The 113,398-nt window shown below is 64.3% G+C and carries 104 protein-coding genes and 1 tRNA gene (1 of these 105 running past the window's edge); 50 read left to right on the top strand and 55 right to left on the bottom strand.

All coding sequences use genetic code 11. From position 1 onward, the window contains the following. Positions 1-634 carry the final stretch of an EAL domain-containing protein gene (locus DOM56_RS05465; protein WP_110707874.1) on the top strand. Its footprint begins 2,192 nt before the window's first position, so only the last 634 of its 2,826 coding nucleotides appear in the window; its start codon lies beyond the left edge, outside the window; its stop codon occupies positions 632-634. Positions 635-644: 10 nt separating this feature from the next. Then, positions 645-1,418: a PEP-CTERM/exosortase system-associated acyltransferase gene (locus DOM56_RS05460; RefSeq protein WP_157958172.1), complete on the top strand. Its 774-nt coding sequence runs from the start codon at positions 645-647 to the stop codon at positions 1,416-1,418. Positions 1,419-1,493: 75 nt separating this feature from the next. Here DOM56_RS05460 and DOM56_RS05455 read toward each other — a convergent pair whose 3' ends face one another. Beyond that, the gene (locus tag DOM56_RS05455) at positions 1,494-2,588 is read right to left on the bottom strand and encodes a tartrate dehydrogenase (RefSeq protein ID WP_110707872.1); all 1,095 of its coding nucleotides are present in this window, start codon (positions 2,586-2,588) and stop codon (positions 1,494-1,496) included. A 7-nt stretch (positions 2,589-2,595) separates the two neighbouring features. Then, positions 2,596-3,477: an alpha/beta hydrolase gene (locus tag DOM56_RS05450; RefSeq protein WP_110707871.1), complete on the bottom strand. Its 882-nt coding sequence runs from the start codon at positions 3,475-3,477 to the stop codon at positions 2,596-2,598. 114 nt (positions 3,478-3,591) lie between these two features. Here DOM56_RS05450 and DOM56_RS05445 point away from each other — a divergent pair, with 114 nt between their 5' ends. Then, a complete protein-coding gene (locus tag DOM56_RS05445; protein WP_110707870.1) occupies positions 3,592-4,506 on the top strand; it encodes a LysR family transcriptional regulator in 915 nt (304 codons plus the stop codon). A 292-nt stretch (positions 4,507-4,798) separates the two neighbouring features. Here DOM56_RS05445 and DOM56_RS05440 read toward each other — a convergent pair whose 3' ends face one another. After that, positions 4,799-5,692 carry an ABC transporter substrate-binding protein gene (locus DOM56_RS05440; protein WP_232822205.1) on the bottom strand — a complete coding sequence of 298 codons (894 nt, stop codon included), beginning with the start codon at positions 5,690-5,692 and terminating at the stop codon, positions 4,799-4,801. 197 nt (positions 5,693-5,889) lie between these two features. Then, the gene (locus tag DOM56_RS05435; protein ID WP_110707869.1) at positions 5,890-7,053 is read right to left on the bottom strand and encodes a TauD/TfdA family dioxygenase; all 1,164 of its coding nucleotides are present in this window, start codon (positions 7,051-7,053) and stop codon (positions 5,890-5,892) included. A 296-nt stretch (positions 7,054-7,349) separates the two neighbouring features. On the opposite strand from DOM56_RS05435, the gene DOM56_RS05430 reads away from it, so the two are divergent. After that, positions 7,350-8,225 carry a LysR substrate-binding domain-containing protein gene (locus DOM56_RS05430; protein WP_110707868.1) on the top strand — a complete coding sequence of 292 codons (876 nt, stop codon included), beginning with the start codon at positions 7,350-7,352 and terminating at the stop codon, positions 8,223-8,225. A 68-nt stretch (positions 8,226-8,293) separates the two neighbouring features. Continuing rightward, complete coding sequence (locus DOM56_RS05425) at positions 8,294-8,734, top strand: hypothetical protein (RefSeq protein ID WP_110707867.1); 441 nt, start codon at positions 8,294-8,296, stop codon at positions 8,732-8,734. A gap of 10 nt (positions 8,735-8,744) precedes the next feature. Here DOM56_RS05425 and ltaE read toward each other — a convergent pair whose 3' ends face one another. Beyond that, entirely contained in the window at positions 8,745-9,758 is a 1,014-nt protein-coding gene (gene ltaE, locus DOM56_RS05420; RefSeq protein WP_110707866.1) for a low-specificity L-threonine aldolase, read from the bottom strand. Positions 9,759-10,075: 317 nt separating this feature from the next. Further along, the gene (locus DOM56_RS05415; protein WP_110707865.1) at positions 10,076-11,071 is read right to left on the bottom strand and encodes an MBL fold metallo-hydrolase; all 996 of its coding nucleotides are present in this window, start codon (positions 11,069-11,071) and stop codon (positions 10,076-10,078) included. Between the two features lie 154 nt (positions 11,072-11,225). Between DOM56_RS05415 and DOM56_RS05410 the strand changes: the two genes are divergently transcribed. Next, on the top strand, positions 11,226-12,161 hold the full coding sequence (locus DOM56_RS05410; protein ID WP_106419346.1) for a LysR family transcriptional regulator: 936 nt from the start codon (positions 11,226-11,228) through the stop codon (positions 12,159-12,161). Between the two features lie 130 nt (positions 12,162-12,291). Here the strand turns inward: DOM56_RS05410 and DOM56_RS05405 are convergent, their stop codons facing one another. Continuing rightward, positions 12,292-13,074, bottom strand: a complete 783-nt coding sequence (locus tag DOM56_RS05405) for an alpha/beta hydrolase (protein ID WP_110707864.1) — start codon at positions 13,072-13,074, stop codon at positions 12,292-12,294. 111 nt (positions 13,075-13,185) lie between these two features. Between DOM56_RS05405 and DOM56_RS05400 the strand changes: the two genes are divergently transcribed. Then, entirely contained in the window at positions 13,186-14,079 is an 894-nt protein-coding gene (locus tag DOM56_RS05400) for a LysR family transcriptional regulator (protein WP_198655689.1), read from the top strand. 68 nt (positions 14,080-14,147) lie between these two features. Here the strand turns inward: DOM56_RS05400 and DOM56_RS05395 are convergent, their stop codons facing one another. Next, the gene (locus DOM56_RS05395) at positions 14,148-15,131 is read right to left on the bottom strand and encodes an NADPH:quinone reductase (RefSeq protein WP_110707862.1); all 984 of its coding nucleotides are present in this window, start codon (positions 15,129-15,131) and stop codon (positions 14,148-14,150) included. 167 nt (positions 15,132-15,298) lie between these two features. On the opposite strand from DOM56_RS05395, the gene DOM56_RS05390 reads away from it, so the two are divergent. The 3 genes from DOM56_RS05390 (at position 15,299) to DOM56_RS05380 (ending at position 16,415) form a co-directional block, all read left to right on the top strand. Further along, complete coding sequence (locus DOM56_RS05390) at positions 15,299-15,622, top strand: helix-turn-helix domain-containing protein (RefSeq protein WP_280951280.1); 324 nt, start codon at positions 15,299-15,301, stop codon at positions 15,620-15,622. Between the two features lie 146 nt (positions 15,623-15,768). Then, entirely contained in the window at positions 15,769-16,065 is a 297-nt protein-coding gene (locus DOM56_RS05385) for a YciI family protein (protein ID WP_110708051.1), read from the top strand. A 5-nt stretch (positions 16,066-16,070) separates the two neighbouring features. Next, positions 16,071-16,415, top strand: a complete 345-nt coding sequence (locus tag DOM56_RS05380; protein WP_110707861.1) for a MoaD/ThiS family protein — start codon at positions 16,071-16,073, stop codon at positions 16,413-16,415. Between the two features lie 39 nt (positions 16,416-16,454). Here DOM56_RS05380 and DOM56_RS05375 read toward each other — a convergent pair whose 3' ends face one another. The 5 genes from DOM56_RS05375 to DOM56_RS05360 all read right to left on the bottom strand — a co-directional run bounded on the left by DOM56_RS05375 (position 16,455) and on the right by DOM56_RS05360 (position 21,904). After that, complete coding sequence (locus DOM56_RS05375; protein ID WP_110707860.1) at positions 16,455-17,321, bottom strand: CbiX/SirB N-terminal domain-containing protein; 867 nt, start codon at positions 17,319-17,321, stop codon at positions 16,455-16,457. A 315-nt stretch (positions 17,322-17,636) separates the two neighbouring features. Then, the gene (locus DOM56_RS19655) at positions 17,637-18,128 is read right to left on the bottom strand and encodes a hypothetical protein (RefSeq protein ID WP_198655688.1); all 492 of its coding nucleotides are present in this window, start codon (positions 18,126-18,128) and stop codon (positions 17,637-17,639) included. Continuing rightward, positions 18,121-19,062, bottom strand: a complete 942-nt coding sequence (locus DOM56_RS19650) for a hypothetical protein (protein WP_157958170.1) — start codon at positions 19,060-19,062, stop codon at positions 18,121-18,123. Before DOM56_RS19650 ends, DOM56_RS19655 begins: the two co-directional genes overlap by 8 nt. A 430-nt stretch (positions 19,063-19,492) precedes the next feature. Next, on the bottom strand, positions 19,493-20,338 hold the full coding sequence (locus DOM56_RS05365; RefSeq protein ID WP_110708050.1) for a M90 family metallopeptidase: 846 nt from the start codon (positions 20,336-20,338) through the stop codon (positions 19,493-19,495). A 3-nt stretch (positions 20,339-20,341) separates the two neighbouring features. Beyond that, a complete protein-coding gene (locus DOM56_RS05360; RefSeq protein WP_110707858.1) occupies positions 20,342-21,904 on the bottom strand; it encodes a bifunctional GNAT family N-acetyltransferase/carbon-nitrogen hydrolase family protein in 1,563 nt (520 codons plus the stop codon). Between the two features lie 242 nt (positions 21,905-22,146). On the opposite strand from DOM56_RS05360, the gene DOM56_RS05355 reads away from it, so the two are divergent. The 3 genes from DOM56_RS05355 to DOM56_RS05345 are packed head-to-tail and all read left to right on the top strand — an operon-like array spanning position 22,147 to position 25,349. Next, entirely contained in the window at positions 22,147-23,310 is a 1,164-nt protein-coding gene (locus DOM56_RS05355; RefSeq protein ID WP_110707857.1) for a porin, read from the top strand. 10 nt (positions 23,311-23,320) lie between these two features. Beyond that, a complete protein-coding gene (locus DOM56_RS05350) occupies positions 23,321-23,749 on the top strand; it encodes a hypothetical protein (protein WP_110707856.1) in 429 nt (142 codons plus the stop codon). A gap of 4 nt (positions 23,750-23,753) precedes the next feature. Next, the gene (locus tag DOM56_RS05345; protein ID WP_110707855.1) at positions 23,754-25,349 is read left to right on the top strand and encodes a sensor domain-containing diguanylate cyclase; all 1,596 of its coding nucleotides are present in this window, start codon (positions 23,754-23,756) and stop codon (positions 25,347-25,349) included. A 63-nt stretch (positions 25,350-25,412) separates the two neighbouring features. On the opposite strand, the gene DOM56_RS05340 is transcribed toward DOM56_RS05345, so the two are convergent. Together DOM56_RS05340 and DOM56_RS05335 are read right to left on the bottom strand one after the other, a co-directional pair. Further along, a complete protein-coding gene (locus DOM56_RS05340) occupies positions 25,413-26,033 on the bottom strand; it encodes a flavin reductase family protein (RefSeq protein WP_110707854.1) in 621 nt (206 codons plus the stop codon). A gap of 111 nt (positions 26,034-26,144) precedes the next feature. Further along, the gene (locus DOM56_RS05335; RefSeq protein ID WP_110597918.1) at positions 26,145-26,393 is read right to left on the bottom strand and encodes a GlsB/YeaQ/YmgE family stress response membrane protein; all 249 of its coding nucleotides are present in this window, start codon (positions 26,391-26,393) and stop codon (positions 26,145-26,147) included. 208 nt (positions 26,394-26,601) lie between these two features. Here DOM56_RS05335 and DOM56_RS05330 point away from each other — a divergent pair, with 208 nt between their 5' ends. Then, positions 26,602-27,555, top strand: a complete 954-nt coding sequence (locus DOM56_RS05330) for a TIGR03571 family LLM class oxidoreductase (protein WP_110707853.1) — start codon at positions 26,602-26,604, stop codon at positions 27,553-27,555. A 94-nt stretch (positions 27,556-27,649) separates the two neighbouring features. Here the strand turns inward: DOM56_RS05330 and DOM56_RS05325 are convergent, their stop codons facing one another. Continuing rightward, positions 27,650-28,375 carry a dienelactone hydrolase family protein gene (locus DOM56_RS05325; RefSeq protein WP_110707852.1) on the bottom strand — a complete coding sequence of 242 codons (726 nt, stop codon included), beginning with the start codon at positions 28,373-28,375 and terminating at the stop codon, positions 27,650-27,652. 210 nt (positions 28,376-28,585) lie between these two features. Here DOM56_RS05325 and DOM56_RS05320 point away from each other — a divergent pair, with 210 nt between their 5' ends. Beyond that, positions 28,586-29,110, top strand: a complete 525-nt coding sequence (locus tag DOM56_RS05320) for a YgjV family protein (RefSeq protein WP_110707851.1) — start codon at positions 28,586-28,588, stop codon at positions 29,108-29,110. Between the two features lie 60 nt (positions 29,111-29,170). Further along, positions 29,171-30,943, top strand: coding sequence for a DUF748 domain-containing protein (locus DOM56_RS05315; RefSeq protein ID WP_110707850.1), 1,773 nt, complete (start codon positions 29,171-29,173; stop codon positions 30,941-30,943). Positions 30,944-31,015: 72 nt separating this feature from the next. Here the strand turns inward: DOM56_RS05315 and DOM56_RS05310 are convergent, their stop codons facing one another. After that, positions 31,016-31,441 carry a helix-turn-helix domain-containing protein gene (locus tag DOM56_RS05310; protein WP_110707849.1) on the bottom strand — a complete coding sequence of 142 codons (426 nt, stop codon included), beginning with the start codon at positions 31,439-31,441 and terminating at the stop codon, positions 31,016-31,018. A gap of 99 nt (positions 31,442-31,540) precedes the next feature. Here DOM56_RS05310 and DOM56_RS05305 point away from each other — a divergent pair, with 99 nt between their 5' ends. Continuing rightward, the gene (locus DOM56_RS05305) at positions 31,541-32,662 is read left to right on the top strand and encodes an NADH:flavin oxidoreductase (protein WP_110707848.1); all 1,122 of its coding nucleotides are present in this window, start codon (positions 31,541-31,543) and stop codon (positions 32,660-32,662) included. Positions 32,663-32,797: 135 nt separating this feature from the next. Here DOM56_RS05305 and DOM56_RS05300 read toward each other — a convergent pair whose 3' ends face one another. From DOM56_RS05300 to DOM56_RS05290, 3 genes are all read right to left on the bottom strand, one after another. Beyond that, positions 32,798-33,487: a glutathione S-transferase family protein gene (locus DOM56_RS05300; RefSeq protein WP_110707847.1), complete on the bottom strand. Its 690-nt coding sequence runs from the start codon at positions 33,485-33,487 to the stop codon at positions 32,798-32,800. Positions 33,488-33,552: 65 nt separating this feature from the next. Beyond that, a complete protein-coding gene (locus tag DOM56_RS05295) occupies positions 33,553-34,386 on the bottom strand; it encodes a citryl-CoA lyase (protein WP_110707846.1) in 834 nt (277 codons plus the stop codon). 14 nt (positions 34,387-34,400) lie between these two features. Continuing rightward, the gene (locus DOM56_RS05290; RefSeq protein WP_110707845.1) at positions 34,401-35,561 is read right to left on the bottom strand and encodes a CoA transferase; all 1,161 of its coding nucleotides are present in this window, start codon (positions 35,559-35,561) and stop codon (positions 34,401-34,403) included. Between the two features lie 131 nt (positions 35,562-35,692). Between DOM56_RS05290 and DOM56_RS05285 the strand changes: the two genes are divergently transcribed. Continuing rightward, complete coding sequence (locus DOM56_RS05285; RefSeq protein WP_198655687.1) at positions 35,693-36,358, top strand: helix-turn-helix domain-containing protein; 666 nt, start codon at positions 35,693-35,695, stop codon at positions 36,356-36,358. A gap of 93 nt (positions 36,359-36,451) precedes the next feature. Here the strand turns inward: DOM56_RS05285 and DOM56_RS05280 are convergent, their stop codons facing one another. Then, positions 36,452-37,444: a tripartite tricarboxylate transporter substrate binding protein gene (locus tag DOM56_RS05280; RefSeq protein ID WP_198655686.1), complete on the bottom strand. Its 993-nt coding sequence runs from the start codon at positions 37,442-37,444 to the stop codon at positions 36,452-36,454. A gap of 348 nt (positions 37,445-37,792) precedes the next feature. Here DOM56_RS05280 and rluF point away from each other — a divergent pair, with 348 nt between their 5' ends. Then, a complete protein-coding gene (rluF, locus tag DOM56_RS05275) occupies positions 37,793-38,839 on the top strand; it encodes a 23S rRNA pseudouridine(2604) synthase RluF (RefSeq protein WP_110707843.1) in 1,047 nt (348 codons plus the stop codon). A gap of 9 nt (positions 38,840-38,848) precedes the next feature. On the opposite strand, the gene DOM56_RS05270 is transcribed toward rluF, so the two are convergent. The 6 genes from DOM56_RS05270 to DOM56_RS05245 all read right to left on the bottom strand — a co-directional run bounded on the left by DOM56_RS05270 (position 38,849) and on the right by DOM56_RS05245 (position 47,946). Beyond that, entirely contained in the window at positions 38,849-39,250 is a 402-nt protein-coding gene (locus DOM56_RS05270; RefSeq protein WP_110597903.1) for a heme-binding protein, read from the bottom strand. A gap of 123 nt (positions 39,251-39,373) precedes the next feature. Further along, positions 39,374-40,648 (bottom strand): glycolate oxidase subunit GlcF, encoded by a 1,275-nt coding sequence (gene glcF / locus DOM56_RS05265; protein WP_110707842.1) that lies wholly within the window; start codon positions 40,646-40,648, stop codon positions 39,374-39,376. Positions 40,649-40,663: 15 nt separating this feature from the next. Continuing rightward, entirely contained in the window at positions 40,664-41,830 is a 1,167-nt protein-coding gene (gene glcE / locus DOM56_RS05260) for a glycolate oxidase subunit GlcE (protein ID WP_110707841.1), read from the bottom strand. A 36-nt stretch (positions 41,831-41,866) separates the two neighbouring features. After that, on the bottom strand, positions 41,867-43,366 hold the full coding sequence (gene glcD, locus DOM56_RS05255) for a glycolate oxidase subunit GlcD (protein ID WP_110597900.1): 1,500 nt from the start codon (positions 43,364-43,366) through the stop codon (positions 41,867-41,869). A gap of 188 nt (positions 43,367-43,554) precedes the next feature. Beyond that, the gene (locus tag DOM56_RS05250) at positions 43,555-45,252 is read right to left on the bottom strand and encodes an L-lactate permease (RefSeq protein ID WP_110707840.1); all 1,698 of its coding nucleotides are present in this window, start codon (positions 45,250-45,252) and stop codon (positions 43,555-43,557) included. Between the two features lie 342 nt (positions 45,253-45,594). Continuing rightward, the gene (locus tag DOM56_RS05245; protein ID WP_110707839.1) at positions 45,595-47,946 is read right to left on the bottom strand and encodes an FdhF/YdeP family oxidoreductase; all 2,352 of its coding nucleotides are present in this window, start codon (positions 47,944-47,946) and stop codon (positions 45,595-45,597) included. Positions 47,947-48,181: 235 nt separating this feature from the next. Between DOM56_RS05245 and DOM56_RS05240 the strand changes: the two genes are divergently transcribed. Together DOM56_RS05240 and DOM56_RS05235 are read left to right on the top strand one after the other, a co-directional pair. Then, the gene (locus DOM56_RS05240) at positions 48,182-48,892 is read left to right on the top strand and encodes a glutathione S-transferase N-terminal domain-containing protein (RefSeq protein WP_110707838.1); all 711 of its coding nucleotides are present in this window, start codon (positions 48,182-48,184) and stop codon (positions 48,890-48,892) included. 130 nt (positions 48,893-49,022) lie between these two features. After that, complete coding sequence (locus DOM56_RS05235; RefSeq protein ID WP_110707837.1) at positions 49,023-49,709, top strand: glutathione binding-like protein; 687 nt, start codon at positions 49,023-49,025, stop codon at positions 49,707-49,709. 110 nt (positions 49,710-49,819) lie between these two features. Here DOM56_RS05235 and DOM56_RS05230 read toward each other — a convergent pair whose 3' ends face one another. From DOM56_RS05230 to DOM56_RS05195, 8 genes are all read right to left on the bottom strand, one after another. After that, complete coding sequence (locus DOM56_RS05230) at positions 49,820-50,776, bottom strand: D-2-hydroxyacid dehydrogenase family protein (protein ID WP_110707836.1); 957 nt, start codon at positions 50,774-50,776, stop codon at positions 49,820-49,822. Positions 50,777-50,857: 81 nt separating this feature from the next. Next, a complete protein-coding gene (locus DOM56_RS05225) occupies positions 50,858-51,697 on the bottom strand; it encodes an amino acid ABC transporter ATP-binding protein (RefSeq protein WP_110707835.1) in 840 nt (279 codons plus the stop codon). Next, entirely contained in the window at positions 51,690-52,355 is a 666-nt protein-coding gene (locus DOM56_RS05220; protein ID WP_110707834.1) for an amino acid ABC transporter permease, read from the bottom strand. The genes DOM56_RS05225 and DOM56_RS05220 overlap by 8 nt, the downstream gene beginning before the upstream one ends. A 23-nt stretch (positions 52,356-52,378) precedes the next feature. Next, entirely contained in the window at positions 52,379-53,020 is a 642-nt protein-coding gene (locus DOM56_RS05215; RefSeq protein ID WP_110707833.1) for an amino acid ABC transporter permease, read from the bottom strand. A gap of 97 nt (positions 53,021-53,117) precedes the next feature. Then, on the bottom strand, positions 53,118-54,029 hold the full coding sequence (locus DOM56_RS05210) for a transporter substrate-binding domain-containing protein (protein ID WP_232822185.1): 912 nt from the start codon (positions 54,027-54,029) through the stop codon (positions 53,118-53,120). Positions 54,030-54,235: 206 nt separating this feature from the next. Then, positions 54,236-55,192 carry a CobW family GTP-binding protein gene (locus DOM56_RS05205; protein ID WP_110707832.1) on the bottom strand — a complete coding sequence of 319 codons (957 nt, stop codon included), beginning with the start codon at positions 55,190-55,192 and terminating at the stop codon, positions 54,236-54,238. Then, complete coding sequence (locus tag DOM56_RS05200; protein ID WP_110707831.1) at positions 55,185-56,813, bottom strand: amidohydrolase; 1,629 nt, start codon at positions 56,811-56,813, stop codon at positions 55,185-55,187. The genes DOM56_RS05205 and DOM56_RS05200 overlap by 8 nt, the downstream gene beginning before the upstream one ends. Further along, positions 56,810-58,213, bottom strand: coding sequence for a sodium/glutamate symporter (locus DOM56_RS05195; RefSeq protein WP_110707830.1), 1,404 nt, complete (start codon positions 58,211-58,213; stop codon positions 56,810-56,812). Before DOM56_RS05195 ends, DOM56_RS05200 begins: the two co-directional genes overlap by 4 nt. A 159-nt stretch (positions 58,214-58,372) precedes the next feature. Between DOM56_RS05195 and DOM56_RS05190 the strand changes: the two genes are divergently transcribed. After that, positions 58,373-59,923 (top strand): PLP-dependent aminotransferase family protein, encoded by a 1,551-nt coding sequence (locus tag DOM56_RS05190; RefSeq protein WP_232822184.1) that lies wholly within the window; start codon positions 58,373-58,375, stop codon positions 59,921-59,923. Positions 59,924-60,046: 123 nt separating this feature from the next. Here the strand turns inward: DOM56_RS05190 and DOM56_RS05185 are convergent, their stop codons facing one another. After that, complete coding sequence (locus tag DOM56_RS05185) at positions 60,047-61,363, bottom strand: aspartate aminotransferase family protein (protein ID WP_110707829.1); 1,317 nt, start codon at positions 61,361-61,363, stop codon at positions 60,047-60,049. 315 nt (positions 61,364-61,678) lie between these two features. On the opposite strand from DOM56_RS05185, the gene DOM56_RS05180 reads away from it, so the two are divergent. Beyond that, positions 61,679-62,458 carry a sulfite exporter TauE/SafE family protein gene (locus DOM56_RS05180; protein WP_198655685.1) on the top strand — a complete coding sequence of 260 codons (780 nt, stop codon included), beginning with the start codon at positions 61,679-61,681 and terminating at the stop codon, positions 62,456-62,458. Between the two features lie 133 nt (positions 62,459-62,591). After that, the gene (locus DOM56_RS05175) at positions 62,592-63,353 is read left to right on the top strand and encodes an SDR family NAD(P)-dependent oxidoreductase (protein ID WP_110707828.1); all 762 of its coding nucleotides are present in this window, start codon (positions 62,592-62,594) and stop codon (positions 63,351-63,353) included. A 104-nt stretch (positions 63,354-63,457) separates the two neighbouring features. Here DOM56_RS05175 and DOM56_RS05170 read toward each other — a convergent pair whose 3' ends face one another. The 3 genes from DOM56_RS05170 to DOM56_RS05160 all read right to left on the bottom strand — a co-directional run bounded on the left by DOM56_RS05170 (position 63,458) and on the right by DOM56_RS05160 (position 66,340). Beyond that, positions 63,458-64,288, bottom strand: coding sequence for a TIM44-like domain-containing protein (locus DOM56_RS05170; protein WP_110707827.1), 831 nt, complete (start codon positions 64,286-64,288; stop codon positions 63,458-63,460). Positions 64,289-64,426: 138 nt separating this feature from the next. Next, positions 64,427-65,209, bottom strand: coding sequence for a peroxide stress protein YaaA (yaaA, locus tag DOM56_RS05165; RefSeq protein WP_110707826.1), 783 nt, complete (start codon positions 65,207-65,209; stop codon positions 64,427-64,429). 93 nt (positions 65,210-65,302) lie between these two features. Next, entirely contained in the window at positions 65,303-66,340 is a 1,038-nt protein-coding gene (locus tag DOM56_RS05160; RefSeq protein WP_110597885.1) for an NADP(H)-dependent aldo-keto reductase, read from the bottom strand. A 317-nt stretch (positions 66,341-66,657) separates the two neighbouring features. Here DOM56_RS05160 and DOM56_RS05155 point away from each other — a divergent pair, with 317 nt between their 5' ends. Together DOM56_RS05155 and DOM56_RS05150 are read left to right on the top strand one after the other, a co-directional pair. Continuing rightward, positions 66,658-67,173: a tetratricopeptide repeat protein gene (locus DOM56_RS05155; RefSeq protein ID WP_110597884.1), complete on the top strand. Its 516-nt coding sequence runs from the start codon at positions 66,658-66,660 to the stop codon at positions 67,171-67,173. A gap of 123 nt (positions 67,174-67,296) precedes the next feature. Continuing rightward, entirely contained in the window at positions 67,297-67,806 is a 510-nt protein-coding gene (locus DOM56_RS05150; protein WP_110707825.1) for a hypothetical protein, read from the top strand. Positions 67,807-67,871: 65 nt separating this feature from the next. Here DOM56_RS05150 and DOM56_RS05145 read toward each other — a convergent pair whose 3' ends face one another. Further along, a complete protein-coding gene (locus DOM56_RS05145) occupies positions 67,872-68,843 on the bottom strand; it encodes an NAD(P)H-quinone oxidoreductase (RefSeq protein WP_110597882.1) in 972 nt (323 codons plus the stop codon). 116 nt (positions 68,844-68,959) lie between these two features. Here DOM56_RS05145 and DOM56_RS05140 point away from each other — a divergent pair, with 116 nt between their 5' ends. Continuing rightward, positions 68,960-70,702 carry a lysophospholipid acyltransferase family protein gene (locus DOM56_RS05140; protein ID WP_110707824.1) on the top strand — a complete coding sequence of 581 codons (1,743 nt, stop codon included), beginning with the start codon at positions 68,960-68,962 and terminating at the stop codon, positions 70,700-70,702. A gap of 8 nt (positions 70,703-70,710) precedes the next feature. Here the strand turns inward: DOM56_RS05140 and DOM56_RS05135 are convergent, their stop codons facing one another. Genes DOM56_RS05135 through ybaK form a run of 4 tightly spaced genes read right to left on the bottom strand, consistent with a single transcriptional unit; the run spans position 70,711 to position 72,636 of the window. After that, entirely contained in the window at positions 70,711-71,262 is a 552-nt protein-coding gene (locus DOM56_RS05135) for a TIGR00730 family Rossman fold protein (protein ID WP_157958169.1), read from the bottom strand. 57 nt (positions 71,263-71,319) lie between these two features. Next, a complete protein-coding gene (locus tag DOM56_RS05130) occupies positions 71,320-71,841 on the bottom strand; it encodes a DUF501 domain-containing protein (protein ID WP_110707823.1) in 522 nt (173 codons plus the stop codon). Beyond that, positions 71,810-72,139: a hypothetical protein gene (locus DOM56_RS05125; RefSeq protein WP_110707822.1), complete on the bottom strand. Its 330-nt coding sequence runs from the start codon at positions 72,137-72,139 to the stop codon at positions 71,810-71,812. Before DOM56_RS05125 ends, DOM56_RS05130 begins: the two co-directional genes overlap by 32 nt. Positions 72,140-72,147: 8 nt before the next feature. Further along, on the bottom strand, positions 72,148-72,636 hold the full coding sequence (gene ybaK, locus DOM56_RS05120; RefSeq protein ID WP_110707821.1) for a Cys-tRNA(Pro) deacylase: 489 nt from the start codon (positions 72,634-72,636) through the stop codon (positions 72,148-72,150). 85 nt (positions 72,637-72,721) lie between these two features. Here ybaK and DOM56_RS05115 point away from each other — a divergent pair, with 85 nt between their 5' ends. After that, positions 72,722-73,054 (top strand): hypothetical protein, encoded by a 333-nt coding sequence (locus DOM56_RS05115; protein WP_110707820.1) that lies wholly within the window; start codon positions 72,722-72,724, stop codon positions 73,052-73,054. Between the two features lie 6 nt (positions 73,055-73,060). On the opposite strand, the gene DOM56_RS05110 is transcribed toward DOM56_RS05115, so the two are convergent. Then, positions 73,061-73,507 (bottom strand): hypothetical protein, encoded by a 447-nt coding sequence (locus DOM56_RS05110; protein ID WP_110707819.1) that lies wholly within the window; start codon positions 73,505-73,507, stop codon positions 73,061-73,063. Between the two features lie 39 nt (positions 73,508-73,546). On the opposite strand from DOM56_RS05110, the gene DOM56_RS05105 reads away from it, so the two are divergent. Continuing rightward, positions 73,547-74,698: a PatB family C-S lyase gene (locus DOM56_RS05105; RefSeq protein ID WP_110707818.1), complete on the top strand. Its 1,152-nt coding sequence runs from the start codon at positions 73,547-73,549 to the stop codon at positions 74,696-74,698. Positions 74,699-74,779: 81 nt separating this feature from the next. Here DOM56_RS05105 and DOM56_RS05100 read toward each other — a convergent pair whose 3' ends face one another. Continuing rightward, positions 74,780-75,715: a tetratricopeptide repeat protein gene (locus DOM56_RS05100; protein ID WP_110707817.1), complete on the bottom strand. Its 936-nt coding sequence runs from the start codon at positions 75,713-75,715 to the stop codon at positions 74,780-74,782. A gap of 106 nt (positions 75,716-75,821) precedes the next feature. Between DOM56_RS05100 and DOM56_RS05095 the strand changes: the two genes are divergently transcribed. Continuing rightward, positions 75,822-76,628 (top strand): DUF3750 domain-containing protein, encoded by an 807-nt coding sequence (locus tag DOM56_RS05095; RefSeq protein ID WP_110707816.1) that lies wholly within the window; start codon positions 75,822-75,824, stop codon positions 76,626-76,628. A 126-nt stretch (positions 76,629-76,754) separates the two neighbouring features. Here the strand turns inward: DOM56_RS05095 and DOM56_RS05090 are convergent. Then, positions 76,755-76,831 (bottom strand) — tRNA-Met (locus DOM56_RS05090). A gap of 28 nt (positions 76,832-76,859) precedes the next feature. Beyond that, positions 76,860-79,619, bottom strand: coding sequence for a DUF349 domain-containing protein (locus DOM56_RS05085; RefSeq protein WP_110707815.1), 2,760 nt, complete (start codon positions 79,617-79,619; stop codon positions 76,860-76,862). Positions 79,620-79,864: 245 nt separating this feature from the next. On the opposite strand from DOM56_RS05085, the gene minC reads away from it, so the two are divergent. The 5 genes from minC (at position 79,865) to DOM56_RS05060 (ending at position 86,742) form a co-directional block, all read left to right on the top strand. Beyond that, positions 79,865-80,605 (top strand): septum site-determining protein MinC, encoded by a 741-nt coding sequence (gene minC, locus DOM56_RS05080; RefSeq protein WP_110707814.1) that lies wholly within the window; start codon positions 79,865-79,867, stop codon positions 80,603-80,605. Between the two features lie 46 nt (positions 80,606-80,651). Then, positions 80,652-81,473 (top strand): septum site-determining protein MinD, encoded by an 822-nt coding sequence (minD, locus tag DOM56_RS05075; protein ID WP_110597870.1) that lies wholly within the window; start codon positions 80,652-80,654, stop codon positions 81,471-81,473. After that, on the top strand, positions 81,470-81,739 hold the full coding sequence (gene minE, locus DOM56_RS05070; RefSeq protein WP_110597869.1) for a cell division topological specificity factor MinE: 270 nt from the start codon (positions 81,470-81,472) through the stop codon (positions 81,737-81,739). The genes minD and minE overlap by 4 nt, the downstream gene beginning before the upstream one ends. Before the next feature lie 90 nt (positions 81,740-81,829). Then, positions 81,830-83,323: an exodeoxyribonuclease I gene (sbcB, locus tag DOM56_RS05065; RefSeq protein WP_110707813.1), complete on the top strand. Its 1,494-nt coding sequence runs from the start codon at positions 81,830-81,832 to the stop codon at positions 83,321-83,323. Positions 83,324-83,439: 116 nt separating this feature from the next. Next, positions 83,440-86,742: an autotransporter domain-containing protein gene (locus DOM56_RS05060; protein WP_110707812.1), complete on the top strand. Its 3,303-nt coding sequence runs from the start codon at positions 83,440-83,442 to the stop codon at positions 86,740-86,742. 181 nt (positions 86,743-86,923) lie between these two features. Here the strand turns inward: DOM56_RS05060 and DOM56_RS05055 are convergent, their stop codons facing one another. Then, entirely contained in the window at positions 86,924-89,833 is a 2,910-nt protein-coding gene (locus DOM56_RS05055; protein WP_232822183.1) for an insulinase family protein, read from the bottom strand. Positions 89,834-89,918: 85 nt separating this feature from the next. Beyond that, complete coding sequence (locus DOM56_RS05050; protein ID WP_110707811.1) at positions 89,919-90,593, bottom strand: SOS response-associated peptidase; 675 nt, start codon at positions 90,591-90,593, stop codon at positions 89,919-89,921. 286 nt (positions 90,594-90,879) lie between these two features. Between DOM56_RS05050 and DOM56_RS05045 the strand changes: the two genes are divergently transcribed. Next, positions 90,880-91,494, top strand: coding sequence for a TetR-like C-terminal domain-containing protein (locus DOM56_RS05045; protein WP_110597865.1), 615 nt, complete (start codon positions 90,880-90,882; stop codon positions 91,492-91,494). Further along, positions 91,491-93,392: an MFS transporter gene (locus DOM56_RS05040; RefSeq protein ID WP_232822182.1), complete on the top strand. Its 1,902-nt coding sequence runs from the start codon at positions 91,491-91,493 to the stop codon at positions 93,390-93,392. The genes DOM56_RS05045 and DOM56_RS05040 overlap by 4 nt, the downstream gene beginning before the upstream one ends. A 187-nt stretch (positions 93,393-93,579) precedes the next feature. On the opposite strand, the gene DOM56_RS05035 is transcribed toward DOM56_RS05040, so the two are convergent. Beyond that, positions 93,580-94,863 (bottom strand): HlyC/CorC family transporter, encoded by a 1,284-nt coding sequence (locus DOM56_RS05035; RefSeq protein ID WP_110597864.1) that lies wholly within the window; start codon positions 94,861-94,863, stop codon positions 93,580-93,582. Between the two features lie 104 nt (positions 94,864-94,967). Beyond that, positions 94,968-95,771 (bottom strand): cytochrome c biogenesis protein CcsA, encoded by an 804-nt coding sequence (gene ccsA, locus DOM56_RS05030; RefSeq protein WP_110707810.1) that lies wholly within the window; start codon positions 95,769-95,771, stop codon positions 94,968-94,970. Between the two features lie 317 nt (positions 95,772-96,088). Between ccsA and ffh the strand changes: the two genes are divergently transcribed. The 12 genes from ffh (at position 96,089) to DOM56_RS04970 (ending at position 108,015) form a co-directional block, all read left to right on the top strand. Continuing rightward, entirely contained in the window at positions 96,089-97,504 is a 1,416-nt protein-coding gene (gene ffh, locus DOM56_RS05025; protein ID WP_110708045.1) for a signal recognition particle protein, read from the top strand. Between the two features lie 135 nt (positions 97,505-97,639). After that, on the top strand, positions 97,640-97,891 hold the full coding sequence (rpsP, locus tag DOM56_RS05020; RefSeq protein ID WP_110597861.1) for a 30S ribosomal protein S16: 252 nt from the start codon (positions 97,640-97,642) through the stop codon (positions 97,889-97,891). A gap of 81 nt (positions 97,892-97,972) precedes the next feature. Then, entirely contained in the window at positions 97,973-98,503 is a 531-nt protein-coding gene (rimM, locus tag DOM56_RS05015) for a ribosome maturation factor RimM (RefSeq protein ID WP_110707809.1), read from the top strand. An 80-nt stretch (positions 98,504-98,583) separates the two neighbouring features. Further along, positions 98,584-99,363, top strand: coding sequence for a tRNA (guanosine(37)-N1)-methyltransferase TrmD (gene trmD / locus DOM56_RS05010; RefSeq protein ID WP_110707808.1), 780 nt, complete (start codon positions 98,584-98,586; stop codon positions 99,361-99,363). 132 nt (positions 99,364-99,495) lie between these two features. Then, positions 99,496-99,852 (top strand): 50S ribosomal protein L19, encoded by a 357-nt coding sequence (rplS, locus tag DOM56_RS05005; RefSeq protein ID WP_110597858.1) that lies wholly within the window; start codon positions 99,496-99,498, stop codon positions 99,850-99,852. A gap of 130 nt (positions 99,853-99,982) precedes the next feature. After that, positions 99,983-100,870 carry a site-specific tyrosine recombinase XerD gene (gene xerD / locus DOM56_RS05000; RefSeq protein WP_110707807.1) on the top strand — a complete coding sequence of 296 codons (888 nt, stop codon included), beginning with the start codon at positions 99,983-99,985 and terminating at the stop codon, positions 100,868-100,870. 2 nt (positions 100,871-100,872) lie between these two features. Then, positions 100,873-101,619 (top strand): DsbC family protein, encoded by a 747-nt coding sequence (locus tag DOM56_RS04995; RefSeq protein WP_110707806.1) that lies wholly within the window; start codon positions 100,873-100,875, stop codon positions 101,617-101,619. Between the two features lie 177 nt (positions 101,620-101,796). Further along, positions 101,797-103,113, top strand: a complete 1,317-nt coding sequence (locus tag DOM56_RS04990; protein ID WP_110597855.1) for a homoserine dehydrogenase — start codon at positions 101,797-101,799, stop codon at positions 103,111-103,113. 86 nt (positions 103,114-103,199) lie between these two features. After that, positions 103,200-104,588 (top strand): threonine synthase, encoded by a 1,389-nt coding sequence (gene thrC / locus DOM56_RS04985; RefSeq protein ID WP_110707805.1) that lies wholly within the window; start codon positions 103,200-103,202, stop codon positions 104,586-104,588. A 51-nt stretch (positions 104,589-104,639) separates the two neighbouring features. Continuing rightward, positions 104,640-105,260, top strand: coding sequence for a glutathione S-transferase (locus tag DOM56_RS04980; protein WP_110707804.1), 621 nt, complete (start codon positions 104,640-104,642; stop codon positions 105,258-105,260). A gap of 7 nt (positions 105,261-105,267) precedes the next feature. Next, positions 105,268-107,088 carry a DHH family phosphoesterase gene (locus DOM56_RS04975; RefSeq protein WP_110707803.1) on the top strand — a complete coding sequence of 607 codons (1,821 nt, stop codon included), beginning with the start codon at positions 105,268-105,270 and terminating at the stop codon, positions 107,086-107,088. 315 nt (positions 107,089-107,403) lie between these two features. After that, positions 107,404-108,015, top strand: coding sequence for a YitT family protein (locus DOM56_RS04970; protein WP_110707802.1), 612 nt, complete (start codon positions 107,404-107,406; stop codon positions 108,013-108,015). A gap of 39 nt (positions 108,016-108,054) precedes the next feature. On the opposite strand, the gene DOM56_RS04965 is transcribed toward DOM56_RS04970, so the two are convergent. The 3 genes from DOM56_RS04965 to DOM56_RS04955 all read right to left on the bottom strand — a co-directional run bounded on the left by DOM56_RS04965 (position 108,055) and on the right by DOM56_RS04955 (position 111,574). Then, positions 108,055-108,489, bottom strand: a complete 435-nt coding sequence (locus DOM56_RS04965) for a VOC family protein (RefSeq protein ID WP_110707801.1) — start codon at positions 108,487-108,489, stop codon at positions 108,055-108,057. Between the two features lie 110 nt (positions 108,490-108,599). Beyond that, positions 108,600-111,134 carry a heavy metal translocating P-type ATPase gene (locus DOM56_RS04960; RefSeq protein ID WP_232822181.1) on the bottom strand — a complete coding sequence of 845 codons (2,535 nt, stop codon included), beginning with the start codon at positions 111,132-111,134 and terminating at the stop codon, positions 108,600-108,602. After that, on the bottom strand, positions 111,131-111,574 hold the full coding sequence (locus DOM56_RS04955) for a MerR family transcriptional regulator (protein ID WP_110707800.1): 444 nt from the start codon (positions 111,572-111,574) through the stop codon (positions 111,131-111,133). The genes DOM56_RS04960 and DOM56_RS04955 overlap by 4 nt, the downstream gene beginning before the upstream one ends. 315 nt (positions 111,575-111,889) lie before the next feature. On the opposite strand from DOM56_RS04955, the gene DOM56_RS04950 reads away from it, so the two are divergent. Next, positions 111,890-113,197 carry an outer membrane protein transport protein gene (locus DOM56_RS04950; RefSeq protein WP_110707799.1) on the top strand — a complete coding sequence of 436 codons (1,308 nt, stop codon included), beginning with the start codon at positions 111,890-111,892 and terminating at the stop codon, positions 113,195-113,197. Positions 113,198-113,398 lie beyond the last annotated feature (201 nt).

Below are 113,398 nucleotides of genomic sequence, written 5' to 3'. Positions count from 1 at the left end.
CCGGCTGAAAGATGCCAACGGTGAAAATTTGTCTCCCGGCGTTTTCATACCGGTTGCCGAGCAGAGTGGGCAAATCGTTGCGGTCGACAGATGGGTATTATCGAATGGCATTCGCATGATGTCTACGCTGGCAGATACCACGGCCAATTTGGCTATCAATTTATCAGGCCAGTCTCTGCATGACGGTGACTTGACTGATTTCATGAAGAACGAGTTCGTGCGCCATGCGGTTGATCCTGCACGGATCATCATAGAGGTCACCGAGACTGCAGCCGTGACAGATTTTGCCTCGGCGAGATGTGTGTTGGAGAGCATCCGGGCTTTAGGCTGTAAGGTAGCGCTGGATGATTTTGGTGTTGGTTTTAGCAGTTTTCATTACCTGGGGCAGTTTCCTGCCGATTATATAAAAATAGATGGTTCGTTTATTCAAAAGCTTCCCGAGAGCGAAGAGAGTCAGTTGATAGTCAAGGCCATCGTGGATATCGCCAAGGGAATGGGTAAGAAGACGGTCGCGGAGTTCGTCGATAGGTCAGAGTTGTTGCCGTATCTCCGGGAGTATGGTGTTGATTATGTTCAAGGATTTTATCTGGGGAAGCCTGCGGCGATAGCGGATACAGAATTTTATAAGGTATAAGGGGGCAGGGGTGGAGAATGATTTTTTTGACATTTTCAATGTCGTTTTTGCCGCGTCCGAAAGCGATCGCTTGCGGGTTTTTTCCCTTAGACACAAAGTTTATTGTGAAGAGCTAGGGTATGAGCCTATCGACGCGAAGAATCGAATTGAAAAAGACGAGTTCGACGGCCGGTCTCTCCATTGCCTGATAGAGCATCGGGCAACGGGACTTTCCGCAGGCTGCATGAGAATCGTGTTTCCCGATAACCGGAACCAGAGTGGTTATAGTCTGCCAATCGTGGAGCATTGTCGTGAACACGGTGTCGAGATCAAGCTCGATTCCAGGGTTAGATCCGAGGATCTTTGCGAGATATCTCGTGTGGCGATCCCGAGCTATTTTCGGTCCAGCAGGATTGAAGAAGGGGCGGTGGATGGCTTTGGTGAGTTCGTTTTTTCACAGCAGGAGAGACGCTTCTTTCCGATGATCGGGGTTAGTCTTTTTTTATGCGCCACGGCGTTTACAGGTCTGATTGAGCGTTTTCACGTTCTTGCGATGATGGAAAATCGTTTCCAGAGGTTACTGGCGAGGTCGGGTATTCGGTTTTCCCAAGTATCTCAGCCGATTCATTTTCGTGGTGAGCGTGCGGCCTTCTATATCGACCAGCGGTATGCCGAGGATGGTATGCGAGGCTCGATTCTTCCCTTGTATCGCTCGATCCAGAAGGACCTGTCACGACAAATCATGGAAAAAGGCAACGTCCCTGGCATTTTGGGCACCGAGACGCTGTGCAAGATATTGAATTGATGCTCACTGCAATCGATCACCGCAATGTCATCATTGAAAGCGACGACGACCCGAGTCGCCGTCGCCCGTCACGTTTCAGCCAATCGCTGCGGCGATCTTCTCGCCCAGGCTTCGGGTCGTGCCTTTCCCTTTCAGGTCCGGCGTGAGCGCCGACTTGTCATCGCTGGCCAGGACTTGCTCGATCGCGCTGACCATTGCCTCACCCGCCTCCTTGCAGCCCAGATGCTCCAGCATCATCGCGCCACACCAGATCTGTCCGATCGGGTTGGCGATGCCCTTGCCGGCGATGTCCGGGGCGCTGCCATGGACCGGTTCGAACAGGCTCGGGAACTTGCCCTCCGGATTGATGTTCGCCGAGGGCGCGACGCCAATGGTGCCGGTGCAGGCGGGGCCGAGGTCGGAGAGAATGTCGCCGAACAGGTTGCTGGCGACGACGACATCGAACCAGTCCGGATGGAGCACGAAATTGGCGGTCAGGATGTCGATGTGGAATTGATCGACGCTGACGTCCGGATACTTCCCGGCCATCGCTTTCACGCGCTCGTCCCAGTAGGGCATGGTGATCGAGATGCCGTTGGACTTGGTCGCGGAGGTGAGTTTCCGGCGCGGCCGACTCTGCGCCAGCTCGAAAGCGTATTTCAGCACCCGGTCGACCCCGGTGCGGGTCATCACGGTCTCCTGCATCACCGTTTCGCGCTCGGTACCCTCGAAGATCTTGCCGCCGATGCTCGAATACTCGCCCTCGGTGTTTTCCCTCACCACGTAGAAGTCGATGTCACCGGGCTCTCGGTCGGCCAGCGGGCTCTTGATCCCGGGCATCAGGCGACAGGGCCGGAGGTTGATGTACTGGTCGAAGTGGCGCCGGAACTGCAGCAGGGAGCCCCACAGCGAAATGTGGTCCGGCACCTTGTCCGGCCAGCCGACCGCGCCGTAGAAGATGGCATCGAAGCCGGAGAGCGTCTCGAACCAGTCGTCCGGCAGCATCTTGCCGTGCTCGAGATAGTAGTCGCAGCTACCGAATTCGAAATGCTCGAACTCGAGGCGGATGTCGAAGCGCCTGGCGGCTGCCTCCAGCGCGCGTAGCCCCTCTGGCACCACCTCGGTACCGATGCCGTCGCCGGCGATGACGGCGATCTTGTGCGTCTTGTCTTGAGCGGGGTCGTTAGCCATGGCTGGCTTACCTCATGAAGTGAGTGAGTTGCTGGAAGAGCGCATCCGGCGCTTCCTCGGGAAGGTAGTGACCGCAGGGCAGGGCGCCACCCTCGACGCCCTGACTGGAAACCGCCCGCCATTCGCCGAGGGCATCGAAGCAGCGCTCGATCACGCCGTGCTCGCCCCACCACACCGCTAGCGGAACCTGAAGATGCCGGCCGGCGTCGCGGTCGGCGCGATCGTGCTCCAGATCGATGGTGCGGGAGGCCCGATAGTCCTCGCACAGGCCATGGGCTGCGCCCGGGAGCGCCAGGCAGCGTTGATACTCGGCGATTGCGCGTGGGGAGAACGGGCCTAGCCCGGCATGGCGGCCACCCATGATCCGGGTGACATAGTCGGCGGGTGCCGCTTCGATCCAGGATTCTGGCAGCGGCCTGGGTTGAATCAGGAAGAACCAGTGCCAGTAGGCGGTGGCGAAAGCGAGATCGGTGGCCTCGTACATTGCCAGCGTCGGTGCGATGTCCAGCACCATCAGCTTATCCACTCGCTCGGGGTGATCGAGTGCAAGCCGGTGTGCGACCCGTCCGCCACGATCGTGCCCGCAGAGAAAGAAATTAGCGAAACCGAGCGCCCGCATGACCGTCACCTGGTCGGTGGCCATCCAACGCTTGCTGTAGTTGAGATGCTGTTCGTCTCCCTCCGGCTTGCTGGAATCGCCATAGCCGCGCAGGTCGGTCGCGACCACGGTGTAGTGCTCGGCGAGCCTGGGGGCGAGAAGATGCCAGATGACATGGGTCTGCGGATGGCCGTGAAGCAACAGCAGCGCCGGGCCTGCGCCCCCGATCACGCCATGAACGGCGATGTTCGGTTCCACCTCGATATCGAACTCGCGAAATCCGTCGAACATCGGTCTGACCTCGCTCCTGGGTTCGTGGGGTCGCCGGGATCAGTGTAGTCGCTGCCGGATTCGGGATAATCCGGTTAAGATTGAAACCACTATTGCGTTGAAGTGGAGAATCCGATGTCCGCGGTCGACGATCTGGCCTTCTTTCAGCGGGTCGCCCAGGCCGGCAGCCTGACCGGCGCGGCCCGGGAGCTAGGACTGTCACTCTCGGCGGTCAGCAAGCGGCTGCAGCAGCTCGAGCGGCGCCTCGGCGTGTCGCTGGCGGCGAGAACGACGCGGCGGTTGTCGCTGACAGCGGAGGGGGAGCGCTATCTGCAGCGCGGAGCGATGATCCTCGACGACCTGGGCGATCTGGAAAACTCGCTGCGGGACCAGGGCGCCATGCTCTCGGGGCGGCTGAGAATCAACGCCACCTTCGGCTTTGGCCGGCGTCATGTGGCACCGCTGATCTCGCGCTTCGCCGCATCTCATCCACAACTAGAACTGCTGCTGGAGCTGACCAGCTTTCCGGTCGGCCTCGACGAACAGGGATTCGACATCAACATCCGCGTGGGTGAGCCCCCGGCGTCGCGCTGGATCGCCAGGCGACTGCTCGCCAATCGCCGGATACTCTGTGCCGCACCCGGTTATCTGGCGAACGCGCCCAGGCTCGAGCGACTGGAGGACCTGGCTCACCACCGCTGCCTGATCGTGCGGGAGAACGATACCGACTACTCGCTATGGCGGTTCGAGGCCGCCGACGATACCCGCGCCCGGCGCGCCATTCGCGTGCATGGACGGCTGGCGAGCAACGATGCCGAGGCGATGACACGCATGGCACTCGATGGCCATGGCGTATTGTTGCGCTCCTGGTGGGACGTCCACGAGCATCTGGCCAGCGGTGAGCTGGTGCCGTTGCTGCCGCAGTGGCGGGGAATCCGAGCGGATTTCCACCTGCTCTATGCCGAACGGGCAAGGGACAGCGCCCGGATTCGGCAGTTCGTCGCTTTCATGATGGCGGAGATGGCGGGGCGAGTGCCGCCGCTGCCTTGACCGGCAAGACACGTCGCCAGATGCGGAATGCCAGAGAGCTGGGCAAAAACTTCCCGGGAGAGATTTTTGACGTCGTCCCAGCGACGGCAGGAAGAGAGGCCGCCAAGGATGGCAGGGCAAAAAAATGCCCACCAGGGGATGGTGGGCAAGTAAGGGATCATTCAAGGGAACACCTACTCAGAGTCGGCCCTGTTCCATTAGTTCCGGGCGAAGACAAAAAAATCGCCACGAATTTGTAACGGTTTTTTGCTACGTCAAGCCGTGACCCGGCGATGGCTCCCGATATCTTGATCTACAAGGAGAATTTTTCCCGCACCGCCTCCCAGGCCGGCTCGCCTTCGCGGGTCGTGACGCCTTCCATCATGGCTTCGATGCGATCCGGATGGTCCTCGATCCAGGTGGTGGCGACCTCTTCCATCGGCTTCTCCTCCTGACCGTACTGCTTGATCATCCAGCTCTGCTCCTCGGCGGAGAACGAGAACTGATCGAAGAAGGTCACCAGATTCGGGTTGGCCTCGGCGTAGTCGCTTGCAATCAGCGTGCGCACGTCGCTGGCGCCGTTGCCCTCGCCGAACAGGTTCTTCGAGTCGCTGAGGTAGTGCATCGGCAGTTCGAGGTTCATCCAGTGCGGTGTCCAGCCGACCCAGACGATGGGTTCCTGGTTGGCGATGTGGCTCTTGGCGGCGCTCAGCATGCCGACGGTGCTGGTGTCGACCAGGGTCCAGTCCCCCAGGCCCCAGGTATCGTCCTCGATCGCCTTGTTGAGGATTTCGCTGGCAGCGGAGCCGGCACCGAACCCGTAGATCTCGCCGTTGAACTCGTCGCGATGGGCGTCGAGATCGGCGAAGGAGGTGACCCCGCTATCGTAGACATAGTCCGGCACCGCCAGCGTCATCTGTGCGCCGGTCACGTTGGTGGCCAGGCGGGTGATGCTGCCATCGGCTTCCAGTGGCTCCAGCATCGGGTTCTGGGCCGGCAGCCAGGCGCCCAGGAAGACATCCACGTCGCCGGAGTCCAGCCCCTGATAGATCACCTGCAGACCGATCTCCTGGGCCTTGCCCTGGTAGCCCAGCGGTGCCAGCAACTGGCGGGCGATCTCGGTCTTCACGGTGATCCCGGGCCAGGACGGGACACCGAAGTTGATGGCTTCGTCAGCCGCCACTGCCGAACCCGTACCGGTCAGCATCACGCCGGCACTCATCATCAAACCGGTGGTCAGCGTCAGGGCGGAAATCGTCTGCGGTCGTTTCATTTGTTGTCTCCTGTCGTTCCCTAATGGGCGTATGTCCCCTGGCCAGAATGTCCCGGGGATACACGCGGAAGAGCCGCCCGGTCATGCAGTGATGACTTCGGGCGGCTCGTATCAACGCCGTGCCGTGGGGTTCATCTCGACAGCACGCGCAGATGTGATTGCAGCATGTCCAGGTCGAGATAGTTGCCCTGGAGATGGCGCTTGCCGGTATTGGGGTCGAAGGCGTTGCGGCCGTGCAGCACGCGGCGGTTGTCGAAGGCGACCATCTGGCCGGGTTCCAGCGTCAGTTCCACCCGGCCCTCGGGCCGACGCAGGATCTGCCACAACGCACGATAGGCGTCGTACCACGCCTCGATTTGATCCGACGGCAGGCTCAAGGTGTCGCGAATCCAGTTGTTGAAGCGGATCTCGCGGGGGCGGCCTTCGCCATCCAGATCGATCACCGGCTCGCGCACGGCGATATCGTGGCCGTCGTCCTGGAAGCGGAAGTCGATGGGCGTTTCCGACAGTACCCGGAAGGCCTCGGGATTTTCCGCCCGCAGGGTCTCGGCGGCGGCGAAGCCGTCGGCAAAGCTGGACTCGCCGCCCTCGGCGTCGTTCTCCAGGCAGTAGAGCAGCTGGATATCCGGCGGTTGGCGCCAGTTGGGCAGGTCGGTGTGCAGTTCGAGGCCGATCGCCGTATAGGCGGCGTTGTTCGGATTGGGGACCGAACGCACGTCGAACCGGCCGCCGAAGTTGGTCGAGCGCATCGGGCCGATGCTCTCGGCGATGCGTGAGACTTCCTCCAGCTCGCACGGCCCCTGGTCGAGCATGACCAGACCGTCACGCAGCAAAGCGTTGGCCCAGCGGCTGCGGCCGTCGCTGCCATCGACGAAGTCGGCATGACTGACGTGGCTCGGCGTGAAGTGCGTCGGCCACGGCGTCGGTGTCGGCAGCAGCGTGGCGAGTTCCTGTCCGGGGCAGCGCTGGTAGAGCCAGCCGGCATCGAAGCGCGACACGTGGCCATCCTGCCAGGTGAGCGTCAATGCGTTGGCATCGAACTCGAACGAGGCCAGCGCGTCGTCGCCGTCGAAGCGCTCCCACAGGGGATCATCCAGCAGCTTGTAAAGGCGCTCACGGGTCAGCGGGTGGCGGCACTGGTCGCAGGCGCAATGGTCACGCAGCCACATCATCGGAAACTGACCGGTACGGCCGTCGGACCAGTGCAGCGTCAGGCGGCGCGCCTGGCGTGTCACGCTCTCCAGCGTGGCGGCCGGCGCGCCACTGCCCTGGCGATAGCGGCGCAGTTCGGCCATGTCTATGGGCGTCTGGCCCTGACGAGCAGTCAGAGCGTCGTTGAAGGCGCCTCCGGATGACAAAAGAGCGGATGACAAAAGGGCACTTCCTCGATGGCTATCGCGGCCATCTTCGTTAGTAACGTGTGTTATTGCGTTTCACTAGGATGCGGATTGCTTCCGGCCATGACAAACGATTAATCTGGACGCTAAGGCCAAGCTCGGCTAATGACCGGCTTTGTCTATTAGCCCAACGGCTGATTCGACTAACGCGATTTCAGCCGGCCCCTCTCCGCGAGACGCTTTCAGGAAACGAGATGTCCGAACTCCCCCCGGTACTGTGGCTGCAGGCGTTCGAGGCGGCAGCGCGAACGCTGAGCTTCACCGAGGCGGGGCGGGAGCTCGGTGTCACCCAGTCGGCGATCAGCCAGCGCATCCGGCTGCTGGAGGATCGCGTCGGGCAGTCGCTGTTCGTGCGCTATCCCCGCAGCCTGGCGCTGACCCCTGCCGGGCAGGCGTGGTTGCCCAGCGTGCAGGGCGCCTTCACCCGTCTCGCCGAGGGCACCTCGGAAGTCTTCGGCCCCAGCCCGGGGGCACCGGTCACGCTGCGGGCCACGCCGGCCATGCAGCAGACCTGGCTGGCGCCTCGGCTGATCCATTTCCAGCGGATGCACCCCGAGATCACCCTGCGCCTGGTCAGCGCGATCTGGGCGGACGATTTCGGCGCCGAAGGAGCGGATCTGGAGATTCGCTACGGCCATGGCGACTGGAGCGACGTGACGGCGGAGTGCCTGGGGGAGGAGCGGCTGCTGCCGGTCTGCTCGGCCGCGCTGGCGGCGGAACTCGAGACGCCCGAGGATCTCGCCGGCAAGACGCTGCTGCACGCGGCGGGATTCGCCGCCGGCTGGCCGCGCTGGCTGGTGGAAGCGGGGTTCGCCGGCCTCGAGCACCGTTGCCAGGCGATGATCTGCGACACCCACGTGACCACGCTGGCCCTGGCCTCCTACGGCGGCGGTATCGCGCTGTCGCATCGCCGCCTGCTCGAGGCCAGCCGCGATCTGGTGGCACCGTTCGAACTCGACATGCCGACCGACGAAGCCTTCTGGCTGGTCCGGCCCAGCCGTCGGCAGCTGCGGTCGGCGGCGGCGGCGCTGTGGGAGTGGCTCTCCCAGACCAGCGAGTCGCCGCCGTGAATCCGCGCCCGGAATCGCGGCGGGCGCTACACTATGCTGACGCAGCAGATTCTCACCGGAGGTGGACCATGCGCACGCTCTTCACGCCCGCCAGGCGCCGCAACACGCTGATCGCGACCTGTCTCGCGCTGATCGTGGCCAGCGCGACGCTAGTCAGCGCCCCCGCCGTCGCCGATGGCGTCACCGTCGTCGACCCCCAGACCGGCCACCGCGTCAGGTTGCCGGACAACGACCGTGACGGACGCGCCGACTACGTGCCCAAGCGCCTGGATGTCCACGTCAGCCCCGGACTGACCTATCCGCGGGAAACACGAGAGCAGCGGCCCAGCGGTGGCGGTTCGATCTGCCACGGTAACGATGGCGGCTCGACCCTCTCCACCGCACGGCGGAACTGCGACCCCACTGCCCCGGCCGGCGATGGCGGCGCTCAGGATGCCCCCGGCACTGCCACGAACTCGCCGTCGACACCGACTCGCCCCAGCTCCTCCTCGTCGACTCAGCTCAACTGAGCGAGCCGCTTCAGCCGCGTCTGAAATACTCACCAACCACGTCGACGACGCGGTCGATGTCGGCCATCGAGACATCGCGGTGGGTGACGAAGCGCGGCGCGTAGAGCGCGCCGACCAGGATACCGCGCGCTTTCAGCCAGGCGTGCAGATCGGCAGGGTCGAGCGCCGGGCGAGTGAACTCGACGAATACCATGTTGGTGGCCTGTGCCGTCACCGTGATGCCTTCGATCTCCGCCAGGCCCGCCGCCAGACGCTCGGCCTTGGCGTGGTCTTCCACCAGCGGCGCGAGCTGATGCGCCAGCGCGTACTCGCACGCCGCCGCCAGCATGCCGACCTGACGCATGCCACCGCCGACCACCTTGCGCCAGCGCCGGGCCGTCTCGATGAAGTCGGCAGACCCGACCAGCACCGATCCCGCCGGCGCCCCCAACCCTTTCGAGCAGCAGATCGAGATCGTATCGAACGGCTTGCACAGCGCCGTGAGGCTGGCGCCGGTCGCCGCCGCCGCATTGCCGATCCGCGCGCCATCCAGATGGGTGGCCAGGCCGAAGCGCCGTGCCAGGGTCGTGGCCGCTTCGACATAACCGGCGTCCAGGACCTGGCCGTGGAAGGTGTTCTCCAGTGTCAGCAGGCGCGTGCGCGCGAAGTGTGGATCGATCGGTTTGACGGCGGCCTCGATCTTCTTCAGCGGCAAGGTACCGTCGGCCTCGTTCTCGATCGGCTGCGGCTGGATACCGCCCAGCACCGCGGCGCCACCGCCCTCCATGCGATAGGTGTGCGCCTGCTGGCCGACGATGTACTCGTCGCCGCGCTGGCAGTGGCTCAACAGCGCCACCAGATTGCTCTGGGTGCCGGAAGGGAAGAACAGCGCCGCCGCCTTGCCGGTGCGCTCGGCGGTATAAGCTTCCAGGCGCGCCACGCTCGGGTCGTCGCCCCAGACGTCGTCACCCAGCGGGGCATCGAACATCACCTGGCGCATCGCCTCGCTGGGGCGGGTGACGGTATCGCTGCGGAGATCGATCATGGTGATAGCCTTGTAAAAGTTGTCGGAGTCGATGGGTGACTTTACTCCATTGCGTGACGCCGCGAGTGCGCACAGGACTCAGGTTAGGCATAACCGTCGCTAGCGCGCCGCGATCGATGTGATACGCGAGCGGCCGCATGGTTCTCGCTGTCTGGGTATTCCCATCCGGCGAGCTTGGCGACAAATGTTGGCGTGTGGTGAACCTGCCGCTTTATAAGATAGGCAGGATGAGAGGGAAAAATCGGATATGGATTCCATCCAAATCCCGCCTATCGTAACCGCGATGTTAGGTGGAAGCCTGAGCGTCTACTTTCAAATTACTCCGTTGCCGTCACTTTTCGGTTTCCATAATTGATAGGCACCCACTCATAGCCCTCTCCGACCTTACGAATATGACCGATGCCAGGGAAAGGCATATGCGGCACGGCCACCAGGTTTCGATGCTTGGCAAAGTCGGCGAAGGCTGCTGTGCGGACTTTCCTCGCCTTCTTCTGATCGACGTCATAGGCAATCGTCACGGACGGATCGGGGAGTTGAACAGCCGCTACATGAACGATGTCGCCGATGAAGGTAAGGGTCTGACCCTCGCTTTCCAATGTGAAGAATGCACTTCCCGGCGTATGCCCCGGATGAAGGGAGGCGGTCAGGCCTGGCAGTACTTCGTTAGTTTTATCGAAGGTGTCGATCTTCCCGGCTTTGACATAGGGTTCGAGGATCGTTTCAGCCTGGTCAAAGTAATGCTGATCATAGTCGGTCTGTTCTGCATTTTGAGGATCCAGGAAAAAGTCGACATCCGGTTTACCCACATGGACCGTCGCGTTGGGAAAAACGCGCTGGCCATCACGGGTTAGTCCGCCCATATGATCGGAATGGACGTGGGTGAGTAAGACATCCGTGATCTGTTCGGGTTTTACGCCGGCCGCCTGCAAGCTCTCGATCAGCTGACCACCGAGTTTTGAACCGAAGAGTTGACCTACGCCGGTATCAACGAGGACAAGCTTGTCCCCTAGCTCTAGCAAAAATGCATTGATGGAGACTTCGACGGGATTGGTCAGGTACGCCTGCGCCAAGCGTTCGTCGATCTCCTTGTTGGTGATACCGTGCAGAATCTTGTGAAGGTTCTGCGCTACGGTGCCGTCGGAGAGAGCCGTTACCCGGACGCTGCCAATAGTGAAGGCATAAGTATCGGCGCCTTCATCCTGTTGGGCGATCCCCCGGGAGTGATTCAGAGTGGCGGTAGTGGCTGCAGAGACGGGGCCCGCGGCTGAAAGACCCAGCAGTAGGGTGGAAAGTATGAGTGAACGTATCATCATGGGTCTGTCTTCCTGTTTCAGGTAGGTGTCAGAGACAGATCATAGGGGCCGGCGGGTCTGGCGAGAAAACGATGCCGGTTATACCTTGCATAACCCTCTCGAATACTCATGCCCACGCTCGAAGTGAGCGAGGCTCCACAAAAGACGTGCTTTCATGCCCGACCGTTTGAATGATATCGATATTGGTCTGTTGATGGCCTTCGAAGCCCTGATCCAGGAGCGCAACGTCAGCCGCGCCGCAGACCGTCTAGGAATCAGTCAGCCGGCCCTTTCAGGGCGATTGACCCGTCTGCGAGCATTGTTCGGCGATCAGCTTTTCGTACCGGTGGCGGGTCGGGGTGTCACGCCGACGCCTCGTGCCGAAGCACTTGGCGAGACGTTGCCCCCGCTCTTGGGACATCTGCGCGAGTTCATCGGGCATTCTCCCCATTTCGATCCGTCAGAGAGCGACCGGACGTTCGTGCTGGCAGCTTACGATAACCCTGCCGTCATGATTGGCCCCGACCTTGTTACGGCCTTGAAGCGGGCGGCGCCCCATGCCCGGATTACGTTCGTGTTGCCGGATCCCGAAACGATCACCCCGGCGCTTGATCGCGGGGACGTGGATATGGTCATCGGACTGCCCCGTACGGCAGACGAGGGCCTGATTGGCCGGACGCTGTTTTCCGATCAGTTCGTCACGGCACAGCGCCGGGGTCATCCGCGGGGAAGTCAGCCGGTCACGCTGGACGAGTTTTGCGCCGCTGAGCATGTAGTGGTGTCGAGCGAGGGCGGGGGCTACGCGGGGCCGGTGGATCGTGCATTGGAGGCGCTGGGTCGGAAACGGCAGGTTAGTCTATCGGTCCAGAGCTATGCCCTAGCGCCGATTATCATGGCAGACAGCGATCACCTGTGTACGTTGCCCGGTCGCTTTCTCTGGCGCTTTGAATCCATGTTGGACCTGTTCACGCCACCGATGGAGATGGGTTCATTTGAGCTTTATGCGCTTTGGCATCCACGCATGCGGGACGATCCAGCTCATCGGTGGTTTCGCGACCTGGTCGTTGAAGTCAGCGAGGGCATGAGCGATCGTTCCGCGCCCAGATGCTAACCATACACTTAGGGGCATTTCTTGCCGGATGGAGGCGCCATCGATGCCCTGGAAACATGCCTTGTACTCGTCTGTGGCAAGCAACTGCGAAAAGGCCCCAATGGTGGGGCCAGGCACGAACAGTATGCGTTTATCCTCGATGCTCGTTTAGCCACCGCTGTATATGCCCTGCGACTTCCACGGGCGCTTCCAGCGGCAGCAAGTGGCCGATGCCCGCCAGTTCATGTGTTTCCGGGGTCGGTAGAAAGGGCACGAGCCGGTCGGCGAGCACGGCTGGAGGATCGACACGGTCGCGCTCACCGATCAACAGCAGCGTCGGCACGTTGATGCATTGTGTCGTTTCGCTGATATCTTCAAGCATGGCGATAGCGGGCCAGGCGGTCTTGGCCGCCGGATCGCCGGCCAAACTGTCGGCAATGGCGCGTTCGCGCACCATCCCGGTGAGCGGCGTCTCCGTGAGCACATTATCGAGTGTCTCTTCGACACTCGCGCGGCTGTCATAGGCCGATTGCATGGCAAGACGCTGAGGCTTCGGAATGTCCATGGGCAACGCCGGGGAAGACGCCACCAGCACCAGCTCCTTCAGCCAGGCCGGCCTCTGGCCCGCGAGATACTGGGCAATCTTGCCACCCATGGAATGACCGACCAGTACGACATCACGGAGCTGACGTGCTTCGATCATCCCGCCAACCGCCTCGGCCAGATCCACAATCCGATATCCACTGCGCGACGGGCCGGACTGACCCCAGCCTGGCAGATCCGGCATGAGGCAAAGGTTCCGCTTCCCAAGTGCCGTCGCTACTTCCATCCATGTGCGGCCAGAACCGCCCCAGTAGTGAAGAAACACGAGCGTGCGCTGCCCAGCGCCATGCTCCGCAACGTGAAGAACGGCGTTGTCTGTTTCGATCGTCATGGCTTGTACTCCGAATAGGTAAGCGGAGCCAGCATCATGAGTGCGATCGCCAGATGATAGAATGAGATAAATATGAGTTGGCGTCGATCATTAGGCGATGGAATGAAAGGCATGGATCGTTTTCGACAAATCGAGATATTCATTGCGGCGGTCGAGCACGGCAGTATTGCTGCGGCCGGCAGAGCACTGGAGTTGTCGCCGGCCATGGCCGGCAAATATCTGAGTGCGCTTGAATCGACGTTGGGAACGCGACTCATGCATCGCAGTACCCGCGCGTTGTCGCTAACCGATGCCGGCCAGCAATACCTGGCGGCATCAAAACGGATCATGGAGGCGCTGGCCGAGGCGGACGCCGAAGCACGCGAGGGCCGCAGCCAGCTTGCCGGAGAGATCCGACTGGGCGTACCCCGTGCTTTCGGCACCCAAAAGCTGGCGCCGGTGCTGGCTGCGTTCTGCAGGGCCCATCCGCAGATTACGTTGAACCTCCACACGGATGAGCGCTACGCCGATCTGATCGATGGCCGGCTGGACCTTGCCGTGCGCATCGGGACACTCTCCGATTCGGCTTTGTATACCCGGCCACTCGGCAGTGTTCGCATGGGCCTGGGCTGTGCGCCCGGCTTGCTCGGCGCTCATGAACGTCAAAATGTCCCGCTAATCCGCCAGCTACCGCGACTGGTATTTACGGCCGCCCGATCGCCCGGCGACTGGATGGTGAGCGATAGTGACAATCGCGCGTACGCCATCGACGGCCCAACCGCTATGCGCTCGGACGACATCACCCTGCTGGTTCGTGCGGCGATCGAAGGCCTCGGTATCGTGTATGCGCCCATGTTCGTGCTCGACGAGCCGCTGAAAGACGGCCGCCTGGTACGGCTCTTGGCCGATCACCAGGCGACACGACTCGGCCTGCAGATCGTCTACACCGATCGCCACCATCAGCCCGCACGAGTTCGCGCCCTGATCGACCATCTGGCGGCCGGTTTCCATGAGACTCAGACGTGATGCGGCAGTAGGCGTGGCCTCTCTCCATCAACGGGGTTGGCTCGGGGAGGGCTCTCAGGTCTGTCGACTTACGTGTGCACAAGAACTTTCCCAATGACTTGGTGTGACTCCAGTGCCTCATGGGCGGCGACAATATTTTCCAGAGGAAAATTCAATCCGATTCTTGGAGCATATTTTCCCGCCAATAGACAAGAGGTGATGTCCTTGATGGCTTTCTGCTTTGCCTCGTCAGGCACATTGTAGATATAGACGAAGCGGAAGACGCATCCATGAATCATGGACTGCAGTAACGGAATGGATAGTTCGTCCATCGCGCTATCGGTGGCATAGGCGCTAATGATTCCGCCTTGAGATAAGCAGGCCAAGTTGGTGGCAAGGTTTGACTTCAAAGCGACATCCACAATATGGTCGACGCCGAGCCCATCGGTTGCTTCTAGAACAAGGTTCGCAACATCTCCCGATGCTCTGTCGAGAACCATATCCGCCCCGTTTTCCTTTGCTACAGCAGCCTGATCGGTATTCGTCACCGTTGTTGAAACCCACGCGCCAGCCCATTTCGCCAACAGAGTTGCCGCTGTTCCGACCGCTCCGGCACCGCCATGTATCAATACCCGCCGACCTTCGAGAGTGCCATCGGAAAACAGGCAGCGGTGAGCGGTTAACGCCGGAATGCCAAGCGAAGCACCCACTTCGAACGATACCGCGTCAGGCAAATGAACTGCCTGACTCGACGGTAGTACGACGTATTCTGTCGCCGTTCCCATGGCTCGGCCAAACTGCGCTTCATAAACCCAAACCCGCTCGCCACGTCTGTCGGGTGATACATTGGCGCCGACAGCATCAACAACGCCTGCGCCATCCTGGTGAGGAATGATTCGCGGGTAGGGCATTCCCGCTGAGAATCCGGTTCTCGCCTTGATATCAGTCGGGTTCAATCCGGAAACATGAATGCGTACCCGGACCTCATCCGGACCGGGTTCTGGAGTCGGTAACTCATCGACAACCAATACCTCCCGGGCGCTGCCCTGGGCCTCATAGTAGGCTGCTTTCATCAGTATTCTCTCCACGCCCTATATCAGAAATGCACGCGACAAGGCTATTACCGCTGCGGGAATGGATTCTGGAGTCTTTCATGCACGTTGAAAAGTAGGTACATTGTTTATACATGGGTATAAAATTTATACTAATGGGCGCTTTTTGGACAATGAAAAATCGAGATATGCACGATTACCGATGCACTGTGGAAGCAACCGTTGCCGTCGCCGGCGGTAAATGGAAGCCGCTTATCATTTACTATTTATTGAGTGGAACGAAACGGTTTGGGGAGCTTCGTAACCTTATCGGTGGTGTGACTCAACGGTCTTTGACGTTGCAGCTTCGAGAGCTTGAAGCGCATGGCATCATCTCCCGCGAAGTGTTTGCGGAAGTTCCTCCTCGCGTAGAGTACTCACTCACGGAGCTTGGGTTGACGCTTTCCCCTGTGCTTGATGCCATGAAAGAGTGGGGAGACAACTACTTGTCGTGGCAACAGGCCGATGAATAACAGGTGCGCAGATCGATGTCTCGGGTATAAGACACCTTCGGAAAATATAAAGCCAAGGTTGACCACCGAGGCCAATTTGCTTGGTCAAGAAAGCTGACGCATGATGCCGATTCTCTCCAATGATCAACGAACGGCAGGAGCACCGCATGAAGCAGTATGCCGTGGTGGCTTACGATTACACCGACGACGACGCGCTCGAGCGCCGGCTTTCCAATCGAGAGGCGCATCTGGCAGGCATACGGGAGCTAGCCAAACAGGGGAAGTTCCTCAGCGGCGGCGCGATCCTGGATGATGAAGGCAAGATGGTCGGCTCCAACGCGCACTTTCGCTTCGACGACCGCGCCGATCTCGACGCCTGGCTCGAGACCGAGCCCTATATGACCGGGCGGGTGTGGGAGCGAATCGACATTCGCGAAGTGAAGCTCTTCGATCCGAACGCCTGAGAATCATGACCGACGCTCAATCCCTCCCCGCGCAGGTTCGCCAGCTGCTAGAGACGGCGCCTCGCGAGACTCTGCCGCTGACCTACCAGCAACTCGCCGAGGCGTTGGGATTGCGACCGCCGCGCACCATCCAGCGCGTCGCCCAGGCACTGGAGAGCACGATGCGCGAGGATGCCCAGCATGGCCGGCCCTTCATCGCCGCGCTGGTCGTCAGCCGTCGCGGGGAAGGGCTGCCGGCGCAGGGTTTCTTCGATCTTGCGGTGGATCTGGGGCGATTTCCCGCCGATCCGGCGCAATATACCAAGGCCTGGCGGCATGAGTTCGAGCGCGTGCTGGCGGCGAAGGCATAGGCGCACGCTGCTAACTGCCGATTCAAACCGAAGCGCGGGTCAGTCGTCCTTGGCGCCGATCGCCGGCAGTTCCATCAATAGCGGCCCGCCGGCCAGCGCCTGCTGCAGGCGAGTGGCGAGAAGTTCCAGGATGGCGTCGTTCTCGCCCACCAGCCGGGTCGTTACGACATTCAGGCCAGGGGCGCGAGACATCGCCTGGGCGCAGATCTCGGCGATATCGCCGCCTTCACCGGCGTGCCGGCCCGGGGAAAGAAACAGCATGGACAAAATCACGTCGCCTTCGGCCAGGGCCGGCGAAGCCAGCAGATCTTCCAGCAGCGGCTCGTTGAAGCGATAGGCATCGCCCTCGCGGCGCTCCATGGAGGCAAAGGTCACACACTCGGCCTCATCGGCCAGCAGCGCACTCAGTTGCCCGGTCAGGTAGTTGCGTACCGCCGTAACCTCCGGGATCGGGCTGCCGTGATCGACCAGCACGACCTTGGGCCGGGACTGGCCGCTAATGCGCTCGCGCACGTTATCGGCGAGAAGTTGCGCCAGTCGCAGATCCGGTGCCAGCCGCGTATCGACCAGCGGCGGGGCGACCTTCACCGACAGCTGCGGGTAGTTGGCCTGCACCTCGGCCAGACGCTCCGGCAGGTAGCGGGTCAACGCCTGGCTGGGCCCGAAGAAGAAGGGCAGGATCAGCAGTTCGGTCACGCCCTCGGCCGCATATCGTTCGGCCAGCGGCCCCAGGGAATCCGCCTTGCGACCACCGAGCTGCTCGGGCGGAATCTTGAACGAGTGCAGTAGCGATGCGGCCTCGACCGCCTCGTCCGTGGCCTGGCTCAAGGCGTCGGCGAGACGACGCAGGTTGAGCGTCGCGGCGGGGCGCAGGGAGCCGTTGTCGACGAGCAGTATCTTTCGCATGAGGCCTCAAAGCTGGCGCAGATGGGTGTCAAATCAAGCCTTTCGCGGCAAAACGAGCCGACACGAAACCAGCATAACCGGGTTTTCCCAATAGGGAAAAATAGCCAAGCGGTGGGCCGATGGCGCTCTGGCTTTCCCTATCGGGAAAGTGGGTAGCCATTTTGAATGGTCTGATCAGGTGAAATAGCGAGTTGGTCCGCTTTCGGCCACTAGCGGGCGTTCAGCCAAAAGTGGATATAACGCCAGCCGTAACCGGCGGATTTGTAGTGAGCAAAGAGAACGAAAAATACGTCCGCGTTAACGGCCTTGTTATAGCTATTTGCTACGACTAATTATAGCCCGATAGTCGCTAGCAATAAGAAAGCCATGAAACTGAATGGCAGCAACGACTACACTTAAAGCAAAGCATGCGACGCGAACTGATATAGAGCATGCCCATGCCCAGTTGAATGGTTCCTCATCACTTACAGGAACAATTAATGACACTCCGTGAGCAACCCTCTCTACAACCAACAACCCAACCACAGAGAATGCGTTAATTAAAATCTCTTTTTTAAGTTCGTTAAGGCGATTAACAGCAGAAATATAATTTACTTTTCCATTATTGTCATCGTCCGCCGACACATCCTTAGATATTCCATCAACGTATGCGTACAGTGCATATGATATCGTTCCGGTAATCATTGCAATAAAAATGAATGCAGATAGCAATTCTTGGAATATTGGTACAGCAAGCTTTTCCATATAATAGGCAATAAAAAGAGCTGCGCTAAAAGCGAGTATAAAAATCAGAGCGAACCTAGTCATGTCTTTCATCACGAGAAAGGTTTTCAGATTCAGTAACTACCTGAGCGATCAGGCTAGCATCGCTTGCTTCACGCCCAGGAGCTGGCAAGCCTGTCTCTAGCTCTAATTGCCCCTCAGAATGAACTTCTTCCTCAGTTGGAACTGGCAACTCGACTGAAACTGCTGCTCTTTCACTTGTATGCTTCTTTTTACCGCCCCGAGTTCCTTCAGTTACCAAAACCCACTTTCCCTCACCTTCTGAGGCGTAGTCAATATAATCTGCTATAGGCTCTTCTGGAACTTCTAAATCTCCTGATTCATTTTCAAGAGCTAATGTCATTTCATCTTGTCCATATAGCTTTTTCAGCTCTTCGAGTGCCTCTCTCGCCTTTTCGTTAGTGCGAAGAATATTTGGTGAAATCAGTTTGATCTCTAACCTATATATCTTCTTGTGAGATTTAACAACGGACCAAAATTCCGCGGTTTTTGTTTTAGGTTCTACAAAAACTCTGTGATTATATTTGGCCAACACGGGCTCTCTGAGTCCGGACTGAATTGCATTCGCGATCTGCGACTCTGTCCCAAACTTCCAATCCCGTTGTACAAATATATATTGCTCTTGCAAATCAAAAACTGCTACGAGCGGTATCCAGTCGTCCTCCTCATGCTCGACTATGTCACCAGGTACCTTTTCGCCAACGTGTGCGGTTCTCAGTTTTGCGACCTTACCGACTATATATCGTCCCTCTTGGAACTGGTACAGATCAGTTGGTTTGGCTTTCGAAAAGCCCACGAATGCATAGAGTACGTTATTGCGAACGAATTCTCGGTCGCCAATTAGTGAAATCGTGACAGCCGCGCCTTTTGGAGTCGGCAATGGCGAGGAGATAATGCTCTCTTGAGATTCCTCAACTAATGAATAACGAAGTACGAGAAATTCTCCAGTATTTTTCATGTTCTCCCCTTAAATGCTATAACAGGTATTAGACAGCGCGCTCATTTATTGACTTGAACGCGCACGCGCGTTCAACAATGTTATGCTGCACGCCGCTTTCTCCATAACATACTGAAAGATTGACACATTAAGTATAGCTTGGCTGTATAACACCAATCATAGTGTCGGCTGCATAACACCGATGAACGTGCAGGCAGTCTTTTCCAGCATGCCCGCTTTGGGTCGCAAGCCGCCTTGATCTTCTTATGCCAATCCTCTAGCCGCGTTTTCTTCCCGCACCGCCTGATTGGTATCTACACCAATGTAAACCAATGTTTTCTGCGAGTAACGCCTCTGAGACCAATTCTCTAGTCAGGGCTGGCTTGGGCGTCACGGTCAGTAGGACGAGGTACCTGATACGGGGCGATAGGCATCGGGGAGTAGTGAAGGATCAATCCTGCGGCTGATCGATCCCTGACGGATGGTTCCGCTCGAACCGCGCCAGCGTTTCCTGTCGGAAGTAGCGCTTCAGCAGGTCATAAAGCTCGGGATAGACATCGACCAGTTGATCCGGGGCGGTGAAGAAAAGTTCGCAGCAGACCGCGAAGCATTCGCCGGGGTGGGTGGCGGCGTAGTCGTCGATGGGGGGGGGTTCGTCGCGGGCGAGGTGGGCCTGCAGGTCGTCCCACACCGCGGTGAAGATGCGATGCCACTCCTGGGCGGTGACATCACTGTTGGCGGCGAGCGGGGGGAAGCCGTCGACATCCTGCGAGTTGCCCAGGTCGAGCTTGTGGGCGAATTCGTGAATGATGACGTTGTAGCCGGTGTAGTCGCCGCTTTCGGCGACATCGGGAATTGCCAGTACCACGGGGCCGCGCCAGGAGGTTTCCCCGGCGCGCTCGTCGACGTACTCGTGCATCACGCCGAAGTCGTCCATCTCCTCGACGTGGCGATGGAAGGCGTCGGGCAGCAGGATGATCTCGGTGACGTTGTCGAAGGCGGCGCTGGCGTCGCGATCCGACCAGCCGAGGGTGAGCAGGCTGGCCTGGGCGGCGATGGCGAGCAGGGCGGTATCGTCGACTTCGACCCCGTCACCCGCTACCCAGCGTTTGTCCTGCAGCAGTTGCCAGGCGCGCGGACCGAGACGCTCGGCATCGTCGTCGTCGAGGTCGGCCAGCAGCGGCAGGCCGTGGCGAATCGATAGCCACGTCTCCGGGTCGAACGGCTGGCGCGAGCGTTGTCGGGCATCGCCGCTCAGGCCCAACCAGGCTTTCCACGAACCACTCCGCAAGCCCATCAATCAGTTCTCTTCCTGGCGCGCTCCGGATTTCCACGACCAGTCGCGCAGGCGCAGATCGAAAAGGTCGAGACGGCGATCCTTGAGGTTGGTCACCGCGCCTTCCGAGCGCACCAGCTTGAGCTTGGTCAGGTCGAGATCCGAGAACATCACCATTTCGGTGTTGGGCGTGGTTTCCGACAGCACCGCATCGTGGGGGAAGGCGAAGTCCGACGGCGAGAACACCGAGGACTGGGCGTACTGGATGTCCAGGTTCTCGATCGAGGGCACGTTGCCCACGCTGCCGCAGACCACCACGTAGCACTCGTTCTCGATCGCGCGGGCCTGGGCGCAGTGGCGCACGCGCAGGTAGCTGTTCTTGGTGTCGGTCCAGAACGGCACGATCAGGATGTCCATGTCCTGCTCGGCCAGTAGCCGCGGCAGCTCCGGGAACTCTACGTCGTAGCAGATCAGGATGCCGACGCGTCCGGCATCGGTCTCGAACACCTGCAGCTCGTCGCCGCCCTCGACCACCCAGTCGCGCCGCTCCTGCGGGGTGATGTGCAGTTTGGCCTGACGATCGATCTCGCCGTCGCGGTGGCACAGGTAGGCAACGTTGTAGAGCTTGCCGTCCTCACCCAGCTCGACCATCGAGCCGGCCACGATGTTGATGTTGTAGGAGATCGCCATGCGCGAGATCTCGGTCTTGAAGCGCTCGGTGAAGCCGGCCAGGAACTGGATCGCGGCGACCTGGTCAGTCTGGTCGGTCAATCCCATCAGCGGGGTGTTGAACAGCTCCGGGAAGACCGCGAAATCGCTCTGGTAGTCGGAGATCGCGTCGACGTAGAACTCGACCTGCTGCAGCACCGCCTCCACCGAGTCGAATTCGCGCATCTGCCACTGCACCGCGCCGACGCGGACCTGGGTGCGGCGGGTCTCGATGATACGGCTGGCCGGTTCGTAGAGGATATTGTTCCATTCGAGCAGGGTGGCGTAGCCCATCGACTTCTCGTCTTCGGGCAGATACTTGGTCAGCAGGCGCTTGACCAGGAAATCGTTGGCCAGCTGGAACGACAGGATCGGGTCGTAGAACTCCTTGCGCGCGACTCGATCGATGTACTCGGCGGGAGTCATCTCGTCGGCGTGCTGGTGGTAATTGGGAATCCTGCCGCCGGCGAGAATCGCGCGCAGGTTCATCGAGCGGCACAGGTCCTTGCGGGCCTCATAGAGGCGTCGGCCAAGGCGATAGCCGCGGTAGGCCGGATCGATCAAGACGTCGAGGCCGTAGAGCGCATCGCCGTTGGCGTCGTTGAGGATGATCTCGCGATGCCCGATCAACTCGTCGTACTTGTGCGGGTTGGAGAAGCGGTCGTAGTCGACCAGCACCGTCAGCGCGACACCGACGATCTTGCCGTCGTCCTCGATGATGATCTGGCCGTCGGCGAACTCGCCGATCAGCTTGTCGATCGTCAGCTTCGACCAGGCGCCGCCGATGTCGTCGTAGACGGCATCCATCAGTCGCTTGAGCTGCGGGTAGTCCTCGGGCGTGAGGTTGCGCAGATTGAGGTGCAATTCTTCCAAAGACATTGAGCGCCTGACTCCATCCGGGAAAAGAAATAGGGCGTCGCCAACCAGGCTCTGACCACCGGGCGTTTAATGACAAAGTCTAACACGCCGAGTTCCCCGCGCCCCCGCGGTATCGGGATCTGAATCACCGAACCTCGGCTAATGGACCCTTCAGAAAGATGCCGACCTGCCGACAATGTTTCCCGCGAACCTAATTTTTCTTTGCGGTGGCGACAGATCGAACGCGCCGCCGGAGATCCTGCATGAGACGATTACTTCCGGTCTGCCTGGGGCTGATGCTGTCGGTGACGAGCGTTGTCGCCGAGGCCCGGCCGCTGACGGACGATGGCCGACTGACCTTCAGCGGCTTCGGCACCCTGGGGCTGGTACACAGCAATCAGGGCGATGCTGGTTTCATTCGCGATATCAGCCAGCCCAAGGGCGCGGAAAAGGGCTGGAGCGCGCGAACCGATTCACTGCTAGGCGTTCAGGTCGGCTATCGCTTTACCGATGAGCTGGATGCGGTGGTGCAGGGCATCAGCCGTTATGGCCAGGACGGCAACTACCGACCCGAAGTGAGTTGGGCGTTCCTGCGTTACCGGCCGGACCCCAGCGTGCAGTTGCGCGTCGGGCGGCTGGGGTGGGACGTGTATCAACTCGCCGACTCGCGCTACGTCGGTTACGCCTACCCTTGGGCGCGGCCGCCGGTTGATCACTTCGGCATCCTGCAACTGACCTATATCGATGGCGGCGATGTCACCTTCAAGCAGCCGGTTGGCAGTGACCTGCTGCTGCTCAAGCTCTATGCCGGGCGCTCCAGCAGCAAGATCTACCTGGTCGACGACCTCTCCGCGGACTTCGATGTCGACAGCGTCTACGGTGGCCATGTCGACTACGAGACGGGGCCGTGGCGATTCCGGACCAGCTACACCGAAGTCCACTCCGATGTCGGCTTTTCGGGCAGCGTGGCCGATCAGATCGAGCAGATCCCGTTTCTCGATCTCGACGCGGATACCGTTCTTGGCGATATCTTTGGCTTCGACCGGATTCGGTTATTTTCCTTGGGAACGCTCTATGACCGCGGCCCGTTGCAGATTCAGGTGATGTGGAACCGCAGCCGGACCAGCCGCCACGAGGGGCAGATCGATTCGGGCTTCGTCTCGGTGGGGTATCGCATCGACCGGGTAACGCCTTATGTGGTGGCGTCCCGCGTCGAGACGTCGTCCACCAATCCCGATAACAGCGACATCGATCAGCGGACCTGGTCTCTGGGTGCACGTTACGACGTGACCACCAACATGGCACTGAAAGCGCAGTTCGATCGTATCGATACGCGGAGCCCGGGATTCCTGTGGCGCCAAGACGACAGTGACTGGAACGGGGGCTGGAGTTCTGTCTTCAGCCTCGGTCTGGACTTCATTTTCTAGGGGAATGTCCATGAACCGAGTCCAACGGCTTCTCATCGCCTCCACCTTCTCCGCCACCCTGGTCGTTGCCGTTCCCGTCAGCGCCGATATCGCGGTGGTGGTCAATGCCGGCAGTGGTATCGATCGGCTGACCCAGAGCGATGTGGTCAATATCTTCATGGGGCGCTACCGCAAGCTCCCCACCGGCAACGTCGCGCTCCCCGTGGATTCCACCACGCTCAAGTCGCGTTTCTACCGGGCGCTGGTCAACAAGGATCTGGCGGAGATCAACTCCTACTGGGCCAGGCTGGTGTTTTCCGGCGAGGCATCGCCGCCGCAGCAGATCGCCACCATCGACGACGTGCACCAGTTGGTGATCCAGAACATGAATGCCTTGAGCTACGTCGATGGCGCCCAGGTACCCGGCGACATGCACGTCGTGCTGATGTTGAGCGAGTGATTGCATGTCTCGCCTGTTATTGCTGCTGCACACCCGGCTGGCGCTGCGTACGACCGCGATCATCCTGCTGATCGTCACGCTGTTGGGCGTCGTGTTCCTTGCCCTGGCCGTCTACCTGCGGGCCGAGAGCGTTCAGCGGGAGCAGCAGTCACGGGTTCAGGAACTGCTGACGACGGTGGAGCGAACCGCGCAGATCGGCTGCTTTCTGGGGGACCGGCATCTCGCGCAGGAGGTGACGGATGGCCTGCTCAGCAACAATATCGTGAGCGCCGTGAGTATCGAGGCCAGCGACGGTACGACGCTCGCCAGCGGTCGCGCCGGTCCGGAAGGGGAGCCGGCGGACAGTGTCGTCCGGGACGTCTCCTCACCGTTCGAATCGGGAACGTCGGTCTGCCGGATCACGGTGGCGCCTGACCAGGCCTTCATCGACAAGCTCGTGTCGCAGGCGTCGACTTTCATTGGCGGGGCCTTGCTGCTGCAGTTGGTTGGCATCGGGCTCTGCGTCGTGCTGGTGGTGGTGCGATTCGTCACCCGGCCGATCACCGGTCTTTCGCATCGGCTGAGCGAGCTGGAGGCGGAGACCGGACAGCAGCTGCAGGCGCCGCGCGGCAACAGGGACGATGAGATCGGCCAACTCGTCATCAGTGTCAACGCCATGATCGACAATCTGGTCCAGAGTCTGGGCGAGGAGCGTCGGCTACGGCTCGAACGCGAGGTCGAGGAGCGCCGCTATCGGGCGATCTTCGACAACGTGGAAGCGGGGATCTTCGAGCTCGACAGCGCCGGCTTCGTCCGCTCGGCCAACCCCGCTTTCCGGCGGCTGTTCGACATGTCGACCGGCACCGACCTGGAACGTCACCCGGTCGCTTTTGCCGCGCTGGTCGGCGATGGAGACGGTGCCACGCAAGCTTTCGCGGTCGACGACGAGGCCGGCGGCTACGAGCGCCAGTGGGAAGTGGCGCTGGACAGCGGCGAGCGGCAGCGCTGGGTCAGCCTGATCCTGAGCCCGCTCGAGACGGGGCGGCTGCAAGGGGTGGCGCACGACGTCACCGAGCGCAAGAAAGCCGCGGATGCCGCCGAGAAAATGGCGATGACCGACCCCTTGACCGGCTTGGGCAACCGTCGTGGCTTCGACCACCGCCTGGCGGTGATGGCGCGTCACCATCGGCTGTATCCGGAGCGCTGCCATGCGCTGATCACGCTGGATTTCGATCATTTCAAGCAGATCAACGATAGCTACGGTCACCAGGCCGGCGATCGCGCACTGTGCCATGTCGGCGGCATTCTGGCCGGGCTGATGCGTCAACGCGACTACGTCGCCCGCCTGGGAGGCGACGAGTTCGTCGTGCTGCTGGAAGGGTGCGACCAGCGCAGTGACGTCGAGGTGGTGCTGGAGCGCTTTCTCGACCGCCTCCGGAAACCGTTCGAGGTGGAGGGCGATATCGAGATCGTGATCGGGGTCAGTATCGGTATCGCCATGGTGGGGCTGGATACCGAGGATGCCGAGCAGGCGGTCCGGTTCTCCGACATCGCGATGTATGCCGCCAAGCGTGCCGGTCGCAACACCTGGCGGTTCTACGAGCCCGTCACCCAGTCCTGATTCATTCCTGGGCCAGAATCACCAACTGCCGGGATTCACGACGTTTCCCTTGGCCTCTGCCCGTCAGCTCGGCCGGTACATCTTGAAGTTCTGGCCCTGGCTGATCTCGAAGTAGTCCGCCGGGCCGCCGCCACGCAGGATCGGCCGGGCGGCGGCGGTTTGATAGACGCCGTCTTCGAGTAGTGTCGGATCGATATGCACGCCGACCACCTCACCCAAAACCATCCAGGTTTCCAGCTTGTCGCCAGCGGCGGACTGGAGCTGCAGCGTCTGGGTCAGGCGGCACTCGAACACGACCTGGGCTTCCTTCACATGGGGTACGCTCACCACGCGCGACTCGGCCGGCGTCAGCCCGGCGAGTTCGAATTCATCTACCTCGGGTGCTACCGCCGCGCAGCTGGCGTTCATTGGCTCCGCCAGCGCCCGGGTCGCCAGCTGCCAGCAGAACTCGCCGGTCGCTTCGATATTGCGCACGCTGTCCTTGTAACCGACGCTGGCGAAGCCGACGATCGGCGGCGTGTAGTTGAAGCCGTTGAAGAAGCTGTACGGCGCGAGGTTCAGGTGGCCCGCGGCGCTGCGGGAGGAGATCCAGCCGATGGGACGGGGACCGACGATGGCGTTGAACGGATCGTGGGGCAGGCCATGGCCACGGCTGGGTTCGTAGAAGTGAGCATCGGTAGGCATCGGACGTCTTTTACTGAGGGTAGGCTGTCATTGAGGGGTGAGTCTGGGCAAACGACGGTCGGCGGCGACGAACGCCACCGACCGGACTTCGGTTTCACGAGCGCAGGTCGGTCACTTGCGCACGATACGATAGATGCCGAGCAGCACGATCGCGCCGATCACGGCGATCACGAAACTGCCGAAGTTGAAACCGGAAACGTCACCGAAACCGAGTGCGGTGCCGATCCAGCCGCCGACGACCGCACCCAGGATCCCGAGGATGATGGTAACGATGAAGCCACCCGGATCCTTGCCCGGCATGATCAGTTTGGCAATGGCCCCGGCGATCAGGCCGAAGATGATCCACGCAATAATTCCCATGGCGTCTATCCCTGTTGATTCATGGTAAGTCTTTCATGCCAGCGGCATGCCATCCTGACATGCCTTCTCGGAACCTAGTCGTAGATCGGCGAAACGACAAGCGAGATCGTGGCTATCATCATGTCCTGCGCTCGGTTTTCGGGCGTCATGGTGCAGAGGTCGCACTGGCGGGAGGCATCTCCAAGTGCCAATCGACGGGGAGGGAGTCATGTCTGCAGGCGGAGTCGGACAGGCGAGCGTTCGGCGGGTGTGGGAGCCGGACCGGTTGTCGATCGGATTGACGCTGCCGTTGATGCCGCGCGGCCAGGCAGTGGTCGACGTCGTCGAACAGCGGCGTCTGGCCACACTCGCCGACGATGCCGGGTTTCACGCGCTGTGGATTCGAGACGTGCCGCTCAACAGTCGCGACTATCCCGATCCGGTCGGCCATCTGGACCCGTGGAGCTGGCTGGGTGCGTTGGCGGTGGAAACGAGTCGGGTCGCGCTGATCAGTGGCGCCATCGTGCTCACGCTGCGGCATCCCCTGCATATCGCCAAGGCGGCCGCATCGGTCGCCACACTCTCGGGAGGTCGCTTCATCCTGGGGTTGGGATCCGGCGACCGGCCGCCCGAGTTTGCCGCCTTCGGCGAGGACGTCGGCGAGCGGCGGCGACTGTTCGCGGATCACTGGCAAGTCGTGGCGAAAGCGCTGGGCTCGCCGCAGCAAGTCATCCCCGACCGCCGCGAGGCAGGTTCTCCCGAATTCCAGCTGCGGCCGCAGCCACCGGAGCCCGTGCCACTACTGGCGGTCGGTTCGGGCGGCCAGAGCGTCAACTGGATCGCCCGTCACGCGATTGGCTGGATGACCTATCATCGTGAACCGGCCCAGCAGCTCGATCGCTACCGGATGTGGCGTGCGGCGGTAGAGCGGAGCGTGCCTGGCGAGTTCCGCGGATTCGGCGAGGCGATGCGTCTCGAGCTCGACGCCGATCCGGGCGCGCCGGCGACGCCGATCGAGCTGGGCTACCGTGCCGGCCGTGACGCCCTCGTCGAGGTGCTGGACGCGCTCAGAGAGATGGGCGTTCACCACGTGGCGCTGAATCTAGGTCTCGAGGAGCGGCCGGCCGACGCCATCATCGAGGAATTGGCCGCTCACGTGCTGCCGCATTTTCATCGGCCCTGATGCATCGGCCCTGATGCATCGGCCCTGAGACATCGGCCTTGGCTCATCAGCCCCCGACCGTTAAAGCGTCACGCCGGAACGCCCGGGTGCGGCCCTATTCGGTGTGGCTGGCCAGGAACGTCAGCGTGCGGCCATGGGCCAGCGCGGACGCATGCTGGTTGTAGCTGGCCCGCGACCAGCAGTTGAAGCCGTGTTCCGCACCGCCGTAGAGGTGGACTTCGATATCCGTGTTGCCGGCAAAGGCCTGGCGGGTCTGTTCGACGTGTTCCAGCGGGATATGGTCATCCTCGGCGCCGAAGTGGAACTGGGCCGGGACCTTGAGCTCGTCGGCACGCGGCAGGTATTCGGTCACTCCGCCGGCGTAGTAGCAGATCGCCGCATCGACGCCGGCATCCAGGCCGCAGAGGTAGGAGAGCACGCCGCCCATGCAGTAGCCGACCGAGGCGATCGGGCCGTCGCAGGTGGGGCTTGCGCGCAGCGCCTTGACCGCGGCGCGGAGATCGCTGATCGCCGTGGGATAGTCCAGCGCCTGCTTGTGGGCTACCGCCGCTTTCCAGTCGTCACCGTCGTAGCCGAGTTCCACGCCCGGCTCGTCGCGCCAGAACATGTCCGGTGCGATCACGGTATAGCCATCCATGGCGTACTGCTCGGCGACGCCGCGAATATGGCCATTGACGCCGAAGATCTCCTGGATCAACAGGATCCCGGGGCCCTTGCCCTTGTGTGGAAGGGCCTGGTACGCCTTGAAGGTCTTGCCGTCTTCGGCGGTGATCTCGATCCATTCGGTCTTGATGTTCGTCTGGGAATCGCTCTGAGACATGGGGTTCTCCTGATGGGCGGTTGGCTGAACTTGAGATGAATGGTGAAGCCCGAAGGAGGAAGTTTAGCAGGGCAACGACACTTTGCCGCGCGAACCCGACTCGTGACATGACGAAGCGGAGATGCCGAACGTCTCGGCGTGAAACGTGCAGCCATTGCGCCTACGCTAGGCGCTCCGCCCTTCATCCCGAACCTAGTCGTCAGGAGTCGCATGGACGCACACAGCCCGACCTGGATCGCCGCTCAAATCGGCGGGTTCGTCGCCCTTGGCTTCATCATCGCGGCATTTGCCAGCCGCCAGGACGATCGGCTGCTGCTCTATCTCATTTTCGCCAACGTCGCCTTCGCCGTGCATTTTCTGCTGTTCGGAGAGGCGGTCGCGGCCGGCATGTCGGTCCTGGTCGTCGTCAGGATCTGGCTGGCGCGGCGGTTTCCGCGACGCCAGCCGCTCATGTGGCTGGTGCTGATCGCGACGGGGGCCGTGGCCGTGGCGACCTGGCAATCCTGGTACGACATCTTCCCGCTGCTTGCCGCCGTCTTCGGCACCCTGGCGATGTTTCTGCTGCGCGGCCTGCCGATGCGGGTACTGCTGGCGGGTGTGGCGCTGTGCTGGCTCGCCAACGCGCTGATCATCGGTTCGATCGGTGGCTTCATCGCCGAGTTGCTGGCGCTGGGTACCAACCTTGTCACCATGTGGCGAATCCACCGCGCCAAGCGTCGATGCGAGTCAGGCTGACTACGAGGTGCGAGACCCGCTTTTCAGAAACCGTCCGTCTCAACACAAGGGAGTGCATCCATGTTCAACTCGACTCGGGGCCTGAAGGCGGGGGTGTTCTGTCTAGTCGTCGTACTGGCATTCACGGTCTGTGTCGTCGGGCCCTGGGCGCTGACGAAGTGGGCGGAAAGTCGCTTCACCCGATCGCTGGGGGAGCCCGTCCGGATCGAACGCGTTAGTTTCAACCCGTTTACTGCGACCGCGGCATTCTCGACGCTGCGAATCGGCGATTCCGACACCCCGATGATCTCGGTCGACTCGGGCGAGGTCGTGTTCTCGTGGTCGACGCTCTGGCACGCCGGCATTCATATCTCGGCGGTGCGCCTCGATTCCCCCCGTCTCCACCTGATTTCACCCCCATCCGGGCCGCTCAATCTGGCAACGCTGGGCAGCCGTTCGTCGTCGAGCGATACCGCGTCCCATGACGGGGCATCGCTCACCATCGACCGCATCGAGGCGAGCCACGGCCGGATCGACTGGCAGGATCGTCGGGTTTCGGGAGAGCCGTCGCTGGCTGCCACGGAGGTGAGCGTCACGCTGAACGGTTATCAGCGTTCCGGCGATTCGCCAATGCAGGGCCAAGCCTCCGGCAAGCTCGGCGGTGGTCAGGTCGACCTCGAAGGGCGCTTCGGGATCATGCCGTTGACCGGCGACTTGGCGGTGACGGCGCAACGGCTGGCCGCTTCCACCATCGACCCCTGGTTGACGGCAGCGATGCCGGCGCGGATCGACGAGGGTCGCGTCGACCTCGATGGGCAGCTCCGTTTCGGCGCAGCCGCGAGCGCCTCGGTCGCCTACCGGGGGCAGGTGACGCTCGAGGGGCTCTCCACGGTTGGCCAGCAGGACCAGCCGTTATTCTCGCTGGATCGCGGCGTCTTCGAGGGTGTCGATTACGCCACCGGCGATCATCTCGTAGTCGACTCGTCGCATCTCGCCGCCCCGACACTGACAGCGCTGATCGGCGATGACGGACGTTTCAATCTCGCAGCGTCCTTTGCCGGCGGGCAAGACAGTCATTCGACGGCCAACCCCAACGACGACGAGCGAGAGTCGGGAACCCACGCTTCGCAACGTGAGGGCGGCGATGCTGGCGCCGCCCCCCGAGGCGACGATTCTTCCAATCAAGGCGAGAGCGGGGGCGGAGAGAAGGCCCAGGCCAAGGGGCCGGCCGTCGCCCTGCATCGTCTCGAGGTCGAGGGAGGGACGTTCGATTTCGAAGATCGGCGCATGTCGCCGACCGTTTCGCTCGATGTCGGCGAGTTGAACGGCCAGCTCACTCGGTTCGATACCCGCAGCGACGAGCCGGCGCACTATCGCTTCGATGGCAGGGAGAGTGACGGTACGCCGGTGGTGATCGAAGGGAGCGCCAGCCTCGGCGATGCACCCAGCGGTCGCATGCGCCTGACCACTCAACACCTGGCACTTTCGCTGTTCGCGCCCTATATCCAGCGCTTCGCCGGCTATCGCATCGAACAGGGCACCGCGGACCTCGAGCTCAACTACCGTCTGCAAGGCGGTACCTTGACCGCGCAGAATCACATCATTCTCAAGCAGCTGGACCTGGGCAAGGAGATCGACGAAGACGCGACCTCGCTGCCGCTGAAGAATTTGATCGGGCTGCTGCAGGCCGAGACGGGAGTGATCAACCTGGACATTCCCATCGAGACGACCATCGACGGGAACACCCAGGTGGATATGAGCAAGGTGGTGTGGCAGGCGCTGACCGAGTCGCTCAGCAACATCGTCACTTCGCCGATCGATTCCCTGCAGGCGCTGATAGGGAGTGACGGTTGAATCGGTGATAAGCACCGACCGACGATCGTCACTCGAAGACGTCGTCGCTGGAGGGGTCCCTAGCAGCGTCTATCAGCGGCGAGCGCCGAGAACCCGCCGGTCACCAACGTCTTCGGGTTCACTCTCCAGCGCCTGCTGGCGCGCGTCGTAATCCCTTCGGGCCGTTTCGACCTGGTGATGGTATTGCAGCGTCCATTGATGCAGCGCCTGGAAAGGCGCCTTGAGCGTTCGGCCGAGCGGTGTGATCCGGTACTCCACGGCCACCGGCGCCGACGCGATCACGCGGCGTTCGACGATACCATTGCGTTCCAATCGACGCAGTGTATGGCTCAGTGCCTTCTGGGTGATGCCTTCCAACCGGCGCTTGAGCGCGTTGAAGCGCAGCGGTTCGTGGCACAGTGCGGCCAGCACCAGCACCGACCACTTGTCCGCGATCTGATCGAGAATCACGCGGCTGGGGCAATTGGCCGCGGCTGTCGGGCACGATGAGTCGAGCATGTGGTTTCCTCGAGGATACCTGGTGAGTTGAAAGTGGCCGATGGGTATCAGGTATAAATCCTATACCACGATTCCCAACTCATCACCTGGAGCATTGTCATGGCCTCATCCAATGTCGACGCGCTGTTTCGGCCCTTTCAGTTGAAGTCGCTATCGCTCAAGAACCGCATCGTCATGGCGCCGATGACGCGGTCGTTTTCGCCGTCGGGCGTGCCCGGAGACAACGTGGCCGCTTACTATCGTCGGCGGGCCGAGCAAGAGGTCGGCCTGATCCTGTCCGAGGGCACCACCATCGATCGGCCGGCGGCGCGCAATGAACCGAACATCCCGTTCTTTCATGGCGAAGCGGCGCTGGCTGGCTGGCAACATGTCATCGATGGCGTGCATGAAGCGGGTGGCCGCATGGGGCCTCAGATCTGGCACGTGGGCTCGGTCGCCAGTTTTCTCACGGACTGGGTGCAGGACGTCCCTGTCGAGAGCCCGTCCGGCCTGGTCGCGCCCGGTCAGCCGCGCGGCGAAGCCATGAGTGAAGAGGCTATCGCCGATACGCTGGACGCCTATGCCCGCGCTGCGGCCGACGCCAAGCGGCTCGGTTTCGACACGGTCGAAATTCACGCGGCCCATGGCTATCTGATCGATCAGTTCTTCTGGGCGGCCACCAATCAGCGCAGCGATCGCTACGGCGGCACCACGCTCAAGGAGCGTTCTCGCTTCGCCGCGGAAGTCGTCAAGAGCGTGCGCGAAGCCGTCGGCCCCGATCTGCCGATCATCCTGCGCGTCAGCCAATGGAAACAGCAGGACTTCGACGTACGTCTGGCCAACACGCCGAATGAGATGACCGACTGGCTGGCCCCGCTCGTGGAGGCCGGCGCAGATATCCTGCACTGCTCGCAGCGGCGGTTCTGGGAGCCGGAATATCCGGAACTCGATGGGCCCGAAGGCCTGAATTTTGCCGGCTGGGCCAAGAAGCTCACGGGTGCCCCCACGATCAGCGTCGGCTCGGTCGGTTTGTCCGGCGACTTCATGGGGGCCTTCAGCGGAGAAAGTTCCACCCCGGCCAGCCTGGAAAAGCTCGTGGACCGGATGGAACGCGACGAGTTCGATCTGATCGCCGTCGGGCGCGCCTTGCTGAGCGATCCGGCGTGGGTGAAGAAAGTGCATGCCCGCGATGAGACATCGCTGACCGACTTCACCAAGGAAGCGTTGGCCGAGCTGTACTGACCCGCATTTGATCTCCGCAGCGGGTTCGGCCTGTCGCAGGGTGGTCCAGCAGCCGGTCGGCGCGGGAGATCGTGGCGGTGCAATCCGACCCCGAAAGCTCTCGAGCTAACGGGGTCTTCCTTCGAAGGAGCGGCTTCAGGCTGGTTGGCGCCGATCCGTGATGACACGCCGGCCACGAATGCAGTCGGCTTCGTGTGGCCCGTCGATCCACGGCTCGGCGATGCCCTGTTCGATCCATTCGGTCACCGCCGGATGCGCGAGCAGGCGCTCGGTGTAGGCCATGGCCGCAGTGCCGAGTTCGATGCCGTAACCGCGGATGCGCACCGCGACCGGGGCGAACATGGCGTCCACGGCAGTGAACGCGTCGCCGGCGAGCCATGGGCCGCCGAAGGTATCCAGTCCTTCCTGCCACAGCGCGTCGAGCCGAGCCAGATCCTTCTCCAGCGCCGCGCTCGGCGCGCCCAGGTCGATGCTCAGCGAGCAGTTCATCGAACACTCGTCGCGCAGGGCGGCAAAACCGGCATGCATCTCGGCGCTGGCGCAGCGGGCCCAGGCCCGGGCAGCGCTGGCGGCCGGCCACACGCTCGGGTGAGCCTCGGCCAGGTACTCCACGATCGCCAGCGACTCCCACACCACCACTGCTTCGTCGTGAAGGCAGGGGACCTTGGCGGTGGGCGAGAACGTCGCGAAGGCGCTCTGCTGGCCGTCACCTTCGAACGGGGTCATGACCTCCTCGAAGGGCAGGTCCAGCGCCCGCAGCAGCACCCAGGGCCGCATCGACCAGGATGAGTAGTTCTTGTTGGCGATAAAGAGCCGATACGTCATATCCACCTCCGGGACTGTGTCGCTATGAGTATGCGACGCCATCCCCGGTGGCGGAAGGGGCTGCCTCAGGCGCGGGCCGGCACCGGGCGCGCTGCGGGGCCACCGTAGGGCCATAGCCAGCCCTTGGGCAGCGGACCCTTGTTGCGACCGCCCTGGCACTGCTGCTCCCAGGCGTGGGCGAGGATGCCCACCGAGCGGGAGAGACAGAACAAGCCGCGGGCCAGCGGGGCCGGGAAGCCCAGCTCGGCGTAGATGACGGCGGTGGCGCCGTCGATGTTGAGCGGAATCGGCTTGCCCTTCATGGCGATGAGCTGGCGCTCGACCTCTCGGGCAATGGCGACGAAACTGCCGTCCACCTCGCCGCGTTCGGCGGCTTCCTCGACCAGTTGCAGCAGTCGTGGCCCGCGGGGGTCGACCGGATGAAAGCGGTGGCCGAAGCCGGGGATGATCCGGGTACGCTCGCGCTGCCAGGTGGCGATGCCTTCCTCAACCGCGATCTCCAGCGGGTGCCCGCCGATCTGGTACTCGAGGATCGACTGGTAGAGTTCGACGGCCTGCTCGCCGGCGCCACCGTGGACGTCATCGAGCACGTTGACCGCGGAGGCCATGGCGTTGTTGAGACTGCTGCCGCAGGTCATCGCCATCCGGGCGATGGCGATGCTGGGTGCCTGCGGACCGTGGTCGACGGCGCTCATCAGCGCCGTTTCCAGCAGCGCGGCCTGGGCGCGGCTGGGTAGCTCGCCACGAGTCATCAGCCATACCATGTCGGCAAAGCCGACGTTGCCGATCAGCTCCTCGATGGGATAGCCGCGATAGCGGATCTCGCCGGGACGCATGTCGATGATGTCGGTCTTCCACCACTGCTGGGCCTGATACTCCGGGGTCTGGCTATCGGTCATGGGATGTCTCCGGTTCATTCGTCGTTGGCGGCGTGGGTGGGCAGCAAGAAGTCGTTGTCCTGGCCGAGCCGGGGCGGTGGCGAGGCGACGCGAGGCGCCTGGCCGTCGAAACGGTAACCGCCGCTGACCACCTCCAGCGGCCGCCCGAGGGTGCTGGTGTCGAAGCGCTCGATCAGCCCACGATCACGCACCTGGGGATGCGCCAGGGCTTCGGCAACGCTGTAGACCGGGCCGGCGGGCACGCCGGCCTCGACCAGCCGTGGCCACCAGTACTCGGTCGTCTGCCGTTTCAGTACCGCCTCGAGGCAGTCGCTCAATGCCCGCCGATGCTCCAGGCGCGCCTGGCGCTGGGCGAAGCGCGAGTCGGTGAGCCATTCGGGGTGTTCGAGCAGGTGGCAGATCGCTTCGAACTGCTCCTGCTTGTTGGCGGCGATATTGATCAGCCCGTCGGCGGTGGCAAAGGTGCCGGAGGGGCTGGCGGTGACGTTGTCGTTGCCCAGCGGATGCGGTGGCTTGCCGGCGATCAGCAGGTTGGAGACCGCCCATCCCATGGTGGCCAGCACCGATTCGAGCATCGATATATCGATGAAATGCGCCTTGCGCGGTCGTTCGGCGAGGGCGGCATTGATCGCCATCGCTGCGGTCAGACCGCCGACCGTATCGGCCAGCGGATAGCCGACCCGATAGGGCGCGTTGTCCGGCGCGCCGGTAATGCTCATCACCCCGGCCATGCCCTGGATGATCTGGTCGTAGGCCGGATAGTTGGCCAGCGGCCCATCCTGGCCGAAGCCGGAGATCGCACAGTAGACCAGCTCGGGGTTGGCCTCGCGCAACGTCTCGAAGCCGAGCCCGAGCCGCTGCATGACGCCGGGGCGAAAGTTCTCGACCACCACGTCTGCCGTCGCCACCAGCGCCAGGAAGGCGTCCCGATCGTCCGGTCGTTTGAAGTCGAGTGTCACCGAACGCTTGCCGGCGTTCTGGGCCAGGAACGAGACCCCCATCAGCTCCCGATTGAGCGCGGGATCGGCGCCCAACTGACGCGCCAGGTCACCACCCTGGGGCCGCTCGACCTTGATCACTTCGGCGCCGAGATGCGCCAACTGGTGACAGCAGAACGGCCCGGCCAGCACATTGGTCAGATCGAGCACCCGATAACCGGTCAGTGGTGATGACATTGTTTCTCCTGGTGAAACGATTTCTTTTAGGGAGAATATGATTCGCTTGGATGAGTTGCAATACCGTTTTGTCTGTCGCAACATTCGCCATTAGTTCAAGTCCTGCTGACCCCGATCGAAAGGAGCGTTCCATGGCCCAGCGACGTGTCGAAGCCGTCGAGCGAGCGCTGACGCTGCTCGAAGCTTTCTCCCAGGAGCGGCGAGAGTTCTCCCTGACCGAACTCGCCAACGCCTCGGGGTTCTACAAGAGCACCATCCTGCGGCTGATGGCTTCGCTGGAGCATTTCGGCTATGTCACCCGCGACGAACGCGGCATCTACCGGGTCGGCCCGGCGGTCTCGCGCCTGGCCCCGCTGGCGGGTGACGGGCCGCAGCTCGAGAATCTGGTGCGACCGATACTCGAGTCGCTGCGCGATGCCAGCGAGGAGACGGCGTCGTTCTATGTCCGCGATGGCGATCACCGGATCTGTCGGTTGCGCGAGAACGGCCGGCTGGAGGTCAGGCACCACCTGGAAGAGGGCGTGAGGTTGCCGCTGGGACGCGGTGCCGCCGGGCGGGTGCTCAATTACGAAACCCCTCGCGGTCAGGTGGCGGTGTCGAGCGGAGAGCGCCAGGCCGGGTTGTCGGCGGCGGCCATCGGTATCTATAACGGCGAGGGAGAGCTGATGGGCGCGCTGGCACTGTCGGGCCCCAGCGAACGCTTCAACCTGGCGTCAAAGGATCGCCATGTCCCCCTGCTGTCCCAGTACGCGCCGCGTCTCGAACGCCAGTGGCCGCGTGCATTGCGGGCTTCCTGAGAGACTGGGGGCTGGGGCCGTCCGCGCCCGCGAGTGAGCACCATGGGTTCGGATGGCTCGATGCGATGAGCCATCCGAGGCGCGGGTGCCGGCTTACTGGATCAGGCCGACCTCCTTGGAGATCTCCTCGATATCGGCGATCTGCTGATGCACATACGTCTTGAAGGCTTCGCCGCTGCGGTCGAAGGGGATCAAGCCGTTCTTGCTCATGACTTCCTTCCACTCCGGGCTCTCGTAGACCTTGTGCAGGGTCTCTTCCCACCAGGCCACATCCTCGTCGGAGAGTTTCGGCGGCAGGTAGAACCCGCGCCAGTTGATGCCCTCGACATCCACGCCCTGTTCCTTGGCGGTGGGGAACTCACTGAGCGTACCGGGTAGACGACCGTCGGCAAGCACGGCGAGCACCCGCAGGTCGCCGGATTCGACGAAGCCGAGGATTTCCGAGGCATCTCCGGAGAAGGCGTCGATATGGCCGCCGACGACCTGAGTCATCGCCTCGCCGCCGCCGTCGAACGGCAGATACTTGATCTTGTTCAACGGCTGGATGCCGTCGGCGCGCGCCATCATCAGCACCTTGAGGTGATCCCAGCCGCCGCTGGCGCTGCCGCCGGCAAAGCTGACGCTGGAGGGTTTCTCCTCCATGGCGCTCAGCAACTCCTCGAGGGTCTGGTAGGGCGAATCCTTGCTCACGGCGATCACGCCATAATCCGCACCGACGGTGCCGGCCCAGTTGACCATGTCGGCGTTCAGGCCGGGGAACTGATGCTGGGCCAGGCGGGTGGTGGTCGAGGTCGACGCGGAGACGATGACGTCGTTCTGTCCGGCCCGCTTGGTGACCACGTGGGAAAACGCGACACCCCCGCTGGCGCCCGGCATGTTGGTGGTCTGTACGCTGCCGTTGATGGCACCGATCTCGCTCAGGACCTGACCCACGCTGCGGCAGGTGAAATCCCAGCCGCCGCCGGGGTTGGCAGGGGCGATGCAGTCGATCTTGCCGCTCGGGCCGGCGGCCTGCACCAGCATCGGCAGCGCCGCCAGCGAGAGCGCGAGGCACAGCGCGGAAGGCTTCAATGACAGCAGTTTCATGGCGTCTCCATTATTCTCTTTTGTAGAACGTGTTGCGACAGTAGAAATTAGGGCCGCCGAGGTGTCGGGTCAATCTCGACGCCCTCAATTGCGACTAAAGAATATCGTCAGTGGGCATATTGTTCTGTTTGGTAGAACTGAAGGCGAGAGGCCAGCTTGACCGTCCCGGTCGGAGACCGAATTCCGCCCCGGCGATGGGGCATCAGGCGGTTTTTGAACGTCGGCCGGTTTTATCGTTACCGAGGAAGCGTCAAACTATTCGGGTGCATCATCCCCTTGGTGCAGCATGCTGGCCCAGCGGTCGCGGCCGGATGCTGAGTCACCTTTCCTCTGGCTGGACGACCCTTTATGGCGTTACGACAATCGACCCGGATCAACAAGTACATCAGCGAGAGCGGGATGTGCTCCCGTCGGGAAGCCGATCGCTTCGTGGAGCAGGGCAACGTATGGATCAACGGTCGCCGTGCCACCACCGGTGACCAGGTGACGGCGGGGGACCGGGTCAAGGTCAATGGCCAGGAGATCGAGCCGCGGGAGGCGGAGGATCTGGTCCTGATCGCGCTGAACAAGCCGGTGGGGATCGTCAGCACCACCGAGTCCAGCGAGAAGGACAATATCGTCGAGTTCGTCAAGCACGGGGCGCGGATCTTTCCGATCGGCCGGCTCGACAAGGACTCCCAGGGACTGATTCTGCTGACCAACGATGGCGACCTGGTCAACAAGATCCTGCGCGCGCACAACCATCACGAAAAAGTCTATCGGGTGACCGTCGACAAGCCGATCACCGACGACTTCATCGAGGGCATGCAGCAGGGGGTGCCGATCCTCGGTCAGGTGACCAAGCGCTGCCAGGTCAGCCGCGAGTCGACCTTCGTCTTCACCATCACGCTGGTGCAGGGGCTCAATCGACAGATCCGCCGCATGTGCGAGTATTTCGGCTACGAGGTCACGCAGCTGATCCGCACCCGGATCATGAACGTCTCGCTCAAGGGGCTGGCGCTGGGCGACTGGCGGGATCTCTCACCGAAGGAGATCGAGACCCTGATCGCGCTGACCCGCGACTCCGGCGGTGAGGCCGAGCCGACGCAGGCGGCCAAGCCCGCGCGCAGTGGCAAAGCCGCCAAGCCGGCGGCCAAGGGGCGTCAGTCGGCAGGCGGCAAGCCTCACCCCAAGGCCAGGGCGGCCGGTGGTGGAAAGCCAGGCACCAAGGGCAAGCCGGGTACCCATGGCAAGCCGGCCGCCAAGGGCAAGCCGGGGGCCAAGGGTAAACCCGGTGCCAAGGGCCGCCCTGCCACCAAGGGCAAGCCGGGGGCCAAGCCCGCGGCCAAGGGGCGCGGCGGGAAGCCGAGCACGCCCGCCGCCAAGCGCACGCGCGGCAGCGGCAAAAAGCGCTAGCTCAGGCGCTCAGCCGATGGCTTTGACCGCAGCCTTGGCCACCTGCACATCCTGCTCCGGCTTGACCCCGGAGATACCGACACTGCCGATCACCTGGCCGTCGTGAATGACCGGCACACCGCCAGAGAGCAGCGCGGTCATCGGTGCCGTCACGAAGGCGGTGCGGCCATTGTTGATCATCTCCTCGAAGACCTGGGTCTCCTTGCGGCCGATCGCCGCGTTGCGCGCCTTTTCGGTGGCGACGCCGGCGCTGAAGGGGGCGGCACCGTTCATCCTTCGCAGGCCTAGCAGGTGGCCGCCATCGTCGGCGACAGCGATGGTGACTGCCCAGCCCTGGGCTTCGGCTTCGGTCTGGGCGGCATCAAGGATGGCATTGACATCGTTGAGTTCGAGTGCGGCTTTGGTCTGCATGGTGGGACTCCAGTTCCATCGTCAGGGCAGCGTCGAGCTAAGAGCTGCGAGAAAAAGCGAGAAGCCAACCTGCCGGATACCGCAGCGGGCTGGCCTTGCGTGGTCGTGAGCGAGTCGCCGGCGCTAGGCCGTGAGCGCTTCGTCGACGACCTCGATCCAATGTCTTACCGGGGTTCGTCCGGCGCCGTTGAGATGGCTCTGGCAGCCGATGTTGGCAGTGACGATGGTCTGCGGCGACGACGCTTCCAGCGCGTCCATCTTGTCGTCGCGCAGGCGCCGGGCCAGGGCCGGCTGGGTGATCGAATAGGTGCCGGCGGAGCCGCAGCAGAGGTGTGAATCCCGCACCGGGGCGAGATCGAATCCCAGCCGGGCGAGCACGCCTTCGACGGCCCCACCCAGCTTCTGGGCATGCTGCAGCGTGCAGGGGCAGTGGAACGCCAGTCCTGCGCACGCGTCACTCTTACCCAACGACTCCAGGTTCTCTTCGCGCAATATCTCGACCAGATCCTTGGCCAGTTCGCTCACGCGTCTGGCCTTGGCGGCATATTCGGGATCGTCGGCGAGCATCTCGCCGTACTCCTTGACGAAGGCGCCGCAGCCGCTGGCGGTCTGGATGATCGCCTCCACTCCGGCTGACGAGGAGGCCTCGCCGCGACGTTCGATCAGCGGCCACCAGGCATCGATATTGGCGCGCATGCGATCACGCCCGGCGGCCTGGGCGTTGAGGTGGAAGTCGATGGCGCCGCAGCAGCCCGCTTCCGGGGCGGGGCTCACCCCGATGCCGAGACGATCGAGCACCCGTGCCGTGGCGTCGTTGGTGTTGGGCGCCAGGCCGGGCTGGACGCAGCCCTCCAGAATCAGCATCTGACGGGCGTGCCGGGTCGGGTCGGGGCGCGCCCGGCGATCTGACGGGCGAGGTTGCTGGCGCGGGGGGATCTTGTCGCGCAGGTCGTGAGGCGCCAGCGGGCGGAACGTCTGCCCCAGGGCGAGCAGCGCCTGGAACCGCTTGGGCTCGACCAGCGCGACGCGCAGCCCCAGTCGCAGGGCTCGCTCGCCGGGCCGGCGACCGACCCGACGGTCGACTTCGGCACGCCCGATATCCAGCAGCTTGTGATACTCCACGCCGGAGGGGCAGGTGGTCTCGCAGCTGCGGCAGCTCAGGCAGCGGTCCAGGTGCAACTGCGTCTCCTGGGTGACCTGATCGTCGCCGTCGTCGCTCTCCAGCAGCTCCTTGATCAGATAGATGCGCCCGCGCGGGCCGTCGCGCTCGTCGCCCAGCAACTGGTAGGTCGGGCAGGTGGCATTGCAGAAGCCGCAATGCACGCAGGTACGCAGGATGCGGTCGGCCTCGTGGATATGGGGCTTGGCACGGGCGGCCTCGGAAAAATGGGTCTGCATGGGGTAGAGGTCTCCTCACCACTCGGCGTAGAGCCGGCCAGGGTTGAAGATCGCCTGCGGATCGAGCCGCTGCTTGAGCTGGCGGTGGTATTTGGCCAGCACCGGTGGCAGGGGCGTGAAAGGCGAAGCGCCGTTGGCGTTCGGCGTGAAGCGCGTGGCATGGCCGCCGGCGGCAATGGCGGCCTCGTGAATGTGGGCGTCGGCCCGCGGTTCGTCCTCGAAACCGCCTCCCTCGGCACTTTTCAGCCAGCGCTGGGCACCGGCCCAGTCGATCAGCCAGTCACCCTCGAGCGCCGGCGTGCGCGCCAGCGCCGGCATCGACAGACGCCACAGGACATGCGCGTCGTTATCGAAGGCGCCGTCGAAGAAGGGCAGTTGCAACTCGCGCAGCTGCGACCAGAACCGCGAATCTTCCGTTTCACCGCCGAGGCGTTGGCGCGTGGCCGAGACGGAGCCCTCGCCGCCTTCGAGGCGCAGGTGCAGCGCTTCGCCATCGTGGGCGGCGCCGGTGATGGGCATCGGCTCGCGGCCCCAGGCCGTCAAGCGCTCGAGCGCCTCGGTCAGCGGCAGTTCCAGGCGCAGGCAGGCGTGCGCGTGAGGAGTGGGAAGCACCTTGAACGAGACTTCGGTCAGCACCCCGAGCGTGCCCTGGGCGCCGACCATGAGCCGGGAGAGATCGTAGCCGGCGACGTTCTTCATGACTTCGCCGCCAAAGCGCAACTGCTTGCCATCAGAGGTGATGATTCTCACGCCGAGCACGAAATCCCGCACGGCGCCGGCCCACGGGCGGCGAGGGCCGGAAATCCCGGTCGCGACCATGCCGCCGACGGTGGCGTCATCGCCGAAGTGGGGCGGCTCGAAGGCGAGGTGCTGGCCGTTGTCGGCAAGCGTTCGCCCGAGATCCCGCAGCCGCGTGCCGGCGCGTACGGTGGCGACCAGTTCCACCGGATCGTAGTAGACGATGCCGTGATGGCCGGTGGTGGAGAGCGCTTGCGCCGTTTCGACCCGGCGGCCGTAGAACGCCTTGGTGTTGCCGCCGACGATGCGCAGCGTGGCGCGCTCGGCCTGGGCGCGCGCCACCTGTTCGCAGAGGGCTTCGCTGTCGTCTCGGCCGGCGGGAACATCGGGGCCGGAATCGTTCGGCGGCGTGTACTCCGGCCGCTGGTCCTGCAGGTGGGTCATGGCGATCTCCTTGCGCGTCTCATGCCGTCGCCGACATCAGAATCGCGGCAGTTCGGGGTGCGGCAGTTCGCCGTGATGGACGTGCATGGCGCCGAATTCGGCGCAGCGTGCCAGTGTCGGAATGTTCTTGCCGGGGTTGAGCAGACGGCGTTCGTCGAAGGCGGATTTCACCGCGTGGAACAGGGTGATCTCGTCGGCGGCGAACTGGGTGCACATCTGGTTGAGCTTTTCGCGGCCGACGCCGTGTTCGCCGGTGATGCTGCCGCCGGCATCGACGCAGAGTTCGAGAATCCTGCCGCCGAGCGCCTCCGTGGACTCCAGCTCGCCGGGCTGATTGGCGTCGAACAGGATCAGCGGATGCAGGTTGCCGTCGCCGGCGTGGAAGACGTTGGCGACCCGGAGTCCGTATTGGGCCGAGAGATCGTTGATGCCCTTGAGCACCCGCGGCAGCTCGCGGCGGGGTATGGTGCCGTCGATGCAGTAGTAGTCCGGCGACATGCGGCCGACGGCCGGAAACGCGGCCTTGCGACCGGCCCAGAACAGCTGGCGCTCGGCGTCGTCCCGGGCGAGCCGGATCTGAGAGGCGCCCGCCGTCTCGAGCAGCTGGCGGACTCGCTCGCAGTCGGCCTGGACGTCGCTCTCCACGCCGTCGAGCTCGCACAGCAGGATCGCCTGGGCGTCGACCGGGTAGCCGGCGTGGACGAAATCCTCGGCGGCGCGAATCGCCAGGTTGTCCATCATCTCGAGACCGCCGGGAATGCAGCCGGCGGCGATGATGTCTCCCACCGCCTTGCCGGCCCGCTCGACATCGTCGAAGCAGGCCATCAGCACCCTGGCCACTTCCGGCTTGGGCAGCAGTCGCACCGTCACTTCGGTGATCACGCCGAGCATGCCTTCCGAACCCATGAACAGCGCCAGCAGATCGTAGCCTGGGGTGTCCAGCGATTCGCCGCCGAGGGTCATGCGTTCGCCCTCGATGGTGACGATCTCGACGCTCAGCACGTTATGGACCGTGAGGCCGTACTTCAGGCAGTGAACGCCGCCGGCGTTCTCGGCCACGTTACCGCCGATGGAGCAGGCGATCTGCGAGGAGGGATCGGGAGCGTAGTAGAGGCCATGGGGGGCGGCCGCCTCGCTGATCGCCAGGTTGCGGACGCCTGGCTGGACCCGGGCGAGGCGGGCATCGGCATCGACGCTCAGGATCTTGTTGAAACGCGACATCACCAGCAGTACGCCTTTTTCCAGCGGCAACGCGCCGCCGGATAGCCCGGTGCCCGCACCTCGTGTCACCACCGGTACGGCATGCTCGTAGCAGACCCGCATCAACGCCTCGACCTCGGCCAGCGTCGTCGGCATGGCCACCAGCATCGGCAGCACGCGATAGGCGGACAGTCCGTCGCACTCGAACGGGCGCAGGTCCTCCTCGCGATCGAGCAGGGTCAGCCTGGGCGCCACCGCCATGATGGCCGCCATCAGGCCGGACTTGTCGACGGTGGCGATCTCACCATCGATGCGCTCGTCGTAAAGCAGTTCCATGGCGTCTCCTCGCTGGGGCGGGTGCCGCTGTCGGTGGTGAAGATCCGGTTTGTGGAAGGTCTTTCCACAATACGATGCGGTCATTCTGTGGAAGGCCGCCGGTGACGACTATTAGCCAAAAGCCCAATGGGCAGGAAAATGGTAAGACCAGCAGAGAGATCCTCCCGGCCGCAGCCGGGAGGACGGATTCAACCGCCCATGAGCGGGTCGGTGAAGCCGAAGACGTAGAAGGCCAGCAGCCCGATGATGCCAGCGAACAGGCAGTAGTAGAGCGTCGGCAGGATCGTCTTGCGCAGCGTGGTGCCCTCGCGGCCGAGCAGGCCGACGGTAGCCGAGGCCGCCACCACGTTGTGGATCGCGATCATGTTGCCGGCGGCGGCCCCCACGGCCTGTAGCGAGACCATCATCGCGGTGGAGACGCCGAGCACCTCGGCAACGTTGAACTGGAACGCCGCCAGCATCAGGTTGGAGACGGTGTTGGAGCCGGCAATGAAGGCGCCCAGTGCGCCGACCGCCGGGGCGAACAGCGGGTAGATCTGACCGACGCCATCGGCCACCAGTTGCGCCATGGCGACCGGCATCGAGACCAGGTCGGCCTCGTTGACGCCGGAGTTGATCAGGATTCGCACCATCGGGATGGTGAACAGCAGCACGAAGCCGGCACCGAAGATGGTCTTGGAGGACTCGGCGAAGGCCGCCGTGACCTGTGGTCCGCGCATCCGATGCAGGAAGATCGTGCAGATCACCGCGATCAGGATGATGCCGCCGGGGAGGTAGAGCCATTCGACGCTACCGGAGATGCCCTGCTCGCCGAGGATGTTGCTCCAGCCGGTACTGATCGAGGAGAGGCCTGCCTTGACCGAAGGAATGGTGCGCGAGATCACCAGCAGAATGGCGACGATGACGTAGGGCAGCCAGCCTCGCAGCGTCGACATCGGCGCGCGACCGGCGACGTCGTCGACCTTGATCTCGATGGTGCCCAGCCACTCGGCGGGCCACTTCGAGCGCTCCGGGAAATCCCAGGTGTCCTTCGGCAGCAGGAAGCCCTTGCGCGCGGCCGGCACCACGATCGCCAGGCCGATCAGGCCGCCCAGCAGCGACGGAAACTCCGGGCCCAGCAGGACGCCGACCAGCATCGACGGCACCACGAAACAGACGCCGACGAACAGCGCGAACGGCGTGATCGACAGCCCCTCGGTCCAGGAGCGATTTTCGCCGAAGAAGCGCACCATCACGACGACCAGGATCAGCGGCATGAACACGCCGATGATGCCGTGAGTGATGACCACCTCGGAGGTGATAAGGCGGAAATAGGTCTCCCAGGTCGAGCCGTTGGCGGTGAGCTGTTCGGTGATCGCCGACTGGTTCACGCCGCCGGTGACGCCGACCACGATCGGCGTGCCCACGGCGCCGAACGACACCGGCGTCGACTGCAGCATCATGCCGACGACCACGGCGGCCAGGGCGGGGAAGCCCAGCGCCACCATCAGCGGCGCGGCCACGGCGGCCGGCGTGCCGAAGCCCGAGGCGCCCTCGATGAAGCAGCCGAACAGCCAGGCGACGATCAGCGCCTGCACGCGGCGATCCGGGCTGATGCCGGAGAAGCCGTTGCGAATCGCCATGATGCCGCCCGAGTGCTTCAGCGTGTTGAGCAGCAGAATGGCCCCGAAGATGATCCACAGCAGCGAGACGGTCATGATCAGGCCCTGCAGCGTGGAGGCCAGCACGCGGGTCGCGGTCATGTCCCAGACCAGCAGCGCGATCAGTACCGCGACGACGAACACGATCGGCATCGCCGTTCGTGCCGCCATCCGGAACCCGATCAGCAGGACGCCTGCCAGCACCAGCGGCAGGAAGGCAAACAGAGAGAGAAGCGTGTGATCCATATCGAGAGCCCCTGAGTCGTTATTATCGGCTTCGTTCGTCGCCAGGAAGTTCGTCGCCGGGTGGCGACGGCACCGGTCATTTCACTCCGCAGGCCGGTCGCGGCGATTGACTCGGAAGATAACCACAGACGGAGGGGCTGCCAATCATGGGAAAATGGTATTACCAATGACCGTCAGGTGGTGCCGGTGTTGGCCAAGTGGCTGAGTGTGAAGCCTTTTCAGGTCGACTGGAGAGACGACATCGAGCGTTTACGGGGGCGACGTTGCGACTAATGGACATCGCCGCCTACCGGAGGGCAGGCGGCGACGGTGCTGGAGGGGGAGCCGGGTGAGGGGGCGGCATCAGCCGGTGGCGAGCATGCCGGTTTCCGCTTCCACCGCCTCCGTGCTCATCAACGACAGCGTCACCGGGATCGACTTGCCGGCGATGGTATTGCTCTGCCTGTCCCGATTGCCGACGGGGATCAGGTCGTTGACTTCCGGATAGTAGGCACCAAGGCAGTTCTCCGGCAGATCGTAGGCGATGATCTTGAAGCCCGAGACCTGACGCTCGATGCCATCGTCGCTCACCGTTTTCAGGGTGACCTTGTTGCCGGCCTCGAAACCGTGCTTCTCGATGTCGGCGGGATTCATCATCAGCACCATGCGGGTGCCGTAGATGTCCCGGTAGCGGTCGTTGTAGGAGTAGACGGTGGTGTTGAACTGATCGTGGCCGCGGATCGAGAGCAGCTGGAAATGGGCGTCTCCCGGCTCGGAGGCATCCTCGGTGATATGGTCGGCGGGGAACAGGAAGTGGGCCTTGCCGGAGTCGGTGTTCCAGATACGATCGCGGGCGGCGATATCGAGATGGAATACGCCCTGGTCGTTCAGTCGCTGATTGAAAGCGTAAAACGTCTCCGGCTGGGTCGCTTCGATCTTGTCCCGGATGCGGGCGTAATCCTCGGCGAGCCACTCCCAGTCGACCTTGGGGTTGGGGGCGAACGTCGCCTTGCCGAGGCCGGCAACGATGGCGATTTCGGAGCGCAGGTGCTCTGACGCCGGCTCGAGCGCGCCCTTGGAGCCCTGCACGTTGCACATGCCGTCCTCGATGGTGATGGTCTGCTCGACGCCGGCCTGGACGTCCTTCTCGGTTCTTGCCAGCGCCGGCAGCAGGTAGGCCGCCTTGCCGTGAATCAGGTGGCTGCGGTTGAGCTTGGTGGCGATCTGCGCCGTCAGCGGGATCTTCTCGACGTGGGGGGCGATGCGAGCCTGGTCGGCGATGGCGCGGAAGAAGTTGCCACCCATGCCGAGGAAGGCATCCACCTCGTCGCGCAGGATCGCCTCGCAGCAGAGCGCCACGTCGTGGCCGTGCTCGCGCAGGCATTGGATGCCGAACACCTCGTCCATCTTCGACAGGAACGCCTCGCCGGACTTGTGGAAGATCCCCACGGTGCGATCGCCCTGGACGTTGGAGTGGCCGCGCACCGGACAGGCGCCGGCACCGCGACGGCCAATGTGACCGCCCATCAGCAGCAGGTTGAGAATCTGGTGGATGTTGTCGCCGCCACGGATGTGCTGGGTGATGCCCATCCCCCAGCAGCAGATCACGCGCTCGGCACGGATCCACGCTTCGGCGGCCTGCCCGATCGCCGCCCGTTCGAGACCGCTGTGGCGCTCGATTCGCTCCCATGGCAGGTTGCGACAGTGAGTGGCAAACGCCTCGAAGCCGTCGGTGTGCATCGCGATGAAGTCGTGGTCGATGACGCGCTCGCCGCCGCTGTCGCGGGCCTCGTCGTCGACCTCGAGGATGCGCTTGCAGATGCCCTGGATCGCGGCGATATCGCCACCGATGCGGACCTGATGATACTGCGAGCTGATCGGCACGCCGTGGTTGGTCAGCATGTCCCGGGGCGTCTGCGGATTGGCGAACTTGACCAGCGCCCGCTCGCGCAGCGGGTTGAAGGTGATCACCTCGGCGCCGCGAAGGCGCGCCTCGTGCAGCAGGCCCATCATCCGCGGGCTGTTGGTGCCGGCGTTCTGGCCGAACAGGAAGATGCAGTCGGCGTGTTCGAAATCCTCCAGCACCGTGGTCGCCTTGCCCACGCCGATGCTCTGGGGCAGGGCCACGGTGGTGGTCTCGTGGCACATGTTGGAGCAGTCGGGGAAGTTGTGGGTGCCCAGCATCCGGCCGTAGAGCTGCCACAGGAATGCCGCTTCGTTGGAGGTGCGTCCCGAGGTGTAGAGCTCGACCCGTTTCGGATCATAGGATTTCACCCGCTCGCCGATCTCACGGAACGCCGTCGTCCAGTCGATCGGATCGTACTTGTCGGTGGCCGGGTTGTAGCGCATCGGATGGGTCAGGCGGCCCTGCTTCTCGAGGGCATGATCCGACCAGCCGAGCAGCTCGGCAACGGTGTGGCTGGCGAAGAACTCCGGCGTGGTCCGCGCCGCCGTGGCTTCCCAGGCGACCGCCTTGGCGCCGTTTTCGCAGAACTCGGCCGGGCCGGGCTTGGCTGGGTTGGGCCAGGCACAGCTCGGGCACTCGAACCCGCCATCGGGGTGGTTGATCTTGAACATCAGGCCGTTGCCCTTGAACGGCACCTTCTCGCGCAGGAAATGCGCCTCGGTGGCCTGGATCGACTGCCAGCCGCCGCCGGGTGCATCGTGTTTGCCCTGGCTACCGTGCAGTTCGTCGTCCTTGAGTCGGCGTACCATGATCCACTCCTTCGTGATCGATCTGAGGTGGTAAACCCGCCGTGCTCCTGCTGGAAAAGGTGACTCGCAGGCTCACGGTATGACTGCTATCCGTAACAGTATGGCAACGATTTCCGATTCGCGCCGAGGCAATCTGGACCGTGCGAGTACATGTTCAGGGTTTGACGGTTTCCCCTCCCTTGGACATGCTGCGAGCACTGGAGCCGTGATAGCCGTATCCAACGAGGAGTGTGGCATGAGCCGTAAAATGTTCGATCTGTGCGGGCGCGACGAGCGACTGCGATTCTCGCCCTACTGCTGGCGGGTCAGGTATGCGCTGGCGCATAAAGGGCTCGATTGCGAATTCGTGCCGTGGAAGTTCACCGACAAGGAGGCGATCGCCTTCTCGGACCAGACGAAGGTGCCGGTCTTCGTCGACGGTGACCAGACGGTCGTCGACAGCTATGAAATCTTCCGCTATCTCGACCGTGCCTACCCGGAAAAGCCGCTACTGGGCGATGCCACGGCCGAAGCCCGGGCGCGGTTCTTCAAGTTCTACGCCGAGCGTTCGCTGGCGCCGGGCGTCATGCGCACGATCCTGATGGATGTCTTCAACGCCATTCACCCGGACGACCGCGACTATTTCCGCACCTCGCGCGAGAAGGTGTTCGGTCGCACCCTGGAGGAGATGCATTCGCCGAGCCAGGGGCTGTCGATGCTCGACCGTGCGCTGGAGCCGATGCGCGGGCGACTGGATGAATCGCCGTTCCTGGACGGCGACGAGGCCGGCGCCGCGGACTATCTGGTGGTGGGCGCGTTCATGTGGGCGAGGGTGACCTCCGCCGCCGATCTGGTCTCCAACGCCGATCCCGTCTATGCCTGGTTCCAGCGCATGCTGGATCTCCATGATGGCGTGGGCCGCAACGCCACGCGGATCGTCGATGTCGATGGCGCCTATGCCAATTGATCGAGAGCGTTGATCGATAGAGCAGGCGCTTTTGAACCGCCGGAGGCGACGTCGCGCGAGACGCCGCCCCTCGCAAAGCCTATCCTGACAGCATCCGGCTTATCGCCGGGCGTCACGACAGGAGCCTGTGATGATCGATCTCTATTACTGGACGACCCCCAACGGTCACAAGATCACGCTGTTCCTCGAGGAAGCGGGGCTCGACTACCGTATCCATCCGGTCAATATCGGCAAGGGCGAGCAGTTCACGCCCGAATTTCTCGAGATCGCCCCCAACAACCGCATCCCCGCGATCGTCGATCGCGCCCCGGCCGACGGCGGGCAGCCGCTGTCGCTGTTCGAATCCGGCGCGATCCTCGAGTATCTGGCCGACAAGAGTGGCAAGTTTCTGCCCAAGAGCGGACGCCAACGCTATCGCGTGCTGCAGTGGCTCCACTGGCAGATGGGCGGGCTGGGGCCGATGGCGGGGCAGAACCATCATTTCCGCCACTATGCGCCGAAGAAGATCGACTACGCCGTCGAGCGCTACATGAACGAGACGTCGCGACTCTACCGGGTGCTCGACAAGCAGCTCGATGCCAACGACTACGTGGCCGGCGACGACTACTCCATCGCCGACATGGCGATCTGGCCGTGGATCAAGCCGTTCGAGAAGCAGGGCCAGGACATGGAGGACTACCCGAGCCTGCAGCGCTGGTTCGAGCAGGTCGGCGAACGCGATGCGGTGAGACGCGCCTACGCCAAGGCGGAGGAGATCAATCCCGCCAACAATGTCGAGATGACCGACGAGGCGCGCAAGCACCTGTTCGGGCGGTGACATCGACGCCGCTGCGTTCGACCCGGTCGGTCAGGCATCCGACTCGATCACGACTCTCCCGGCTGCGGCCGGGAGAGTCGTTTCTGGGCCATCGGTTTTGACTTGCCCGATCAGGGTGAAAAGAATTCCCGGACCTGGCTAAACGCGGTCGAGAAATAGAGTTCGTAGGTGTCCTTCTCGACGAAGCCGATGTGCGGTGTGGCCAGCACGCGGGGGTGGGCCTGATAGGCGGTGGCACCGTCGGGTTCGTTCTCGTAGACATCCAGCGCGGCGGCGCCGGGGCGGCCGGCGTCCAGTGCGTCGAGCAGCGCCCCCGGCCGGATCAGCTCGGCGCGGCTGGTGTTGACCAGCAGGGCGTCGGCGCGCATCGCGGCGAGGTCCGCCGGCGTGATCATGCCGCGCGTGTCGCCGTTGAGCTTGAGGTGCAGGGTGATCACGTCGCAGCGGGCGAGGAAGGCGTGTCGATCGGGCTCGAATTCGACGCCCAGCTCGAAGGCGCGCCCGGCGCTGCTTTCGCGACCGTGGCCGACAACGTGCATGCCGAACGCCTGGGCGTAACCGGCGACCCGGCTGCCGATCTTGCCCAGGCCCCAGATGCCCAGCGTACGCCCATGGACGGCGTGGCCCAGCGACTCCGCCTCCAGGCGCTCGTTGGTGCGCTGCCAGTCGCCTTCGGCCTGGCGGGCGAGATAGCCGCCCAGGCGTCGACAGCCGGCCATGATCAGCAGCCAGGTGAGTTCCGCCGGCGCGATCGGTGAGCCGCCGCCGTCGCGAACGGCGATGCCCAGCGTTTCGCAGGCGGCCACGTCGATGGCCGAGGAGAGTCGCCCGGTCTGGACCACCAGCTTCAGGTTGGGCAGCTGTTCCAGCAGTTCGCGGGTCAGCGAAGTGCGCTCGCGGATCAGGATGATGGCGTCGCTAGCGGCCAGGCGGGCGGGCAGCGTCTCGGCGTCGAGATGCCGGTGTTCGATGTCCAGGCGCACATCGCTGCCGTCGAGTTCGTGGGCGGCGTCGAGAAAGGCACAGCATCCCTGATAGTCGTCCAAGACCGTAACCGTTATCGACATGGCAGCTCCCTCGAAATGATGGCGTTGTCGCATTGTTGGCACTTTCGCCGTCGGCTGTCGAGTCGCTTTCGCGGCCTGGATTCAACCCTCGTTGCGCTCCAGGAACTGCCGCACCCGCTCGGTACTGGCGTTGGTGAAAAAGGTCTCCGGGTCGGCCTGCTCGATGATCAGACCCTTCTCGAGGAACACCACCTGATCGGACACGGCGCGGGCGAAGGCCATCTCGTGGGTGACGATGACCATGGTGTAGCCCTCGGCGGAGAGATCCTTGATCACCGCCAGCACTTCGCCGACCAGCTCCGGGTCAAGCGCCGACGTCGGCTCGTCGAACAGCATCACCTCCGGCTGCATCGCCAGGGCGCGAGCGATCGCCACGCGCTGTTTCTGCCCGCCCGAGAGGGTGCTGGGATAGGCATCGGCCTTGGGCGACATGCCGACCTTCTCCAGCAGGTCGCGGGCGAGCGCCTCGGCCTCGGCTTTCGACTTGCCGAGCACGTGGATCGGCGCTTCGGTGACGTTGTGCAGCACGTTGAGATGCGGCCACAGGTTGAAACCCTGGAACACCATGCCGGTGCGGGCGCGAACCTTGGCCAGCTCGCGCACCGGCATCGGCCGGCCGGCGTCGTTGACGCCGATGCGCTGGCCGCCGATATGGATGCTGCCGCTGTCGGGGCGCTCCAGCCAGTTGATGCAGCGCAACAGCGTCGATTTGCCGGAGCCGGAGGAGCCCAGGATCGTCACCACGTCGCCCTCGCGCACCTCCAGGTCCACGTCACGCAGGACCTCGACGCCATCGAAGCTCTTCGAGAGATGGCGAATCGAGACCGCGATCCGGTCGCTGCGAGCTGTGTCGTCGGGCGCGCTCTGTTCGGGCGTGGGTTTTCTGGACCTGGCAGGTTCCGGCGTGCTTTTCTCAAACATGGTCGAATCCCCGTTTGGCGCTGAAGCGGCCACACTGTTTGATGATGATTTCCATGACCACGCTGACCGCCCAGTAGAAGCCGATGACCACGATGAAGGCCTCGGTGGGAATGAAATAGGTTCCCGACAGGCTGTTGGCCGCGGCGGTGAGTTCCTGGACGGTGATGATCACCAGAAAGGCGGTGTCCTTGAGCGCATAGATCAACTGGTTGCCGAGCAGCGGCCGGGTCTGCATCACGATCTGCGGCAGGATCAGGCGGAAGAACATCTTGCCCTTGGTGAAACCGTGGGCCTTGGCGGCTTCGACCTGGCCGGTCGGGAAGGTCAGCCGTGCGCCGCGAAATATCTCGGCAAAATAGCAGCCGTGGTAGACCGCCAGCGCGCCGACGCCGGACCACCAGGCGTCCAGCCGGATATCGAACGCCGGCAGGCCGTAGTAGAGCAGATAGACCAGGATGAGGAACGGCAGCATGCGCATGGCGTCGATGAATACCCGGACCGGCACGGTGAGCCGGGGCCGACTGCCCTCCAGTAGATAGAGCATGCTGCAGCCGATCGCGAACGCGGCGCTGATCGACAGGCCGAAGATCTCCATCGTGCTGGCGAAACCGGACCAGAACTGCTCCCGCGCGCCCCACAGAATTTCCCAGTTGCTCATGATCGCTCCTTGGCGTTGTCCGGTCACATGGCCAGCCGATTGGCACGGCGCTCGGCGATACGCTGCAGCCAGACCAGGCAGCCGATGATCGCCATGTAGAGCGCGCAGGCCACCAGGATGGGAGGGAGAGGTTCATAGGTCACCGCGGAAATGCGGTTGGTCACGCGGGTCAGGTCGACGATACCGATCACCGCGATCGCCGGGCTGCCCTTGATCAGAAACGACATTTCGTTGATCAGCCCAGGGAGACTCGTGATCATCATCTGGGGCAGCATGATGCGACGAAAGGTGATCCAGGGCGTCATGCCGGTGGCCATGGCCGCTTCGCGCTGTTCCCGGGAGAAGTTGCGGAACGCGCTGCGCCAGATCTCGGCGTTGAACGCGGTGGTGTTGAGCGTCAGGGCGAGAATGCCGGCGACGTTGCGATTGAGGTTGAGACCGAAGGTCGGTGCGCTCAGAAAGATGAACAGCGCCAGCGTGACCAGCGGTGTGGCCCGCGCCAGGCTGATGTAGAGCACCAGGATCTGGTCGACCACGGGGATCTTGGCTATCCGGATCAGCGCGATGAGCAGTCCTGCGATCACGCCCATGGCGATGGAGACGCCGGAGATCAAGATCGTCGTCCAGGCACCGTCCAGCAGCATTTGCCAGGCACTGGCGTTCATGAGGCATCCTCCACGAGACTTCGAAGCCAATGACGCCGCGGGGCCGCCGCAGCGTCATGTCGGTGGTTCGTTGGCGATGGCGCAACGAGCCGATGGCTTACTTCATGTTGCTGAATTGCAGCTCGTGGAACTGGTCGACGCTGGTCAGCGGCTCGGTGGGCAGGTCGGGGAAGCTCTCGCCGAACCATTTCTCCTGCAGCTCGGCCAGACGGCCGGTGTCACGCATATGGTCGAGGAAACCATCCATGTACTCGAGCAGCTCCGGGCTCGACTTCGGCATCGGCCAGGAGACGTATCCGGGACCGGACACCGCTGGCCCCTTGGCGAAGACATCCGGCTTGGACGCCACCAGCGTATTGACCGGTACGGCGGAGTCGATGACGAAGTCGAGACGGCCGTTGGCCAGATCGGCGAAGGCCTCCGGGTAGGATTCGTACTGCACCACCTCGCCCAGCTCGCCACCACTCTCCCTGAGCATCTTCTCGAGTTCGGGCAGGCGGGACAGCAGCACGCTGCCGGCCTGCACGCCCAGCTTCTTGCCGCTCAGGTCCGCGACGCTCTGGATGCTGTCATCGCCGGCTCGGGTGATCGCGAAGTGCTGCGCCGAGGCATAGGGCGCCGTGTAGTTGAAGACGCGCAGGCGCTCGTCGGAGACGGAGGCGCCGGTCAGCGCCATGTCGTACTGGCCGGTGGAGACGGCCGCGAGCAGGCCGGTCCAGGGCAGGATGTCCTGATCGACGTCGAAGTCCGCGTATTGGCGCAGTTCTTCCAGCATGTCGGCATTGAAGCCGACGGGGTCGCCGTTTTCGATATAGTTGAAGGGCGCGTAGTTGTCCTCGGTCGCGACACTCAGGCTGCCGCGGCTTTCGATCTCCGGGAGGTCGGCGGCAAGTGCCGTCAGCGACAGGCTCGACAGTGACACGGCCAACAGCGTGCCGGCCATGGCTTTCGCGGCCATCCGGGACAGGCGCGAACTGGAAGCCGTTTTGCGGGCGGAGAATCGCATCATGTAGGTCACCCTCTATGTTGTTGTTGAACGCTATTGTTGTTGGAGTTGATGGATCGCGGGTCCGTGTCGGTCGCTGATCGGCCGGACACGCCATGGCATGGCGCCCTGGCGGCGTACCGTGGTTCCACCCTAAAGAATCCCGAGGCGGTGGCTATAGAGCCAGTTGGCGACAGTCGTCTGGCCAGATTGGCGTCGTCGTCAGCCCATCAGTCGAGCGCTTTCAGGGCCTGGATCAAGGCCGTGAAGGTTTCACCCCTGAAGCCGATGCCCACGAGCGTGCCTGTGCCCGGCCGCGGCGTTGTTGGCGTCCACTCGGCGCGACCGCCGCTCCACTGGAAGACGTAGTGGCGCCCGTCGGCCTCGAGAAATCCCTTCGCCCGGGCCAGGCCGACGGCATGATCGGCCAGGATGGCCTCCAACGCCGAACGCGACAGCGACGCTGGAAGGTCGATCGCAAAACGTTGCCACTCGGGTTCGTTGCCGTGGACCCTGATGCCGGTGGGGCGGTGTTGCCACGCCGGGTGACGATCCGACGTCGAGGCTGAGGTACCTCGATCGGGCGCGGAGGAAGGTTTCGGCGTCTCCCGTGCTGGAAGAGATTGACCGGACGCGATGGGGGCCGTGGGATTGAGGGCGCGGAGTCGATCCGTTCGCGATTGCCGCTCGTCGGCGTCGAGACGCTCGCCGCGGTTGGTGCAGAGGAGATCGGCACTCTGGATCTGGCCGGCCACCAGGTCCGCGATTCGCGCATCGGCGAGGCGCTGGCCAAGGCTTGCCAGATCGACCAGGGTCACGGTGCGCGCCAGGCGAAAGCGACGGGCCACCCGAATCATGTCGGCGATCCGGTGCGGCCGGGCCACGCCACTGGTCTCGATGATCAGCGCGGCAGGCGGCTCCGGCCAGCGGCCGATGCGCGAGAGCTGGGTTCCCAGCTCGTCGCTCAGCGAGCAGCACAGGCAGCCGCTGCTGAGCTTGAGCAGCCGTTCTCCGGCGTAGTCGATCAGCTCGGCATCGACGTTGATGGTGCCGAAATCGTTGACCAGGACCAGGGTTCCGGGCGTCACGCCGTCCCGCAGGTGAGCGTTGAGCCAGGTGGTCTTGCCGGCGCCGAGATAGCCGGCGATCAGGGTCACCGGTATCGGGTCGGCGGTCGGCTCAGACATTGTCGAAGACGTGACCGCCGACGACCGTGGCCGCCACGCGGATCGATGCCAGCCGATCCAGCGGGACGTCGCGCGGGTCCTCGTCGAGCACGGCCATGTCGGCGAACTTGCCCACTTCCAGGCTGCCGACGCGATCGTCGAGCTTCAGAGTGTAGGCGGCATCCAGCGTGATCAGGCGCAGGGCGCGGTCCACGCTCAGCGCCTCGTTGGGTCCCAGCACCTCGCCGTCGGCGGTCTGGCGAGCGACGGCGCACCACGCCGTGAACAGCGGCGCCAGCGGCGTGACCGGGGCATCGCAGTGGGCGGCGATGGGGATACCCAGGCGGTCCGCCGAGGCCAGCGGTTCGAGACGCTGGCAGCGTTCGAACCCCAGCGTGCGGCTGCGGTGAATGTCGCCCCAGTAGTAGAGGTGGTTGGCGAACATGTTGAGACACACCCCGAGCCGTGCCGCGCGCTTCAACTGGGCGTGGCTGATGATCTGGCAGTGCTGCAGGGTGTGGCGGTGATCGGCACGGGGCCAGAGCTCCAGCGCCGACTCGATGGCATCCAGCATCAGCTCGACAGCCTCGTCGCCGTTGGTATGGATATGCAGTTGCAGCCCGGCCTGATGGTAGCGGTGGACGATCTCGGTCAGTCGCTCCGGCTCGGCGTTCCACATCCCGTTCGGCGAGCCGTCGTGATAACCCGGCCACATCAGCCTCGCGGTATAGCCCTGGATGGAGCCATCGGTCATCAGCTTGACCAGGCCGAACTGCAGCTTGTCGCTGCTCTTTTCGCGACAGCCCAGCACCCGTTCGATGCCGTCGTCCGGCGTATAGGTCAGTGCGCTCATGGCCGGCGCCAGACGCATCGGGACGTCGTCCCGGCGGCAGGTGCGCTGCATGCTCTCGACGCCGGTCTCGCTGAGCGGGTTGTAGAGGTCGGTCAGCGTGGTCACCCCGTGGCGCTGGCCGATGCGCGCGTAGCGTTCCAGCGTCGCCGCTTCGCTGCCGCGATCGAAGAGATCCAGGTCGAGCGTGTCGAAGATCGCGAACATCGCCGCCATCTCGCGCAGCTCTCCGTTGGGGCGGCCGTCGTCGAAGGTGACCACGCCCTCGATATCGGCATGAGACTCGAGTCCGGAAAGACGCAGCATGGCGCTGTTGACGGTCATCATGTGCAGATTGGCGTGGATCACGACGATCGGCCGTTGGTCGTCGACGGCGTCGAGGTCGTTGCGATCCAGGCGCCGATCCGGAAAGTAGATGGGATCGAAGCCCCAGGCGATCAGCGGCGTGGCGTCGTCGAGCTTGGCCAGCTGTTCCCGGAGATGTCGCTGGAGCCGGGCGATATCGGTCAGTCCCGGCCAGGTGTGGCCGGCGGGATCCTGGCGCGGGAAGAATCCCGCGTAGGGGTATTCCCACAGCACTCCTTCGAGGGCGTGGCTGTGGCCCTCGACGAAGCCGGGCAGAATCACCTTGTCGGCGAAGCGCTCGTCGAGCTCGCACTCGCCCAGATCGGCCAGCGTTTCCAGCGAGCCGACGCCGAGAATCCGACCGTCTCGCACCGCGACGTGGGTAGCCTCCGGCAGCGAGGGATTCATGGTCAGAACGCGCCGGGCGGAGAAGATACGAGGCTTCATGAGGGAGTCGACTCCTGAACGGAAGGTGTCCGGTCGTCCCGGCGGCGCTGCCATTTCAGCAGCAGCGGGATGCAGATCAGCATCAGCAGCAGGTAGCCGCCGAAGATCGCCAGATAGCTCCAGGTGCCGAGCGTCGGGGCGATGGGGGCAACGAAGAACAGCGTCGGGATATTGACCACTATGATGGCAATGTTGAAGAACGCCAGCTCCTTGGGCACCGAGGTGCTGAAGTCCGCGTCCAGCATGCGCAGCAACAAAAGGCCCGTGCCGGTCGAGCCGCAGCAGCAACCAAAGGCGGTGACGGCACGCTCCGGTCCGAGCCGGCCACTGAGCTTGCCGATCGCCATCGCGCCGAGGAAGGTGACCAGCGTCACGACCACCGCGACCAGCAGGATCGGGATCAGCAGGGCGGAGAGCACCGCGATCTGGATGCTCATCAACGTGGCGACGACCATGAAATCCACCGAGCCGCTGGTGATCCGCTTGAGCGTGTCGTCATCGACCTTGTCCGTCCAGCCGCAGCGATCGATCGCCATGCGCATCAATACGCACACACTCAGGCCGTGGATGAAGAACAGGTTGTAGCTGAAGAAGACCGAGAGCACCTGGTTGCCCGCCACCAGCGGCTGCATCATGGTCAGCCAGGCGTAGGTGACGACGTAGGCCACGCCCAGCAGGCCGAGATGCCAGGCCAGCGAGTCCACGGTGCCCGAGTGCGAGACCTGCTTGCCGGCGGAGGGTTGGGTCCGCGGGGTGTGGAAACCGCGGATGAAGTCGTCGTCGAGCGTCGAGGTACGATTGGCGTTGAGGCCGCGCTTGAGAAAGTAGCGCGCGGCGGGTACGCCGACGGCGAAGGCGGCCACGAAGCCCAGCGACGCGAAGATCACGCCGACCTGGGCGGCGTTGGCGATCCCGTAGTCATTCTCCCAGATCGTGCCGTAGGTCAGCGCCTGCCCTGGCCCCTGCGTGAACCCGTGGGTGACGATGGCGCCGAGCAGCGGGCTGAGATCGCTGCCGGTGATCAGATCGTAGCCCGCCATCACGCCGTAACCGATCACGGCCTGCGCCCCGAGGCTGGCGGTCCAGATCAGCGTCAGCCACAGCCCGCCGCCGACGATGCCGTGACGTTTTTCGCCCGCCGCCGGCTTGGGACTGCCCGTCAGACACAGCGACATGAAGCTCAGGGTGAAGAAGTGGAAGGCCAGGGCGGTAAAGTCGGAAGGCCCGTAGCCGGGGATCAGCCCCGTGGAGAGGCAGACAAAGCCGAGGATGCCGGCGACGATACTGCCCGGGACCAGGCTCGCTCTTAGCCACGGGAGGCGGCTGCGCAGCAGGCTGCCGGCGACCAGCAGGGCGGCGATCAGCGCGAAGGCGATGACGCCGTGGAAGGTACTGCCCATGATCTTGTCCTCGTGATTGATGTTGTTATGTCGGATATCCGAGCCACTTCGGCGGCGCTGTGATGACCCCGGCGTCGGCTGGGTGACGTTGTGGAGCTCATACTAAAGTCCGTCATCGTGGTGCTACAGGACAGATTCTTCCCGTGGTCGAGACAGTTGATGGTGCCTCTGCCTCCTCCGCCCGCGTCGCTGCCGGCGATGGCGCGAATCTTGCAGGAGTGGTATGTCGTCTTTCAGCGGGAGCTCGGCATGCTCGACCACTACTTCCATCTCGATTTCGATGTTCAGCGCGGCCTGCAGGAGCAGCTGCGCGAGGCGCTGCTGGATGCCATTCATACCGGCACGATCCCCACCGAAGAGGCGTTGCCCTCCTGTCGCAAGCTGTCGCTGCAGTTGGGTATCTCGCGCAACACCGTGGCGCTCGTCTACGAAGGGTTGGTGGAGGATGGGTATCTGGTCAGTCGGCCGCGTAGCGGTTACTACCTACACGACGCGTACCATGAGCCGGATGCACCGGAAACGGGCGGATGTTCCCGCGACGAGGTCGTCGATGCACCCGCTTGGGGCAGTCGTTTTACCCATCGACCGAGCCATTTGCAGGGTGTTCTCCGGCCCAGCAACTGGATGCACTACGAATTTCCTTTCGTCTACGGCCAGCTGGATACGCGCCTGTTTCCGCTGGAGCAGTGGCGGGAAACCTCACGCCTGCTGCTGGGCGGCCGACGAGAGCGGCACTGGCTGAGCGATCGTTACGATCAGGATGACCCGATGCTGATCGAGCAACTGCGCACCCGGGTGCTGCCCAAGCGGGGCATCCATGCGCGCAGTGACGAGATCCTGATCACGCTGGGCTCGCAGAACGCGCTTTTCCTGATCGCCCAGTTGCTGTTCGATGCGCGAACCCGGGTTGCGATGGAGAACCCCGGCTATCGCGAGGCCGCCAACGTCTTCCTGCGCCAAGGGGCGCAGTTACGCTATCAGTCGATCGACAGCGAGGGCATGTGCCTGGATGCGGCGGCGGCGAAGAGCGATTATCTCTACGTGACGCCCAGCCATCAGGGGCCGACCGGCGTGACCATGAGCCGACGTCGGCGCGAGGCGTTGATCGAGCAGATCCAGCGTCGCGACCAGATCGTGCTGGAAGACGACTACGATGCAGAGGTCAACTTCGACCGCCATGCCCAACCGGCGCTGAAGGCGAGCCGAGCGGGTTCCCGCGTGATCTACATGAGCAGTCTGTCGAAGCCGCTCTCGCCCGGGCTGAGGTTGGGCTATGTCGTGGCGGACGCGGAACTCATCGAGGAGCTGCGCGCGCTGAGAAGACTGATGTATCGACATCCGCCGTCCGGGCTGCAGCAGCAGCTGGCACAGTTTCTCTCCCAGGGGCACTACGATCGCTATCTGCGGCTGTTCGCCGACGAGATGCGCCAGCGTTGGGAGATCATGAACGCCGCCATCGGCCGCGAGCTGGCCGATTGCCGCCGAGTGGGCGGCGACCATGCCAGCGTGTTCTGGCTCGAGGCGCCCGAGGCTGTCGATACTCAGCGGCTGGCATGGCAGGCCGCCCAGCATGGCGTGTTGATCGAACCCGGGTTCCAGCACTTCTTCGACCAGGCGCCGCCGCGCAACTACATGCGCCTGGGGTTCGGCGCTATCGATGCCGAGCGAATCGAGCCGGGGATTCGATCTCTGGCGCGAGCTTTCGGCTAGACGAGGCGCGAGCGCCGGCCGCTCGGCCGGTGGGGCAACGCGTGATGGCCAATCGATCGCCGCAACGCGACAGACCGCCGTGNNNCACGGCGGTCTGTCGTTGGAACCGGGACTGAGGGACGATCAGGCGAGTCGAGCGCTGGCCTCGCCAAGCACCGTGTCGAGAATCGCCAGCCCTTCGGCCACTTCCGCCTCGCTGACGATGCACGGCGGTACCACGTGGATACGGTTTTCGACCACGAACGGCAGCAGGCCCTTGGCGATCAGCGCACTCTTGATCTTGCCCATCTCGGCGGCCGGCAGGGGCGCGCGGGTGGCGCGATCGCTGACCAGTTCGAGCGCATGGAAAACGCCCAGGCCACGGGTTTCACCGACGACGGCGTGCTGCTGTGCCAGCTGCTGCAGGCCGGCGGCCAGCGGGCCGTTGCCGACCCGGTCGGCATTTTCCACGACGCCTTCCTCGCTCATCGCATCCAGCGTGGCCACGATCGACGCCATCGCCAGCGGGTGCCCGGAGTAGGTCAGGCCGCCGAAGAACATGTGGTCGTCGAAGTAGCGACAGATCTCGTCGGAGATGATGACGCCGCCAGCGGGGACGTAGCCGGAATTAACACCCTTGGCGAAGACGATGAGATCCGGCTTGGCGGCAAAGTGCTCCAACGCGAACCATTTGCCGGTGCGACCGAAACCCGCCATGACCTCGTCGAAGATCACCAGGATGCCGTGCTGGTCGGCCAGCTTGCGGACACCTTCCATATAACCCTTGGGCGGGATCAGCACGCCGGCAGTGCCGGGGATCGACTCCAGCAGAATGGCGGCGATGGCGCTCGGCCCTTCACACTCGATCACCCGCTTCAAATGCTGCAGGGCACGTTGGCACTCCTCTTCCTCGTTGCCCGCCCAGAAATCGCTGCGATAGAGGAACGGGTTGAAGAAGTGCGCGTGGCCGCGGGCGAACTCATTGGGGACGCGGCGCGGGTCGCCAGTGGCGACGATCGCGGCACCGGTATTGCCGTGATAGGAGCGATACGCCGAGAGGATCTTGTCGCGACCGGTGACGGCGCGTGCCATTCGCATGGCGTTCTCGTTGGCGTCGGCGCCGGCATTGGTGAAGAACACCTTGCCGAAACCCGCCGGCGCCCGGGCCAGGATGCGCTTGGCGGCTTCGCCGCGGGCCAGGTTGGCGTGGGCGGGGGCGACGGTGGTCAGCTGTTCCGCCTGGGCCTGAATCGCGGCGATGACCTTGGGGTGCTGGTGACCGATGTTGGTGTTGACCAGCTGGCTGCTGAAATCCAGATACTCCTTGCCCGCGTAATCCCACAGCCGACAGCCCTTGCCTCCCGCGATCACCATCGGCGAGAGACTGCCCTGTGTCGACCAGGAGTGAAACACGTGCTGGCGATCGAGTTGCTGGACGATGTCGTTGGAAATGTCGGTCATGGCAGGGTTCCTGTTATCGGTGCCGGAGGGCGGCGCGTGAGTGGGCGTTGAAAGTGGGCGTTGAAATGAGTGTCGGGATGACGAGCCGTCAGCCGTGAGCGCTCGGCCACGAGCGACGGTCCAGGCGCTGACAGCCCAGAGACTAAGGGGCGTCATACGAATCTCTTAGAGCCAGAATGTGTCGGGTCTCGTGACAGACGCATCGGGATGTCCCGTGGTGGCGGGGAAACTGGCCCTACCCAGAGCGGGAGCGGCTGAGTATGGTTGCTGCCTTGTCGAAAGGTTGCCTGCGGCCAACAGGAGGGAGCTCCGCCGATGTCATCGATGCCCCTGTTGTGGCCGGCCGTCGCCCTGGCATGCTTTGCCGGTCTCGTCAGAGGTTACTGCGGATTCGGTTTCGCGATGCTGATGGCGCTGGGGCTGATGCTGTTCTTGCCGCCGATCGAGGCCGTGCCGCTGGCGCTGCTGCTCGATCTGATCACCAGTGTCGGGCTGTGGCGGCGAGCTTGTCGTCTCGCCGACTGGCCACGCCTGCGTCGTCTTCTGCTTGGCATGCTGGTCGCGACCGTCGTCGGCGTGAGTCTGATCACCTCCATCCCGGCTTCACCCATGCGGATTTCGATCGCCCTGTTGGCACTGGCGGGGGCATTGGTGCTGCTGTGGCGTCGTGAACCGTCCCAGGCGCTCGCGGCCACCGATATTGCGACGAGCGGGGGGGCAACGCCGCCGCCCGGTCGGCTATCGAGCATCGCCGCCGGGGGGATATCCGGGCTGTGCATGACCCTCGCCTCCTCCGGTGGCCCCCCGTTGATGCTCTATCTGCTGCACCAGCGGATGCGTCCGGTGGCACTGAGAGCGACGGCTATCCTGTTCTTCGCTGCCAGCAGTGGCGCGTCGCTGATCGGGCTCGGGCTGGCCGGAGGGTTGGACGGGACGACGCTGTCTCGGGCGGCGTGGCTGCTGGTGCCAGCCCTGCTCGGCAATGGACTGGGGCAGTGGGCCTTCGAGCGTTCACCGCCGCGCTCGCTCAAGGTCACCGTGGCGCCGCTGTTGATCGTGCTATCGATATGGGTGCTGGCTCGGGAAATCCTGTAGGGCTGGCCGCCACCCGCGTATCGTGATCGCAGGGTAGACCCTGCGTGGCGAGGGGGTGTCAGGATGAATTTCATTCGTTAACGAAGGACGCGGTCGTGCGTCCGGTCACTCGAAGTCAGACAAGGAGAATGCTGTGAGCGATGTTGCTTTCATTACCGGTGCCACTTCCGGGTTCGGGCGTGCCGCGGCCCATCGTTTCGCCGAGGCCGGCTGGTCGCTGGTGCTGTCCGGGCGTCGTGGCGAACGCCTCGATGCACTCGAGGCGGAGCTGGCCGACAAGGTGGCGGTGCATACCATCGTTCTCGACGTGCGCGACGACGAAGCCGTGCAGAGGGCGGTCGACGATCTGCCCGAAGGCTTCCAGCGGGTGCGCACGCTGGTCAACAACGCCGGACTGGCGCTGGCGCCTCAGCCGGCCCAGAAGGTCGCGCTGAAGGACTGGCACACCATGATCGATACCAACGTGACCGGGCTGGTCAACGTGACCCATGCGCTGCTGCCGACGCTGATCGAGGTGGGAGAAGGCGCGACGATCATCAACGTGGGGTCCATCGCCGGGCAGTGGCCGTATCCGGGCAGTCATGTCTACGGCGCTTCCAAGTCGTTCGTGAAGCAGTTCAGCTATAACCTGCGCTGCGACTTGCTGGGTACCGGCGTGCGGGTCACCGACCTGGCCCCGGGTATTGCCGAAACCGAGTTCACGCTGGTGCGCACCGGCGGCGATCAGACCGCGTCCGACAACCTCTATCGGGGCACGACGGCGCTGACTGCCCAGGACATCGCGGAGCAGATGTTCTACATCTCGACGCTGCCCCCGCACATCAACTTCAACCGTCTGGAAGTGATGCCGACACGCCAGGCCTGGTCGGCGTTCGCGATCGATCGCGACGACTGAGGGGAGCGCGTCGCCATCCCGGCGCTGATGGCGCCACCATGAGAAAGACCCGAGCCTGTCAGTGCAGGGCTCGGGTCTTCTCGTCGAGGATGGGGCGAAACTTGTCAGGCGTTCGGATTCTGCTCGATGCCCTGGACGTACCACGGTGCACCGTCACGCAGCGCCCGCTTCAGGTGCCAGGTTTCGTTGAACTCGTTCTCCGCGCCATTCTCCTCCAGAATGCCGTGGAACAGCACCGTGGCTTCGGCTTCGTCCTTGAACTCCTGCACGCTGCCGAGTTCGGCAAACAGGCGCACGATCTCGGTGCGGTTGTTGGCCGGCTGCTCCATGCGCTCCGCTTTCAGCAGGTTGTAGAGCTCGGGGGTGACGTACTCCTGGATCCGGCTCAGGTCGTTGTTGTCCCAGGCGCGCTGCAGGGTGGTGAAGTGCTCCTTGGCGCCGGCCAGGAAGCGTTCCCGATCGAACCACTCCGGCTCGGAGGCGATGCCGCCGGTGCTCGTGCCCGACGCGCCGGTGCTCATGAACGGGCTCGGCTGGGCGCTGGTGTCATGATGCGCCTGAGCGTCATCGCGATGGCCGGCCGGGGCGTGCCGTCGACGGCCCGCCAGCAGCCGGAAGCCGATGAAAGCGACCAGTGCGATCAGCAGGAAGTCCATCATCCGGAACCCGTCGAAGGCGCCACCGAAGAACAGCGACGCCAGCAGGCCACCCGCGAGCATTCCCGCCAGCGGGCCGGCGAAGCGCGACAGTCCGGCGCTGGGCTGGCGGGGCGGGGCGGATGCGTTGGTGCGCGTCGTGGTCGGGGTTGGCTGCTGCACCGAGCGCGAGTAAGAACCGAAGCTCTTGCCGCCACCCATACGGCGAGCCTCGGCGTGGTCGACGGCGGCGGCAAAGCCGAGCATACCGACCATCAACATGACGAGCAGATGACGCATGGCGTTCTCCTGAAATCAGCGTTATTGCGGGTCGAGTGACGACGTCGCGCACTCGTTGCTGCGGGCATTGTTGCAGACGGGCGTGAATGGAAGCTGAACGGCGTGACCTTCGCTCCGATTCTTTGGTCGTGTGTGTCTCTACTCACGATCCCGTTCGCGGCGGCGGAAGACGGGTTTGCCCGGCCTGGACTCGTCAGGTGCATGGCGGTAGCCGGCGACATCGAATCCGGTCAATGCCGCGGGGTCCTCGATTCGTTCACGAATCAGCCAGGCGGCCATCAGGCCACGAGCCTTCTTGGCATAGAAACTGATGATCTTGAACTGGCCGTTCTTCTCGTCCTGGAATACCGGCGAGACCACGTCGGCCTGGAGTCTCTTGAAGTCGATCGCCTTGCTGTATTCGTTGGAGGCGAGGTTGACCAGCGTCGAGCTGCCGCTGGCGGCGACGGCCTGGTCCAGATCGGGCGTCAGCCGCTCCCGCCAGTAGGCGTAGAGATCCTTGCCGGCGGCATTGTCCAGCGGGATGCCCATTTCCAGGCGGTAGGGCTGGATCAGATCCAGCGGCCGCAGCATGCCGTAGAGCCCGGATAGAATCCGTAGATGATCCTGAGCGAAGGCATTGTCTGCCTGGCTGAAGGCGGTCGCCTCCAGCCCGACATAGACATCGCCCTGGAAGGCCTGCGCCGCTGGCTTGGCGTTATCCAGCGAGAACGGGGTCTTCCAGTCGGCGTAACGGGCGGCGTTGAGCCCGGCGAGCTTGTCGCTGATGCCCATGAGCTCCGACAGCTGCTGGGGGGAATAGCCGCGCAGGATGTCGATCAGTTCGCGACTCAGGTCGAGATAATCGGGCTGGGTGACGTCCCGGGTCGTCGGGGGCGTCTCGAAATCCAGGGTCTTGGCCGGAGAGAGGATGCTGAGCATGGCGCGCTTACCCGTGTTGGAGGTGGCGTTATCGGTCGTCGTTGGCGGCGACCATCAGGACCGAGTTTCGAAAACGACTCTCAGGGCCGAGTTTCATGGGCAGGGGTTGGAAATTCGTCGATGCACGCCCTCGATCGCTTCGAGGACTTCGGCGGACAGCTCGAGTCCATCGCTGTCGATATTGGCATCGAGCTGCTCGAGCGTGGTCGCACCGATGATGTTGCTGGTGACGAAAGGCCGGGAAGTCACATAGGCCAGTGCCATCTGGGCCGGGTCCAGGCCGTGCTGGCGGGCGATATCGACGTAGGCCTGGGTTGCTTCCTGCGCCAGGTCCGACGTGTAACGCGAGAAGCGCTCGAACAGCGTCAGCCGGCCCTTGGGCGGTTTCTGGCCGTCGAGATACTTACCTGACAGCACCCCGAAGGCCAGGGGCGAGTAGGCCAGCAGGCCGACGGACTCGCGGTGGGCGATCTCGGAGAGGCCGATCTCGAAACTGCGGTTGAGCAGGTTATAGGGGTTCTGAACGCTGGCCACGCGAGGCAGGCCCTGAGTCTCGGCCAGATGCAGGCAGCGCATGACGCCCCAGGGGGTGTCGTTGGAGAGTCCGACGGCGCGGATCTTGCCGGCGTCGACGGCCTCTTTCAGTGCGCCCAGGGTCTCTTCCAGCGGCGTCGCGTCGCTATCGTCGCCCGGCAGGTAGCCGAGCTGGCCGAAGCAGTTGACGTGACGGTCCGGCCAGTGGAGCTGATAGAGGTCGAGGTAGTCGGTCTGCAGTCGCTGGAGGCTCGCATCCAGCGCCTGGTGAATCTGTTCGCGGGTGTGTCGCGGACCACCGCGCAGATGCGCCATGCCGCGTCCGGCACCCGCCGCCTTGCTGGCGATGATCAGCTCGTCGCGCTTGCCGCGCTGCTTCAACCAACTGCCGATATAGGCCTCGGTGCGGCCCTGGGTTTCCGGCTTCGGCGGCACCGGATACATCTCGGCGGCGTCGATGAAGTTGATGCCGGCGGCGATGGCGCGATCGAGCTGTTCGTGCGCCTCGGCCTCGGTGTTCTGTTCGCCGAAGGTCATGGTGCCTAGACACAGGCGCGAGACCTGCATGTCGGTCTTGCCAAGGGGGCGTCGCTGCATGTTGCGCTCCAGATGGGGAAAACGGATGTTGACGAGCCTGAGGCGTCACGAAAAAGCCGTTGGAAATCGTATGTTACTGGCGCCGTCGGAAAGCGGCAAACCGGCCCTGGACGCGGGGGGTTGAGTCGCCACGCGGGCAGGCGTATCCTTGCGGCCTTTCGCCGCCCGGCCCTCGGCCGAGCGCGCCTGTGAAGAGTCGATTCCGACGCGCCATAGAGCGTTGCCTGGTGTTGCGGTAATAGAAAACAAGATGCGTCCAGATCGACACGGTAGTTCGGACCGTTAACGGGTCCCAGTCTCCAGGGTCACTGTCAGTTATGCCACAGACGTTTTCTTTCTTTACGCGATTCGAGTTCCGTCTGGCCACGCAACTCAGCCATACGCGCTGGATGACGCGGTCGCCGGGCAAGCAGCGATTGATGCTGCGCTGGTTCAAGCGTTGTGCCGATGCCGGCCATGTTCCGGCGCGGTCGCTCTACGGGCGGGTGTTGATGCACCGGGGTATCTCTCCCCGTGACAAGTCCACTGGCGCGCGCTACGTCCTGCAGGCGGCCCAGCAGGGAGATCGTCATGCGCAGTACCAGGCCGGACGCATCTACGAGCTGGGATGTTCGCAGTACCAGCCCAACGAGCATCACGCGGTGACCTGGTACGCCCGCGCGGGAGAGAATGGTCATGTCCAGGCCGCCAAGCGGCTGGCCGATGCCTACCGGCACGGCGAGCTGGGCCTGCCCCGCGATCCCGCTCGTGCGGACGACTGGCAGCGCTGGACCCGCCAGCTCAGCGAAGAGAGCCCCGCCGGCGAGGCACCCGCCGCGCTCGCGGCGCACTGAGACGCACGCCACCTATCCGGGCCTACCGCCGCGTGACTCTCCTCCAGCCTGGTGGCGGGATGAAGTCGCGCTTCAACACTGTCATGATGGCGCATCATCGGCGTCGCAAGATGAGACGGCATCATGGAAGGAGCCCGTGACGTGTTGCTGCCCACCCTGCTAGATATCGAGGCCTCCGGTTTTGGCCGCGGCAGTTATCCCATCGAGGTCGGCCTGGCCCGACCCGATGGCAGCCGCTGCGCATTCTTGGTCCAGCCCGTGCAGGAGTGGACCCATTGGGACCCCAAGGCCGAACTGCTGCACGGGATATCCCGCGCTCGCCTGATCCGCGAGGGTTATCCGCCGATCGAGGTCGCACGCTGGCTCAACGACGAACTGGCGGCGAGCGGCATCGCCTACAGCGATAGCTGGGGCTACGACAATACCTGGCTATCTCTGCTTTTCGATCAGGCCCGCATGCTGCCGCGGTTTCGGCTGGAGGCCTTGCGGCGCCTGCTGAGCGAGGCCCAGACCGAGTGCTGGGCCCAGACCAAGGAGCGGATCGCTGCTGAGCACGACATCCGCCGTCATCGTGCCGGCGACGACGCCCGGCTGCTGCAGTTGACCTACAAGGCCACGCTGGGCGTCGGCTAGCGGCGGGCACGAACACGGCCTTCGCTCGCCGACGCTTCGTACCCGCCCTGGCGTACCGCGCCGGCTCACCCCTCGCCGCTGACGCTCAGCAGGATCTTGCCGGTATTGGCGTTGTCGGACAGATGCTGCATGGCTTTCTCCGCTTCCTGCACCGACCAGGTGCCAGCGATCAGGGGCTTGATCTCGCCGCTGGCCAGCTTGGGCCATACATGGGCATGGAGCGCATCGAGAATGGCGCCCTTGGCCTTGGCCGAGCGCGAGCGCAAGGTGGAGCCGATCAGGCGTTGGCGCTTCATCAGCATGCGTCCCAGGTTGACCTGCGCCTCGACTCCACCCATCAGCCCGATCAGCACCAGGCGGCCGTCGGGGTTGAGAACGGCCAGATCCTGCGCGATGTAATCGCCGCCGACCGGGTCGAGAATCATATCGGCACCACCCCAGGCCTTGACCGCGTCGACGAAACTGCCGTCGTGACGGTTCCAGCCGGCGTCGGCCCCGAGCTGGTAGCAGGTCTCCAGTTTGTCGGCGCTGCCCGCGGTGACGAAACAGGGGTTGCCGAAGACCTTGCAGAGCTGGATCGCGGCGGTGCCAACGCCACTGGCGGCGGCGTGCAGCAGGACACGTTGGCCGTTCTGCACCGCGCCCTCCATGTAGAGATTGAGCCAGGCGGTGGCGAAGACTTCCGGCAGGGCCGCTGCCTCCCGCAGACCCAGGCCCTGGGGAATGGGCAACACCTGGGCCTCGTCCACCGCCACCTGCTCGGCATAGCCGCCACCGGCAAGCAGCGCGCAGACGCGGTCGCCACGCCGGAAGCGCTCGACGCCGCGACCAATCTCGATGATCGTTCCACTGACCTCCAATCCCGGGATCTCCGAGGCACCCGGTGGCGGCGGATAGTTGCCGCCACGCTGCATCAGGTCGGCCCGGTTGATGCCTGCCCAGGCGACTTCGATGCGCACTTCACTGGCGCCCAGCGCGCCGGGATCGTCGTGCTCGCGCCAGATCAGTTGGCCGGATTCGATAGCGATGGCGTGCATCGATTTGCTCTCCTCGATAGTGGCATCCCCTCACTCTAGCAGCCCGGCGATGGCCACGCCGTTGTCATAAGTCAGCGCCATGCTGGCAGCCACCCACGTAGGAGAGGGGATGGCCCATGATCGATACCGGCGCGCTGCTCGAACGACACCTCGGCGGCTTTCGTCGCCTGCCGCTATGGCTGCGGCACTGCACCACGGCGCTGATGCGTCGCCTGATCCACGAGCGCGAGGTCAACGACTTCCTGGCACGCCACCGCGAGACCCGTGGCCTGGCCTTCGTCGAACAGGTGCTCGACTACTTCCGCTTCGGCTACGCCGTCTCTTCGCGGGAGCGCGAGAACATCCCGGTATTCGGACGCGTGCTGATCGTCGCCAACCACCCGCTGGGCGCCCTCGACGGTCTGGCACTGCTGCGCCTGGTGGCCGATGTGCGCAGTGACGTGCGCATCGTGGCGAGCTCGATCCTGGCCCAGATCGAGCCGCTGGCACCCTGTCTGCTGCCGCTGGACAACCTGAACCGGCGCGGCTATCGGCGCAGCCTGGCCGCGATCGAGGCGGCGCTGGATCGCGAGGAGGCGGTGATCGTGTTTCCCGCCGGCGAGGTCTCGCGGGCCGGGCCGCGGGGCATTCGAGATCGCCGCTGGCAGGCCGGGGTCCTCCATCTGGCGCGCCGCACCAACGCGCCACTGCTGCCGCTGCATGTGGGTGGACGCAACTCCTGGCTGTTCTACGCCCTGGCGGCCCTGCGCGACGAGATCGGGACCCTGCTGCTGCCGCACGAGATGTTTCGCCAGCGCGATCGCCAGCTCCGCGTGCGTATCGGCGACCTGCTGCCGCTGGAGCAACTGGCGCGCGGCGGCCTGCGCTCGGAGGCGACGCTCAAGCTGCTGCGCAAGCACGTCTACCGGCTGGGGCAGGGTCGCAAGGGGCTATTTCGCGGCGAGGCGGCGATCGCCCATCCGGAGAGCCGGCAGGCGCTGCGGGAAGCGCTGCGTGAGGCGCGCAGACTGGGCGAGACCAAGGATGGCAAGCAGATTCTATTGGTCGAGGGCCCGCCCCACGGGGTGGTGCTGCGCGAGATTGGTCGGCTGCGCGAGATCGCCTTTCGCCGGGTCGGCGAGGGCACCGGCCGGCGGCGTGATCTCGACGCCTTCGACGACTACTACCGCCACCTGCTGGTGTGGGACGACCGTGACCTGGAGATCGCCGGGGCTTACCGCCTGGGCGAGGCGGGGGCGATTCTCGACGCTCACGGCCCCGGCGGCTTCTATGCCGCGACCCTGTTCCACCTCGAGACGGCACCCTGGGACGAGCTGCGCCACGGGCTCGAGCTCGGCCGCAGCTTCGTCCAGCCGCGCTACTGGGGGCGGCGCAGCCTGGACTATCTTTGGCAGGGGCTGGGCGCCTACCTGCGACATCATCCGCAGGTGCGCTGGCTGTTCGGCCCGGTCTCGCTCTCGGCCACGCTGCCGCTGCGCGCCCGCGAGCTGGTGATCAGCTACTACCGCCACTACTACGGCGACCCCGAGGAGGGCGTGCGGCCGCGGGCCCCGTTCGTGCTCTCCGACGCCGGGCGGCTGGAGGCGGAGCGGCTGTTCGACGGTGGCGATCGCGACGAGGACTTCCGCCGCCTGCGCGAACAGCTGGAGGCGATGGGAGTGAGCGTGCCGGTGCTCTACAAGCAGTACTGCGAGGTCGCCGAACCCGGTGCGGTGCGTTTCCTGGGGTTCGGCGTGGATACTGACTTCGGCTTCTGCGTGGATGGCCTGGTGGTGGTCGACGTCACCCGGCTCAAGCCCGACAAGCGGCGCCGCTATATCGGCGCTGACGAGGTGACGCCGGCGCTGAGCGCGGGCTGAGCCCGGCGTCAGGCGGCCGGGACGCGATCCGCTGCCAACCGGTCCAGCAAGCGTTCGATATCGGCGTCAGCGACCAGCGCGCGCCGGGTCGAGGCATCGAGGAAGCCATGTTCGACGGTGGTATCGAGAAAGGTCAGCAGTGGCGAGTAGAAGTCGGCGACATTGAGCACGCCGATCGGCTTGTGATGGAGGTCGAGGTAGTGCCAGGTCCAGATCTCGAACAGCTCCTCGAGCGTGCCGATCCCGCCGGGCAGGGCAACGAAGGCATCGGCATGAGCAGCCATGGCGGCCTTGCGTTCGTGCATGTTGTCGACCCGAATCAGCCGGGTGAGACCGTGGTGCGAGACCTCGCGCTGGACCAGGTGCTCGGGCATCACCCCGATCACCTCGCCGCCCTCGGCGAGACAGGCGTTGGCCAGCCTGCCCATCAGGCCGTTGCGGGCACCGCCGTAGACCAGCCCCCAGCCGCGTCTGGCGATCGCGGCACCCAGCGCTTCCGTCGCCGCGGCGAAGCGGTCGTCATTGCCTTCACGTGAACCCAGGTAAACACAGATCTGCACGCTATCGCTCCTGAGAAAAACCGATGGAAAGTGTAAAGGTACCGCCAGTATCCCCGCTCAGGGAATGCTGGCGGCCACGTCGTGCTCGGCATCGAGCCAGCGGCCGATGGCGTTGTCGCCGCACAGGTGGTGGGCATACTGGGTATGCAGGCAGCGCACCTGATCCCAGTTGGTGATGCCACCGACACCCCGTTCGCGCATCAGCGGCGCGAAGCCGCGCCGCTCGATCTCCGCGCGCTGTTCGGCGGTCATGAAGTGCCAGCGCTGGCGGACGTAATCGGCGTGGCTCTGGTGGTAGCTGGCGAGCCATTCGGGATCCTGCTGCAGGCGTGCCTCCAGCTCCTTGATCACACCGCTGGCTTCGAGGCGTGACAGCACCACCTTGAGGCGCTCGCAGGAGAGCCAGTAGAGCGTCGGAAAGGGCGCGTCGTCGACGATCGGCGCCATGCGCAGGACCAGCGGGCGCCCCTGGCTATCGGTGGCGGCGACCGCCTCGAGCCCGCGGGGCGGGCGGCCCAGCTGCTCGGCGATGATCGCCAGTTGGGCGTCAGTCGGTGTCTGATCGGTGTGAATCACCATCGGGGGAATCCATTATGACCTTGTTGGAACGAGCCACGGCGCGGTAGAAGGCCTGGCTCAGTTGCATCGGCGTGGGCGAGTAGAGGTATTCGCGCAGCAGATAGTCGCGGGCGCGCTCGACCAGCACGGTGTGCAGTCGATTGAACGGCGCATCATAGTCGTAGGGGTCGGGACCCGGCAAACGCAGATGGGGATAATCGGCCAGGCGCTCCATGAAGTAGTGTTCCAGCACGCGCTCGACGGCGCGATGGCGATCGAGGTCGTCGGGGTCGATCCACAGGTCGAAGTCGATTGACATGCGAAGGGCTACCCGCGCCGCGCCAGATCCGCGGTGCGGGCCGCGGTCAGGGCGATCAGGTCATGGCGCGCCAGCGACAGTTCCAGCCCGCGCCTGCCGCCGCTGACGTGGAGCGTCTCGAGCGTCAGGGCACTTTCGTCGAGAAAGGTCGGCAGGCGCTTCTTCTGGCCCAGCGGGCTGATGCCTCCGACCAGGTAGCCGGTGGCACGCTCGGCCACCGGGACATCCGCCATCCGTGCCTTGCGAACGCCGGCGGCCTTGGCCAGCGCCTTGAGATCCAGCGTGGCATCGACGGGCACCAGGGCGACCACCAGGCGGTCGTCGTCGAGCTGGGCGAGCAGCGTCTTGAACACGCTGGCCGGCGGTAGCGAGAGCGCCCGGGCGGCATCGAGGCCGTAGGAGCCTTGGGTGGCGATGTCGGCGTCGCTCGCCAGTTCGTAGCTGGTAACCTGGTGGGCCACACCGCGTGACTCGAGCAGGCGGATCGCGGGGGTCATGGCGTGACGGCCATTGTTGCCGGGACGGGTTGCGAGAAGCCCGCGGAGGTTTCTAAGCTGACCACGCTATGGAGACTCCCTGTCGATGGTGATGGATGCCGGGATGACCGAGCGCTGCGCGCTGTGCCAACGTTCCGCGCCGCTGACGCGTCATCATCTCATACCCCGAACGTTGCACCGCAAGCCGCGCTATCGCAAGCGTCATGGCCTCGAGCGGATGCGCGCGGCGGTGCTGTGGGTCTGTCGGCCGTGTCATTCCCATCTCCACCGCACGCTGAGCGAACGCGAACTCGCCGACCATTATGCGAGTCGCGAGGCGCTGCTGTCGCATCCCGATATTCGTGCCTTCGCGGAATGGCTGGGCAGCAAGCCCGCGGGTTTCGTACCGAAGTCGCCGCCGCGCGGTGCCGGTCGCTGACCGGCATCAAATCAGCCGCAGGCCGCGATAGTCCTGCCAGGCCTCGGCCAGCGGCGCCGCCAGGCAGTCGCGCAAGTGCTCCGGCAAGCTGGCATGCGCCGTCTCGCAGGCCTCGAACTCTCGATTGTGCAGCCAGCAGTAGGCCCAGGCGCAGGCTTCGTCGTGATCCCGGGGCAGCGGCTTGGCGGGCATCTGCACCAGCAGGAACAGTGCCGTTCTGGCCGCCCAGCGCGGCGGGGTGGCGTCACCGCTCCAGTGGGTCAGCGTGTCGCCGTCCGGCGTCGACTCGGGCTCGCCCAATTTGGCGATGCGTGCGGTATCGGCCAGAATCATGGCCAGGCGGTCCGGGTCCGCCTGGCCCAGCATCAGCCAGTGGCCGACCAGTTTCGAACTGCCGGCCAGGACCCGAGCGTAGAACGGTCGGGAAGAAGTCTCGTCAGGCCGCTCGCACATGTTCGTCAATCCATTCATTTCGATGATGAGATCACTATCGTGAATTTCGATTTTGCCACGCGTATCGATCGCCGCCAGCATCCGACCAAGAAGTGGCAGCAGTATGAGGAGGACGTGCTGCCGCTGTGGGTGGCGGACATGGACTTCCGTTCGCCACCGGCGATTCTCTCCGCGCTGGAGGCCCGCGTCGAGCACGGCGTGTTCGGCTACGGTGATGTTTCCGCGGCGCTGAAGCAAACCCTTTGCGAATGGAGTCGGCATCACTACGACTGGCCGATCGAAGCCGGGTGGCAGTACTGGGTGCCCGGCGTGGTACCGGCACTCAATCTGGCCGCCATGGCCTTCAGCGAGCCGGGGCAGGGCGTGCTCACGGCGACACCGATCTATCCGCCCTTCCTGAGCGTGGCGAAAAACACCGGACGCGAGGCACAGACCTTCGAGCTGGCGGAGCCGGCGGCCGCGGGCGAGCCGTGGCGGCTCGATCTCGCAGCGCTCGAAGCCGCCATCAGGCCGAATACGCGGGTGCTGCTGTGGTGCCATCCGCACAATCCGACCGGCCGGGTCTGGAGTGCCGACGAGCTTCAGGGCCTGGCCGAACTGGCGGAGCGCCATGACCTGATCGTGCTCTCCGACGAACTGCACTGCGATTTGATTCTCGATCCTTCATTGCCACACCGGCCGCTGGGACAGCTCTGCCCGGCGTTGGCATCGCGGTTGATTACGTTCTGGGCGCCGTCGAAGACATTCAATATCGCGGGCTTGTCCTCGGCCTGCGCAATCATCAGTGACGATGCGCTGCGCCATCGGTTTCAGACCGCTGCGGCCGGTCTCCTGCCCAGCGTCAACGTGCTGGGGCTCAGCGCATCGCTGGCGGCCTATGCGGATTGCGAAGCGTGGCGCCAGGCGCTTCTCGCTGAGTTGCGCGGGAACCTGGCAATGGTCGAAGCGCACGTTTCGCGCTGGCCGGGGGTCACGATGTCGACGCCGCAGGCGACTTATCTGGCGTGGCTGGATCTACGCCGGAGTGCATTGGCCGACGCCCCGCAGCAGCGGCTGCTCAAGGAGGCCCGTGTCGCCCTTTCCGATGGGGCGGCTTTCGGCTGGCCCGGATTTGTCAGGCTCAACTTCGGCATGCCGCGAAGCTGGCTGGAGGAGGCGCTGCTGCGCCTGGACCGTCTGCTGGCCGACTAGTTTTCCCCGGGTACGGGCAGCAAAACGCCCGGCGCCGATGACCTCGGCGCCGGGCGTTCTGCCATCCGTTGCCAGCGTCGATCAATAGAGCATGGCGAACAGGCGACGGCGATAGGCGACCGTCAGCGGGTGATTCGCACCCAACGCATCGAAGACGCGCAGCAGCGTCCTGCGGGCGGCGTCTTCGCCGTAGGCGCGGTCGCTCTTCATGACCGCCAACAGTGCCTCGAGGCCGGCTTCATAGTCACCGTCGGCGATCCGGCGCATCGCGCGTTGATAGCGCGCTTCACTGTCGTCGCGCTCCCCGAGAGCGTCGATCTCGGCCTGGCTCAAGGCTTCCTCGCCAAATTCGATGCGGGCGCGCACGCCGCGGGCCTTGGCGGCATCACGGTGTTCCGGCGGCAGCTCGTCCAGAGTGCGCTTGGCATCGTCGACCTGACCCGCGGCCACCAGCGCGCCGGCCAGATCGATCTGGTAGTCGTAATGCTCCGGGTACTGCTGAATCAGTTCTCGATAAATGGCCTGGGCGGTCTCGTTGTCGCCGGAGGCCAGCGCTGCCTCTGCCATCTCTTCCGGGCTCTGAGATGCCTCTGCGGGCGCTTCCAGATATTTTCCCAGCCATTCGCGTACCTGCTTTTCCGGTAGCGCTCCCTGGAACTGGTCGTAAAGCTGGCCCTGGGAGATGAGCTTGACGTCCGGCACCGAGCGCACGCCCAACTGCGAGGCGATCTGCGGGAACGCTTCGATGTCGAGCCGGGCCAGCACGAACGCCCCGGCGTACTCCTGGGCCAGCTTCTCGAGCACCGGCTTGAGGTTCTTGCAGGGTTCGCACCAGGACGCCCAGCTCTGCAGCAGCACCGGATGTTGCATCGAACCTTCGAGCACGACCTGCTGGAAGTTCTCCAGCGTGACGTCGACGATGACGTCTTCCGGGGCGACACTGCTGCCGGCGCCATTGTGACTGCTTTCTTCCGGGCCGGTCAGCGGCTGCCCGGTGCGAGGATCGACGATAGCCATGCGAAAAACCCTTGATGTTCGATTCGAGATTGGTGACTGTTATGCGGGTTGTCCCGTATCGATTCAACCCCAGCGATCGACTTAAGCTTCGGAACCTGCCTCCTCGATGCCTCTTCCCCGTCCACTCAAGCGCGTTCTGGCAAGCGTGACGGTATTGATCGTCCTGATCGTGGCCCTGCTGGCGGGGCCGGCCTACATGCTCGCCTCCCAACAGGTGCCGGTGCATGCCAACTGGCACGATGCCGATCGTTCGTCCAGTGGATTGGCTCCCGATCCGGCCGAGGTCAGCGAAGCGGTGGTCCAGGTCTACGCGGCGCGCGCCTTCGAATGGCGGGGCGCCTTCGGCGTGCACACCTGGATCGCGACCAAGGCCGAGGGTGCCGAGCGCTATCGCGTCTATCAGGTGATGAGCTGGCGCCGGCCCACGGTGGAGTCCGGCTATGCGCCGCCGGATCGCCACTGGTACGGCAACCCGCCGACACTGCTCGCCGAACTTCGGGGCGAGAGGGCGGCGCGAGCGATCGACCGGATCGAGGAGGTCGTGCCCGCCTATCCGGAATCCGATCGCTATCGGATCTGGCCGGGCCCCAACAGCAATACGTTCATCGCCTGGGTCGTGAGACAGGTCCCGGAACTCTCCGTGGACTTTCCGCCCAACGCCATCGGCAAGGACTATCTGCCGGGCCGGATATTGGCGCAGACACCCACACACACTGGCTATCAGTTCTCACTGGGCGGGCTGTTCGGGCTGATGCTGGCCCGGGACGAGGGCTTCGAACTCAACGTGCTGGGGCTGACGGTCGGATTCGACGGTCAGTCGCCGGCGTTGAAACTGCCCGGTATCGGTCGTGTCGGCATGGCCCAGCCGACGGGGAGTTCGGGAGAGGAGAGCGTCGATCAGGACATCCCATGATCGTGGGAGGGGTGTCGTTCGGTGAGCAGGCCTGACGAAAGAGTGTTCGGCGTTGTCAGGCGTTGGATAGGGTGAAAGTCGAGGCAAAAAAAACCGGCGCCTGGGGAAGGCACCGGTTAAATAATTTGGTAGCGGGGACCGGATTTGAACCGATGACCTTCGGGTTATGAGCCCGACGAGCTACCAGACTGCTCCACCCCGCATCAATGTGTGGCGTATTATACGTATGGATTAGACGCTGTCAATGGCCTTTGCATCATGATGGCGACCATTTTGTCCCAGATGCGCCATCACCCCATCGAAAGCCGGCTCATAGCGCTCCCAGATCTCCATCGTCAGCGGCGCCGTCGCCATCAGGCGCAGCAGGGTCTGCCGGAGTTCCTCGGGGGGCGTCGGCGGGCGGCCGAGGGCATCGTTGAGACGCGCGACCTGCACCTCGAGGCGCAGTGGCTCAAGGGCTTCGGGGATGGCATCCCCCGCCAGCAGCGCCAATTGCACCAGGCAGCGTTGCAGGGTCTCCTCGGCCTGGGCCGGTGACTGCAGCTCGTTCCGGCTCTCGATGGCCTGGCGCAGGTCCCCGGCGAGCTGGCGGGTGTCGAGTTCGTCCTGGAGCGATTGGCGCATCCAGTGGCGGTAGTCCGGCCACTGCTTCGCTTCTTCCACCAGTGCAAGACGGTCCAGCGTGATCTCGCGGGCATGGACGATGCCCTGCCAGCGCTTTTCCATACCCTCGCTGCGCCGGCTTCGGGGCAGCGGTGCCAGCCGTTGCGCTTCCGCCAGGGCCGCATCCAGTACGTCACGCTCTCCAGCGGAATTCGGCTGCCAGGCGTCCACGCGGTCGATCAGCGCCTGCATATCGTCGAAGCGTTGCTGCTGACGCGACTGCTGCTCGCCGCGGGCGGCGTCGCGGGCCGCGAAAATGTCGTCGCAATGGCTCCGGAACTGGCGCCACAGCGTCTGCTCGATGCCCTTGGGGGCGCGGCCAAGCTCCCGCCAGCGCTGTTGCAGCGACTTGGCCTGCTCGGCGCGCTGGCTGGCCGGGGTCGAATCTTCCGCCAGCCGCCTAGCCTGCTCGACCAGGTCACGCTTGTGTCCGGCGACATCGCCGGCGCGTTCGTCGATCAGCGACTGCAACTGGCGGCGCAGGCGCGCGTAGCGGCGGCCGGTCGAGGCGGCCTGGCGCCGCGGCACCGGCCAGTGATGGTCCCACTGCTCCTGGGCGGCATCGCGGACCTTGCGCAATCCATCCGGGTCGGCATCGGCAGAAGGGTTGGCCAGCAAGGCCTCCAGCTGCTCGCACAGGGCCTCCCGGGCGGCGAGGTTATCCTGTTCTCGCGATTCGAGCTCGGCTTCCCAGTTCGCCAGTTGATCGTGGAGGGCTTCGGAGGCGGCGCGGAAGCGCTGGGCCAGTTCGCGGGTCGCGGCGGCGTCGCCGAGTTGGCGCCATTCCCGAATCAGTTGCTGATGGTGGCGATGGCGCTCCCCATCGGAGCGCTCCCGCGCCTCGGCCAGCGCTTCTATGGCGGCCAGCAGGGCCTCGCGCTTCGGCGCCGCGGCAAATCCCCGCCAGTCCCTCAACTCGGCAAGACGGGCGGTCTGCTGCTTGTATCGCTGGTCATGAGCTGGCGTCAGTCTCTGGTCGCTGGTTTCCAGATACTGGCGGATATGGCGATGCAACTGCGAGGCCGGCCGATAACGACCCTGATCGAGTTCCTGCGTCAGCGCCTCGAGTTGGGCCTCGACTTCCTCATCCGGCCAGCGGCTTTCATCCTTGGCGGCGTTCTCCGCGTCCGCGCCGCGCTGGTCGGCTGCCGCCTGGCGCTGGGCGTCGAGCACCAGTTCGGTCGGCGGCAGTTCGTCAGGCCACGCCAACCGGTCGAGGACCGGCGATAGCGGTTGTTCACCCTTCAGGCACGCGCGTAGGGCGGGCGCTTCGGCTTGAAGTCGCTCCCAGGCCTGCCAGATCGACTGCGCGCGGTGATCGAGGGCCAGATAGCGTTGCTGGAACGCCTCGCTGACGCCGTAGTGGTCCGAGATGCTCTGCCAGCGCTCCTCCTGCAGATGCCATTTACCCTGCAAGGCTTGCAGCACCTCGGGAGTCAGACGTTCTGCCTCCAGGGCAATCTTCAATGCCTGGTCGAGGGCATCGAGAATGCCTTCGCGGGTCGTCTGCGCCTCGGACTTCTCGCGCTTGACGCGTTCGATCTCGCGGTGCTGATGCTCGTGTTCGGCGACTCGCTGGCGGCAGCGTGTCACGGCGGCGTCGAACCTCGCACGCTGGGTGTCGTCGGCGTTGCCCGTCAGCGTCTCCCAGCCCTTGATCCAGTGTTTCAGGCGCGCCTCGAACATCGGCTCCCAGGGACGGTGGGCTTGGGCTTCCAACGTCTCTAGCAATTTTTCGCGCTCGGCCTCTTCCCGGCTCTGCTGCTCGGCATCGGCGCGCAGACTCGCCAGCCGCTCGCGGGCCAGGCGGGCGACCTGCTTGTCTCGACGAGCCTGTTTGATCAATAGCGCCAGTCCCTCGGGGGAGGTGACGCGTTCCGCCGCGGCGTGACGCACCGCCGTGATGCCGTTTTCACAGGCGTGGTGAATCAGACGGTCCTCGTCGTCGATACGGGCCAGGGCGGACAAGCGCAGGGTCAGGTTGTCACCATGGCTGATCAGCGCATCGACCAGCGCGAGATCCTGCAGCGCTTCGACCGTCGCCAGGCGGGTGTTGAGGTCCGGGCTGGGCGAGACCCGGCCGCCAAGAAGATCGACGAGGCGCTGGAAAGACTCCTCGCTGGGCGACTGGCTGTGCCACTGGAACAGCGGATCGAGATCCTGCACCCGGGCCAGCGCCGCCTGGCGGACGTGGGCCGATTCGTCCAGCGCGAGCCGGCGGAGTGTATCGAGCTCATCCGGGCTCAGCTGCGACGCGGCTTGGGCTCGGACGGCGGGATCCTTGTGTCGCCAACGGGGAGAGAACAGGCGTTGAAAAAGTCCTGGCATGGCCGGTGTGGCATCCTGAAAAACGACGGGCTGGCAGAGGTCGATCACGCAATTTCGCGGAATCGACGGCAACTATCTATCTAACCATCTGACGGCCGGTGGTAAAAGCCCGTTTCGCCGGTGGCGTCGGTGGGTGGCGACACCTGACAAAAGGTCTGAGGGGCCTTATGATCGGTTGCAGCGGCGTCCGCCCTCGCTTAGCTTAGGGCCTGTAAACGCCATTTCCCCCGCTGCGGAGTTCGGTCATGAGTCTCAACAGGGATCGGGCAGACACTGCCTTTACATTCAAAGGCGGCATGCTGCCGATGACAGTCATGGAACTGGCCAGCGGCGATCCGGAGCGCATTCGCGCGCAACTGGCCGGCAAGGTCAGTCAGGCACCGGCCTTTTTCCAGCATACTCCAGTGGTGTTGGGCGTCGAGCAGCTCGACGAACCCCATCTCGCTCTCGAGCGAATCTGCGCCGTGTGCCGCGCACACAAGCTGCTGCCGGTAGCGGTGCGTGGTGGTTCCGATCCGATCAAGCAGTCGGCTTGGGCGCTGGGGCTGGGCTGGTTTCCGCCGCAGGAGAGCCGCCCGCGAGCCGTCGATACCCGACCCGTGGAAGCCGAGGCCGAGGCGGAACTGCCAGTGCCGCCGCCGGAGGCGACCGTGCAGGCGGGAGGGCGCATCCATCGCGGGACGGTGCGTTCCGGTCAGCAGATTTCCGCCTCGGAAGGCGATCTGGTCGTGATCGGCGCCGTCAATCCCGGCGCCGAGGTGCTGGCCGCGGGCAGCGTGCATGTCTACGGGTCATTGCGGGGGCGGGCCCTGGCCGGTATCCACGGTGATCGCGAAGCCGGTATCTTCTGCCATGATCTGCATGCCGAACTGCTCTCCGTGGCGGGTACCTACAAGCGCCTCGAGGATATCGATCCAAAGATGCTGGGGTGCTCGGTGCAGGTGCAGCTCAAGGAAGACCAGTTAAGGATCTCGGCGCTGACCTGATTGGCGCGGGAACGATCAATAGTTATCGGGCAACAGGAAGTTCATCTTGGCCAAGATCATCGTTGTAACATCCGGTAAAGGTGGCGTCGGTAAAACGACCAGCGCGGCAGCCATTGCCACGGGCCTGGCCCTGCGCGGCAACAAGACCGTGGTCATCGACTTCGACGTCGGTCTGAGAAATCTGGACCTGATCATGGGCTGCGAGCGTCGTGTCGTTTACGACCTGGTCAACGTCATCCAGGGCGAGGCCGGACTCAAGCAGGCCATGATTCGCGACAAGCGCTCGGAGAACCTGCATATTCTTCCCGCCTCCCAGACGCGAGACAAGGATGCGCTGACGCTCGAGGGCGTCGAGAAGGTGCTGATGGACCTCTCCGAGGAGTTCGATTACATCATCTGCGACTCGCCCGCTGGCATCGAGCGGGGCGCCCAGCTGGCGCTCTACTTCGCCGACGAAGCGGTGGTGGTGACCAACCCGGAAGTCTCCTCGGTACGCGACTCCGATCGCATTCTCGGGCTGCTCTCCTCCAAGTCGCGTCGTGCCGAGCAGAACCGGGACCCGATCAAGGAGCACTTGCTGGTCACGCGCTACAATCCCAACCGTGTCGATGACGGCGACATGCTCAACCTGGAAGACATCCGCGAGATCCTGGCGATCGATCTGGTCGGCCTGATCCCAGAGTCGGAAGCGGTGCTGCGTGCCTCCAACCAGGGGGTGCCGGTCATCCACGACGACAAGAGCGACGCCGGTCAGGCATATGCCGATACCGTATCCCGCCTGATGGGTGAAGACGTGCCGCTTCGTTTCCAGTCGGTGCAGAAACGCGGGCTGATCGCACGCATGTTCGGAGGAGGAGGCCGCCGGTGAGGCTACTCGATTTTCTCAAGGGCGAACGCAAGAAATCCGCATCCGTCGCCAAGGAGCGGCTGCAGATCATCGTTGCGCACCAGCGTGGGCATCGGGGACAGCCCGATTACATGCCGATGCTCGAGCAGGAGCTGCTCGAGGTGATCCGGCGTTACGTCAAGGTCGACCAGGACGCCATCAATATCAGTCTCGACAGCGACAACGACTGCTCGGTGCTCGAACTCAACGTCACGCTGCCCAACGAGGGCGAGACCGTCAAAGGCTAGGTCCGGCGATGCATTAGCCGCCGAGTGGCGGTGCATGAGTCGCACCACCGGCTGTGCTAGGCTTGGCCTTTTGCGCAGCCGGAGAGCGGAATGGCCAACAGCGGAGCGGTCCGTAACAGTAAAGCCCAGCCTCAGGCAGAACCCACCTTCCTTTGGCACGACTACGAGACCTTCGGCGCCGATCCTCGTCGGCATCGGGCTTCGCAGTTCGCGGCGATTCGCACCGATGCCGAGTTCAACGAAATCGGCGAGCCGCTGACGCTCTACGCGCGTCCGGCCGACGATGACCTGCCCACGCCCCAGGCTTGCCTGATCACCGGCATTACCCCCCAGGCCGCCATGCGTCGCGGCCTTCCCGAAGTGGAGTTCGCCGCCCGCATCCAGGCCGAGATGAGCGTGCCCGGCACCTGCTCGCTGGGTTACAACAGCTTGCGTTTCGACGACGAGGTGAGTCGTCATCTGTTCTACCGCAACCTCCTCGACCCCTATGCCCGGGAGTGGCAGAACGGCAACTCGCGCTGGGATCTGATCGACGCGGTGCGCGCGTTCTATGCCGTGCGCCCTGAGGGCATCGAGTGGCCCAAGCGCGAGGATGGCGCACCCAGCTTCAAGCTCGAGCATCTGACCGCTGCTAACAACATCGAGCACGTCGGAGCCCACGACGCCTTGGCGGACGTGCGGGCCACCATCGGCATGGCGCGACTGCTGCGGGCGCAGAACCCCAAGTTCTTCGACTACCTGCTGTCGTTGCGGCAGAAGCGCCGGGTGGCCGGACTGCTCGATGTCGAGGCGCGCAAGCCGATGCTTCACGTCTCGCGGCGCTATCCCGCCAGCCGCGGCTGCAGTGCGCTGGTGGTGCCGCTGGCAGCGCACCCTTCGAATCCCAACGGGATCATCGTCTATGACCTCGCGGTCGATCCGGCACCGCTGTTCTCGCTGACGCCCGAGGAGATTCGTGCGCGCATCTTCGTCAGCGATAGCGAGCTGGCCGAAGGCGAAACGCGGATTCCATTGAAGGTGGTTCACCTCAACCGTAGCCCGGTGCTGTTGCCGATCGCCACGGCCGACGAGACCGTGACCAGGCGGCTGGGGCTCGACCGGCCGCTGTGCGAGCGCCACTGGCAGGCGCTGGTGCAGAATCCGGAATCCTCCCGCAAGGCGGCGATGGCCTTCGCCGAGTCTCCCGCCGATCCACCGCAGGACCCCGATCTGATGCTCTATTCCGGCGGCTTCTTTTCGCCGCATGACCGCCAGGCGATGGAGCGGGTCCACGCCACGCCGCCGGATGAGCTGGGGCAGACCGGCTTCGCCTTTCAGGATCCGCGCCTGGAAGAGATGCTGTTCCGCATGCGCGCGCGCAGCTATCCCGAGACGCTGGAGAGCGAGGAGAAGGCGCAGTGGGATGCGTTCCGCTGGTCGCGCATGAACGACCCGCAGAGCGGCGCCTTCACCCTCAAGGAGTTCGCCCGCGAGATCGAACGGCTTAACCAGACCCCGCTGGTGGATCGCGAGCGCCAGGTGCTCGAAGAGCTGGTGATGTACGTCGAATCGATCATGCCGGAGCAAGCCTTCGACGCTTACTGAGACCTTCCATGCCTGGCATTCGGCGTGCGACCGGCGCGCGTCATCGCGCTGTCACACTCTCTGCCTAGCCTGCATTCCCTTGATCACAACCAATAAGTCTGGATCAGGGGAATTTCATGGGGATCGAGATCAAACGGCGTCGCGGCGCGGCGCTGAGGGCGGTGTCGTTGTCGGCGGCGACGCTTTCGGCACTGGTGTCCGGGGCGAGCATGGCCGACGTCTACACCATCGCCAGCGGTCATACCGAAGTGGCACCTCGCAGTGTGACCGGCACGGATAGGGTGAACATCCAGGCTGGGGCCGTGCTCGACACTGATAGGGACACGGCGATCGAATGGACCGGGGCATCGCCCGCTGCCGGCGTGACCATCGACAATGCCGGCTCGATTCTCAGCCGGAAACGGGGCATCGACACCGATGGGGATGACAGCGAGCGCTCCCTGACGCTATACAACGCCGCTGGCGCGATCATCGACACCGGTAACGACGTCTTCAGGGTCAATGCTGACTTAAGCAATGGCGAGATCATCGTCGATAACGCCGGCACGCTGCGTTCGGCCGGCGGTCAGGTCCTGGATTTCGCCTCGATCGAATCACCGACGGCTGTCGTCACGATCACCAATGCTGAAAGCAGTGTGATCGAGGCCGACGACAACGATGCGATTCGCCCAGGCGCCGGCAAGATCACCATCGATAATGCCGGTCGGATCCTATCGACCGCCTCCGCCAATCGCGGGATCCACGTCGGCGATGTCGCCAATCTCTCCGAGTTTCATCTGCGCAACGAACGTACCGGGATCATCGAATCCACCGACGACGCCGTGCGGATCGACAGCGATGGCGGCTCGCGAGGCGATGCGGTCGTCACGGTCGACAACTACGGCCTGATTCTCTCCTCCGGGACCGGCGACGATGGTGGTCAGGCGATCGATTTCGATCACATCGAAGCCGGTCAGGCCAGCGTCACGATCAACAACTACGCAGGCGGCGAAATCCGCGCCGAAGACGCCGATGCCCTACGCCCCGGAGCAGGGGCGACGGTCAACAACGCCGGTAGCATCGTCGCCAACAGCAGCGAGCCCGATGCCTCCAACGACGGGGTCGATCTGCAAGAACATGCCGCGACGATCAACAACCTCGCCGGCGGCACGATATCCGGTGCGCGCCACGGCATCACCACCGATGTGGACGTGACCGTCTACAATGCGGCGGGTGCGACGATCCGGGGGCGCAACGGCTCGGGTGTCGGCTCCGACGGCAACGGGACGGTCGTCAACGCGGGCTTGATCAGCGGTGACATCGATAGCGACTCCGAGCTGGGCGATGGCGACGGCGTGGATATCGACTTTATCGGTCATATCACCAACCGCGGCACGATTCGGGGAACCGGCGCCAAGGGCCAGAAGCCGGGTGATACCCCCAATCAGAGCGAAGGGATCGCCATGGGCGGCGGCACCATCGTCAATGCCAGCGAGAGTGCGCTGATCCGCGGCGCCGACAACGGCATTCTGATCGACGATGGCAGCAGCGGTGGTGCCTACGGCGAGACCACGATCATCAACCGCGGCACCATCGAGGGTATCGACGGCTACGGTATTTCGCTGGTTGGCGACTATGACGATACCGTCGTCAACTCGGGGCGGATCGCAGGGGGTAACGGCCTGGCGCTGGATCTGGGGGGCGGCGACGACACCCTGGTCGTCCAGAGTGGGGCGACGTTCGACGGTCGCATCGAGGGTGGTGATGGCGTCGATAGCATCCTGCTCGACGGGGAAGGTGTGTTTGCCGGTGGTGACAATGTCGAACTGCTCTCGGTCAAGGGTGACTGGCGGCTCACCGGCACGCAGCGCTACGCGGATGGGATCGACATCACCGGCGGCAGTCGCCTCGATCTCGACGGTACCCTGGATGGCCCGCTTGCGGTCGAGGCCGACGGCCTGCTCGGAGGCAACGGCACTCTGGGGAGCGTGACGGTGAAGGGCACGATCTCGCCCGGCAACTCCGTCGGCCAGTTGAACGTGGTCGGCGACTACCGGCAGACGGCAGGTTCCTCCTATCGGGCGGAGATCGAGGGGGCCGGGCGCGGTGACCGAATCCGTGTTTCCGGCACGGCGTCGCTGGCTGGCGAGCTTGCGGTGACGCCGCTGTCGGATGCCGCTTATGCGCCTTCCCGCTATACCCTGATCAGCGCGGCGGGGGGCCTCACCGGCGCCTACGACGCGCCCGAGCCCTACTCGCCGTTCTTCGATCTCGACCTGGATTACCAGGCCAATGCCGTGGTGCTCGACGTCGCTCGCAACGACACCCGCTTCGCCGATCTTGCCGCGACCGACAATCAGCGGGCGAGCGCGGCCGGGATCGAGAGCCTGGGCGCGGGCAACGATATCTATGACGCGGTTATCGCTACCACCGATATCGCGACCCTTCGCCACGATTACGACGCGCTGTCCGGCGAGATTCATGCCAGCACGCGTTCCGGGCTGATCGAGGAGAGCCGGTTCGTGCGCGAGGCCGTGTTCGAGCGCCTGTGGCATGCCGGTGAGGCGTCTCCCCTCATCACCACGGGCGACATGGGTAAACTGCCCGATCAGCGCCCGGGGGTGTGGCTGCAAGGGTTCGGCGGCTGGGGCGAGAGTGACGGCGATGGCAATGCTGCCGGGCTGGAGCGCTCGACACGCGGGCTTCTCGTGGGTATCGACAGGGTGGTCGGCGCCAGCCAAGAGACGGCGTGGCAGCTCGGTGTGGCCGGTGGCTATGGTCGCTCGGATTACGATGTCGACCGGCGCGATTCCTCCTCCGAGATCGACAGCTACACCCTGGCCGCCTACGCCGGTCGATCCTTCGGGCCGGTGGGACTGCGCCTGGGCGCCGCGCACGCCTGGCACGATATCGACACGCGACGCGCGATCGACGTTGCGGACGCTGGGACGGCCAAGGCTTCCTACGAGGCTCGCACCGCACAGCTCTTCGGTGAGGTCGGTATCGCCCTGACGGCGGATCGGACTTGGCTGGAACCCTACGCCGGGCTCGCCTATGTCGATCTCCACAGCGACGGCTATCGGGAGAGCGGCGCGGCAGGCCTGGATGGCGAGGATGGACACGCGGATGTGACCTACTCGACCCTCGGGCTACGCACGACGACGCCATTCGAGATCGGCGGCGCCAGCGCCGTCTGGCAGGCGGCGGCAGGGTGGCAGCACGCTTTTGGCCAGCGCACGCCAACGGCAGAGCAGGCCTTCCGCGGCGGAGAGTCCTTTGCGGTCGATGGCATACCGGTGGGCGAGGATGCGATCACGCTCGCCACCGGGATCGACATGGCGCTCTCGCCGGCAACCTCGGTAGGGGTGGGCTACACGGGCAGACTGGCCAGCGACACCCGGGATCAGAGTGTCGATGCCAATCTGACGATACGTTTCTAGGCCTTGTAGGAAAACGGCCCGCGCTCGACGACTTCTCGTACTAACCCTGAGCGCTCTCCCATCACTGACCGGGCCAAGCCTGCGTAACGACGAAACCCCAGCCAGATGGCTGGGGTTTTGCGTGGATGGACGTTCTCGAGCGGGTCGAATCCTGCCCGGGTGCCGCTCGCTGAGACGCCGCTCAGCGCGACAGCGGGACGAAACCTTTGGTCAACGCATCCACGTCGCTGGGCTGGTCACCGGGATCTGCGGTGACATCGAGCACCGGGCTGCGGCGCAGTGTCTGCCAGGCGCTGCGGATATCCGCTGAGGTCAACTCGTCGACCGTGGCGGCCAGTCGCTGGCGCCGGTCGAAGTCGGCCTGCGGATAGGCCAGCGTCTGCCACAGACGGTCGGCTCGTGCCGAGAGCGACGGGTCACGCTGCAGCAGTTGCTGACGCACGGCCTGGCGATAGGGCGCCAGATCGTCGTCACCCAGTGCGGCGATGCGCTGATCGAAAGCGGCGAGGAAGGCATCCATCCGCTGGTCGATCGTCGTGCTGGAGACGCTGGGGGACTGAACTAGCATCATCAGGCCCGGCGCGTTCATGAACGGCGCGTAACCGGCGCTGACGATGTAGCCGAGCTGCTCGTCGGTGCGCAGCTTGGCGAAGAAGGGCGGTCCGATCAGTTGTCCGATCACGGCCAGGCTGGCCTGGTCTTGCAGCGAGAGGTCGGGGCCTTGCAGGTAGCGCAGCACCGCCGAGTCGCCGCGAGCCGTTGACGGGTGCAGTACCGGGGCGTTCGCGGGAACGTCGAGCACTGTCAACGGCGGGATGGCACTGGCGCGGAGTTCGGGCGCCAGCGCATTGGCAACCAGCAGCCCCTCACGCTTGGCGAGAGGGGCATCGAGGTTGCCCACCGCCATGGCCTGGAGGTAGAGCCTGTCGAGAAACTGCTGGCGGTAGTCGCGCACGTCCTGGGCATCGATGCCGTCGATCGCTGCCAGCATGTTCGTGGTGCTGATCTGCGGGCGCATCAGGGCCTCGCCCAGCGTGCGCTGCAGTTGCTGGTAGAGCGCGTCCTGGGGGGCGTTTTCCCAGTTGCGCTTCAAGCCCTGCTTGACCCGCTCGACACTGGCGTCGGTGATCTCGCCCTGGCGCAACTGCTCGACAACGGTCCTCATCAGGCGGTCCTGATGATCGCGCCAGCCGGAGAAGGCCAGCGTGATACCGCGACCGTGGGCGTAGGCGGCGAACTCCTGTCCGGCCAGTGATGCCGGGTAGAAACGCTCGTTGAGGCCGTCGTTCAGCCAACCGGCGAGCAGCCGGGTCAGCACCGCGTGCCGGGCGTCCCGGGACGCATCCGGATTCTGCAGGCTGAAGCGCCATTCGACTCGCGGTGCACCGAAGTCGCTGTCGGCCTGATGCCAGATCTCGACGCTGGGTGAGTCGACCAGGCGGGCGGGCTCGGCGCTCTCGAACGGGTGAACGCTCAGATCCTCGGCGATGTACGGATTGGCGTCTGGCAGCCCCAGGCCGTCGAGGGAAGCGCCTGCGGGCCAGTCATCGCGTCGCGTCAGGGTATAGGGCGTCGAGAAGTAGCGGGTGGTCTCGTCACCCGTCACGTCCGGGCCGCTGTAGACTCGCAGCAGGTTGTCGGGTGTCAGGCGTCCGAGGATGTCGTCGATGGCTTCCGGGTCGAATTGGTCCATGCGGTAGGGCGCGTACTGCACGTCCTGAAGCGGGTAGTGGGCCAGGCTCATCGCCATGCCTCTGACGGTATCGATCGGCTCGCTGCGCTGCTGGAAGCGGAAGCTCTGCTCTGCCAGCTTGGCCTGTTCCCGGTAGCGCCATGCCTCGACGCCGTGGTCGCGGATGCGCTGGATCTGATCGAACAGGCTGGCCTGGATCTCGTCGAGATGGCGTTCGCCCTCCGGGGTCAGGCTGATCGAGACGTCGAACAGCGCGTGACGGCCGTCACCCGCGCGGGTACCGGCGGACAAGCCGTCGGCCCACCCCGCCTTGCGCAGGGCTGCCAGAAGGCTGCCCTCACCCTCGTGTCCGAGCAGGTTGGCGAGATAGTCGTCCGGCTTGTCGGCGTATTCGAGGGTGGGGTCGTCGATGGGGAAGAGGAATTCCAGCTGGCGACGCGCCTCGTTGCTCTGGATGCGAATCGACGCCGGCAGGTCACCGGCCCTCGCCAACGGCTGATCGACCACCGGCTTTTGCAGGCCGCGATCGGGTATCGCGGCGAAACGTTGGCGGACCTGCTTCTCCATGGCATCCAGCGGCTCGGGGGAGAGCACGGTCAGATGCATGACATTGGCGTCGTAATGGCGCTGGTAGAAATCGAGCAGCGCCTGGCGCAGTGGCCTGTGGTCGCTGTTGAGCGTCTCCAGACTGCCGACCGAGAAATGATTCAGCGGATGCTCGGGGTTGAGCGCCTTGCCCAGCGCCTCGTTGATGCGGCGGGCGTCATCGTCGCGCCTGGCCTGGTATTCGGAATTCACCGCGTGGCGTTCGCGATCGACATAGTCGGGGTTGAACTGCGGGGAGATGAAGAACTGCGAGAAGCGATCGAGTGCTTCGGGAAAGGCGCCCGGATCCACGTCGAAGTAGAAGTTGGTGTCCTGGTCGGCGGTGAAGGCGTTGTGGGAACCCCCGTTCTGGGAGATGAAGCGCTGGTAGCCGTCCGGATCCGGGTAGCCTTCGGTGCCCAGGAACAGCATGTGTTCGAGGAAGTGCGCCAGCCCGGGCATGTCGGCCGGGTCATTGTTGCTGCCCACCGAGACGTCCATGGCCGCCGCGGCCTTGTCGGCCTCGGGATCGCTGATCAGTACGGCCTGCAGGCCGTTGTCCAGGGTGATGGCGCGATACTGGCGATGGTCATTCGGGCTCTGGATGATAGGACCCTGAACGAGCGCGGCATGGTCGGCCGGTTCGGGATCGGGAGCGGCGGTCGCCGTACCGGGACTTGCCAGCAATCCCAGTACCAGTGCCATCGCCAGGCAGCCGGCCAGGTGCCAGGTGCCCCGCAGGATACGTTGCGGCGACGTGATGCCGGTGGACGCCGAGTGATGGCGCGTGAAGTGGAGATGGGGTTCCTGCATACGAACTCTCTCGCTGATGACCAGGGGGATGAAGTGCAAACCGGGGCCTTGAAGTGATGGACCGATACCTGCCGCGGCGAGGCGTTCATGAGGTCCAGACGCGCATGGGGCCGATGGGATAGCCGCAGGCCCACTCCTGATGCGCGGGGTCGTTCACCTGTTTTGATACCGGGAACGCGCCCAACAGTTCCTTGTCGGCCGGACCGATGAGCCCGCGGATCGACGCTGGCGACGTACCCGGCGAGAGCCAGGTCTCGGTCTGTCGGGGGTCGATGACCATGGGCAGGCGATCGCTCATGGGGGCGATGACTTCCGTGGTGGGGACCGTGATCAGGGCGAAGGAGTCGCGTGCCGTGCCGGCGTCCGGCGCATGGCGGCTCCAGATGCCGGCCAGCAGCAGTGGCGACCGGTCGACATGGGTCACCAGGAAGGGCTGTTTGCCTCGCAGCCCGCTCTGCCAGACATAAATGCCGGTCACCGGGAGCAGGCACCGGCGCTCGGCCAGGGCTTCGCGGAACATCGGTCGCTCGTCGAGCGATTCGGCACGGGCGCAGTGAGGCGCCTGATCCAGCACTTTCAGCCATGTGGGAGTGAGCCCCCAGAACGCGTCGCGCAGCACGGTGGTCCCCGCCTCCTGGCGCAGAATCGACAGCCAGCGGCGCGGCGCCAGGTTGGGGCCGAAGACTGGCGGGTCGATACCGCGAAAAGCGGGACTTGCCGGATGACGAGTCCAGTCGTCGACATGCAGCCGACCAGCCATGGTGTCTCCTCTTGAACGATCGGATGGCGAGGGCAACAGCCTATGCCACCGCTGGCGCCGGGCCAAGGCGTTATTCACCCGGGAAGGAAAGAGGGAGGCGATCTTTTCGCCCAGGTGTCCGTGGCGTAAAACCCTTACAAAATCGTCACGTTAATCCGCTCGGCGCTTGCGTTTACGCGGTATGGCGATATGCTGGGAAACGCTGTTCGATTTTAAGTCGACAACAATATTTTCCGGCTTCCGAATCATCGGCAGCGATTCGACATCATTCCGAGCGAGGAATTTCATGGCTCGACCGCGACAGCACGCCCCCGAGGCGCTCCATGCACAGGTCATGGCGGCCTGCGATGCCTGGCTGCGAGAAAATCCCGTGCACACGCTGTCGCTGCGCTCACTGGCTCGCGATGTGGGTTGCGCACCGAGCACGCTGCTCAAGCTCTACGGCAGCTTCAGCAACCTGCTGCAGTACGTCAACATCGAGACGCTCGACAGGATGGGGGCGGCGGTATCCTGGCTCGAGGACGCCGATCCGGAGCCGCAGCTCAAGGCTCTGGCGACGGCCTACTGGCAGTTCGCCCAGCATGAGCCTCATCGCTGGCAGATGCTGTTCGAGTATCCGTTGGCGGACGAGGGGGAGCTCGACGAGCGCCAGAGTCATATCATCGATGCGCTGTTCCTGCGCGTCGAGAGCGCACTCAAGGCTCACCAGCCGGCACTCGACGATGCCGCTGCCCGGCGCATGGCAAGAACGCTCTGGGGCAGCGTGCATGGCCTGGTCCAGTTGGGGCTCAATGACCGCCTCGGTTACTGGCAGGGGCAGCCGATGGAAGTGGGCGAACTGCTCGATCAGCTGTTGTCGATGACGCTGAATGGCCTGCGCTACCTGTCGGAAGACTCGTGAATTCGGGGTTGCTGGCCCAGCGCCGCTTTGCGCCGTTCTTCTGGACCCAGGCCCTGGGTGCCTTCAACGACAACCTTTTCAAGAATGTCCTGCTGCTGCTGCTGACCTTCGTCGCCGTACCCCGCTACGGATGGGACACGGGGTTGCTGAACAACCTGGCAGCGGGACTCTTCATCCTGCCATTCTTCCTGTTTTCCGCCTGGGGCGGCACCCTCGCCGATCATCTCGACAAGCAGAGGCTCGTCCGCCGGCTCAAGCTGCTGGAGCTGGCCACGATGATCGCGGCCGCGGCAGCGGTCTGGTTCGAGCTGTTCGGCCTGCTGCTGGCATTGTTGTTCATGATGGGAACGCAGTCGGCGCTGTTCGGTCCGGTCAAGTACGCCATCCTGCCGCAGCACCTGGCCGCCACCGAGCTGGTCAAGGGCAATGCCTGGGTCAACCTGGGCACTTTCGTGTCGATTCTGCTGGGGACCCTGGCGGCCGGCGTGCTGGCTTCGCTGGAAGGCGCGCTGGGAAGGGCGGCCATTGCGACCAGCCTGGTGGTGATCGCCGTGATCGGTGTCGTCGTCAGCCTGAGAATCCCGGCGGCGCCTCCGAGCGTGACCGGGCGCGTGCCATGGCGCCCGCTCTCCGGTACCTGGGGAGTGCTGCGTGACGGTCTTGCCGAGAAGAAGGTTCGTCCGGCACTGATCGGCATCAGCTTCTTCTGGTTTCTGGGCGCCTGTTACCTGACCCAGTTGCCTGCATGGGTGAAAGACGTGGTGCACGGCAGCGAAGGTGCCGTCAGCTTCCTGCTCGGCGCCTTCGCGATTGGCGTGGGCCTGGGGGCGCTGCTCTGTTCGCGGTTGTCGGCGGGGCGGCTGGAACTCGGTTTGGTGCCCATCGGCGCGCTGGTCATCGGTGTCTCCGGGCTCGAGCTGGCTGCGCAGTCGAGTTTCGCTGCGGAACGCCTGACCCTGGTCGAGCTACTGGCGATGACTGACTTCTGGCGCATGAGCACGCTGCTGGCGCTGGTGGGGCTCGGCGGCGGCCTCTATAGCGTACCGCTCTATACCCTGATGCAACTGGCCAGTCGCGAGGAGCGTCGGGCCCGCATGATCGCCGCCAACAACATTCTCAACGCGCTGTTCATGATCCTCTCCGCCGTGTTCGGGATCGTGGTGCTGAGCGTGATGGAGCTGTCGCTCTTCACGCTGTTCGCCTGCCTGGGCTGGTCGGCCCTGCTGGTGGGCGTGGCGCTGCTGATGCGAAACCCCCGGCCCGCGCTGAGGCTGCTGATTTTCGCCCTGGTTCAAATGCTGTACCGGCTCCGGTGCCGTGGCCGACAGCATGTACCCGCCACCGGGCCTGCGCTGGTGGTCTGCAACCATGTCAGCTTCATGGATGCGCTGGTGCTCGGTGGCGCCTGCCCCCGTCCGTTGCGATTCATGATGGATCGGCCGATCTACGAAAACCCCTGGGTTCACTGGTTCTTCCGGATCGCGGGTGCCATTCCGGTCGACTCCGACCGCCGCGATCCCGGCGGCGTTCGTCGCGCGCTGGAAGAAGTCAGTCGGGCGTTGCGCAATGGCGAGGTGGTGATGATCTTTCCCGAAGGGCGGTTGACGCCGGACGGCGATGTGCACGCTTTCCGGCGGGGCCTGGACCTGGTGCTGGCGCGGGATCCGGTGCCGGTGGTGCCGGCGGCGCTGTCGGGACTGTGGGGGTCGTGGACATCCAACAAGGATGGCAAGGCGCTGACCAAATGGCCGCGCCGGCTGAGAGCGCGGGTGCTGCTGGTCTTCGGCGAGCCGATTCCCGCCGGCTACTCGCCGAGGCGAACCCTGGAACGGCGGGTTCGAGGCCTCAAGCGGGCGGCCGATCAGAGCTTGTCCCGGAAGCTGGGTGGTCCGATCTAGGCTCTGTGCGAAACCTGGCTGCGCTCGGCAATACGGCGTCGAAATCGGCTGAAGCGCCAGCCCGGTCCGTCTTTGCCGATTTTTGCCTTGGCTACGCGCCCCGGTCTGGCCTTCGCTCGCCGATTTTCCGTACCAACTCCAGCCCTTCGACGGTCGCGGTCAGCATCCTGTCCGCGCCCTTGTCGGCTCATTCGCCGCTGCGGCGCCGCACGCCCTGTTGCCAGCAGCGCACCGAGGTGATCAGGTTGTCCCCGATCTCGAGGATTTCCAGGCGGGTCGCGCCGATCTGCAGGCAGGCCTGGGCATCTGGGAAGGACTCCAGTTCCTCCAGAATCAGCCCGTTGAGGGTCTTGGGGCCATCCGTCGGCAGCTGCCAGCCGAGCGCCTTGTTGACCTCGCGGATGTTGGCCGTGCCCTCGATGATATAGCCGCCATCCGTCTGCGGGTGAATGTCCTTGTAGGTGCCGGCGACGTCGGTGGTGAACTCGCCGACGATCTCCTCCAGGATGTCCTCCAGCGTGGCCAGCCCCTCGACATCACCATACTCGTCCACCACGACGCCGATGCGGCGCTTCTGCTGCTGGAAATTGAGCAGTTGCGTGTGCAGGGGCGTCGACTCCGGAATGAAGTACGGTTCCCGGGCTTCCTGGACGATGGCGGCCTTGTTGAGATCCGGCTTGGAGAGAAAGCGCGAGGCGTTACGCAGATGCAGAATGCCGATGATGTTGTTGATGTCGCCCTTGAAGATCGGCAGCCGGGTGTGCTGGCTCTGGCGGATCTGGGCGAGCAGGGTTTCCAGATCGTCGTCCAGGTCGAGGCCGACGATTTCGTGACGGGGCACCATGATGTCGTTGACGGTGACGTTCTCGAGATCGAGGATCGACAGCAGCATCGCCTGGTGGCGGCTGGGAATGAGCGAGCCGGCTTCGTGCACCACGCTGCGCAGTTCGTCGCGGGTCAGGTTGTCGGCGCCGGCGTCCAGGTGGCGGACGCCGATGAGCCGCAGCAGGCCGTTGGAGATGGCGTTGACCAGCCACACCACCGGGTAGAGCAGCCGCAGCAGCGGCGCCAGGATCAACGAGGCGGGCAGCGCGATGCGGTCCGGTTTGACGGCGGCGTAGGTCTTGGGCGTGACTTCGCCGAAGATCAGCACGACGATGGTCAGCACCAGCGTGGCGATGGCCGGCCCGGAGACGTCGCCGAAGAAATGGATGGCGACGATGGTGGCAATGGAGGCGGCGAGGTTGTTGACCAGATTGTTGCCGATGAGGATCACGCCCAGCAGGCGGTCGGGGCGCTTGAGCAGCTCGACGACGCGGCTGGCGGAGCGAGAACCGGCGTTGGCCTGATGATTCAATCGATAGCGATTGATCGACATCATGCCGGTTTCCGAACTGGAGAAGAATGCTGACAGGCAGACCAGAACAAACAGCAGGCCCAGCATGAGGCCCAAGGGTATGTCGTCGCTCAAGGCGGAGAATTCCTCATGGAGTTGTCAGGTTGTTGTAGGGCGTTAACCGGAGCCTGTCAACGCGGCCGATGACCGCGCGACGGAGTTTCCGGCCGGGCAAGTGCTCAGGCGTTGTAATGGAAGATGTATTCGAGCACGAACTTGGTGCCGAAGAACGCCAGTACCAGCATCGCGGCACCGGCCAGCGTCCAGCGCACCGCCTTGGGCCCGCGCCAGCCGAGAAGATGATGCCCCGCCAGCAGGCCGGCGAATATCAGCCACGCCAGCAGCGACAGGATGGTCTTGTGGGCCAGGTGCTGGGCGAACAGGTTGTCGACGAACACGAACCCGCTGACGATGGCGACCGTCAGCAGCAGCATGCCGCACCAGATCAGCTCGAACAGCAGTTGCTCCATGCGGGTCAGCGGCGGCAGTACCTGGACGATGCCGCTGGTCTGGCGGCGCTTCAGGGCGTGGTGCTGAAAACCGAGCAGTGCGGCCTGGACCGCGGCAATGGCCAGGAAGGAGAACGCGGCGATCGAGCTGAGGATATGGAAATAGAGGCCGGGAGAGACCCCGGACTCGATCATTCGGCTGGGCATGCCGACCACGCCGACGATGGTGATGGCGGCCAGCGGGAAAACGCAGACGCCGGCGTTGAGTACGGGCTTGAACAGGCTGGCGGCCAGCAGCAGCGCCACGACCAGCCAGCCCACCAGCGCGGCACTCTGGGTCAGTCCCAGATGCAGGCCGTGCGGGCCGATGATGGCCAGGGCGACGATGAAGGTGTGGCAGCCCAGCGCGATCAACCCGGCGCTGCGTACCCAGCTCGGGCGTTCGGCGACCCGTCGGGCAAGGCTCAGACTCTGCCATAGCCCGGCGGCGAGATAACAGGTAATGGCGACAAGGGCGAAAGGAAGCGCCGGCATCGGTGTTTTGGCCTCGTGGGCGGTCTTCGAGCAGCCGCCGTGACGATGAAAAGAGTGCGAGATGCGGATGCGCCGGGAGCGGTTGCCGCTTCAGCGCGGCCGTACAAGCGGCAACGGATCCTGAATGATAGGCCATCGCGTTTCGCCGCCACTATACCCAATCACCGCCAACTCGCCCAGCCATCGACTCGTGGCGCCGCACTGCATGGAGCCTGGCCGCATCCATGCGTATAATGCTGGCCACATTCCTTTCCAGTGGCGTCGCGAGCTCGAGTTCGAGCCTCGGTGATGCCAGGCATCGCTGCCCGGAGCGTTTCATGTTCGAAAGTCTCTCCAATCGCCTGTCGCAGACGCTCAAGTCGATTACCGGCCAGGCGCGTCTGACCGAAGACAACATCAAGGACACGCTGCGCGAAGTCCGTCGGGCGCTGCTCGAAGCCGATGTCGCACTGCCGGTGGTCAAGGACTTCGTCGATCGGGTGCGCGAACGCGCGGTCGGGCAGGAGGTCTCCAAGAGCCTCTCGCCGGGCCAGCAGTTCGTCAAGATCGTCCAGCAGGAGCTGGAGTCGATCATGGGCCAGGCCAACGAGGCGCTGACGCTCAAGGGCACCCCCGCCGTCGTGCTGATGGCCGGCCTGCAGGGCGCGGGCAAGACCACTTCCGTCGCCAAGCTGGCCAAGTACCTGCGCGAGCGCGAGCACAAGAAAGTGCTGGTGGTCTCCGCCGACGTCTACCGGCCGGCGGCCATCGATCAGCTCGAGACGCTGGCCAGGGAAGTGGAGGTCGATTTCTTCCCGTCGACCAGCGCCCAGCAGCCGGTGGCGATCGCCGAGGCGGCGATCAAGCACGCCAAGATCCAGTTCCACGACGTGGTGATCGTCGACACCGCCGGCCGGCTGGCGGTGGACGAGGCGATGATGGCGGAGATCCAGGCCCTGAATCAGGCGATTCAGCCCCAGGAGACACTGTTCGTCGTCGACGCCATGACCGGCCAGGATGCCGCCAACACTGCCAAGGCGTTCCATGACGCGCTACCGCTGACCGGGGTCATCCTGACCAAGGCCGACGGCGATGCGCGCGGCGGTGCGGCGCTGTCGGTGCGTCATATCACCGGCAAGCCGATCAAGTTCATGGGGATGGGCGAGAAGGTCGACGCTCTCGAGCCGTTCCACCCCGATCGCGTGGCCTCGCGCATTCTCGGCATGGGCGACGTGCTGTCGCTGATCGAGGAGGCCGAGCGCAACGTCGACAAGGGCAAGGCCGAGCGGCTGGCCAAGAAGGTCAAGAAGGGGCAGGGATTCGATCTCGAGGACTTCCGTGACCAGCTTCAGCAGCTCAAGAAGATGGGCGGCATGGGTGGGCTGATGTCCAAGCTGCCGGGCATGGGTCAGATGGCGGAGATGGCCCAGAACAAGGGCGCCGAGCAGGAGTTCGGCAAGCTCGAGTCGCTGATCAACTCGATGACGCCCCAGGAGCGCCGCAAGCCCGAGATCATCAACGGTTCGCGCAAGCGGCGTATCGCCATGGGGGCGGGGCTGCAGGTGCCCGATCTCAATCGTCTGCTCAAGCAGCACAAGCAGATGCAGAAGATGATGAAGAAAGCCGGCCAGAAGGGCGGCATGCAGAAGATGATGCGCGGCATGTCCGGCATGATGGGGGGCGGAGGACCTGGCAGTCCCGGAGGCCCCGGCGGGATGGGGGGCATGGGTGGCGGCGGTTTCCCCCGGCGCTGACTCGCCCACCCGCAACAAAAGGTTTCCAATACACGGTGTTTTCCGTAGAATGCTGCGTCTTCGTCTCGGGCGAGTGTCCGAGAAGACTCGATTTCGTGGCGTAACGATTAACTTAACCGAAGGATTATCAACGCAATGGTAACCATTCGTCTGGCACGTGGTGGCGCCAAGAAGCGTCCCTTCTATCACCTGACCGTCAGCGATTCTCGCGTTTCCCGCGATGGACGCTTCATCGAGCGCGTCGGCTTCTTCAATCCGGTCGCTCGCGGCCAGGAAGAGCGCCTGCGTGTCGATCTGGACCGTGTCACCCACTGGCAGTCCCAGGGTGCGCAGGTCTCCGATCGCGTCGCCGAGCTGGTCAAAGAAGCTCGCAAGGCCCAGGCCTGAGATCGATCGTCATGCCGCAGGCGGCTCGCAAGACACTGTCGGGTGAAACCTTGCCGAAAGATTCCGAGCAGGACATAACCTATGCAGGGTGACGAGACGCAACAGGTGGTGCTGGGTCGATTGACCAGCCCGCACGGCGTGAAAGGGTGGCTCAAGGTCTACTCGTACACCAGCCCGGCCCAGGGCATCTTCGACTATCCAATGTGGATATTGTCGATGCGGGGGCAGCAGCAGTCGCGACGTCTGCTCGAGGCGCGGCCGCAGGGCAAGGGTCTGGTGGTGCGACTGGAAGGCATCGACACGCGGGAGCTGGCCGAGCAGTGGGCCGGTGCCGATGTGGCGGTGGAAAAGACGGCGCTACCCGAACTGGATAGCGGCGAATATTACTGGCATCAGTTGGAAGGGCTCGAGGTGGTGACCCGCGACGGCGTCAAGCTGGGACGTGTCGACCACTTGTTCGAGACCGGTGCCAATGATGTGCTGGTGGTCAGGCCCTCCGAGGAGAGCCTCGATGATCGCGAGCGGCTGCTGCCGTTCCTGCCTGACGACGTCATCGTTCAGGTCGATCTGGTCGATCGCTCCATGATCGTCGATTGGGACCCCGCCTTCTGATGACGACAGTGCTGGCACCCGGTGCCGCTGTCCAGGTCGGTGAGAGCCAAGCGTTCGGCAACGGGTAGGAGAAGCGTACCGTGTGGATTGGTGTCGTATCCCTGTTCCCGGAGATGTTCGAGGCGATTACCCGGCACGGTGTCACCGGACGCGCCGTTGAACGGGGGCTGCTGGAACTGGCGTTCTGGAATCCCCGCGACTACGCCACCGACCGGCACCGTACGGTGGACGACCGTCCCTATGGCGGTGGCCCCGGCATGCTGATGAAGGTCGATACCCTGCGCGAGGCATTGGCCGAGGCGCGGGCCGGTGCCGAGTCCGCCGGCCATCGGCCCAGCGTGATCTATCTGTCTCCCCAGGGACGCAGGCTGGATCAGGCAGGGGCGCGGGAGCTGGCAACCCGTGACGGGCTGATCGTCGTGGCGGGTCGTTACGAAGGTATCGACGAGCGCGTGGTCGAGGCCGATATCGATGAAGAGTGGTCGATCGGCGACTACGTGCTCAGCGGCGGCGAGCTGCCGGCCATGGTGATGATCGATGCGCTGGCGCGCGAAGTGCCCGGGGTGCTGGGCCACAGCGATTCGGCCAGCGAGGATTCGTTCGCCGATGGCCTGCTGGACTGCCCGCACTACACGCGGCCCGAGGTGATCGACGGCCATCGTGTCCCGGACGTCCTGCTCAGCGGCAATCACGAGCTGATTCGTCGCTGGCGACTGAAGCAATCCCTCGGGCGCACCTGGCTCAGGCGCCCGGATATGCTGGAGAGCCGAACGTTGGATCGCGAACAGCGCAAGCTGCTCGACGAATTCATCGACGAACACGCCGCGGGAAACATCTCTTCCCGCGACGGCGGTGCATGAGACGGTAGGTTCTCGCACAGAGTGACCGTCGACATGTGTCATCCACGAGTCCGATTCCGCCCCGACCGTTCGTCGGACGGGCGCCGGGATCACGAAACGTCCCAGGGGCGTTTCTTCAATGAGGAGCAAGACATGAGTAGCAAGAGCAAGGTGATCCAGGCGCTCGAGAACGAGCAGATGAGCAAGGAAATCCCGGCGTTCGCGCCCGGCGATACCATCGTCGTCCAGGTCAAGGTCGTGGAAGGCAGCCGCGAACGCCTCCAGGCTTTCGAAGGCGTCGTCATCGGCAAGCGTAACCGTGGCCTGAACTCCGCCTTCACCGTGCGCAAGATCTCCCACGGTGTCGGCGTCGAGCGTACCTTCCAGACCTACAGCCCGCTGGTGGCCGGTATCGAAGTCAAGCGTCGCGGCGACGTGCGCCAGGCCAAGCTTTACTACCTCCGCGAGCGCAGCGGCAAGTCTGCCCGCATCAAGGAAAAGCTGGGCTGATCCGGCCCGCGCCTTCGACTGGAGGCGCATCCGGCTGGTCCGCAGGAAACCCCGCGAGTCGTTCGGCTCGCGGGGTTTCCGCGTTATGATGGTGCTTTTGGCCACATAGCCCCTTCCATCACGGAGTCGCATGAACGATCACGACCGACGCGATGCCTTCCTCGATGCGCTGTGGCTGGAGCGCGGTGTCAGCGAGCATACGCTGAGCGCCTATCGCCGGGATCTGACGGCCTGGATCGGTTATCTCAAAGCGCAGGACGAACGGCTGCTGGCGCCCGGCGAGAGTACGCTGGTGGCGTTCGTCGATGTCTGCCGTGAGCGCTACCATGCGCGTTCCATCGCCCGTCAGCTCTCCTGTCTGCGGCGCTTCTACCGCTGGGCCCTGGCGGAAGGGCTGATGAGTCACGACCCGCTGGCGGAGATTCAGGCGCCCCGAGTGCAGCCGGGGCTGCCATCGACACTCGAGGAGCACGATGTCGATCGCCTGCTGCTGGCGCCGGATGTGGAGACTGCGTTGGGGTTGCGGGATCGCGCCATGCTGGAAGTGCTCTACGCCTGCGGGTTGCGGGTATCGGAACTGGTGGGGCTGACCGTTAACGCGATCAACCTGCGCCAGGGGGTCGTGATGGTGCGTGGCAAGGGCGACAAGGAGCGTCTCGTGCCGCTGGGGGAGGAGGCCCTGGCCTGGGTCGACCGCTATCTGCGTCAGGGCCGCAACGAGCTGATGCGGGATATCCGTCAGCCGCCGCTGTTCCCCGGCCGGCACGACGGTTTCATGACCCGCCAGACCTTCTGGTACCGGCTCAAGCACTACGCCCAGCTGGCGGCCATCGACAAGCCGTTGTCGCCCCACACCCTTCGCCACGCCTTCGCGACTCATTTATTGAATCATGGGGCCAATTTACGTGTCGTACAGTTGCTGCTGGGTCACAGCGACCTGTCGACCACGCAGATCTATACCCACGTGGCCCAGGCGCGCCTGGAAGCGCTGCACGCCCAACACCACCCGAGAGGTTGAACATGAGAAGTCGTTTACTGTCCGCACTTGCCCTGGTGGGCGTGGCTCTGGCGCCGAGTGCGTTCGCCGAGCCTCCCGCCGACCTCGCCGACAAGCTGAATGCCCATAGTGGTCAGCCGCTGCCGATCGAGGCCATCGATGACTCGCCGGTGCCGGGGCTCTACGAGGTACGTCTGCGCGGCGGTAACACGCTCTATTCGGATGCCGACGGGCGGTACCTGATCGTCGGCGACCTCTATGAAAACGCCGACGACGGCATGGTCAATCTGACCGAACAGGCCGCCAACCAGCGCCGCAAGGCCCTGGTCGACGCCGTTCCCGAGGACCAGCGGGTGGTCTACAAGCCGGCCGGCGAGGTCAAGGCCAAGCTCACCGTGTTCACCGATCCCACCTGCCCCTACTGTCACAAGCTGCATGCCGAGCTGTCCCAGCTCAACGACATGGGGATCGAGGTGGACTACCTGGCCTTCCCGCGCATGGGTCCCAGTTCGGATGCCGCACGGCAGCTCGCCCGGGTATGGTGTGCCGACAACCGCTCCGAGGCGATGAGCGCTGCGTTCCGTGGTGACGAGGTGGACGCGCCGAAGAACTGCGACGCCCCGATTGCGGCCCAGTATCGGCTCGGCGTCGAGTCCGGCATCCAGGGAACGCCCGCGATCATCTTCCCCGATGGCAAAATGGTACCCGGCTATCTGCCGGCGAAGCGTCTGGCGGCGATGCTCGACGTGAATGCCGACGGCGACAGCTGACGCCTGGCGTGAATCCCCTCGAGTCGGCTTGACAAGGGGGGCTGGGCTTTCTACCGTGACCGCCCTTCAGGGCGCTTTGTGGATGAAATCCGTTCGACAAAGGACAGGTGCCGCGACCGCGGTCACCGCTCCGTGGGGTGAGGCGACCAGTACAATCGAGCAGGGGAGAGCGACATCTTGGATCCGGTGAGAGTGGGTATCTGCGGGCTGGGCACCGTGGGCGGTGGCACCTTCGACGTTCTGACGCGCAACGCCGACGAGATCGCCCGGCGCGCGGGGCGTCCCATCGTCATCGAGCAGGTGGGTGCACGTCATGACAATCCCGACTGCGACACCTCCGGGGTCAAGGTGACGCGTGACATCTTCGAGGTCGCGCGCAATCCCGATATCGATGTGCTGGTCGAACTCATCGGCGGCTATGACGTCGCCCGAGAGCTGGTGATGACGGCGATCGAGCACGGCAAGCACGTGGTCACCGCCAACAAGGCGCTGATCGCCGTCCACGGCAACGAGATCTTTCACGCGGCCCACAAGAAGGGGGTCATCGTCGCCTTCGAAGCGGCCGTGGCCGGCGGCATTCCGGTGATCAAGTCGCTGCGCGAAGGTCTAGGCGCCAACCGTATCCAGTGGCTTGCCGGCATCATCAACGGCACCGGCAACTACATCCTGACCCATATGCGCGACGAAGGGCGGGCGTTCGAGGACGTCCTCGCCGAAGCCCAGGCACTGGGCTATGCCGAAGCCGACCCGACCTTCGACGTCGAAGGCATCGACGCCGCCCACAAGCTGACGATTCTCGCCTCCATCGCCTACGGCGTGCCGCTGCAGTTCGATCGCGCCTACACCGAGGGCATCGCGCGGATCACTGCCGAAGATGTCGAGCAGGCCGATAACCTGGGCTACACCATCAAGCATCTGGGCATCACCCGGCGTGGCGACAACGGCGTCGAGCTGCGCGTGCATCCGACGTTGATTCCCAAGGAGCGGCTGCTGGCCAATGTGCACGGGGTCAAGAACGCCATCGCCGTGATGGGCGACGCCGTGGGGCCGACGCTCTACTACGGCGCCGGCGCCGGCGCCGAGCCCACCGCCTCGGCGGTCGTTGCCGATCTGCTCGACGTGGCCCGCAACATCGCCACCGCCCACAGCTACCGGGTGCCCTACCTTGCCTTCAGCGGCGTCAACGACGAGGCCAACGCGCTGCCGATCCTGCCGATGGAAGAGATCGTCACGGCGTACTATCTGAGGTTGCTGGCGGTGGATCGCCCCGGCGTGCTGGCCCGGGTGGCGACAATCCTCGCCGAGCAGGGTATCTCGATCGAGGCGATCATCCAGAAGGAAGCCACCGAAGGCGAACTGGTGCCGATCATCCTGCTGACCCACCGGACCCGCGAGAAGCACATGAATGAGGCGATCCGTCAGCTGGAATCGCTGGCCGACATCGCCGGACCGGTGACGCGAATCCGCGTCGAGTCGCTGGACGAGCAGGAATAATCGCAGCCACAAGCTACGAGCCGCGGGCCTCGGTCAGTATCAGCTCGAGACTCGCAGCTCGAAGCTCGCCACTCACGGAGTGAAACATGCGTTATATCAGTACGCGCGGCCAGGCGCCGGCGCTGAATTTCGAGGAAGTGGTGCTGACCGGCATGGCGGTCGACGGCGGGCTCTATGTACCGGAGACGGTGCCGCAACTGTCCCATGAAGAGCTCGCCTCCATGGCGGGGCTCTCCTATGCCGAGATCGCCTTCCGGGTAATGAAGCCGTTCGTCGGCGGCGAGATCGACGACGAGACCTTCCGCGGTCTGGTCCGTGACGCCTACGCCACCTTCAGCCACGAAGCGGTGGTGCCGCTCAATCAGCTCGACGCCAACCACTTCCTGCTCGAGCTGTTCCATGGGCCGACCCTGGCGTTCAAGGATGTCGCGCTGCAACTGCTGGGGCGCATCCTCGATCACTTCCTGGCCAAGCGTGGCGAGCGTGCGGTGATCATGGGCGCCACCTCCGGCGATACCGGCTCGGCGGCGATCGAGGGCTGTCGCCACTGCGACCATCTCGATATCTTCATCCTGCATCCGCACAACCGGGTTTCCGAGGTGCAGCGACGCCAGATGACCACGGTACTCGCGGACAACGTCTTCAACATCGCCATCGAGGGCAACTTCGACGACGCCCAGGCGATGGTCAAGTCGAGCTTCGCCGACCAGGCCTTCCTCGACGGCGAGCGGCTGGTGGCGGTCAACTCGATCAACTGGGCGCGGATCATGGCCCAGATCGTCTACTACGTGGCTGCCGGCGTGGCGCTCGGGGCACCGCATCGCGAGGTCAGCTTCTGCGTGCCCTCGGCCAACTTCGGCAACCTCTTCGCCGGCTACATGGCGAGTCAGATGGGCCTGCCGGTGAAGCAGTTCATCATCGCCACCAACGCCAACGACATTCTCCACCGTACGCTCGCCGACAACGACTTCTCCAAGCGTGAACTGGCGGCGACGCTGGCGCCCTCCATGGATATCGTGGTGTCGTCGAATTTCGAACGGTTGCTGTTCGATGCCTATGACCGCGATGGCGACGCCGTCCGCGACCTGCTCGAGCGCTTCCAGCAGGAGCCGGCCGTGCTGGCGGACGCGCCACTGGCCAGGCTGCGCGAGAAGTTCTCGAGCTTCAGCGTCGACGACGACACCATCCTCGAGGCGATCCGCGACGCGCACCATCGCACCAAGGAGCTGCTCGATCCGCATACCGCCACCGGTTACCGGGCCGCGGAGCGTGCACGTGCCGATGCCGTGACGCCGATGATCACGCTGGCGACCGCGCATCCGGCCAAGTTCGCCGAGGCCGTGGTCAAGGCGGGATTCTCCGGGGTGCCGCTGCCACCGCACATGGATGACCTGCTTGAGCGCGAAGAGCGCTACAGTGTACTGCCTGCCGAGCTGAAAGCCGTGCAGGCGTTCGTCGCCGACAACCGGCGCTGAACCGAAGCGCACGGCGCGAAACGCCGTACGGGACGGCAGGGAGAACAAGTCATGTTGAAGATTTGGGGACGGGCGAACTCCACCAACGTCAAGAAGGTGTTGTGGTGTGCCGCCGAGCTGGAGCTGCCCTTCGAACGAATCGATGCAGGCGGTGCCTATGGCGTGGTCGACGAACCCGCCTACCGGGCCATGAATCCCAACGGTCTGATCCCGTGCCTGCAGGACGGCGACTTCGTGCTTTGGGAATCGAACGCGATCGTGCGCTATCTATGCGCCAAGTATGGCCGCGACTCCCTGTATGACGATGATCCCGCAGCGCGTGCCGACGCCGACAAGTGGATGGACTGGACGACATCGTCGCTGGCATCCCCCTTCCGGGACGTGTTCTGGAACACGGTGCGCCTGCCGGCCGAGCAGCGTGACGACAAGGCGGTCGAAAAAGGACTCGCCGGCTGCGGCGCGCTACTCGCCATGGCAGATCGAACCTTGGCCGAACAGCCCTTTCTATCGGGGTCGGCGTGGGGGATGGGGGATATCCCGCTGGGCTGCTTCGCCTACGCCTGGTTCGAAATGGCTATCGAGCGTCCCGACCTGCCGCATCTGGCCGCCTGGTACACGCGGCTGCAGGCGCGTCCAGCCTATCGCCAGCATGTCATGATCGCACTCACCTGAGTTCCCGATGTCTCTCCTCTCGACTTCGCCGGAGCCGATTCGCGACCATTCCCGTCGCCGCATTCAGCCGCGCCCCCGTGACGAAGACGTCTATCGGCGCGGGTTGGCCGCCGGGCTCTCCGAGCTTCAGGCGCGGATTCTGGCCGGGCGCCTGCACGGCCACGACGGCCCGCTGGAGGCGCTGACCGCGCCGGCACTGCGCTACCTCAACCATCCCGAGCAGCTCTGCGACGCTCGGCGTGGCGCCGAGCGCATCGCCCGGGCGGTGAGCGAGGGCGAGCACATCGGCATTCTGACCGACTACGATGTCGACGGCATCACGTCGCACGTGGTGATGCTGCGTTCGATGACCGAGCTGTTCGGTGTGCCGGCGACAAGGCTGCACAGCCTGATCGGCCATCGAATCAACGACGGCTACGGCATCAGTCTGCCGCTGGTCGAGCGCACCCTGGCGCTGAAACCGCGCCCCAGCCTGGTGATCACCGCCGACTGCGGCTCCTCGGACGAGCCGCGAATCGCCCGGCTGCGCGAAGCCGGTATCGACGTGGTGGTGACCGATCACCACGCGCTGCCGGTGGAGGGTCCGCCGGCCTCTGCCTATGCCACCATCAACCCCACGCGTCCCGATTGCGGCTATCCCGACAAGACCATTGCCGGCTGCATGGTCGCCTGGCTGATGATGTCGCTGACCCGCTCGGTACTGGTCGAGCAGGGTGTGCTGTCGGCATCGACGCCGAAGCTCTCGCCGTGGCTCTCCTATGTGGCACTGGGCACGGTGGCCGATTGTGTCTCGCTGGGCGCGAGTGCCGCCAATCGCGCCGTGGTGACCTACGGATTGCGGCTGATCAATCGGATGGAGTCCGCCTGCTGGCGGGTGATGGCCGAGCGCCTCGGTGCCGACAGCGTGCCGTTCGACGCCGAGACCCTGGCGTTCCAGATGGGGCCGCGCATCAATGCCCGCTCCCGTCTGGACGACCCCTACGCCGCGCTGCACTTCATGCTGGCGGAGGAGGACGGCGTGGCGCGTCAGCATCTGCAGGTCCTCGACGATGACAACCAGGCACGCAAGGCGCTCGAGGCGGAGATGGTCGAGAGCGCTCGCGCCCTGGCCAGGCCGCAGCTGGAGGATAACTGGCCGGCGCTGGTGATCCATCTGCCGGAAGGGCACGCCGGCGTGCAGGGCATCGTCGCCTCGCGGCTGGTGCAGTCCTACGGCCGGCCGACGCTGGTGCTGACACCGGCGACCGCGCCGGACATGCTCACGGGCTCGGGGCGCTCGATCGACGCCCTGCATCTGCGCGATGCGCTGCAGCGCGCTCATGAGCTGTCGCCGTCGAGCCTGCCGCGTTTCGGCGGGCACCGGGGGGCTGCCGGCGTGGGCGTACCTCTGGCCGAGAGGGAGGCGTTCCAGCGCGCGTTCCTGCAGGCGGTGCGGGAACAGCTCGGCGAGCGGGAGCTGTTTCCGGTGGTCTGGACCGATGGCCCGTTGGCGGCCTCGCAATTGGGCCTTCCGACGTTGGACGAGCTCGAAGCGCTGTCGCCATATGGGCGTGAGTTCGACGCGCCGCTGTTCGAGGGTGAATTTGTCGTCGAGCAGCTGCGCGCGGTGGGTGCCGAGGGCAATCATCTGATGCTCGAGCTCTCCTGCGATGCGATCGTCTGCCGGGCGATCTGGTTCCGCGCGCTCAACCCCGGCGAGGCCGCGCCGATCTCGCTGGGCGACAGGGTGCGCTGCGCCTTTAAGCTCTCTCGCAACCGCTGGAAGGGGCGGGAGTCGTTGCAGCTAATGGTCGAGCACGCCGAGCGCCTTCGGGAAGATACTGACTAGACGGCTGCGCGAACTCGGCGCCTCTGGTGAATCACTGTGTCTTGCGGTGCCGGGGCGCCGGTCCGATCGGAATCCTCACCTGTACCCTATAGGTGCCGGTCCCGGTGCTTCGTGCGCCTTGTGGCGGAACGCCGCTCCGGTTCCTCCGCTCGCCGAGCTGTCCAGCATTTCCTCTGCCCACCGGGGCAAGGGGGCCCGCTGATTTCTTGCCGTCCGCTTTATAGACTTGCCGTTATAATCCCTCGCAGGCGCCACAAGCGCCGACGCTGAATTCGACTGCCTATCCGGCGGCAAAACGACAACAAGGGGTTCCGCATGGAACGGGTCTATCGCCACCGTCCCCACGAGGACGTGCTGGCCATTCTGCTGGGGGCGTCCTGCGCTGCCCTCGGCCTGGCGCTGTATCATCATGCCCACATCTTGATCGGCAGTACTGCGGGGATCGCGCTGCTGGTGACCTACGTCACCGGATGGAACTTCGGGCCGGTCTTCTTTTTCGTCAATCTGCCGTTCTACTGGCTGGCCTGGCGACGCATCGGCCACCATTTCACGTTAAAGACCTTTGGTGCGGTGGCGCTGCTGTCCTGGATATCCTGGATGCTGCCGGGCTGGATGGAGATCGGCGCGGTCGAGCCGCTGTTCGCGGCGCTGGCGGGGGGAAGCCTGATCGGCCTGGGCGTGCTGTTCCTGTTTCGCCATCGTGGGAGTCTCGGCGGCTTCAACATCCTCGCGGTCTATCTGCAGGACCGCTACGGCTGGCCGGCGGGAAAGGTCCAGATGGGCCTGGACGGCCTGATCATGCTGGCTGCGTTCTTCGTGCTGCCGGTCACCAATGTGCTCTACTCGATCGTCGGCACCGTGGTGCTGGGCGCGATTCTCACCATCAACCACCGTCCGGGGCTCTACACCGGGGTCAGTCAGAGTTGAAGAGCCAGTTGAGAAAACGGCTTCGATCGGCGATGGCGTTCAATAGTTGGGCCATAATCCCGGTGTGACCAGCTCGAGCAGGTGGTCGTCTGGATCGCGAAAATAGAGGCTCACGCTCCCTTTCGGCCAGCGCGTCCGGCCTTCGATCGCGATGCCGTGCGCGGCCAAATGCACTTCCCAGTCGTCGAGACTTTCGGCGGGAATCGCCAGCGCCAGGTGTTGGCGACCCTCGCCGTCGTCGGGCGGGATGGCCCCCATGTCATCCGGCAGGTGGACCGTCTCACCGGTCTGGCCCTGCTGGAACACCAGCAGCATGGTGTTGCCGGTGGGGTAGGCGGTGAAGCGCTCGTCCTCGAGATGAGATTCGAGCCCGAGCACTTGGGTGAAGAAGTGTCGGGCCCGCTTCATGTCGGCCGTGTAGAGAACGCTCTCGATGACGCCGCCCAGCGGTGGCGCGTGGTGGGGTGAGGTCATCGCTTTCTCCTTGCTGGTTTCGCCCTTGGCTGGCTGCGATCAGCCGCGTAGCCAGAACCACCAGACGATGAACAGAATCACCGCAATGCCCAGGGTGTTGAGCAGAAGTGTCATGCCGTCGCTTCCTTGGCGTCGATCTCGATTGGGTGGCGTTGAGCACCACCGGGCCGAAACCGCCGCAGTCGGTTGGCGTTGCTGACCACCGTCACCGACGACAGCGACATCGCCAGCGCCGCGATCATCGGCGACAGTAGCAGCCCGGTGAGCGGGTAGAGTATACCGGCGGCAATCGGGATACCCAACGCGTTGTAGCCGAACGCGCCCCACAGGTTCTGCTTGATGTTGGAAAGTGTCGCGCGGCTGATGGCGATGGCGTCACCGACGCCGTGCAGCGAGTTTCGCATCAGCGTGATGCCGGCGCTCTCGATGGCGATATCGGTGCCCTGGCCGATGGCGAAGCCCACGTCGGCCTGGGCCAGCGCCGGGGCATCGTTGACACCGTCCCCGACCATGCCGACACGCTCGCCGGCCTGTTGCAGCTCGGCGATCACCCGCTGCTTGTCCTCGGGCATCAGCTCGGCGTGCACGTCATCGATCCCCGCTTCGCGGCCAATGGCTTCTGCAGCCGCTCGATTGTCACCGCTGAGCATCACCACTTTCAGCCCCTCCTTCTGCAGCCGGGCGATCGCCGGGCGGCTGTCCGGACGCAGCGCATCGCGAACCGCGAACAGCGCCGCCAGCTGGCCGCCAACGGCGAGATAGACCACGCTGGTCGCCTCGGCCTGCCACTCCTCGACCTCTGCCACGGCGGCGGCGAGGTCGATGTCGTGGTTCCTCATCAGCGCTGCGTTGCCCAGCAAGGCCTGGCTACCATCGTCCAGCGTGGCGACGACACCGCGGCCGGTCAGGCTCTGGAAGTCGTGAATTGCCGGGCCAGCCGGGCCAGCCGTGGCAGCGCCGACATGGGTCATCAGGGCATCGGCCAGCGGATGTTCCGAACCACGCTCCAGGGCGGCTACCACGGCCTTGCTGCGGGATTCGTCCTGCCAGTAGCGACTATCGGTGACGCTCGGCTTGCCGACGGTCAGTGTCCCGGTCTTGTCGACGACCAGCGTGGTCAGATGGCTGGCGGTCTGCAGCGCCTCGCCGTCGCGAATCAGCACACCATACTCGGCGGCCTTGCCGATCCCGATCATGGTCGAGATCGGCGTCGCCAGGCCCAGCGCGCAAGGGCAGGCAATGATCAGCACGGTGGTCGCCGCCACCAGCATGTGCACGAGTTGTGGTGGTGGACCGACGTTGAGCCAGATCATCGCCGAGATCACGGCGATGATCATCACGCAGGGCACGAAGATCGCCGAGACCTTGTCTGCCAGCGCGCCGATCGGCGGCCGCGACTCCTGGGCGCGGGAGACCTGGTCGACGATACGGCCCAGCCGGGTCTCTTCACCGACATGGGTCGTGCGATAGATCAAGCCGCCCTTGCCGTTGACGGTGCCGGCGCTGACCGGGTCGCCCGGGGCCTTGCGAACCGGTGCCGGCTCGCCGGTGAGCATCGATTCGTCGATGAAGCTCTCGCCATTCTCGACCTTGCCATCGACTGGGAGGCGCTCGCCGGGGCGTACCCGGATTCGATCGTCGACCTGGACTCGATCGATCTCGACGTCCTGCTCCTCGCCACCCCGAATCACCCGGGCCGTCCTGCGCTGCAGGTCGAGCAGGCGCGAGAGCGCCTGGCTGGTGCGTCCTCGGGCACGCAGCTCCAGCGTCTGTCCGACGCCGATCAGGCCAATGATCATCAGCGAGGCTTCGAAATAGAGATGACGCGACCCTTCGGGGATGGCACCGGGAACCAGGATCACGGCCATCGAGTAGAGCCAGGCCGCCGCGCTGCCCAGGGCGATCAAGGTATCCATGTTGGCCTGATGATGGCGAAACGCCTTCCACGCCCCGTCGAAGAAGCGCCGCCCGGCCGTCGCCAGGACGCCGAGGGTGGCAAGCCCCAGCGCTAGCCAGATCCAGCGCTCGCCACCGACGAGTTGCGGGGTATGGACGAACATCGCCAGCATCATCGGCACGCCCAGCGCCAGGCTGGCGGCGGATTCGATGGCATGGCGACGTGCCTGACGGTCCGCATTCTGCTGGCGCCTGGTGGCAGCCTGGCGGAGGTCCTCGATTGGTGACGCGCCGTAGCCGACCTGCTCGACCGCGGCGATCAGGTCGGCGGTGGTGGCCTGGCCGCTGACCTGGGCCGTCTCGCTGGCGAAGTTGACCTGGGCATGCTGCACGCCGGGCGTCCTGGACAGCGCTTTCTGAACGGCGTTGACGCAGCCGGCGCAGGTCATTCCACTGATCGACAGGCGTTGCTGTCGACTGACCTTCGACATCGACTCCGCTTCGCTGGCCGCCGCGGACGAGGTCGGGGTATCGGTTTCTCCTGGGATCTCCTCGTCCGGTGGGTAACCGGCCTCGGCCAGTATTCGGGCGATTCGGTTCCGCGGCAGCTTGCTGGCGACCTCTAGGCGCTTGTTGCCGGGTTCGCCACTGATGTCGGCGTCTTCGTCCTCGGCCTGGATTGCACTACGCATCCGGCCGACGCATCCCTGGCAGTGCATGGCCTCGATACGATAGGGGTAGCGGCTCATGGATCTCTCCTCGCGGTGGCAGGGCACTCGCCGCCGGCCTCGGACGACTGCTCGATCAGGCGGCAGATGCTGTGGCCGTCAGGCGTGCCGTCCGGCAGGTTCGACCACTCCTCCATGGCCCGCTCCATGCGATCCGCCAGGGCCTGAAGTTCCTGAATCCGGGCATGGATCTGCGGCAGGCGGGCGGCCAGCAGGTCGCGCACCAGCGGACAGGGCGAATCACCCTGGTCCGCCTGTTCCAGAATGTCGGCGATCTCCTTGAGGTTGAAGCCCAGGGTCCGCGCCCGCTGGATGAAACGCAGCCGCTCGAGATCGCGCTGATCGAACAGCTGGTAGCCATTGTCGGGATCGCGGCGCGGGTTCAGCAGCGACTGTCGCGCGTAGTGGCGCACCGTCTCGGGGGTGACGCCTGCGGCCCGGGCCAGTTCGGTGACTTTCATGGGATATCCTCGCGGGGCCTGTCATGAACATGAGTCTAAAACCTGGGTGTTACCCATTGGTCAAGACGTGACAGCAGGCGTTCGTCGTCATTGCCGATCGGCTATAGCCATTGGTCTTACGACCAAAGAAATCCCCAAAACTCGATTAAAACGACCGTTTGCTAATTGACGCTAAACCGCCATTCCGTCACAACGGAAAGAGACAAGTCGAGCCTTTCCCATGCCGGGAATTGGCTTGGAGAACAACGGAATCACCGACCGCATGACAGGCGAGCAAGACGCCGCGGCGGCTTCCTGGGTCCAGGGGAACCAATCATGATCATTCGCTATCGTCGTCTATCGCTGGCCATCGCGTTGGTGAGCGCCGCCGCCTCCAGTCAGGCCATGGCCGGTGCCTTCCAGCTTCAGGAGCAGAGCGTCAGCGGCCAGGGTACCTCCTGGGCCGGACGCACCTCCAACGTTCAGGACGGCTCCATCGTCTTCGGCAACCCGGCTGGCATGTCGTTCCTCGACCGCGCCCAGGTCACCGTGGGTACCCACTACATCGATGCCAGCTCGGACATCAGCAACGACAGCGGTACCCAGCCGGCGCTCACGCCGGGCGGTGTCGTCGCGGTCGGCACCGGGGGCAGCACCGACGGTGACATGATCCCGCACAAGGCGGTACCGTTCGGCTACTACGTGCAGCCGATCAACGATCGCTGGAGCTTCGGCCTCGGCGTCTATGCGCCGTTCGGCCTGGTCACCGACTACAGCGACGACTTCAAGGGACGCTACTTCGGCAACTACAGCGATCTGGAGATCATCACCGCCCAGCCCACGCTGTCGTATCGCTTCAACGACAAGTTCGCGATCGGGGTCGGCGTGACCTACAACCACATCAAGGGCGAGCTGGAGAGCAAGACGCCCAATCCGCTCAACCCGACCGCCGGCGGTGACGGTACCGTCAACGTCAAGGGTAACGACGACGCCTGGGGCTACAATATCGGTATGATCTACCGCCCGGTGGAGTCCACCACCCTGGGTCTCACCTACCGCTCCAAGGTCGAATACCATCTCACCGGCGACGTCGATGCCTCCAACGTCTTCGGCGGGGTCGGTGCAGGCGGCCCGGTCTTCCTCGACGCCGACGGCGACGCCTCGCTCGATATCACCCTGCCAGAGACCATCGACTTCTCGGTGACCCACCAGCTCGACGACCGCTGGACGGTGATGGCCGGGGCGACCTATATCCGCTGGAGCCGCTTCGATCAATTGGTGGTCGACAACGACCTGGGGCTGGATATCAACGAGCAGCAGGACTACCGCGACACCTGGCAGTACGCCGCCGGCCTCTCCTACAAGGTCAATCCGGCCTGGACCCTGCGCGGTGGTATCGCCTACGACCAGTCACCGGTCAAGGATGCCCATCGCAGCCCACGTGTACCCACGGCGGACCGGACCCTGGTCTCGATCGGCGCCGGCTGGACGCCGATCCCCGACCTGACCATCGATGCCGCCTACAGCTACATCTGGGAAGATCGCGCCGACGTCGATCTGCAGGACGAGAACGGTACCTCCTATCAGGCCGAATACGACAATTCGCTCAACCTGTTCGGCGTGCAGGCGACCTATCGCTTCTAGGGCCCAGGTTCGTCCGTCGACACTCGCGCTCGACCACACTGCGACCCCGGCCAAGGCCGGGGTCGTCGCGTGATGGCGGTTCGTGCCCGGCTGGCGGCGAATCGACGCCGGCAATCGGCCGCTCGAGTCCGGATCGATAGTGGAGATGCACAACTGTCGTCAGTCGTTTCCGAATCGTTACACAATAAAAAAATTAGTCAC

It is taken from the genome of Salinicola sp. CR57 (genome assembly GCF_003206585.1).
GTDB lineage: Bacteria > Pseudomonadota > Gammaproteobacteria > Pseudomonadales > Halomonadaceae > Salinicola > Salinicola lusitanus.
The sequence above is the reverse complement of the archived record's forward strand: the minus strand, read 5'-3'. Positions and strand labels throughout refer to the sequence as shown.

Coding starts and splice junctions, on each gene's coding strand:
- DOM56_RS05455 (WP_110707872.1), bottom strand. CDS start 2,588: ATGGCTAACGACCCCGCTCAAGACAAGACGCACAAGATCGCCGTCATC.
- DOM56_RS05450 (WP_110707871.1), bottom strand. CDS start 3,477: ATGTTCGACGGATTTCGCGAGTTCGATATCGAGGTGGAACCGAACATC.
- DOM56_RS05445 (WP_110707870.1), top strand. CDS start 3,592: ATGTCCGCGGTCGACGATCTGGCCTTCTTTCAGCGGGTCGCCCAGGCC.
- DOM56_RS05440 (WP_232822205.1), bottom strand. CDS start 5,692: ATGCTGACCGGTACGGGTTCGGCAGTGGCGGCTGACGAAGCCATCAAC.
- DOM56_RS05435 (WP_110707869.1), bottom strand. CDS start 7,053: ATGGCCGAACTGCGCCGCTATCGCCAGGGCAGTGGCGCGCCGGCCGCC.
- DOM56_RS05430 (WP_110707868.1), top strand. CDS start 7,350: ATGTCCGAACTCCCCCCGGTACTGTGGCTGCAGGCGTTCGAGGCGGCA.
- DOM56_RS05425 (WP_110707867.1), top strand. CDS start 8,294: ATGCGCACGCTCTTCACGCCCGCCAGGCGCCGCAACACGCTGATCGCG.
- ltaE (WP_110707866.1), bottom strand. CDS start 9,758: ATGATCGATCTCCGCAGCGATACCGTCACCCGCCCCAGCGAGGCGATG.
- DOM56_RS05415 (WP_110707865.1), bottom strand. CDS start 11,071: ATGATGATACGTTCACTCATACTTTCCACCCTACTGCTGGGTCTTTCA.
- DOM56_RS05410 (WP_106419346.1), top strand. CDS start 11,226: ATGCCCGACCGTTTGAATGATATCGATATTGGTCTGTTGATGGCCTTC.
- DOM56_RS05405 (WP_110707864.1), bottom strand. CDS start 13,074: ATGACGATCGAAACAGACAACGCCGTTCTTCACGTTGCGGAGCATGGC.
- DOM56_RS05400 (WP_198655689.1), top strand. CDS start 13,186: ATGGATCGTTTTCGACAAATCGAGATATTCATTGCGGCGGTCGAGCAC.
- DOM56_RS05395 (WP_110707862.1), bottom strand. CDS start 15,131: ATGAAAGCAGCCTACTATGAGGCCCAGGGCAGCGCCCGGGAGGTATTG.
- DOM56_RS05390 (WP_280951280.1), top strand. CDS start 15,299: ATGCACGATTACCGATGCACTGTGGAAGCAACCGTTGCCGTCGCCGGC.
- DOM56_RS05385 (WP_110708051.1), top strand. CDS start 15,769: ATGAAGCAGTATGCCGTGGTGGCTTACGATTACACCGACGACGACGCG.
- DOM56_RS05380 (WP_110707861.1), top strand. CDS start 16,071: ATGACCGACGCTCAATCCCTCCCCGCGCAGGTTCGCCAGCTGCTAGAG.
- DOM56_RS05375 (WP_110707860.1), bottom strand. CDS start 17,321: ATGCGAAAGATACTGCTCGTCGACAACGGCTCCCTGCGCCCCGCCGCG.
- DOM56_RS19655 (WP_198655688.1), bottom strand. CDS start 18,128: ATGACTAGGTTCGCTCTGATTTTTATACTCGCTTTTAGCGCAGCTCTT.
- DOM56_RS19650 (WP_157958170.1), bottom strand. CDS start 19,062: ATGAAAAATACTGGAGAATTTCTCGTACTTCGTTATTCATTAGTTGAG.
- DOM56_RS05365 (WP_110708050.1), bottom strand. CDS start 20,338: ATGGGCTTGCGGAGTGGTTCGTGGAAAGCCTGGTTGGGCCTGAGCGGC.
- DOM56_RS05360 (WP_110707858.1), bottom strand. CDS start 21,904: ATGTCTTTGGAAGAATTGCACCTCAATCTGCGCAACCTCACGCCCGAG.
- DOM56_RS05355 (WP_110707857.1), top strand. CDS start 22,147: ATGAGACGATTACTTCCGGTCTGCCTGGGGCTGATGCTGTCGGTGACG.
- DOM56_RS05350 (WP_110707856.1), top strand. CDS start 23,321: ATGAACCGAGTCCAACGGCTTCTCATCGCCTCCACCTTCTCCGCCACC.
- DOM56_RS05345 (WP_110707855.1), top strand. CDS start 23,754: ATGTCTCGCCTGTTATTGCTGCTGCACACCCGGCTGGCGCTGCGTACG.
- DOM56_RS05340 (WP_110707854.1), bottom strand. CDS start 26,033: ATGCCTACCGATGCTCACTTCTACGAACCCAGCCGTGGCCATGGCCTG.
- DOM56_RS05335 (WP_110597918.1), bottom strand. CDS start 26,393: ATGGGAATTATTGCGTGGATCATCTTCGGCCTGATCGCCGGGGCCATT.
- DOM56_RS05330 (WP_110707853.1), top strand. CDS start 26,602: ATGTCTGCAGGCGGAGTCGGACAGGCGAGCGTTCGGCGGGTGTGGGAG.
- DOM56_RS05325 (WP_110707852.1), bottom strand. CDS start 28,375: ATGTCTCAGAGCGATTCCCAGACGAACATCAAGACCGAATGGATCGAG.
- DOM56_RS05320 (WP_110707851.1), top strand. CDS start 28,586: ATGGACGCACACAGCCCGACCTGGATCGCCGCTCAAATCGGCGGGTTC.
- DOM56_RS05315 (WP_110707850.1), top strand. CDS start 29,171: ATGTTCAACTCGACTCGGGGCCTGAAGGCGGGGGTGTTCTGTCTAGTC.
- DOM56_RS05310 (WP_110707849.1), bottom strand. CDS start 31,441: ATGCTCGACTCATCGTGCCCGACAGCCGCGGCCAATTGCCCCAGCCGC.
- DOM56_RS05305 (WP_110707848.1), top strand. CDS start 31,541: ATGGCCTCATCCAATGTCGACGCGCTGTTTCGGCCCTTTCAGTTGAAG.
- DOM56_RS05300 (WP_110707847.1), bottom strand. CDS start 33,487: ATGACGTATCGGCTCTTTATCGCCAACAAGAACTACTCATCCTGGTCG.
- DOM56_RS05295 (WP_110707846.1), bottom strand. CDS start 34,386: ATGACCGATAGCCAGACCCCGGAGTATCAGGCCCAGCAGTGGTGGAAG.
- DOM56_RS05290 (WP_110707845.1), bottom strand. CDS start 35,561: ATGTCATCACCACTGACCGGTTATCGGGTGCTCGATCTGACCAATGTG.
- DOM56_RS05285 (WP_198655687.1), top strand. CDS start 35,693: ATGGCCCAGCGACGTGTCGAAGCCGTCGAGCGAGCGCTGACGCTGCTC.
- DOM56_RS05280 (WP_198655686.1), bottom strand. CDS start 37,444: ATGAAACTGCTGTCATTGAAGCCTTCCGCGCTGTGCCTCGCGCTCTCG.
- rluF (WP_110707843.1), top strand. CDS start 37,793: ATGGCGTTACGACAATCGACCCGGATCAACAAGTACATCAGCGAGAGC.
- DOM56_RS05270 (WP_110597903.1), bottom strand. CDS start 39,250: ATGCAGACCAAAGCCGCACTCGAACTCAACGATGTCAATGCCATCCTT.
- glcF (WP_110707842.1), bottom strand. CDS start 40,648: ATGCAGACCCATTTTTCCGAGGCCGCCCGTGCCAAGCCCCATATCCAC.
- glcE (WP_110707841.1), bottom strand. CDS start 41,830: ATGACCCACCTGCAGGACCAGCGGCCGGAGTACACGCCGCCGAACGAT.
- glcD (WP_110597900.1), bottom strand. CDS start 43,366: ATGGAACTGCTTTACGACGAGCGCATCGATGGTGAGATCGCCACCGTC.
- DOM56_RS05250 (WP_110707840.1), bottom strand. CDS start 45,252: ATGGATCACACGCTTCTCTCTCTGTTTGCCTTCCTGCCGCTGGTGCTG.
- DOM56_RS05245 (WP_110707839.1), bottom strand. CDS start 47,946: ATGGTACGCCGACTCAAGGACGACGAACTGCACGGTAGCCAGGGCAAA.
- DOM56_RS05240 (WP_110707838.1), top strand. CDS start 48,182: ATGAGCCGTAAAATGTTCGATCTGTGCGGGCGCGACGAGCGACTGCGA.
- DOM56_RS05235 (WP_110707837.1), top strand. CDS start 49,023: ATGATCGATCTCTATTACTGGACGACCCCCAACGGTCACAAGATCACG.
- DOM56_RS05230 (WP_110707836.1), bottom strand. CDS start 50,776: ATGTCGATAACGGTTACGGTCTTGGACGACTATCAGGGATGCTGTGCC.
- DOM56_RS05225 (WP_110707835.1), bottom strand. CDS start 51,697: ATGTTTGAGAAAAGCACGCCGGAACCTGCCAGGTCCAGAAAACCCACG.
- DOM56_RS05220 (WP_110707834.1), bottom strand. CDS start 52,355: ATGAGCAACTGGGAAATTCTGTGGGGCGCGCGGGAGCAGTTCTGGTCC.
- DOM56_RS05215 (WP_110707833.1), bottom strand. CDS start 53,020: ATGAACGCCAGTGCCTGGCAAATGCTGCTGGACGGTGCCTGGACGACG.
- DOM56_RS05210 (WP_232822185.1), bottom strand. CDS start 54,029: ATGATGCGATTCTCCGCCCGCAAAACGGCTTCCAGTTCGCGCCTGTCC.
- DOM56_RS05205 (WP_110707832.1), bottom strand. CDS start 55,192: ATGTCTGAGCCGACCGCCGACCCGATACCGGTGACCCTGATCGCCGGC.
- DOM56_RS05200 (WP_110707831.1), bottom strand. CDS start 56,813: ATGAAGCCTCGTATCTTCTCCGCCCGGCGCGTTCTGACCATGAATCCC.
- DOM56_RS05195 (WP_110707830.1), bottom strand. CDS start 58,213: ATGGGCAGTACCTTCCACGGCGTCATCGCCTTCGCGCTGATCGCCGCC.
- DOM56_RS05190 (WP_232822184.1), top strand. CDS start 58,373: ATGGTGCCTCTGCCTCCTCCGCCCGCGTCGCTGCCGGCGATGGCGCGA.
- DOM56_RS05185 (WP_110707829.1), bottom strand. CDS start 61,363: ATGACCGACATTTCCAACGACATCGTCCAGCAACTCGATCGCCAGCAC.
- DOM56_RS05180 (WP_198655685.1), top strand. CDS start 61,679: ATGTCATCGATGCCCCTGTTGTGGCCGGCCGTCGCCCTGGCATGCTTT.
- DOM56_RS05170 (WP_110707827.1), bottom strand. CDS start 64,288: ATGCGTCATCTGCTCGTCATGTTGATGGTCGGTATGCTCGGCTTTGCC.
- yaaA (WP_110707826.1), bottom strand. CDS start 65,209: ATGCTCAGCATCCTCTCTCCGGCCAAGACCCTGGATTTCGAGACGCCC.
- DOM56_RS05160 (WP_110597885.1), bottom strand. CDS start 66,340: ATGCAGCGACGCCCCCTTGGCAAGACCGACATGCAGGTCTCGCGCCTG.
- DOM56_RS05155 (WP_110597884.1), top strand. CDS start 66,658: ATGCCACAGACGTTTTCTTTCTTTACGCGATTCGAGTTCCGTCTGGCC.
- DOM56_RS05150 (WP_110707825.1), top strand. CDS start 67,297: ATGGAAGGAGCCCGTGACGTGTTGCTGCCCACCCTGCTAGATATCGAG.
- DOM56_RS05145 (WP_110597882.1), bottom strand. CDS start 68,843: ATGCACGCCATCGCTATCGAATCCGGCCAACTGATCTGGCGCGAGCAC.
- DOM56_RS05140 (WP_110707824.1), top strand. CDS start 68,960: ATGATCGATACCGGCGCGCTGCTCGAACGACACCTCGGCGGCTTTCGT.
- DOM56_RS05130 (WP_110707823.1), bottom strand. CDS start 71,841: ATGGTGATTCACACCGATCAGACACCGACTGACGCCCAACTGGCGATC.
- DOM56_RS05125 (WP_110707822.1), bottom strand. CDS start 72,139: ATGTCAATCGACTTCGACCTGTGGATCGACCCCGACGACCTCGATCGC.
- ybaK (WP_110707821.1), bottom strand. CDS start 72,636: ATGACCCCCGCGATCCGCCTGCTCGAGTCACGCGGTGTGGCCCACCAG.
- DOM56_RS05115 (WP_110707820.1), top strand. CDS start 72,722: ATGGTGATGGATGCCGGGATGACCGAGCGCTGCGCGCTGTGCCAACGT.
- DOM56_RS05110 (WP_110707819.1), bottom strand. CDS start 73,507: ATGTGCGAGCGGCCTGACGAGACTTCTTCCCGACCGTTCTACGCTCGG.
- DOM56_RS05100 (WP_110707817.1), bottom strand. CDS start 75,715: ATGGCTATCGTCGATCCTCGCACCGGGCAGCCGCTGACCGGCCCGGAA.
- DOM56_RS05095 (WP_110707816.1), top strand. CDS start 75,822: ATGCCTCTTCCCCGTCCACTCAAGCGCGTTCTGGCAAGCGTGACGGTA.
- DOM56_RS05085 (WP_110707815.1), bottom strand. CDS start 79,619: ATGCCAGGACTTTTTCAACGCCTGTTCTCTCCCCGTTGGCGACACAAG.
- minC (WP_110707814.1), top strand. CDS start 79,865: ATGAGTCTCAACAGGGATCGGGCAGACACTGCCTTTACATTCAAAGGC.
- sbcB (WP_110707813.1), top strand. CDS start 81,830: ATGGCCAACAGCGGAGCGGTCCGTAACAGTAAAGCCCAGCCTCAGGCA.
- DOM56_RS05060 (WP_110707812.1), top strand. CDS start 83,440: ATGGGGATCGAGATCAAACGGCGTCGCGGCGCGGCGCTGAGGGCGGTG.
- DOM56_RS05055 (WP_232822183.1), bottom strand. CDS start 89,833: ATGCAGGAACCCCATCTCCACTTCACGCGCCATCACTCGGCGTCCACC.
- DOM56_RS05050 (WP_110707811.1), bottom strand. CDS start 90,593: ATGGCTGGTCGGCTGCATGTCGACGACTGGACTCGTCATCCGGCAAGT.
- DOM56_RS05045 (WP_110597865.1), top strand. CDS start 90,880: ATGGCTCGACCGCGACAGCACGCCCCCGAGGCGCTCCATGCACAGGTC.
- ccsA (WP_110707810.1), bottom strand. CDS start 95,771: ATGCCGGCGCTTCCTTTCGCCCTTGTCGCCATTACCTGTTATCTCGCC.
- ffh (WP_110708045.1), top strand. CDS start 96,089: ATGTTCGAAAGTCTCTCCAATCGCCTGTCGCAGACGCTCAAGTCGATT.
- rpsP (WP_110597861.1), top strand. CDS start 97,640: ATGGTAACCATTCGTCTGGCACGTGGTGGCGCCAAGAAGCGTCCCTTC.
- rimM (WP_110707809.1), top strand. CDS start 97,973: ATGCAGGGTGACGAGACGCAACAGGTGGTGCTGGGTCGATTGACCAGC.
- rplS (WP_110597858.1), top strand. CDS start 99,496: ATGAGTAGCAAGAGCAAGGTGATCCAGGCGCTCGAGAACGAGCAGATG.
- xerD (WP_110707807.1), top strand. CDS start 99,983: ATGAACGATCACGACCGACGCGATGCCTTCCTCGATGCGCTGTGGCTG.
- DOM56_RS04995 (WP_110707806.1), top strand. CDS start 100,873: ATGAGAAGTCGTTTACTGTCCGCACTTGCCCTGGTGGGCGTGGCTCTG.
- thrC (WP_110707805.1), top strand. CDS start 103,200: ATGCGTTATATCAGTACGCGCGGCCAGGCGCCGGCGCTGAATTTCGAG.
- DOM56_RS04980 (WP_110707804.1), top strand. CDS start 104,640: ATGTTGAAGATTTGGGGACGGGCGAACTCCACCAACGTCAAGAAGGTG.
- DOM56_RS04975 (WP_110707803.1), top strand. CDS start 105,268: ATGTCTCTCCTCTCGACTTCGCCGGAGCCGATTCGCGACCATTCCCGT.
- DOM56_RS04970 (WP_110707802.1), top strand. CDS start 107,404: ATGGAACGGGTCTATCGCCACCGTCCCCACGAGGACGTGCTGGCCATT.
- DOM56_RS04965 (WP_110707801.1), bottom strand. CDS start 108,489: ATGACCTCACCCCACCACGCGCCACCGCTGGGCGGCGTCATCGAGAGC.
- DOM56_RS04960 (WP_232822181.1), bottom strand. CDS start 111,134: ATGAGCCGCTACCCCTATCGTATCGAGGCCATGCACTGCCAGGGATGC.
- DOM56_RS04955 (WP_110707800.1), bottom strand. CDS start 111,574: ATGAAAGTCACCGAACTGGCCCGGGCCGCAGGCGTCACCCCCGAGACG.
- DOM56_RS04950 (WP_110707799.1), top strand. CDS start 111,890: ATGATCATTCGCTATCGTCGTCTATCGCTGGCCATCGCGTTGGTGAGC.